Genomic DNA, 115,343 nt, shown 5'->3' with positions numbered 1-115,343 from the left:
TGACCGCGGCAGCGCACTACCGGGCAGCGTCGCGCGACGAGGTGGGCGGCGACTTCTACGACTTGTTTCCGTTGTCCGACGACTGTTGGGGGTTCTTTCTCGGCGACGTCTGTGGCAAGGGTGCAGCGGCGGCCGCTGTGACGTCGCTGACGCGGTACACCCTGCGTGCGGCGGCGGTGTACGACGAGAACCCTGTTGCGGTGCTACAGAATCTGGATTCTGTTCTACGACAAGAGTTCCGGGATGCCAACGCGCAGTTCTGCACCGCGGTCTTCGGCATTCTGAGCCGGACGGACACAGGATTCGAGGTTTCGATGGCCAGTGGCGGGCACCCCCCACCGCTGGTCCTTCGGGCCGACGGCACCGCCCACTACGTGCCGATGACGGGCGGCCAGCTCATCGGAATTCTTCGGCACGCTCGCTTCGTTCCGGCGACTGTCACGCTCGAAGCAGGGGACACCCTGATGCTCTACAGCGACGGACTCACCGAAGCACGAGTCGGCCGGGGCCGATACGACGACGACGGTGCTCTCCTGGAATTCGCGACGGCACACGCTCCGGCGACTCCGGCAGCCATCGTCGACGATCTGCGGTTGCTGCTGCGCAGTTTCGGCGACGGTCTGGCCGACGACGCCGCCGTGATGGCACTCGGTGTATCCCCGGCCCCCGACTCAGCCGAGAGCAGCGAGGGCTGACGGCAGGTCGGCGTGCAGTGTGAATTCCTGATCCAAGCCCATCAGCTTGATCGGCCGGCTGGTGGTCGGCCCGTCGGCCACGACCGAGAACGACAGGGACTCGCCGTACTCCTGTTGCGTCGTCGCGAGAACTGTCATGGCCGCCGAGGCCAGAAACGACACTCCGCTCAGATCGACGATCAGTGCAGCCGGGCCGGTCGCGGTCTGTGCGGCAATGGCCTCGGACAGTGCCGGGGCAGTCGTGACGTCGAGCTCGCCGGCTACCGAGATGACGGCCGCGCGCCCGTCGTTGGAGGACTGGATCGAGAATCCTGCGGCGTTCGTGTCGACTGGCATCTGTACTCCTGAATCGTTACCCGCCGCGCTCGTCGACGGGGGATGCGGACCATTCAATCAGGCGGTGTCAGCGGAGCGTGACCTGAGTTCCTCGAAGCGCAGGCGCGCCCACCGTCGTGGTCCAGGAGGGGACGGCCTCCGGTGCGATTCCGGTGGCACCGCCGTAGATGACGGCCAGGGTCTGCTGCTCGGTGACCGAGCCCGCATACGAGGCGGGTACGGAGGAGAGCTGTGGAGCCGAGAGCACCGGGATGTTCTGCTCGCCCGGGTTTCTGGTGGGTACCTGGTACGAGCCGTCGTTGGGCGAGCCGCCCGGGTACTGAGGGAAGTACTCGCCCGCATTGCGGTCGAGGGGGGTGTAGCAGCTCGGTCCGCGGGTCTGCTCGAACAGCCGTGGCTCGTCCTGGTTCGGCAGGTACCGACCCTTGGGGTTGACGAACGGCATCGAGACGTTGATGCCCGGATACTCGTCGCCGACGCCGGTGACGATCCTGCCGCGACGTGCCCCTTCGGCGAACTGTGCGACCGTGCAGCCCAGGGCGGGCGAGAACTCGGCCAGCACTTCGAGAGCCTCGCGTGAATTCGCGGCGAGACCGATCAGCTGCGTCGAGTTCGCCTCGAGAAAGCCGGCCGTCGTGTTCGAGGCGGACGTCACCGACGTGTACAGCGTCGCGAGTGCGGATTGCTTCTCGACGACGGTGTTGCCGGTCGTCCGCAGATTGTCGAGGGCGCTGATCAGCTCGGGAGCTGCGTCGGCGTAGGTCTCGGAGAAGTCGGCCAATCCGCGTAGGTCCTGCTGGATTGCGGGGAGTTCGGTGTTCAGTCCGGAGAAGATGTTCTCCAGTCGATCGATCGTCGAGCCCAGCTGTTCCCCGCGCCCGCTCAACCCCTGTGCCAGCGCGCCGAGGGTGTTCGAGAGATCCTGCGGCGGCACGGCTTGGAGCAGCGGCAGTAGGCCGTCGAGCACTTGCCCTACCTCGATGGCATTTCCGCTGCGATCCTGCTTGAGCACGGTGCCCTCGGTGATGGGCGAACCGGGCTTGCCGTCCGGCAGGATCAGCGCGACGTACCGCTCGCCGAACAGTGTTTTGGGCAGCAGGCGGGCCGTGACGTTCGAGGGAATCATCGGAGCCTTGTCCGGTTCGATCGCAAGTTCCGAGGTGACGACGCCGTCGGTGGTCGTGGCGGATCGGACCTCGCCGACGATCATGCCGCGCACCTTGACGTCGGCATTGCGGGGCAGCGCGTTGCCGACGCTGTCGGTCTCGAGGGAGACGGTCACGACGTCGACGAACGTCTTGTTGTACGAGGTGACACTCCACCCGACGAACACGACGATGAGCACGACGAGGGCGATTCCGAGGAGACGGTTCTGCACCGGCGAAGGGGCGCCGGTCATGCGACGGTCTGTGCGACAACAGCAGTCATGACGCGAACCTTAGTGCTACATCGAGTCACACTTACTCCCCCGACGCCCCTTCTGAGATGCACCTATCAGTGCCCGGTTGATGCGATACAGATCACACGGAGTCTGCGCGTCAGTCCGCGATCAGGTGCGTCGACGAGAACCAGCCGTCTCCGCCGCGTTCGCGCTGACGACCGATGACGTATCGGCCGGGTGCAATTCCGGTGGCTCCGTGTTCGGGGTGAATGAGGTAGGCGGTCTCCGAGTTGCTCAGGATGCCCAGAGCGAGGCGTCGAACGTCGTGCACCGGACTCGACCAGGTGCACCCGCTGCCGTCGGCGACGAGGCTGTGCGGATTGCCGCCTGCCGCACTGCGGAGTAGTTCGATCCCGGACAACGGCACGGTCTCGTGTCGGGTCCGTTCGGTGGTGACGACGATGCCGTCGAGTACGGCGAGCGGGACGACGATCAGATCTCCCTGGGCCTGCGACCCGTTGACGACGGGCACCGATATCTCCTTGTCGAGGTAGTCGAAGACATCCAGACCGGTGCGGTCGGTGAGAGTGGACAGCGTGATGTTCGAGTTCATGGGGTCACCTGTGGTTGGTCGTTGGGGTGGGTAGTTGTGGGGTGGGTATCGATGGAGGTCGTGGGGAGTCACGTACGGCGGAGGAGCCGGGCATAGTCGGCTCCGGCCAGACCGTAGGTCCAGCCTGCCGCGTCGACGGCGGAGGTGAAGGCAGCGGGGACCCGCAGCCCGTAGCGGCGCCGTCGACCGTCGCGTTCACGAGAACCATTGACGGCGAGCAGAATTCGTCCCCCGTCCTGCCAGCCCTCCGGTGCTGCGTACAGCTCCAGGGTGCAGCCCGGGTTCCCCGGATCCTGGCCGGTGTCGACAAGACGTAGGCCTGCCTGCTCCAGATAGGTGTCCCAGCCGATTCGTTCGATGGCGCTTCGTCGGACTTCGACGTTGCGTTCGACGGTGATGCGGTCGACCGTCGGGTCGCGGATGACCCAGCTCGGAACGACGGTGCCGTTCAGTACGTGGACCGCGCTGCCGTCGGCGAACTCCACGGCCGGCCCGTCTGAATTATGCAGTCGCACTTCACCGTGCGGCGAATCGGGCAACGGTTCGACGTGTACGGCGGTGGGCCGATCGGCCATCACTGCGATGTTCTCGAACGCCCACCACCACCCCGTCGACTCGATGAGGGCGGTTTGGACGTCGAGTAGTTCGACGTCCTCGAAAGAGAAGCGTGCGAGGCCGTGGCGACGGAAAGCGTCGTAGTAGGCGACGCGATGGGCTTCTTGTTGGCCGTACCAGGTGATGGAGCCGAACGGGCGGGGAGTGGTCGTGCGGATGGCAGTGGCAATTCCGTCGAACAGGCTGGTGTGCAACGACGTACGGACTGTCCGGTCGATGATGGGATCCGGGCTGATCCCGGCGAGGGCCGCCTCGATCGGGGTACCGCGGGCGATGACGCCGCGGACTCGAAAGTCGTTGCTGCCGTTGATTGTGCTCCAACGGTGTTCCCGCGGCCATTCGATGTGGCGGCGCTCGATGATGTGGTCCATGCGGCGCCGGGAGTCGGACAACATGGTCGCGATCTCGGCGTCCACCTCGGTACCGGCGGTGGATGTCGACGGTGTTCTCGCCAAGTGTCTGCCGGCGATGAAGGTCGCTGCAGCCTGTGGTGACGTTACCCAATGGAACTCGGGTTCATCGAACCCGGCTGATCGATACAGTTGTGCCACAGCATGTTCCGCGACAGATCTGTCGGCTGGGCCGGCTTTCAGTCCGTAATCGAGCCACCGGTCCCGTTGTGCACAGACCGCGCGAATGTCTTCGGCGTAGGAATCGGGATCTTCGGAGAATGTGCCTCGACGGGGGAATGTCGACGGCATCGGCACGGCGCTCACTTCGGTGAGGCGGTGTCCGCCTTTCCTGTTGTCATGAATCAAGAGTGACACGAGATTCGGTCGAGCGCAAGGGTTGCCCACGTGCGCGGAAGTTCGTAGCAGGGGTCGAGTTTCCACTCACATGGGTCAGCGCGAGCGCAACACCAATTTCGCAGCGCTGATGTCGTCGATCACCAGATCGGTGATCAGACCACCGCGCAGGGCCGCGGTGAGGGCGTCGAGTTTGGATTCCCCGGCCACGATCGCAACCCGGCGTGGAACGGCTTTGAGTCGGTCGAGGCTGGGGCCGCTGGACCTGTCGTTCAGCGCGATGCGGTCGTAACTGCCGTCGGAGCGGAGGAACACGGTGGCGATGTCGCCGACCACGCCGTCCCGTCGGAGTTCGGCACCGTCCTCGGGTTCGAGGTAGCCGGCGCTGTACACGTGGCTCGGCACGGCTCCGCTCATGACGCCGATGCTGAACACGGCCAGGTTCATCCGATCCTGTAGCTCGAGTACTCGCTTGATGCTGCGTTCACGCCACAAGTGTCGGCGGGTCTCGGGGTAATCGAAGAATGCCGGGACCGGAAAACCCTGTGCCACAGCTCCGTACGCGTCAGCAAAGGTCTTGATGATGTCGGTTGCGTAGGAGACTCCGGTGGTGCGGGTGTTGGCCGCCCCGTTGAGCTGCACGACGGTCGAGTTGTGGGTTCTCTTGGGGGCCAGCTTGCGGCTGACGGCGCTGACGGTGGTTCCCCAGGCAACACCCATCACCATGTCGGACTCGAAGAACGACGTCAGCAGTCGGCCGGCGAAGGTGGCGACTCGATCGAGACGCTGTAGTTCGTCCACCGTCTCCGAGACGGGGACGACATGTGCACGGATGTCGTACAGGTCGGCGAATGCCTGCTCGATTCGAGGTGCCTGTCCGAGCGGTGTGGAGATCTTGATTTCCACCAATCCCGACGCCCGAGCAAAGGTGATCAGCCGCGAGACCGTCGAACGAGAGACTCCCAGCTCACGGCCGATTGCCGCCATCGTCATGTCCTGGAAGTAATAAAGCCGCGCGGCCTGGGTGGCGTGGCCGGTCCGCAGGTCGGATTCGGGAGTGATGTCGGATTCCGTCACCGGCACCAGTGTACGACCGAATTGCACGTATGTGCATCAGCTGTGCAACGCAGTGCAGGACGTCTACCGTGGCAAACAGCACGCAATGTGGCGTGCATCACCAACTTTGCGGAGGCTACACAATGGCTCGTAAGGAACCGGAATGGGGACTGCCGGCGCACATGGCTGCCGAGTTCGCCGGAACCATGATTCTCATTCTGTTCGGCGTCGGCGTCGTCGCGCAGGTCGTCTCGGGTGGTGAGTCCGGCAGTCTCGGCGGTCACGACTCGATCGCCTGGGCGTGGGGGCTGGGCGTGATGTTCGGTATCTATGTCGCGGGCCGTATCACCGGCGCGCACCTCAATCCCGCCGTGACCATCACGTTCGCACTCTTCCGCGGATTCAGCTGGAAGATGGTTGCGCCGTACATCCTGGCGCAGACCGCAGGCGCCTTCGTGGCCGCACTGCTGGTGCGCTGGAACTACAACGACATGATCAACGCGGTCGACCCCGGGCACACCACCGCAACTCAGACCATCTTCTCGACACTGCCCGGAAACGGGACATTGCCGGTGAGTGTGTCCTCGGCACTGATCGACCAGATCATCGGTACCGCAATTCTGCTGTTCCTCATCGTGGCCGTGACCGATTCGCTCGGCACCGCACCGATGGCCAACATGGCTCCGCTGATCGTGGGCCTCATCGTCGTCGCCATCGGATTCGCCTGGGCCACCAACGCCGGCTACGCGATCAACCCGGCTCGAGATTTCGGACCTCGCCTGGCGTCGTACATCACGGGCTACGGTGGAGCGTGGCGAGATCAATACGGTGGCCTGTACTTCTGGGTGCCGATCGTCGGACCTCTCGTAGGTGGACCGATAGGAGTGTTCCTGTACGACCTGTTGATCGGGAAGAACCTACGCAAACAAGAAGGTTCGACGCCCGAGCCGCCATCACGACTCCCAGCAGACACCCAGACCACAGGAGAGAAGCCATGACCGAGTTCGCAGGAAAGTACGTCGCCGCGATCGATCAGGGAACCACGTCCTCACGCTGCATGATCTTCGATCACGCGGGCACCGTCGTCGCCGTCGATCAGAAGGAACACCAGCAGATCTTCCCGCAGGCCGGTTGGGTCGAGCACGACGCATCGGAAATCTGGGACAACGTGCGCGCCGTGGCGGCCGGTGCCATGGCCGCAGCGGATCTGACGCGCGAGGACATCGCCGCAGTAGGTATCACCAACCAGCGTGAGACGGCGCTGGTGTGGGATCGCGAAACGGGCAAGCCGATCTACAACGCCATCGTCTGGCAGGACACCCGTACCGATCGCATCGCGACCGCTCTCGGCGGCGGCGATGCCAACAAGTACACCGCCAAGACCGGTCTGCCGTTGGCCACCTACTTCTCCGGCCCGAAGATCAAGTGGATTCTCGACAACGTCGACGGTGCACGGGCCAAAGCCGAAGCGGGAGAGCTGTGTTTCGGCAACATGGACACCTGGGTGCTGTGGAACATGACCGGCGGAACCGACGGCGGATTGCACTACACCGATCCGACCAACGCCTCGCGCACGTTGCTGATGGATCTCGACACCCTGCAGTGGGACGAGGGCATCTGCGCCGACATGGGCATTCCGATGTCGATGCTGCCCGAGATCAGGTCGAGTTCCGAGGTGTACGGCACCGGCCGTGAACGCGGACCGTTCCGCGGTGTGCCGATCTCCGGCATCCTGGGCGACCAGCAGGCTGCCACGTTCGGCCAGGCCTGCTTGTCTCCCGGTGAGGCCAAGAACACCTACGGCACAGGCAATTTCGTGCTGCTCAACACCGGCACCGAGAAGGTCATGAGCAAGAACGGCCTGCTCACCACCGTCTGCTACAAGATCGGCGACCAGCCGACGGTGTACGCGCTCGAAGGCTCGATCGCGGTGACGGGTTCGCTCGTGCAGTGGCTGCGGGACAACCTCGGCATGATCTCCTCGGCTGCGGACATCGAGACCGATGCGCGTTCGGTGGACGACAACGGCGGTGCGTACTTCGTGCCCGCGTTCTCGGGTCTGTTCGCTCCGCACTGGCGTGCCGATGCGCGTGGTGCCATCGTGGGATTGACGCGATTCGTCAACAAGGGCCACCTGGCCCGCGCCGTACTCGAAGCCACTGCGTACCAGACGCGTGAGGTCATCGAGGCCATGAACGCCGACTCCGGCGTCGACCTCGAGGTACTCAAGGTCGACGGCGGAATGGTCGTCAACGAACTGTTGATGCAGTTCCAGTCCGACATCCTGAACGTCGACGTGGTGCGGCCCGTCGTAGCCGAAACCACCGCTCTCGGAGCGGCATACGCGGCAGGCCTTGCCGTCGGGTACTGGGCGAGCGAGGACGACATTCGCCAGAACTGGGCCGAGGACAAGACATGGACACCGTCCATGGACGAAGACCAGCGGGCAAAGCTGTACGCCGGCTGGAAGAAGGCAGTGACACGTACTCTCGATTGGGTTGATGAAGAATGAGTTCCACCACAACGGCTTTGAGTCCAACCGCGCGCGCCGAGGCGATCGCGCGGATGGAAGCCGAAGAGCTGGACATCCTGGTGATCGGCGGCGGCGTCGTCGGCGCGGGAACGGCTCTCGACGCGGTGACGCGTGGTCTGAAGGTCGGACTGCTCGAAGCGCGCGACTATGCGGCCGGCACGTCCAGTCGCTCGAGCAAGCTGTTCCACGGCGGTCTGCGGTACCTCGAACAGTTCAACTTCTCGCTGGTGTTCGAGGCTCTCAAAGAGCGCTCGCTCGTGCTGAACACGTTGTGCCCGCACCTCGCTCGGCCGGTCCCGTTCATCTATCCGCTCGAAAAGGTGATCGACCGTCCGTACGTGGGGCTCGGCATCGGCGTGTACGACGTCATGGGTGCCGGACGCGGCGTACCGAGTCATCACAAGCATCTCGGTAAGAAGAAGACGCTCGAATCCTTCCCCTCCGGCAAGCGGTCGGCGATTCGCGGTGCGGTGAAGTTCTACGAGGGCCAGGTCGACGACGCTCGGCACACGATGATGATTGCGCGGACCGCAGCCGCCTATGGTGCGTTGTGCGCCAACAGCACTCGCGTCACGGGCTTCCTTCGCGAGGACGACAAGGTCGTCGGAGTCGTGGCGAGCGATCTGGAAACGGGTCGTTCGTTCGAGGTGCGTGCCAAGCAGGTCATCAACGCCGCGGGTGTCTGGACCGACGAGGTCCAGCAGATGGTCGGCGGGCGTGGGCAGTTCCAGGTTCGCGCATCCAAGGGCGTGCACCTGGTGGTGCCCCGCAACCGCATCAACAGCGCCACGGGCATCATCACGCGCACCGAGAAGAGCCTGCTCTTCGTCATCCCGTGGGGAAGCCATTGGATCATCGGCACCACCGATACCGACTGGAAACTCGATCTCGCTCACCCGGCCGCGAGCCAGAGCGACATCGACTACATCCTGGGGCACGTGAACAAGCTGCTGGCCGATCCACTGGACCGCGCCGACGTCGTCGGGGTCTACGCAGGTCTGCGGCCGTTGCTGTTCGGAGAATCCGACTCCACCAGCACGCTCTCCCGCGAGCATGCGGTGTCCAGCCCGGTGCGAGGACTGACCGTCATCGCCGGTGGCAAGTACACCACCTACCGCGTGATGGCCAAGGACGCAGTGGATGCCGCGGTGCACGGACTCGAACGCACAGTGCCCAAGTGTGTCACCGAGAACATCCCACTCGTCGGGGCCGACGGCTACCTCGGGGCGTACAACTCCCGCAATCTGACGGCCGAGCGCACCGGCATGCGGGTCTCACGCGTCGAGCATCTGTTGGGTCGGTACGGCACCCTGATGGGTGAGGTGCTGGATCTGATCGACGCCGATCCCGAACTCGGGAAGCCTCTCGACAGCGCACCGGAGTACCTCAAGGCAGAGGTCGTCTATGCCGCGAGTCACGAAGGCGCGCAGCATCTCGAGGACATCCTGACCCGGCGCACCCGCATCTCCATCGAGGTTCCCGATCGTGGTGAAGCAGCAGCCGAGGAAGTAGCTCGGCTGGTGGCTCCGATTCTCGGATGGGACGATCAGCACCGGACCGAAGAGATCGAGCACTACCGTCTTCGTGTTCTGGCGGAACGAGATTCACAGCAACAGCCCGATGACGAGACCGCCGACGCGGCCAGGCTCGGGGCACCGGACGTGCGCGCCGGGGTGAGCTGACCCCTCACAGCGTCTCGGTGAGGTAGCGCCGCAGGGTCGGGTTCGGTGGTTGTGTTTCCGATCCTGCGGCCGCGTTCCTCATCGGACTGCGTGACGAGTTGCGGCGGAACTCGTCTGTCTTCCTGAGCGCTACGAGCCGTTCACTTCGATGCTGGACGGTGGAGGGCATGCAGCTCACCCGTCGATCCCTCCTCAGATATGCCGCTCTCGGTGCCGCTGCCACGCCTGTGCTGGCGTGCAGCCCGGCGCTGGTTCGCGCCCGGCCGATGCTGACACACGGAGTCGCCAGCGGTGATGTGCGTGCCGACGGAGCGCTGGTGTGGGCACGTTCGGATACTCCGGCAACGATGATCGTCGACACGTCAGCGACGGACTCGTTCTCCTCGGTGACGACGATGCGCGGGCCACTGCTGACCCCGCAGTCCGACGGCACGGGTGTGCTGCGCCTGACCGGATTGCCTGCGGGACAGAAGGTTCACTATCGCGTCACGCTCGAGGGCGAGGACGGTGCGACGTCGGAACCCGTCACCGGTATGTTCTCCACAGCTCCTGACGGCCCATCCGACATCCGCCTGTTGTGGGGTGGCGACACCGCAGGCCAGGGCTACGGCATCAACCCCGACATCGGCGGTATGACCATCTTCTCGGCGATGGCCGACAGGCAGCCGGATCTGTTCTTGCACAGCGGCGATGTCATCTATGCGGACGGCCCGCTCGAGGAGCGCGTGACACTTCCCGACGGCCGCATCTGGCGAAACACCATGAGCGAGGCCAAGTCCAAGGTCGCCGAGACGCTCGACGAGTACCGCGGTCAATACGCCTACAACCTCACCGACGACAACTATCGCCGCTTCAATTCGTCTGTCGCCCAGATGGTCCAGTGGGACGATCACGAAACCGTCAACAACTGGTACCCCGGTGAGATCCTCGACCTCGAGCAATACACGGTGAAAGATGTGGACCTGCTCTCGCAGAGAGCGTTGCAGGCGTTTCACGAGTGGTTGCCCATCGCGCCCACAGAAGCCGTCGACGGCCGGGTGTACCGCAAGATCGCCTACGGGCCGCTGCTCGACGTCTTCGTCCTCGACATGCGCACGTACAAGGACGCGAACGGTGCGAACACCGCTGCGTCAGGGGAGATCCTCGGCTCGGCGCAGCGTCAGTGGTTGATCGACGAGCTGTCCCGCTCCACCGCGACGTGGAAGATCATCGCGAACGACCTGCCCCTCGGGCTCGTCGTGCCTGATGGGAAGCTCGCGCAGGAAGGCGTCGGCAACGGCGACCCCGGTGCGCCGCTGGGTCGTGAGACCGACATCGCGCAGGTGCTCACCGCGATCGACCGGAACGACGTCACCGGCACCGTCTGGCTCACCGCCGACGTGCATTACACAGCAGCGCATCACTATTCGCCGGAGCGCGCGGCCTACCAGGAATTCCGCGAGTTCTGGGAATTCGTCAGCGGGCCGCTCAATGCCGGCGCGTTCGGCCCCAACGACTTGGACGGCACCTTCGGCCCGGAGGCAGTGTTCGTGCACGCGCCACCGGAGCCGAACGCGTCGCCGCTCGACGCGTTTCAGCATTTCGGTGAGGTGCTCATCGACGGGGACTCGCGCGATCTGACGGTCAACCTGTGCAACGCGACCGGAGCCGTGCTGTTCACGAAGGTATTGCCCGCGGCCTGATCGCTCGGGTCGGTCGGTCACACAGGTTCGGTGAGATAGCGCCGCAGAGTCGGCCCCACCCACCGAACCAGCTGATCGTGGCTCATGTCGACCAGTGGTGGAATGTTCAGCACGTAGCGAGCGAAGACCAGACCGAGTATCTGAGATCCGACGAGCGCCGCGCGCTCGTCCTGCCGGTCCACCGCGATTGCGGCCAGAGCGGGCGCTACCTGCGTGGCGAACACCTGCTGCATCGTCGACGCTGCCGCCGCGTTCGTGGCCGCAGCGCGCATCAGGGCGAGGAAGGTTCCGTCGTCCTCCCAGACCTGGAAGAACCTGGGCATCAACACTTCTGCAATGTCGTCGGGCGTGATGCCGGTCAGGTCCGGAACGTCGAGCACGAACGTCGCGGCCTCGGCGAACAGTGTCTCCTTGGTTCGGAAGTATCGGACGACCATCGCCGCGTCGACGCCGGCGACGGCGGCTACCGATCGCATCGTCGTGCGGTCGTAGCCGTCGGCAGCGAACTGCGCGCGGGCCGCGTCGAGAATGCGGGTGCGCGTGGCGGATGCGGATCGGAGGGGTCGGTCGGCCATGCCCCTACCCTAAGTCAACAACCGTTGACCGCTGCGCTCGACGGGTCTATGGTCGGAAGTCAACAACTGTTGACCGCCCAATCGAGAGCCTCGGGAGCGCCATGAACCAGTCGGATGTCCTCGTCGTCGGAGCCGGGCCTGCCGGTTGCATGCTGGCCGGTGAACTGGCACGGGCCGGTCGGTCGGTGACGGTGCTGGAGAAGCATGCCGCGCTCTCGCCGTTGTCCCGAGCGTTCGGCGTGCACGCACGCACCCTCGAGGTCCTCGACAGCCGTGGGTTGGCGGATGCGGTGCTGGCGAGAGGAACTCGTGCCTCGGGCCTGAAGCTCTGGAACGGACTGGAGCTCGATCTCGGTGTGCTCCCGTCGTCGTTCCCCTTCCTCCTGGTCACACCTCAGAGTCACGTCGACGGTGTGCTCGAATCGTATGCACGTGATCACGGTGCCCGCATCCTGCGCGGGGTGACGGTGAGCGGCCTGGTGCAGGGCAGCGACGGTGTGACCGTGTTCGGCAGGGACGCCGACGGCCGCGAACAGCAGTGGACGGCCCGGTACGTGGTGGGTGCCGACGGAGTGCACAGCACCGTGCGCACCGCAATCGGTATGGACTTTCCCGGCAGGAAATTGCTTCGCTCCATCATGCTGGCGGACGTGCGGCTGATGGACCCGCCCAAAGGTCTGATCAATGTCGACGCAGGTAGGGATTGTTTTGCATTCGTGGCACCGTTCGGAGACGGGTGGTTCCGCGTCATAGCCTGGGATCGCACGGACGACGCCGCGGAAAGCGATCCGGTCGACGAATCGATGCTGCGCGGAGTCCTGCACCGTGCATTCGGCACCGACTACGGCTGGAGCGAGATTCGCTGGAGCTCGCGATTCTCCTGCGACGAACGGCAGGTGGCGCGATATCGAGAGGGGCGGGTTTTCCTGGTCGGCGATGCGGCGCATGTACATTCACCTGCCGGCGGGCAGGGAATGAACACCGGTATCCAGGACGCGATGAACCTCGGCTGGAAACTGGCGGCCGTTCTGAACGGTGCCGACGAGTCACTCCTCGACACCTACCACGACGAACGTCATCCGGTGGGGCGGATGGTCGTGCGCAGCAGCGGCGCGACAATCCGAATGTTGCTGCTGCGCTCGGCGATTGCGCGCACGGTCCGCAATACGATTTCGGCTCGAGCGCTTCGGCGACCACGGGCCGTCGGCAAAATTGCCGGCATGTTCTCCGGCATCGGGACTTCGTACGGTCACCGGCGCGGCGAGCACCCGTTGGTGGGCACCCGCGGCGTGCAGATTCCGCTGACCGAGGGCACGATCACCGGTGCGCTGCGCGACACCGAATTCCTGATGATCGGCGAGAGCCACTGCGCTCGAACGGACATCGTCCGCCGTGCCGACAGCGGCCCCGCCGTCCTCGTCCGGCCCGACGGATACATCGCGTGGGCCGGACACTCCGACTCGGAGGAATGGCTGCAGGTTCTCGAACGGTGGACCGATCAGCCCTGCAGCAACGTGAACGAATGCTCGCGAATCAGAATGGACGGTCCGCCCGCCTCGTACGCCTGATCCGGATCACTCGACGTCGACTGACTCCACGTGCCTTCCGGCAGAGTGAATTCGACCGTGGCAGGTGAGGCGTTGACCATCCAGGCGAATGCTGCGTCTCCCTCGCCTGCACGCATCAGAATCAGAATGCTGTGGGCGTTGCCGTCGGACCAATCCTCGTCGACCAGCTTCTGACCGTCGGCGCGGTAGAAGTCGACCGTATCGGGGCCTGCCCCGTCCTCTTCGGATTCGCTGTCGTGCCGGAACCAGGTAGGGCGCAAGGCCGGATGCTCGTCACGCAGCGAGATCAGGTGGGTGGTGAAGTCCACGAGATCCTGATCGACTGTGCTCCAGTCGAACCAGGAGACCTCGTTGTCCTGGCAATACGCGTTGTTGTTGCCGTTCTGCGTTCGGCCCAGTTCGTCGCCGCCGAGGATCATCGGGACGCCGGCCGAAAGGAGCAGTGTGGCAAGGTGATTACGCTGCTGGCGGGCGCGTAGTGCGTTGACGCCCTCGTCGTCGGTCGGGCCCTCGGCGCCACATCCCCACGAACGGTTGTCGGATTCGCCGTCCTGGCTGTCCTCGCCGTTCTCCTCGTTGTGCTTCTCGTCGTAGGAGTTGAGGTCGGCCAGGGTGAAGCCGTCGTGGGCGGTGATGAAGTTGACACTCGCCAACGTCGGGCGCCGGGTGCTCTCGTACACGTCGGGGCTGCCGGTGACACGTTGCGCCAGAGCGGGCAACGCGCCGTCCTCGCCGCGCCAGAAGTCACGAACGTCGTCGCGGAACTTTCCGTTCCACTCTGACCACCGGGCCGGGAACCCGCCCACCTGGTAGCCCTGGGTGTCCCAGGGCTCGGCGATGAGTTTGACGGGTGCGAGCGTCGGATCCTGGTGTACGAGATCGAGGAACGCGCTGTGTACGTCGAGGCCGGAGTCCTGACGGGTCAGGGTGCTCGCGAGATCGAAACGGAATCCGTCGACGTGCATCTCCGTGACCCAGTACCGCAGGGAGTCCATGATCAGGCCCAGCGCCGCGGGATGTCCGACGTTGAGGCTGTTGCCGGTGCCCGTGGTGTCGTAGTAGGCGCTGCGGTCGTCGTCGACGAGTCGGTAGTGCGAGCCGTTGTCGATTCCTTTGAGCGACAACGTCGGTCCCAGGTGGTTGCCCTCGGCTGTGTGGTTGTAGACGACGTCGAGGATGACCTCGATACCGGCCTCGTGCATCGCCTTGACCAAAGCCTTGAATTCGTCCACCTGGCCGCCGGTGTCGCCGGTGCTGGCGTACTCGTTGTGCGGGGCGAAGAAGCCGATGGAGTTGTAGCCCCAGTAGTTTCGGCGTCCCTCTTCGAGCAGATGCGAATCCTGGACGAACTGATGAATGGGCAACAGCTCCACTGCGGTGACCCCGATACGCTTCAGGTGCGCGATCGCGGCGGGGTGGGCCAGGCCTGCGTACGTTCCTCGAATGTCCTCGGGAACATCGGGATTGGTGGCAGTGAAGCCCTTCACGTGGACCTCGTAGACGACGGTGCTGTCCAGCGGAGTGTGCGGTGCCTCGTCGCCCGACCAATCGAAGTTCGATTGCACTGCAACGGAATACGGCATGTGCGGCGCAGAGTCCTCGTCGTTGCGGGTCTCCGGCTCTGCATGCAGATGCGAGAACACCGACTCGTTCCAGTCGACCTGGCCGGTGATGGCCGTGGCGTACGGGTCGAGCAGTAGCTTCGCCGGGTTGTGGCGCAGCCCCGAGGCGGGATCCCACGGGCCGTCGACGCGGAGACCGTAACGCGTTCCCGGCGTGACGTCGGGCACCAGATCGTGGAAGACGTGACCGGTGCGAAGCGTCAACGGCGTTGTACTGCGCTCTGTTCCGTCTTCGTTCATCACGACGACGGACACCGAGTCGGCTGTTTCGGAGTAGACGGCGAGGTTGGCACCGTCGTCGGACAGACGCGAGACGCCCAGGGGATACGGGAGACTGGATGAGGTGGGCATGAGCGGCCGATTACCCCCGGCGCAGGTGAGCGAAACGCTTGCCCACCTGGCGCTCGGATAGAATCGACGAGGAGATTGCGCCCGTCCTTGACCTACGGCCGCATGTGACTAAGGACGAGGCCATGAATCCCGCAGTACCCGATCCCGGTTCGGCTCGGCTCGACGAGCTGTTTCCCGGTGACAATGCCACCGAGGCTCGGTTTCGCGAGCTGGATTGGAGCTCTACGGAGCTGGGACCGGTGGAGCAATGGCCGTACGAACTGATCGCGGCCATCCGCACGGTCATGCCGTCGACCATCCCGATGTTGATCTGGTGGGGGCCGCACCTGGTGCAGATCTTCAACCACTCGTACACCGATTTTCTCGGTGACAAGTTTCCCGCCGCCGCAGCGCAGCCGGCCAGGGACTGCTGGGCAGAGATCTGGGACGAGATCGGCGCATTGGCTCATCAGGTCGTCGACGGCGGCACTGCGGTGCACGGTGCTCGCCAACGGTTCATGATGAATCGGTACGGGTTCCTCGAAGAGACGTACTGGACCTTCTCGTACAGTCCGATTCACGGTCCCGAGCGCGCGGTCCTCGGCGTGTTCGTCGCGACGTCGGAGGTCACCCAGCAGCTCCTCGGCGAACGCCGCATGCAGGCGTTGCTGAGCCTGGGCACGCTGACGGGCAACGACACCGACGGTGCCGTGGACATCTGCCGTGCGGCAGTGGGCGTGCTCGCGGCGGAAGCGTCGGAGTTTCCCCTCGTCGCCGGTTACCTCCGCGAAGATCTGAATGCGGACGGTCCGGTGGAGTGTGTCGTGACCGGCGGCGACGCCGGGTACGAGGCTGCGACGTGGGAGTGCGCCGACATCTCTCGAGTTGCCGACGGTGCGGTCGCCTGCGCTACCGTGCAGGTGGACGGCAACGTTCCGCAGGCCGTCGTCGTGCCGTTGACGATGGCCGGTCGGGTACAGCCGGTCGGGGCGTTGTTGATCGGGGTGAGCAGCCATCGGGTGATCGACGATGCCTTCACCTCGTTCTGCGTCGTCGTCGCCGAACGCCTGTCGACTGCACTGACGGCCTCGCACGCGTTCGAGATGGAGCGCAGCCGGGTGGCGGCCTTGGCCGACGCCGATGCTGCGAAGACTCGGCTGCTCGAGAACGTCGGGCACGAATTCCGCACCCCGCTGACGTTGCTGACCGGCCCGCTCGATTCGGTACGCGAGAACGCTGCTTCGGTGCTGGACGCGAACGACCGCGAATCACTCGACGTCGTTCATCGCGCGTCGATGCGGCTGCGCAGGTTGGTGGACGACCTGCTCGACATCGTCAATGCCGAGGCCGGCCGACTCGTCCCTCGACCCGAGCCGGTGAACCTCGGCTCGGTGACACGCGATTGCGCGACGATGTTCTCGGCCGTCGCGTCGGCGCAAGGGCTCGAGCTCGTCGTGGATGCGGCCGAGGACGTCGTGGTACTGACCGACGCCGAAATGTGGTCGAAGGTCGTGTTCAACCTCGTCGCCAACGCCGTCAAGTACACCCCGGCCGGACGGGTGTCGGTTCGTCTGGTCGCGGACGAGAACACCGTCCGGCTCGTGGTCGCAGATACCGGACTGGGAATTCCGGCCGAGGACCTGCCTCGAATCTTCGACCGGTTCCACCGCGTCGAACGAGAAGGCGCGCACAGCATCGAAGGGTCCGGAATCGGGCTTGCCCTGGTGACGGACCTGCTGACCGCCTTGAACGGACGCATCGACGTCGACAGCGACGCGGGCCGGGGAAGTACTTTCACCGTGCAGGTGCCGCGGTTGCCCGCAGAAGCTGCCGTTGTCGATCGACCCGGTGCTCCGGCCGATCCGATCTCGGCGATCTTCCCCTCGATCGAGCCCGTTCCCGAGACGACCGGTCGCGCAGACGTCCTGCTCGTCGAGGACAACGTCGACATGCGCAACTACCTCGCGCGCCTGCTGACCGACGAAGGGTGGTCCGTCTCGACAGCGGGGGACATCGAGACCGCTCTCGATCGTGCCCGGACGATGCTGCCGGGGCTGGTGCTCTCCGACGTCATGCTGCCGGGGCGCAGTGGTCTGGATCTGGTGGACGACATCCGCGGTGACGCCGAGCTGCAGCGAGTGCCGGTCATCTTGTTGACCGCTCGTGCGGGAACGGATTTTGTGCTCGACGGACTCGGGCGCGGTGCCGACGATTACATCGTCAAGCCGTTCCACGACCGCGAACTCGTCGCGCGCGTTCGCGTGCACCTCGAACTGTCACGGATGCGCGAGCAGCTGATCGCGGAGAGCGGCAATCAGGCCGCGACACTGCGTACGGCGCTCGAGACCCGCGGCACGATCGGACGAGCCGTCGGCATCCTCATGTCGGTGTACCGCATCGACGCCGACGCCGCGTTCACGCAATTGACCGAACTCTCACAGAACACCAACCGCAAGACGCGGGATCTGGCCGTCATGATCGCCGACGACTTCACCGCAGGTCTTGCCCGCGAGCACTGACCGGCCGGTCAGTGGTTGCGACGGTAGTTCTCGCGTTCGCGTTCGAGTTCCGCCGTCTTCTTCTCGCTCTTCAGGTCGGCGGGCAGTCCGTGAATCTCGAGACGACGGGCGCGGTTCTGGTCCATGTATGCGGCGGTGTAGAACAGTGCGAGCAGCAGGGCCAACAGGACCATCGAGGCACGTAACCAGATCGCGCCGGGAAAGAGCACGAAGAACCCGATGAAGATGGGCAGGAACGGGATCATCGACCGCAGGATGTGACGCGGTGTCGCGCCCGGGCCGACGAGGTCGCGTCGAACCCAATCCTGCATCGAGTCGGGGAGTTTGCGGCCCAGGACGGCATAGCCCAACCATTGGCCGACGTTCGGACGGGTGTGCTGGGGTCGTGCGCTCATGTCAGTGCTCCTGCTGCGATCGCCGCGTCGTTGACGCGAGTGAGGACGCGGCGCAACTGCTCCAGTTCGTCGAGTGACGCACCGAGTCTCGCCACGACCGCGGATGGAATCTTCTCGGCCTCGGAACGGAGGGCGGCTCCGGCGGGGGTGAGGGACACGAGCAGAATGCGCTCGTCTTCCGTGCTGCGTGTGCGGGTGAGCAGCCCCATCGATTCCAGACGCTTGAGCAGCGGGGACAGGGTGGGTGAGTCGAGTTGCAGCGCGGAGCCGATCGCTTTGACCGACATCGGCGACTCGCCCCACAGGGCCAGCATCACGAGATACTGCGGATGGGTCAGGCCCATCGGTTCGAGCAACGGCCGATACACCGACAGCACAGCACGGTTGGTGACGGCCAGGGCGAAGCAGACCTGGCGATCGAGCGCGAGTGGATCCTCGGTGGTGGTCACGGTGGCCAGAGTAGCAGAATTGATTAGTGCACGAATTGTTCGCGTACGACTCAAAGGACGAAGAAGGGCGGAGGTTCAGGTTCGCCACCTCTATCGGGTATCGAGTCTGCGGCAGTGGTGAAAGTTTGCCCACAACGTGTTACCGGGCGCGCAATTGTGCAATGCTGCACCTCGATTCACCCTTACCGTGATAATCCCGAGAGGATCGCCATGCGTCGCCGACGCATCTCCACCACTGTCTTCGTCGCAGCGTTGTCCCTGTCGATCGCCTCGGGAGGTATCGCATCCGCCGAGCCGGCTGCCCCCTCCGCCCGCATCGTCGACACCGTCCTGACATCCGACACGCTGCGCACGCTGAAGGTCGACTCACCCGCCATGGGAGCCGTCGTCGAAGTGCAGGTGCTCACACCCGCGGCGAAAAGCGGACCGCGTCCGACGCTGTACATGCTCAGCGGCATCGGCGAGGAGGATCCGCACAACAGCATGTGGTTGCGCAAGGGGCAGGCAGCGGAGTTCTTCGCCGACAAGAACGTCAACGTCGTCCTGCCGTTGGCCGGGCCAGGAAGCTTCTACACCGACTGGCAGCGCGACGACCCGAAACTCGGCCGGTATCAGTGGGAAGCGTTTCTCACCGAGGAACTACCTCCGCTGATCGACGCGGCCGTGGATGGCAACGGCCGCAACGCGATAGCGGGACTGTCGATGGGCGCACAATCGGCGATGATGCTGGCCGCACGTAACCCGGATGTGTACTCCGGCGTGGCGTCGTACAGCGGCTGCTTCGCGTCCGCCGAACCGTTGGGCCAGGCCAGTATTCGAGCCATCGTCGGAGCATTCGGCGGCAATGCCGACAACATGTGGGGCGGACCCTTCGATCCTGCGTGGGCCGAACATGATTCGGTGGCCAATGCCGAAAGTCTGCGCGGTACCGATGTCTACGTGTCGGTGGGAACCGGCGCTCCCGGACGTCACGAAAGCTTCGACACTGCAGCGGGATGGGACAGGGTGGTGGTCGGTGGCCTCATCGAGGTCGGGTCCAACTACTGCACACACCGACTCGCGGATCGGCTCGGCCAGTTGAACATTCCTGCAACGTTCGACTTCACCGAGACCGGAACGCACTCGTGGCCGTACTGGGTGGAGCAGCTACCGAAGAGTTGGCCGACCCTCGCCGGATCCCTCGGTATCTCGGGCTGACACTCGGTATCTCGGGCCGATTGCTCAGTGGGTCCATGGGCAGTCGAGAGGCTTCGTCAGGCCGAGGTGCTTCTCGACTCGCGCCACCGACTCGTCTCGGAGACGGCCGTAGATTCGGTACGGGTCGTGCAGGGTCCGTCCCAGAACGCTTTCCATCGCCTCCGCATCGAAGGCTGCCGCGGTGTTGTCGGAATTGCGGGTGCCGTCGGATTCGAGATTGGACCTGAAGATGCCCGCCGCCGACTTGGGCAGGAAGTCCTCGTACACGATCGGGTCGGCCGCGAGAACACCCGACCTGACCAGATCGACGAGGCCACCGTCCCGGTCTGCAGCGGACGGGTTGGTCCCAGTGACCCGAAAGGTGAAGTAGGCGAGGTCTTCTGCCATCCACTGTGTCTCGTCGTCCGGCACCAGCGACGACCACAGTGCGGACGCGTCCTCGGGTTCCTCGGTATCGAGTCGATCCAGATACTCGTCGTAGCGACGTCGTCCGAGTGCGGTAGCTGCCGCGCCCCTGGCTTCGACCTCGCCGAACCGCACCCGTAGATGGCCGGGTTCGACGTTGCCGTTCTCGTCGAGAAACATCCGCTGCTCGTCCAGCGCTCGGAACGACGTCTGGCGCAACAACAATCCAGGACCGGACGTACGAGGAGGCCCCTGGATGGTGTCGATCATCGCCACCCCGCGCTCTCCCATTCGGCGATGCAGAAGATCGATGTCCAGAACCCTCGGTGTCAGGTGGTTGATGTGGGTGGAGGAGACACCACCGATGTCGGCGGCCACCGCCGAGACTGCCTCGAGTTCGCGATACCACGCTCTGTCGACAGGGTCGGTCGACAACGCGAACGCCGCCGTCGCGAGGTCCAGAAAAGTAGCGGACTCCTCCGCTGCGAGGCCGTTGTCCCTCTCGCACGTGGCTGCCAGCTCGAGCAGTAGCGGAGGGAACAGTGTTCTGCGATCGAGGAATTCCGTCAGGCGACGGCCTAGATCCTGGTCGAAGAACCGTCGGTCCGACGCCACCAGCATCGAGGTGAAGATCCGGAACGGGTTGATCGCCAGCTCGGCCGGATCGATCGGCCGAAACGCAGTCGACACCACGGGAATCGAACTCGACGCAGTGTCACGCAGATCGTAGAAACCCACCGGGTACATGCCCATGGCACCGAATATCAGTGCTACCTGCGACATCTCACGTGCATTGCCGACACGAATCGCGCCGTGGCGCTCGGCGGTGACGCGATCGATGGAGCCGAAACGTTCGGCATCGGCACCGTTGGTTCGCATCGTCTCGGCATTGATCGACGCGGTGACGTCCAACAGCGTCGTGTACGCGGGAACTTCCCGCCCGTACAGAGCAGACAGACGAAGGGCGAACTGCGCTCGCAATTGCGTCGGTGTCGATTGCACGCCGTTCTCCTTGCCATTACATGCGATGGGTGTCGCGAAAGGTCTTCGGGGTAGAGCCGAAACGTGTACGGAATGCGCGGCTGAAGTGAGCGGGGTCGGTGAACCCCCACGATGCCGCGAGTGCACCGATGGTGGTGCGGGCATTCTGCGGCTCACACAGCGTCCGCTTGACGCCTTCCAGCCGTTGCATCCAGATCCATTCAGCGGCGGTACACGGCTCACCGGCGAACGCCCGATGAACCGTGCTCAAAGACAAGTGCAAGGAGGCGGCTACTTCCGTCACCGTCAGGTCCGGATCTCGCAATCGCGCCGTCATCGCACGCTTGATTTCTCCGAGCCGTTCGGACGCAGCGTAGGGGGCGGGCTTCTCGACCCCGGTGAGTCCGACCAGGCCTGCGACCAGGATGTACTCGACGCTCTGCGACACGGCCTCGGCCGACGCGGTACTCATGTCGGCGTCGTCCATGATCGAGGAGATCATGCTGACGAGCAGTTTCCCTGCTCCGTGTCGTCCCGACACCGCCCGTGCAGTCAATGAACCCGTATCCCGGACGAGCGTCCTCAGCGTGGCTCCGGGGAGCATCAGGACGTATTGGGCAAACGGGTCGTCGAAGCGGAGACTGTACGGCCGGGTGGTGTCGTAGAGCGCGAAGTCGCCCGGTTGCAGGACCGCAGTTCGGTCGTCCTGGACGACGAACCCGGTCCCCGACGTCTGGACACTGACCAGGAAGTAGTCGTCACTGGTTCGGGAGATACCTGCAGGCGTTCGCAGCACGCTCTGAGCTGTCGCAGACACTCGCGACAACCCGAGAGTCGCAAGTGCGGTGGACTCGATATGCCCGGTGATGGCCGACGCGTTCTCGGGAATCGTGCACTCGAGATCGACGTACGTCCGACTCACCGCAGCGGTCCAGAAATCGACGCTGTCGGCCAGGTCGACGGAGTCGGTGCGCAGCGGATCGGCCATGTCAGGTACCTCCCGTCTCCTCACAGAGTAGAACGCGCCGCAGCGGTACGCAGCAGACCCGTGCGGTCGTGGCAGCCGAAGTACTCGAAGTACTGCTCGTCCGCCGCTGCCACGGTGACCTCGTGATAGAGCCTCAGCGACGCCGCAGGCCCCATCGTCGACAGATACTTCAGCGCAGCACCGAAGATCGCCACGTGCGTCGGATGCGACTCGGCCCACGCTTCGAGGTCGCTCAGACTGCGCCACCAACTCATCCCGAACGATTTGTCGGTGTCGGTGTCGGTGCCGTCGTCGGTCACGACGGTCATGTACCGGTTGGCGAAGCAGCCGATGGCCAGTCCGTCGTCGCGAAGAAAGTCCATGCCGGCCCGCAACACCGGTTCGACGTCCCGCAGGTACATCTCTCGTTCGGACCCGGCCGTATCGGCCCAATCCTGCCCGGATCGGATGAGGCAGAGGTTCTCCTGCGGCACAACTGTGACTCTGTCGCCGTCGCGTACGACCTGAGGCTCCCCGCTGGGAGCAAGCGAGTCGCTCTGCGACAACGGGATTCGATCCCTGACCCCGCCCCAGTAGGCGTGCTCTTCGATGGTTCCACTGAGTGAATCCGTCAGAGTGGCAACACCTTCCATGCGGCCGGTGGAGGAGAAGAGCGTCTCGTAGCGGTCGACGGTCGGTCTGATGATCTCGACGAAGCGGCCTCTGACGCTCGTCCAATGCCGACCGACGGAGTCGAACCAGCGATCGAACACTTCGACGTCGTCCCAGTAGCCGATGAACACCGTCGTGTCGATGCCTTCCTCGTCGGTGTAGCGCGCCCGGTCCCTTCGGGAAGGACCCTCGTCACCCCACGGGGAGGCGTCGGGCAGGCCTTGTATTCCGAAGTAGCCCATCACTACTCGTTCGGTGGATACCGGAAAGCGCGCGACGTACGACGGGAAGGGCGGCTGGTAGCCCTCGGGTGTGCGACGCGGACACGACCGTGGAACGACGAGATGATTGGGGATCGCGGATTCGAGTTCAGACACGGGCTACGTCCTCGTCGCGAGCGAGCTGTTCGGTGATCTCGAGACGTACCTCGGCGGCGACGTCCTCGGTGAAGTCGTACCGCGCGTTCGCGACTGGCTGCGCACCCGACACGACGCGGTCGCCGGGAGTCTTGTCGAGCCACAGTCTCGTCACGTCCGGACGCGAATAGTGGCCGGCCGGGTCGGCGGCGGCCTTGGCGATCGAAATGAGGCTGGTGTCGATGTCGGCGTAGACGATGCCTTCGGCGTCGGGTGCGAGTGGCTCGTGCATCAGTTGGCCGTCGGGCGCGAAGATGCGGGCATGACCGCCGCCTGCGGTGAGCATCGCGCGCTTGGCGTCATCGGTGCACATGATGTCGATCATCTCGGGGGAGACGGTCGCGCAGGGGCTGATGACGAAGCAGCCGCCTTCGACGGCGTAGATCCGGCTGGCAGCGGTGTTGACCTCGGGCCCGAGGGCGTAGGCCGCGCCGGTGTAGAGCGAGAAGCTGGGCCAGGCGCCGATGTGAACCTGCTCGTTCTGGGCGTACATCGCGTACTTCGACAACGGTTGCAGGTGCTCCCAGCAGCACAGTGCGCCGACACGTCCGAGGTCGGTGTCGTATACCGACAGGTCGGAGCCGTCACCTTCGCCGTACACGGTGCGTTCGACGTGCGTCGGCTTGAGCTTGCGGCGCATCGCGACGGTCTTGCCTTCGGCGTCGATGATCCACTGGGCGATGTAGAGACTGGCCTTGTATCGCTCGCTCAGGCCCATCACGACCATGATGTGGTTGTCCTTGGCGGCCTGCGCAATTCGAGCTGCCTGGGGTGTTCCGTACTCCAGTGAGTTGTCGAAGTAGCGCTGCGTGAACTGAAATCCCCATGCCGGTGCGTCGAGCCAGATGTACCAGGGATAGCCGGGCAGGTAGGTCTCGGGAAACGCGATGAGCTCGGCTCCGGCGCGGGACGCGTCCTCGATCAGGCCGATGGCCTTGTCGATCGACGCGTCGAGATCGAGGAATGCCGGCGCGGCCTGGACTGCTGCGGCGCGAAACTGGTGGTGTGTCATTGCGGGCCTTTCGTGTGGGAGGGCACCAGTTTTGCCTGCTGAGAGGCCGATGGATGGCCTCGATGTGTCGGAATAATTGACTCTCCGTCGCACGCCCGGGCGGCGAAACACGGCGGTAACCGGGGCCCGGTGGGTCGACACATATTCGTCATCCCGGCCCGTTGGCTCGGGGCCGAGGACGGTGCGCATCTGCCGCACAATGTGTGCGCGATCACACAAGACCTGCTCGCCTGTCCGGGAGCAGTCTTGACCGGACACGCCACAGGTGCCGCGATCGGCACCCGAGAAGGAGCCAACAAACATGACTGCAGTACAGGAATCGGCCGCACCGTCGCTGCCGACCGGCACCGCCACAGAGCTCTACATCGCGGGGCAGTGGCACGGCGCATCCGACGGTGGCACCTTCACCGACATCAACCCCACGACGGAACAGCCCCTGGCCGAGGTTGCTGCGGCCACCGCGTCGGACGTCGATGCAGCGGTGCGCGCGGCCCGTGCCCAGCTCGGTGGTGAGTGGGGCGCGACTCCTGGAGCAGTCCGCGGGACGCTGCTCAACCGGATTGCCGATCTCATCGAGCGCGACGGCGACCTGCTCGCTCGACTCGAGGCCCTCGACGTCGGCAAGCCGGTGGGGCAACCGGCGATGCTCGACATTCCCAATGCTGCAGCCACTTTCCGGCACTTCGCCGGCTGGGCCGACAAGATCACCGGCAGCTCCATCCCCACTGCGGGATACTTCGGGCAGCCGACGCACTCGTACACCGTGCGTGAGCCGGTGGGCGTCATCGGCATGATCGTCCCCTGGAACACGCCATTGATGATCGCCGCGTGGAAGCTGGCGCCCGCACTGGCCGCCGGGAACACCGTGGTCGTCAAGCCGCCGGAGGATGCGCCACTGTCCATCCTGCATCTGGCTCGCCTGATCGACGAGGCAGGCGTACCTGCCGGTGTCGTCAATGTTGTTCCAGGACTGGGTGAAGTGACGGGCGACGCCTTGGTCGGTCACCCGGACGTCGACAAGATCAGCTTCACCGGAAGTCCTCGAGTCGGCAAGCTCATCGCCAAGAAGGCTGCCGATACCTTCAAGCGGACCACACTCGAGCTCGGCGGCAAGTCCCCTCAGATCATTCTCGAGGACGCGGATCTCGAAGCCGCGATCAACGGAACCGCGATGGGACTGTTCTTCAACCAGGGCCAGGTGTGTGCGGCCGGAACCCGAGTGCTGGTGCATCGCTCGCTGTACTCGCAGGTGGTGGACGGGTTGGCCGCGGCGGCCTCGGCGCAGGTGCTGGGCGATCCCTTCGATCCGTCGACGACGATGGGCGCACTGGTCAACGCGAAGCAGCGCGACAGCGTGCTGGGGTACATCCAGGCCGGACGCGACGGCGGAGCGCGAGTGGCGGCCGGCGGCGGACGTCCCGACAGTGCCGGCTATTTCGTCGAGCCGACGATCTTCGCCGACGCCGACAACGACATGAAGATCGCACAGGAGGAGATATTCGGACCCGTCGGCACGGTGATCCCTTTCGATACGGCCGACGAGGCGATCGCCATTGCCAACGACACGGTGTACGGGTTGGCCGCTTCGATCTGGACCCGCGACGTGTCGAGGGCACACACCCTGGCCGCGCAGGTTCGTTCCGGTGCCGTGTGGGTGAACGGTTGGGCAGCAATCGATCCCGCACTCCCGTGGGGCGGTATGAAATCCAGTGGCACGGGCCGTGAACTCGGTTGGGCGGGTATCGAGGCCAACACCGAGGAGAAAGTTGTCACGATAGTTCTGTAGAGCTGACGCAGGTGAGCGGGAGTGGAGCCTGCGGAACGACCCAGGTGAACGGAACTTCGACCCCTGCTACGAGGTTCCGCTCACGTGGGTAACGCGGTGTTTACCGCCGAGCGCGTGTTTCGTAACGAACGAGTCGCAAGATTTAGTTCAACGGACGTAGAACAACGTCCGAACGGATCGGAAGGCGATGATGACGATGCCCGAACCCTAGGTCCGAGCAGGGAGCCGCTACCGTAGGGCTGTGCCCAAGCTCGTGGATCACGACGAACGCCGCCGCGCGATCACCGCGGCAACCTGGCGTTTGATCGCTGCCAAGGGGATCGATGCCGCGAACATGCGGGACATCGCGACCGAGGCGGGATACACGAACGGTGCGCTGAGCCACTATTTCGCGGGCAAAGACGAAATTCTCCGAACCGCGTTCGAGCACGTCTTCGAGGCAACGAACCGCCGCATCGACGAAGCGCTAGGTGATGCAACGGGATTCGACGCCCTTCGCATCTTCTGTCGCGAAGTGATGCCGACGACCGAAGAGACTCTGCTCGAAGCGAGAATTGCCGTCTCGCTGTGGCAGCGAGCAATGTACGACGAGCACATGGACGACACCAACCATCGTTCCCTGGTGTCGTGGCGAACGCGGATGGCGGAGTTTCTCGAGCAGGCTCGCGCGGAAGGCGATGCAGGCGATTTCGATGTCGATCTGGCCGTCGAGATGTTGCTCAACATGATGATGGGCATGCAGATTCTCGGCGTGCTCACCCCCGATGACACCACTGCCGACCGGCAGTTCGAGATGCTCGACCGGTTCATAGCTCAGCTGTAGTCACCCTCTGTGCAGGCGACCCGTGTCCTCTCGCACGCTTTCGTTTTTCAACGTATGTAGAACCAAGACCTCGACCCGAGGAACACCCATGCCGACCCTCACGCCCCACGCAATCGACCATGCCTTGTCGTTGCCCACCGAAGACGAGATCTCACAGGTTCGAGACATCGTCGACGCCGCCGGATTTGTCTCTCCCGCAACCCGGTTCGTGTACGTCGGGTTGGACGAACCGGATAAGTCCGACCTGTACGGTGACGAACCGACCACCCGGCGCACCTTCCGGGTGCTGCTGCACGACATCTCGACGCCCGATGCCGTCGACCTGCTCGTCTCCCTCGACGAGCGTCAGGTGATCGGCTCCACCCGGCTCGACGCGATCCGCGACGGTCAGATGCCGGTGCTCGACGAAGAATTCGAACTCGTCGAGACGGTGCTGTCCACCGACCCCGACTGGCTCGCCGCGCTGGCCGCGCGTGGACTGGACGTCGTCGACGTTCGAGTGGCGCCCCTGTCGGCAGGTGTGTTCGACTATCCGGGCGAGCATGGCCGACGCATACTGCGCGGCTTGGCCTTTCGGCAGGACTACCCCGCCGACCACGCGTGGGCCCATCCCATCGACGGGTTGGTCGCGTTCGTGGACGTGATGAATCGGACGGTCGACAAGGTCGTCGATCTGGGCGTGGTTCCCATCCCGGAGGAGTCGGGAAACTTCGACGATCTGTCCGTCACCGGCCCGCTGCGCACCACGCAGAAGCCGATCGAGATCACTCAACCCGAGGGGCCGAGCTTCACGGTGCGCGGCAATCGCGTCGACTGGGAGAAATGGTCGTTTCGCGTAGGCTTCGATGTGCGCGAAGGTTTGGTGCTGCACCAGATCGGCTTCGAGGACGGAGGTGCCGTCCGGCCGATCGTTCACCGCGCGTCGATCGCGGAAATGGTTGTTCCCTACGGCGATCCGTCACCGGTACGGTCGTGGCAGAACTACTTCGACACCGGTGAATATCTCGTGGGACGGTTCGCGAACTCGCTGGAACTCGGCTGCGACTGCGTCGGAGACATCACGTACTTCGACGCCGTGATCGCCGATGAATTCGGCAACCCCAAAACATTGACCAACGCCGTATGCATGCACGAGGAAGACTTCGGGGTGCTGTGGAAGCACACCGATCTGTGGTCGGGCTCGCAGGAGACCCGCCGCCAGCGCCGACTCGTCATTTCCTTCTTCACCACCATCGGTAACTACGATTACGGATTCTTCTGGTACCTCTACCTCGACGGCACCATCGAATTCGAGGTCAAGGCAACAGGAATCGTCTTCACGTCAGGGCACCCGGGTGGTGACTACCCCTACGCGACGGAGATCGCCCCCGGGCTCGGAGCGCCGTGCCACCAGCACCTGTTCAGTGCCCGACTCGACATGATGGTCGACGGCATCGGCAACTCCGTCGAGGAGATCGAGACCCGCCGAGTGCCGATGGGCCCGGAGAACCTGCACGGCAATGCTTTTGCTCTGCACCACACCCCGCTCGCCACGGAATCCGAGGCGCAGCGAGTCGCCGACGGCACGATGGGCCGCGTCTGGCACGTCACCAACCCCACATCGCTGAGTCGGCTCGGGAAGCCCGTCGGATACACGTTGCACCCCGAGGGGCAGCCGCTGCTTCTCGCCGACGACAACTCGTCGATCGCCCGACGAGCCACATTCGCTACCAAGCATCTGTGGGTGACGCAGTTCGATCGCAAGGAGCGTTATGCTGCAGGTGATTTCGTGAACCAACACCACGGGGGAGCGGGGCTGCCGGCATTCGTCGCCTCGGACCGCAGCCTGGTCGACGAGGACATCGTGCTGTGGCACACCTTCGGGCTCACCCACTTCCCGCGGCCCGAGGACTGGCCGATCATGCCGGTGGACTACACCGGCTTCAAGCTCAAGCCCTCCGGATTCTTCGATCGCAACCCCACCCTCGACGTGCAGGGCACGACCTCTGCGCACTGCGCCACTTCGAATTGCGCGGGCGGTGAGCAGAATGTCTGAAAGCCAATCGCATTCGACGGCAGGCGCACTGCGCGGTTCCATCGGCGTCGTCGGGATCGTGTTCCTGGTCATCGCCGCTGCAGCGCCATTGACCGCTATCGGTGGGGCTCTGCCGGTCATGATCGCGACAGGTAACGGAGCGGGCGCTCCGCTCGCCTACATCGTCGCGGCCCTCGTCCTGCTGGTCTTCAGCGTCGGGTACGCGGCCATGAGCCGACACATGGTGGACACCGGCGCGTTCTATGCGTACGTGGAGAAAGGGCTCGGCAGAACCATGGGCCTCGGTGCCGCGGGTCTGGCACTGCTGACGTACACCGCCATTCAGGCGGGCATCTACGGCCTCGCCGCATCGACCGTCGACAGCCTGGTCGTGAAAAACGGCGGCCCCGATCTGCCGTGGTGGTTGTGGGCGCTCGGTCTCGTCGCGATCGTGGCGTTACTCGGTTACCGCAGCATCGATCTCGGGGCCAAGGTTCTCGGCGTGCTGCTGGTGCTCGAGATCGGCATCATCGTGGTCCTGTCGATCGCGGTGTTCGCCAAGGGTGGTGCTGCGGGCATCGACGTCGAATCGTTCACTCCCTCGGCCTTCTTCAGCGGATCACCGGGAATCGCCCTGATGTTCGCCATCGCGTCGTTCATCGGATTCGAGGCGACCGCCATCTACGGCGAGGAAGCGCGTAACCCGACACGGACCGTTCCGATCGCGACTTACGCCGCCGTCGTGACCATCGGACTGGTGTACGCGGTGTCGAGTTGGGCCGTCGTGCTCGCTTTCGGCAGAGCGTCCGTCGCGCAGGCCGCTGCCGACGACACGGCGGGGTTGACGTTCGCCGCTGCCGCCCAGTACCTGGGCCCGATGTCGGCGGACATCATGGAAATCATGTTGGTCACCAGTCTTTTCGCCGCCCTGCTGGCGTTCCACAACGCAATCGGACGGTACGTATTCGCGCTCGCCCGCAAGGGCGTCGCCCCGTCGATGTTGGCCCGCACCCATTCTCGGCATGGCTCCCCGCACATGGGATCACTGTTCCAGACCGTGTCGGCAACAGTGATTCTCGTGGTGTTCGCGGCAGCAGGCGCAGACCCGGTGCTGCAATTGTTCACCTGGATGTCCGGACTGGCCACAGTGAGCATCCTGGTTCTGATGATCCTGACGGGCGGCGCGATCATCGCGTTCTTCCGTCGATCGACCGTGGATACGCGTACCTGGCACACCGTCGTCGCCCCGGCGCTCGGAACCGTGGGGCTGATGGCAATCCTCGCGCTCGTGCTGGACAACTTCACGTTGCTCATCGGTGGTTCGGGAGTGCTCGCCGCGTTGCTGTTGATCGTCGTTGCGGTGTTCTTCGGCGGTGGGCTCCTGGTGGCTCGGCGGGGTGGATCTCGCAGTCGAGACCTCGAGCCGACGGCCTGACACCGATGGTCATGACGGTGCTGATGACGCTGGGTGCGGTGGGTGCGGCGCTTCCCCTGCTCGGGCGCCGCGACCACACGGGGCGGGTCCGGTGGGCCCACCTGTGTATGTGCACCGTCATGGCCGCGATGGTGGTGTTCGGCACGGACCCATCCGTGGCGCTGATATCGATCCTCGCTCTCGTTGCGGTTGCCGTACACGTCACCGCGGACCGTCCGAACAGAACACGGTCGGTCCCGTGCGCGGTGGACCTGACCTGCATGGCCGTGCTGCTGATGATGCTGCCGCCCATGCACTCTCACGCGGATCCGCAGGCATCGACACGGCACCGTCACGGCGTCGAGGCGGATCCGAGAATCATCGCAGCGTTGCTGCTGGTGGGGTGGATGGCCGTGACGATCCACCTGCTGCGCACGAACCCGCCCGGGCGACGAGTGACTGCAGGTTCGGCCCTGATGATCCTGGGAATGTCACCCATGGTCTTCTGACCGAGCCCGCTTCGATCGGTCGCTCCCGAAGGCTCCGCCCACGGTGCCGTCGGGCAACACCAACGCGCCGTTCGTCGGTCGGTAAGCGAGTTTCGGATTCGATCTCGGGAAAGTGACTCCGACGCGATAGTCGACCGTCTCAGATTACACCGAGTGCAACCGGAAAATAACACGAAACTTACGACCCCCGATGGCCGTGCTTAGTTGCCTTGATCGGAGCGAAAGGACGAGGTAATCAACATTGTTAGTGCACCAGCCATTGCGTAAACGATCAGCAGGAAGCAAGCAACAACGGCAAATGTATTAATCCAGGCCCATAAAGCAGCTCCCCATGGGCTCGCGACGCGAGACGAGCCAGCAAAATCCACCGTAACGACATTCATTTTGTCTCTTAGGCTGTTGAACAAGAAATTTGAGACCTGTAGAATTACAAGAAGACCGAAACCAAAAAAAGCTGCTATTGCCTGGCGGAATTGCTTGCGGCGTTTTTTTGGTTTGCCGAATTCGATCTTTGTGTCAATAAGAGGATTTTCGACTACTGATATATGTGGCGTCCCGTCGACTAATAGTCGAAGCCTGTGGATCTCGCCGACGGCAAGTTTCGACGGGCCCAAGACGACGTGGCTCGCCTCGGCGTCGAGTCGTAGCGGCATCACTGACTGCTCTTTTTCAATTACCGACCACTGTAAAAGAGCAACCGCTTTCGCCTCAACAGAAATTCGTAGGGGCTTATTTGCGTCAAAATCGTTGCTGGTTATGTCTTTATGGCCTGAATTCACGACTGCGAGCTCGACTATGTAGGGATCACGCACCCTGGTTTCATCGTAAGCGACAGTGAGTTGGCCGTGACCTCGCACCCCCGCGAGGATCATACTCCTCGTAGTGGACTCAATCTCGATCGACTTGCGGCGTTTGTTGTAGAAGAAGTAGTAGGCACCGGCAATAAGTGCCACAATACCGATAAACCATCCGACGCCGTACTTTAGTATCTCCATTTACCTCTCGCACTCGGCTAGATGATCCAAACTTGGATGGGAAACGGAACCGCCGACCGGTGCCCACCATTCTGGCAGAGTCTTACACAAATCGCGCCGATTTCCGAGTCGTTGACTATTCAGACGTTGCAGCCAATGGGAGGGCAGCCGTTCGCAGGGCAGGCGCTTCAGCGGTGACCGGCTCAAGCGGTTGGCTACCCTGCGTCCCAATTACAATTTTATAGAGGGAGGTTGCAGTTGCAAGTGCGTCGACAAGCAATGCGCCAGTGGCAATCGAGACGGTGGTTGGACCAAACGAATCGTGAAACCCGATAATCAGGCACGCAACGACCATGATGGATGGCAGTGTCACTGCGGCAACCCATCCGATCGCGCATCTAACTTTGAACCAGCTGGCGTCCTGGCGTTTACGCTGATCAAATGTTTCTCTTTCCTGCTGAAGTCTCTGCTGGCCTTGTGCCAGTGCAAGAGCATCGGGCGCAGTCATTTGTCACGAATTCTGACGAAATCAGCGGGAATTTTCGAGTTGCGACTGTTTTTTCTTATTAGATTGGATCTTAAAAACATCCAAAAACTCAATGTTATTAGTAGCATTAAGTTTGTGATGGAAATTGCGATTGTCGCGCCTCCGGGAGCGCTGCCGTAGACAAGCATAATTATGACAGCAATTGACGCGCCAATAGCAAGTGCAATCATGTATCCACTTGCAAAACGCGCCAGCGAAAAAATCGTCGACGACGCAGCAAAAGCAGCTTCCTGCTCACGAGCCGTTCGTTGAAGAATTTCAGTTTCTATTTTAGTTACTGCACGTCCCGCGTCGTATTTCGTGTTAGCTGGCTTACCGTGAAATACCTCGTCCACCAGCTTGTCGAGACCGGACGAATTCCAGACCTCATTCCGCAAATCCAAGTATTGATGACCGGTCAAAAGGGGAGGGACGGAATCGTGTGAGTTGCCGTCGATAAGCACCGGCAGGACCCTCTTGTGTAAACCACCGAGCGTGTTCGCGACGGCCATTGCAACCTCGGTTGACACCCACTGGCTAGCAGAGCTGGCAGGACTCATCAACACAAGGATCACGTCGGCCGCATCGATCCCGGTTCCGATCGCTGACGCGACCGACTCGCCATACGCAATCTTGCGGTCCGTCCACACTTCGATGCCCTTTGAACTGAGAGCGCTGGAAACAAGCTCGGCGACCGCCTGGTCTTCATGTGCATAGCTGAGAAATACTCTCGGTGGGTCGCCACCGTTCGACACCCCTGCGGGCGACATGAGCTCTGGATCCACGCATACTCCTCAGTCGGTTACTCTCCGATGATCGTAGCTGTGACCCAGCCCCCTGTCGTCTCGCGAATCTTCGCACCGCTGAGAGCCAGAGAACGTCGTCAGGGGCTACGTGAGGGGTCGTTCAAGACGACCGAGAACCACCCAGCCACGGGAATACCGAGTGCTTCCATGACCTCGACCATGTGTGCCCCTCGACCTGGCCGCGCCGGCATCGGGTAGCGACAGCTGTGTCGAAGCCAGCCAGCTCGACTCCCATCGTCCGTAGCCGGATATTGCGCTGCTCAGTGGTCTGACGCTCCCACCACTGGGAGAACAGTTCACCGGTCGACTGCCACGTGCAGCCAGCCGCATTCGTCTCGGCTTGCGACAGCTCCTCCTGACGGACAGCAAGCTCATCTATTCGCTGGTCCAGCTTCACCCTCTGCGTGGTGCCGGCCCTGAACGGTCCGGTACCGAGCTGCCCGACGAGACCGGTCAGGGTCGAATCCAGCTCGGCCAGCTCTTCGGAGCGTCCGACGCGTTCGCACCGTGGCGCAAGTCCGAGGTGGTTCCGGGGCCGAGTGCCCGCACACGCGACGACCTGCGGGCCTACGTCCGACAGACCGCGGGCACGTACCACCACCAGGTCGGCACCTGCAAGATGGGAGCCGAGTCGGACGTCGATGCCGTTGTCGGAGCAGATCTTCGGGTCCGCGGCGTCGAGGGGCTGCGAGTCGCGGACGCGTCGATCATGCCCGCGGTGCCGTCGGGCAACACCAACGCGCCGTCCATCATGGTCGGTGAGCGGGCCTCGGATCTGATCCTCGGAAGGTAGCTCGTAGTTGGGTGAGGGCGGTGTGCGCTCTCACCCGGCGCGATACTCCCGCGGCGACATGCCGTACGTCTCCTTGAACAGCTTCGAGAAATTCGAGGAATCGATCAAACCGTGACGCGCACAAATGGTTCCGATACTGTCCGCGGCGAAACGAGGGTCACGCAGATCGCGGTGGCACCGATCCAGTCGCCTGGATCTGATCCAGCCGGCTACCGTGCGACCGTCGGACTCGAAGAGCTTCTGCAAGTAACGCGTGGAAATATGCAGGCGCGCAGCAAGAGACGCCGTGGAGAGTGTGGGATCGGACAGATGCGATTCCACGAGACTCTTGGCCTCGATCAGGAGTGTGGATCCCGGCGCATCGTGGGGAGCCGCGTCGTCGAGAGCGGCGCAGAGCAGATCGAGGACGGCGTTCTCGAGCATCGGCGTCGTCGGCAGAGTTCCGTCGGCGGCGTTTCGGCGCAAATTGAACAGAAACGGCGAAACCAGCGCGCCCACACCGTGATCGCCCTCGATGCGCCGCGCCGCAACAGTCGTCAACTCACGGGAATCGATGCGCAGCGCATCGCGTGGAAACATCACCACGAACATCTCGAAGTCCCCGATGAAATGCAGATCGTACGGTGCGCTGGTGTCGTACACCGCGAAGTCACCCGGCTCCAGCACGGCCTCTCGGTCGTTCTGTACCAGCGTGCCGCGGCCGGTCAACTGCAGGCCGACCTTGATCAGCCCGGGATCGGCACGCTTGATGGTGGCGCGTGTGCGGCGGACATCCACCTCGCGCCCCGCGACCTCGCTCAATTGCAGCGAACCCAAAGTCGACGACACCAAGGTGCCCTGGAACGGAGACTGCCCGGTGGACACAGCGTCGAGCGGCACGAACGCCGTCGAGACGTTCTCGCGCCATTGCTCGAAATCCTGTGCCACCGGGCTCATGTCATACAGTCGGACGGTTGTCGATCAGACGGCGGGCTTTACCGATGGAACGCTCGAGGGCCGCGGGTGCGACGACATCGACCGCAACGCTCACGCCGATGCGATCCTTGACGAGCTTCTTCAGTGTCGCCGCTGCCGGTGCGTGCGAGTCGAGTGCGGCGTCGGGGCGGGCCTCGACGAGAACGGTCAACGAGTCCATGCGGCCTGCCCTCTCGAGCACGCACTGGAACTGCGGTGCCAGCACGGGCACGGTCAGGATCAGCTCTTCGATCTGCGTCGGGAAGAGGTTGACGCCGCGCAGAATGATCATGTCGTCGGTTCGGCCGGTGACCTTCTGCATCCGACGCATCGTGCGAGCCGTGCCTGGGAGCAGTCGCGTCAGATCGCGGGTGCGGTACCGGATGATCGGCATAGCTTCCTTGGACAAGGACGTGAACACCAATTCACCCTCCTCGCCGTCGGGCAGCACTTCGCCGGTCACCGGGTCGATGACCTCCGGGTAGAAATGATCCTCCCAGATGTGGAGTCCGTCCTTGGTTTCGACGCATTCCATCGCGACGCCCGGCCCCATCACCTCGGACAGGCCGTAGATGTCGACGGCATCCATGTCGAGGGTCTTCTCGATCTCCTTGCGCATCTCCTCGGTCCAGGGCTCCGCGCCGAAGACACCGGTCTTCAGCGAGGTCTTCGCTGGATCGATGCCCTTCTTGACCATCGCGTCGACGATCGTGAGCATGTACGACGGGGTGACCATGATGGCGTCGGGCTCGAAGTCCTCGATGAGCTGGATCTGACGATCGGTCATACCACCGGACATCGGAATGACGGTGCAGCCCAGTCGTTCTGCGCCGTAGTGCGCGCCGAGTCCGCCGGTGAAGAGACCGTAGCCGTAGGCCACGTGCACCTTGTCGGACGGCTTGACACCACCGGCCCGGAGGCTGCGCGCGATGAGGTCCGCCCAGTTGCTGATGTCGTTCGCGGTGTAGCCCACCACTGTCGGCCTACCCGTGGTGCCCGAGGACGCGTGGATGCGCGAGACCTTGTCCTGCGGCACCGCGAACATGCCGAACGGGTAGTTCTCCCGCAAATCCTTCTTGGCGGTGAACGGGAACTTCGCCAGATCCGACAGGTCTTTCAGATCGGTCGGGTGCACCCCGGCGGCGTCGAACGCCTTCGTGTAGTGCGGAACGTTGTCGTACGCATGCTGCAGCGACCACTGCAGGCGCTCCAACTGGAGAGTCGAGATGCGGTCGCGCGAGGCGAACTCGATATCGGGGGTATCGGTGGGGGCGGACAGCACACTGGTCATGATTGCTCTCTCGTGGTCTCAGGCGTCGAAGTCGACGGTCACGGTGTCGCTGACGGGGAAGGTCTGGCAGGTGAGCACGAAGCCGGCGTCGACCTCGTTGTCCTCGAGTGCGTAGTTGCGGCGCATGTCCACGTCGCCGACGGTCACCTTCGCGCGGCAGGTGCCGCACACGCCGCCCTTGCACGCGAAGGGGAGATCGGAGCGCAGCTGCTCGGCCGAATCGAGGATCGACTCATCCTGCGGAAGAGCACCTTTCACTTCGCGGCCGTCGAGGATGATCGTGACCTCGCTGCTGGGCCCGCTGATGCCGGGCTCGCGGTGCTGCTCCTGCGGCGGGGGCACGTCGTCGACGTAGAACAGCTCGGCGTGGATGCTGGTCTTCGCCACACCGAGGTCTCCCAGAACCTGTTGGGCATCGGTGACCATCCCGAACGGGCCACACAACCAGAAATGATCGATATCCGGTGTGGCGACGACGGTGTCGAGTATCTCGCGCAGTCGTTCGGCGTCGAGTCTTCCGCTGAACAGTTCGACCTCGCGCGGCTCCCTGGACAGGACGTGAATGACGTCGAACCGGCTACCGTACTGGTCCTTCAGGTCCGCGATCTCCTCGGCGAACATCACCGTTCGCGTCCGCCGATTACCGTACAGCAGAACCACTTCGGCGTCGGGGTTGGTCAGGACCGAGGCGGCGATCGACAGCATCGGGGTGATGCCCGAGCCTGCCGCGATGAGAACGTGCCTGCCGGCTACAGCCGGATCGGCGTGGAAATTGCCGGTCGGGCCCTGAACGTCGATACGGTCGCCGGCCTTGACCTCGTGGACGAGCCACGAGGAGAACAGGCCGTCGGAGACCTCACGGACGCCGACGCGGGGACGCGCGCCGGCCGGGGCACAGATCGAATACGAGCGACGGTGCTCGGTGCCGTCGACGGTCCGGCTGAGCATCAGCGACTGGCCCGGCTTGAAATCGAACTCCGCACGTAGCTCATCGGGCACGTCGAACGTGACGGCGACGGCGTCGTCGCAGAGCGATTCGACGTCGGCAACGGTCAGCGTGTGGAATGGCCTGTTGCGCAGGTTCTTCAGCTCCGGCTCAGCGGTGACAGTCATCAGATTTCCTTCACGTGGTCGAAGGGCTCGAGGCAGTCGTCGCACCGGTACTGGGCTTTGCACAGCGTTGCGCCGAATTCGGATGTGAGGCGGGTGTTCGCGGAACCGCACTGAGGGCAGTCGATTCGGCGCGGCTTCACGGTCAGGGTCAACGGAACCGGGCCGGATGTACGAGCAGGAGCCGGTCCCGGTGTGGAGTAACCGGTCTCGCGAAGTTTGCGCAGGCCCTCCTCGGAGATCCAGTCGGTGCTCCATGCCGGCGTCAGGCTGGTGACGATCTCGACATCCACGTAGCCGTGGTCCTGAAGCTTGTGAGCGATGTCGTCCCGCATCGTCGCCATGGCGGGGCACCCGGAGTACGTCGGAGTGATCGTGACGAGCACACTGCCGTTCTCGCGTACCTCGACGTCGCGCAGGACGCCGAGATCGTCGAGAGTGAGCAGCGGCATCTCGGGGTCCATGACGGTGGCTGCGATGTCGCGAGCCGAAAGTTCCATCGTTGTCACCAGACTCCCTCCGGATGGGCCCTCGCCACGACCTGCATCTCGGCGATCAGGGGTCCGAACGCCTCGGTGTGGATGCCGCGACGACCACCGCGGCCACCGATGGTGCCTACGGACTTGCCCTCGGGGGCGTCCAGCTCTGCGGCGTGAAGTACCTGCGCCAGAACGGAATCGAACTCCTCGCGCACGTCACGGGGGTCGACGGCGACACCGACCCCAGCCAGCGCGATTTCCTCGTCCGTGGGGTGAAACAGCTCGGAGACGTACGGCCAGATCCGCGTCACGGCGTCACGGACGCGTCGCTTCGATTTATCGGTTCCGCAGCCCAGAGTGACGACCCAGCGGGCCGCGTAATCACGGTGATAGGTCAGCTCTTTGACGCCCTTGTTCGCAACCGCGGCGAGAACGGGATCGCGGGAATCCTGCAGGCGAGTGAAGACGGCGAGCCGCCATGTCGAGAACACCAGTAGGCGAACCTGCGACTTCGCGAAGTCGCCGTTGTCGAGCTCGGTGAGTCGAACATTCCGGAAGTCGGCGTCGTCGCGGAAGAACGCCAGCGCATCCTCGGCCGGTGCGGGGGAGGTGTCCGAGATGAACGGCACCAACGTCGGATCGGCTTTTGCGGCGCGGGCCAGCAGTAGCCGGGCCTGGCCGAGGAGATCGAGGCCGACGTTGGCCAGTGCCACTTCTTCTTCGAGTTCCGGTGCGCGGGTGCTCCACTCGGCCAGGCGCTGCGAGCTGATCAGCGCATCATCACCGAGCATGAGGCAGTATGCGGCAAGAGCTTTCAGGTCGACGTCGTCGGGAACGGTGGTATCGACTCCGGCGAGCGGATCGTCGAAACTCGTCCCGAATGCCCACTGCCCGTGCGAGTCCTCGTCGACGAGGCCCTCGTAGGCGCTGTCGTGATCGGTCATGAGTGCTTGTCCTCTTGAAGTATGGGTCTCACATGTGGGGAACGTTGTCGGGGATCTCGTAGAACGTCGGGTGGCGGTACACCTTGTCGCCACTCGGCGCGAAGAACGGATCCTTCTCCGACGGCGACGATGCGACGATCGAGTTGGACGGAACCACCCAGATGCTGACGCCTTCGTTGCGTCGGGTGTAGACATCGCGAGCGTGACGCAGTGCCATGTGGTCGTCGGCGGCGTGGAGTGATCCGACGTGTACGTGGTTCAGGCCGCGCTTGCCGCGTAGGAACACCTCGTACAACGGCCAATCGGCTTTGACCGCTTCTCTTTTCGGCTCGACCGGAACACCCTCGGTAGGCACTGCTCCGTGGCCGCCCTCTGCGGTGAACTCGCTCATGATGCTGCGTTCCTTTCGGCGAATGCGGTCGCGGCCTCACGGACCCAGGCACCGCCGTCGTGAGCTGCCCGACGGTTCGCGATGCGCTCGACGTTGGAGGCTCCGTTGCCCTTGATCACCTGCATGAACTCGGACCAGTCGGGCTCACCGAAATCGTGCGACTTGCGCTCCTCGTTCCACTTCAGATCCGGGTCCGGGAACGTGACGCCCAGTGCCTTCGCCTGCGGGATGGACATGTCGACGAAGCGTTGGCGCAGTTCGTCGTTGGTGTGGCGCTTGATACCCCACTTCATGGACTGCTCGGTGTTGGGGGACTCGTCGTCCGGTGGGCCGAACATCATCAGTGCGGGCCACCACCAGCGGTTGACGGATTCCTGGACCATGGCGCGCTGTTCGTCGGTGCCGCGCATCATGGTGGCCAGCAGTTCGTAGCCCTGGCGCTGGTGGAAGGACTCTTCCTTGCAGACGCGGATCATCGCGCGCGCGTACGGCCCGAAGCTGCTGCGGCACAGGGGAACCTGATTGCAGATCGCTGCGCCGTCGACGAGCCAGCCGATGGTGCCCACGTCGGCGTACGTCAGGGTGGGGTAGTTGAAGATCGAGGAGTACTTCTGCTTGCCCTCGATGAGCTTGACCGTCAGGTCGGCGCGGTCCGCTCCGAGCGTTTCCGCGGCGGAGTAGAGGTAGAGACCGTGGCCGGCCTCGTCCTGCACCTTGGCCATCAGGATCGCCTTGCGGCGTAGCGACGGTGCGCGGGTGAGCCAGTTGCCCTCCGGCTGCATTCCGATGATCTCGGAGTGTGCGTGCTGGGCGATCTGGCGGATGAGCGACTTGCGGTAGCCGTCGGGCATCCAGTCACGAGGCTCGACGCGCTGCTCGTGGGCGATGGTCTCGTCGAAACCGTCCTGCAGCGTCTCGGTGGACAGGGTGTTTGACGTGGTCATAAGTCCTACTTTCATTACCGAATGATCGGTTGGTAACCAGTATGCCTCGAAGTGACCCCGGGCACAAGAGCGGCTTCGCCGCACGTGCGCGAAACTTCGTAGCAGGGGTCGAGTTTCCGCTCACATGCCGACGAAGGAGGCTTTCTTCTTCGCCAGGAAGGCATCGACGGCGGCCTTGTGGTCGGCGGTCTGTCCCAGAGCGGTCTGTGCCTGCGCCTCGCGGTCCAGGGCGTCGGATAGTCCGGATCGAGCGATCAGCGACTTGACCTGCTTGTAGGCCTGGGTCGGTCCGGCTGCGAGTGACGCGGCCAGCGTGCGTGCTGTCTCGAGAACATCCGCATCGTCGACGACGCGGTGGATCAAGCCCCAGTCGAGGGCCTGTGCGGCGGTGATCTTGTCGCCGAGCAGCATCAGACCCGCGGCACGGCTCGATCCGAGTGCCTCGACCAGCGAGTAACTCAGTCCCGAGTCGCTGGCCAGGGCGATGCCGGTGAACGCCGTCGCGAACGACGACTTGGTGCCGGCAACGCGGATATCTCCGGCGAGTGCGATCCCGAGACCTGCGCCGACGCATGCGCCGGGGATGGCGACGACGATCGGCACCTCGAGCGCCGCGAGCCCACGGATGACCGGGTTGTAGTGCTCACCGACGGTATCCATCGCCGTGGCCGGATCGGCCTCGAGCGCAGTGACGTGCTCGCCGAGATCCTGGCCGACGCAGAAGTTCTTGCCCTCGGCGGTGATGAGCACGGCTCGCACCTCTGGTGCAGCGGCGCTCTGGACCGCCTCCGCCAACGCGAGCTTCGTCGCGACGTCGAGGGCGTTGTGGGCTTCGGGGCGCGCGAGGGTGATGGTCGCCAAGCCGTCGGCGACGTCGAACCGTACCGTCATGCGTTCGTCCAATCGTGAAAGCCGCGACCGGACTTACGTCCGATGTCGCCGCGAGCAACCATGTCTCGCAACAACTGCGGGGGAGTGAACCTGTCGCCGAGGGTCGACGCCAGGTGTTCTGCGATCGCGAGCCGGACGTCCAACCCCACGAGGTCGGTCGAACGCAGCGGACCCATCGGGTGCTTGTACCCGAGTTCCATGGCGCGGTCGATCGATTCGGCGTCGGCGACGCCCTCCTCCAGCATCCGAATAGCTTCGAGCCCGAGGCAGACGCCGAGCCGTGACGTCGCAAAGCCGGGGGAGTCGTTGACGAGCACGTCGGTCTTGCCCAGGAGCGACACCCACTGCTGAACTCGCTGCACCACGTCGGCGGAGGTGGCCGGGGCACGCACGATCTCGACGAGAGTCGACGCCGGAACCGGGTTGAAGAAGTGCATCCCGATGAAGCGACTCGGATCACTGAGTGCTGCACCGAGTTCGGCGATGGAGATAGAGCTCGTGTTCGACGCGATGACCGTGTCGGGCCCGGCGATCTTGTCGACGAGAGCCAGTACCTCGACCTTGAGCGGCGGGATCTCGGGAACCGCTTCGACAACCAGGTCCAGGTCGGCCGGGAGATCCGCAGGCCCGGCGACGGTGGAGACCCGCGCGAGAATCGCAGCGGGATCCTCGCTGAGTTTGCCGCGCTCGTGCGCCCGGTCGAGTCCGGTCGAGACTCGGTCGAGGGCTGCTTGTTGGTCGGCTGCTTCGGCGATGACGACGGTGGAGCCGAGGGCTGCGAACACCTGCGCGATACCCGCGCCCATCCGGCCTCCGCCGACAACAGCCATTTTCACGGGAGCGGTCATTTTTTCTTCTCCAGAAATGCCGTCATTCGGCGTTGTTTGTCTTCGGTCTCGAACAGCACGGCCTGCGCGATGTCGTCGGCCCACGGGTGCGAACCGGGCGCATCGAGAATCTTCTTGGTCAGCTTCAGTGCCAGCGGTGCTTGCTTGGCAATGCGATCCGCGAGGGAATGCGCTGAGGCCAACGGCTCGTCGACGACGTCCAGCACCAGGCCGGAGCGGAGTGCCACCTCTGCGTCGAGCGTCCGGCCACCGAGGAGTACCTGCTTCGCGACGGACACTCCCACCAGCGTCGGTAACCGGTAGCTGGCCCCGGCGGCCGCCATGATGCCCAGGCCCGGTTCGGGATTACCGAACACGGCAGTCGACGACGCGATCCGTATGTCGCACGCGTAGGACAGCTCGGCTCCACCGCCGAGGGCGTAGCCGCGGACGGCAGCGATCGTCGGCAACGGGAGTTCGGCGATGCGGTCGAACAGGTTTCGGTTGATGCCGCGCAATGCGTCGTCGCGGGTGCGGGCCCGCAGCTGATTGATGTCGGCACCGCCGGCGAAGTGCTCGCCCGCTCCGGTCAGGATGACGATTCTCGGATCCTGTTCCACGAGCGCGCACACCTCATGCAGCTCGCCGATCATCTCGGAATCGATTGCGTTGCGCTGCTTCTCGCGATTCAGAGTGACGACAACGCGGTCCGTCAGCTCCTCCGCGACGAGCGTGTTCACGGTGCCTCGATCAACATCGACACGCCTTGCCCGACGCCGACGCAGAGCGTCGCGAGTCCGCGGGAGGCTTTCTCACGTTCCATGCGGCCCAACAGCGTCAACAGGATTCGCGCACCCGACGAGCCGAGGGGGTGGCCGAGTGCGATCGCCCCACCGTCGGCATTGACGATGTCTTCGTTCAGTTTCAACTGACGGATGACGCCGAGGGACTGTGCTGCGAAGGCCTCGTTGAGTTCGACGGCACCGAGGTCGTCGATCGACCATCCCGCGCGCGTGAGTGCCTTCTGCGTGGACGGGACCGGCCCGAGTCCCATGATGTGCGGTGCGATACCGGCACTCGCGCTGGTGACGATGCGTCCGCGAACCTCGAAGCCGTACTTGTTCACAGCCTCCTCTGATGCCACCACCAGCGCCGACGCGCCGTCTGTGAATGGCGACGAGGTGCCTGCGGTGACGATGCCGTCCTTGCGGAAGACGGTCTTCAGGGTGCCGAGCTTCTCCACAGTGGTTCCGCGTCGCGGCGTCTCGTCCTCGGTGACCTCGCCGTTCTTGGTCGTGACGGGCACGATCTCGTCGGCGAAGCGTCCGGCATCCTGGGCAGCGATGGCACGCTGCTGACTGCGGAAGGCGAAGGCGTCGGACTCTTCACGGGTGATGCCCTCGCTGAGCGCGACCTCCTCGGCGGTTTCGCCCATCGACAGGGTGATCTTGGGATCGGTCCCCGCGTCGTGGGAGGCGAAGGTCGGATTGGTGAAACGCCAGCCGAGGGAGGTATCGAAGATCTCTCCCGGTTTGGCCCATGCGGTTCCCGGCTTGGCCATGACCCAGGGCGCGCGTGTCATCGACTCGACGCCACCGGCGACGATGATGTCGGCCTCGCCGCTGCGAATGGTGCTTGCGGCGTTCGCCACTGCCGTCAGTCCGCTCGCGCACAGGCGATTGACGGTGTATCCCGGCACCGTGTGGGGGAGTCCTGCGAGCAGAACCGCCATTCTGGCCACATCGCGATTGTCCTCGCCGGCCTGGTTCGCGGCACCGAGAATGACCTCGTCGATTCGATCGACGGGCACACCCGCGCGGCGGACCGCCTCGGCGACGACCAGCCCGGCCAGATCGTCGGGACGCACTGAGGCCAGTGCTCCGCCGTAGCGTCCGTGCGGCGTGCGTGCTCCGGCCACGAGAAATACTTCGCCCACTTGGATCTCCTTCGTACGGTTGCGTCATTAATAACCGAACATTCGGTCGTTTGGCAAGGCTTGCTGCCCACGGTGCTGTGGAATCGGCCGACGGCTGGGAAGATGTGGCAATGACAACCGCACGCGCGCCGCGCAAGACCGGACAGCCAGGGCGGCCGGGATACGACCTGGACTCGCTCTTGGCTGTGGCGGTCAAGGTCTTCAACGACCGTGGGTACGACGGAACCAGCATGGAAGTTCTGGCGAAGCGGCTCGGCATCACCAAGTCCTCCATCTACCACCACGTGTCGGGCAAGTCCGAGTTGCTCGAACTCGCGCTGTCGCGGGCTCTCAATGCACTGTTCGCCGTCACGACCGAGGATCGGGCGACGACCGGGCGATACATCGACCGCCTCGAATACCTGGTGCGACGCAGTGTGGACATCCTGTGTGCGGAACTGCCCTACGTGACGCTGTTGCTGCGCGTGCGAGGCAACACCGACGTCGAGCGGCGCGCCCTCGCTCGTAGGCGTGAATTCGACTCGTTCGTCACCGGGCTCGTGGTGGCTGCCGCCGAGGAGGGTGACCTGCGTCCAGGGGTGGATCCGGCCCTGGCGTCCAAGCTCGTGTTCGGCACGGTCAACTCGCTCATCGAGTGGTACCGCCCGCGCACCGGCGGATCGGTCGAGGAATTGGCCGACGCCGTCGTGGCTCTGACCTTCGACGGCCTGCGCCGCACGTAGCAGGACGAGTCTTGACATCTCGGCGCTCGGCGGCGATGGTAATTACCGACCGAACGTACGGTGAGATGGAGGCGTTGTGAGCAGACTTCTGGAAAGCTATGCCCAGGGCACGTGGTATTCCGCGTCCGACGAGGGAACGCCGCTGCTGAGCGCCGTCGACGGCAGTGAGATCGCCCGGGTGTCGTCCAGTGGTCTCGACGTCGCGGGCATGGTGGACTACGCGCGCACCGTCGGCGGCCCGGCGCTTGCAGCCCTGACGTTCCACGAGCGCGCAGCCCTGCTCAAGCAATTGGGTCTGACGCTGATGGCCGGCAAGGAAGAGTTCTACCAACTCTCTCGGCACACCGGAGCCACCACCCGCGATTCCGGTGTCGACATCGACGGCGGATTCGGCACCGTGCTGAGCTACGCGAGCAAGGCCCGACGCGAACTCCCCAACGAGACGGTCTATCTCGACGGCGCGATCGAGCAGCTCGGTAAGAAGGGCACCTTCCTCGGTCAGCACATCTACACCTCGCGGCACGGCGTCGCCGTCCAGATCAACGCTTTCAACTTCCCCGTCTGGGGCTTCCTCGAGAAGCTGGCCCCCGCGTTCATCGCCGGCGTGCCGTCGATCGTCAAGCCCGCCAGCCAAACTGCGTACCTCACCGAGCTGGTGTTCCGACGGATCATCGAGTCGGGCCTGCTGCCCGAGGGTTCGGTGCAGCTGCTGTGTGGCAGCGCCCGCGGTGTGCTCGACCACCTCGGCGGCCAGGATTCGGTGGCCTTCACCGGGTCCGCCGATACCGCTGCGACCCTGCGGTCTCACCCGAACGTCGTCGGCGAGGGACTGCACTTCACGGCGGAGGCGGATTCTCTCAATGCGTCGATACTGGCATCCGATGTGGCACAGGGCGACCCAGAATTCGATCTCTTCGTCAAGGGCGTCTTCACCGAGATGACGTCGAAGGCCGGTCAGAAGTGCACGGCGATCCGCCGCGTGCTGGTGCCGCAAGCCTCGGTCGAGCCCGTCATCGAGGCGCTGAAGGCAAAGCTGGAGAAGGTCGTCGTCGGTGATCCGGCCGACGAGGGCGTCACCATGGGTGCACTCGCCAGCATCGATCAGCGGGACGAAGTCCTCAAATCGATTCGTGGACTGACCAAGTCCGCATCGGTGGTCTTCGGCGATCCCGACGCGGTGGATCAGCGAGCCGGCGCATTCATGGCACCGGTACTGCTGAAGGCCGGCGACAAGACCGCACCCGAACCGCACGAGATCGAGGCGTTCGGACCGGTATCGACCGTCATCGGCTACGACAGCACCGCAGACCTGCTCGACCTCGTCGCGCGCGGAAAGGGATCTCTGGTCGCATCTCTGGTGACCAAGGATTCTGCGATCGCGCGTGAGATCGTCCTAGGCAGTGCTCCGTACCACGGCCGCATCCTGGTGTTGAACTCCGAGGACGCGAAAGAATCGACCGGCCACGGGTCGCCCCTGCCGGTCTTGGTGCACGGCGGGCCGGGCCGCGCAGGCGGCGGTGAAGAACTCGGCGGTATCCGCGGCGTGCTGCACCACATGCAGCGCACGGCAATTCAGGGAACACCGGACGTCCTGACGGCGATCGGCAACAAATGGGTCGCCGGGGCGAAGCAGACGACCGGCGACGTTCACCCGTTCCGCAAGAACCTGGGCGAGCTGAAGCTGGGTGACATCATCATCGGTGGCCCACGACAGGTCACCCGCGCGGACATCGATCACTTCGCGGAATTCACCGGCGACACGTTCTACGCGCACACCGATCCCAAAGCGGCAGCGGCAAATCCGTTGTTCGGCGGCATCGTTGCGCATGGCTACTTGGTGGTCTCGCTGGCCGCAGGGCTGTTCGTCGACCCGGCTCCGGGCCCCGTCCTGGCGAACTTCGGCGTCGACAGCCTTCGATTCCTGACGCCCGTCAAGGCCGAGGATTCTTTGACGGTGACACTCACCGCCAAGCTCATCACTCCGCGTCAGAGTGCCGACTACGGCGAGGTGCGATGGGACGCAGTGGTTGTCAACCAGGACGGTGACCCCGTCGCGACGTACGACGTGCTGACTCTCGTCGCGAAGCCCGAGGCAGCGTCATGAGCATTCGAGTAGCCGTCTGTTACGGGATGCCCGAGGACCCGGTCGCATTCGATCGTCACTACGCGGAGGTGCACGTGCCTCTAGCGCGTGCTGTCCCCGGTCTGGTCGACTTCACCTGGGGCACGCTCGACTCACTCGACGATTCACCGCCGCCGTACTACGCGATCGCCAGCCTGTACTTCGCGGACGAGACATCGCTGAAGGCAGGATTGGCCTCGCCAGAGATGAAGGCCGCAGGCAAGGATCTGCGTAACTTCGCGACCGGGGGCGTCACGATGTTCACCCAGAACGAGCAGTCGGTGTTGCGGCCGTGACCGATTCGCCTATCGCCCGCGAGATGTTCGAGGTCGACGCCGCGTCGCGCAAGCTCGGTATCGAATTGATCGAGTTGTCACCCGGCCACGCGAGAATGTCGATGGTCGTGACCGAGGACATGGTCAACGGTTACGCCATCACGCACGGCGGATACGTCTTCCTGCTTGCGGATACGACGTTCGCGATGGCCTGCAACTCGCACGAGGACTCGGCCGTCGCGGCACGCTGCGACATCCGCTATCTCCGTCCGACGAAGGTCGGTGACGTGCTCGTCGCAGACGCCGTCGAGCGTGCGAGGTTCGGCCGGAACGGCCTCTACGACGTGTCGGTAACGTGTCGAGGCGAGCTGATCGCCGAATTCAGAGGTGACAGTCGCACCGTGGCCAGATAGCCGGATCGACTCGGAAGTACGGTGAGTCGATGACCACTGCCGATCTGTCCGCCTTGGCCGACGCCACGGCGGCTGCTGTGGGCGGTGCGGTATCGGTGATGGACCCGGCCGGCTACGTCGTGGCCTACTCGTCGCTGCCCGGGCAACCGATCGACGACGTGCGGCGCGACGGGATTCTCGGCAAGCAAGTTCCGGCCGAGTACATGGCGCACCACACCGACGTGGACTTCCGGCGCAGCTGTACGGTGCGGGTCGTCGCCGTAGCCGGGGTGCTGCCTCGCCTGGCCGTGCCGGTGGCCAGTGGCGGCGAATATCTCGGTTCGATCTGGTGCATCGTCCCCACCGTGGCAGTGTCGCCGCCCGAGCCGGCCGTGGTGTCGGCATTGCAGCGGGCAGCAGCGGAAGCAATACCGTTGCTGAGCCAGCGACCGCAGGCTGTGGGTGTCGAAAAGCCCAGGGCACGTGAACTACTGACCGATCCAGCTGCCGTCACACCCGCTGGGCAGCTGTACACGGTGCTGGCGACCCGGGTGCAGTCGGACCGGCCGGACACCGCCGCGTCGCGACTGCGGGGGATGCTCGAGCTGACCTTCGGGCAGCAGCTCGACTCGGGTGCTGTCGTGATCGACGGCGCTGCGTTCCTCGTGATGCGGTCCGAAATCCCCTTCAGTATTGATGAATTCGAGCACGTTCGACGCAGGGCCGTATCGGCTCTCGGTATTCCTGTGACGTTCGCGATCGGTGGACCGGACGAGCGACCGTCGACAGCTCGAATGCATGCGCAGTGGGCGCTCGACGCCTGCGAGGACGGTTCTCCGACCGTTCTTTTCGATGACGTCCGAGTCCAAGCCACGCTGCGTAGGGCAGGGGCAGCTCTGTCGGAGGTGTCGTTGGCGTTGCCTGCCGTCGATCGGATGCTCTCCTGCGATGCTTCAGAAGGTACCGAGTACGCCGCGACGGTGCTGGCGTTGTTGGCGCACGAGTCCAACGTTGCCGCCGCTGCGGCATCGTTGTACCTGCACCCCAACACCTTTCGCTATCGGCTCCGGCGTACCAAGGAGTTGTTCGGTCTCGATCTCGACGACGCGGACACCCGGTTGCTGGTGTGGATGTCGCTACGGCTCACGAACGGGCGGTGAGGACCTTTCCTGGATTGAGCAGATAGTGCGGGTCCAGCAATTCCTTGATGCCGCGCTGCAGTTCCGCTGCAACCGAATCGAGTTCGGTCTCGAGCAGATCGCGTTTGAGCAAGCCGACGCCGTGCTCCCCGGTAATGGTCCCGCCGAGCGAAAGTGCGAATGCCGCGATCTCGTCGAACGCGCTGTGCGCCTTGGCCAACGATGAGGGGTCGAGGGGGTCGACGATGACCGTCGGATGGATGTTGCCGTCCCCTGCGTGGCCGACGACTCCGATGACGATGCCCAGCCCGTCTGCCACCCGGCCCACCTCGTCGATCATCGTGGCGAGTTGCGAAATGGGAACGGACACATCGTCGACCAACGGCGAACCGAGACGCTCGAGTGCGGGGTACGCCAGTCGTCGGGCCTGCACGAGTTGTTCCGATTCGACCTCGTCCTCGGCGACGGCCACATCGATCGCACCGGATTCGGTACACAGTGCGGCGATGGCCTCGAGCTCCTGCACTGCACCGTCACCGATGTCGGATTGGGCGATCAGCACGGCCGCGGCGTCGGTGCCGAAGTCCATCCGTGCGTAGGCGTCGATAGCGGCGATGGTGGTGCGGTCCAACAACTCGAACAGGCTCGGGGTGATACCTGCCGCACGAATCCTCGACACTGCCTGTCCTGCAGCGACAGTGGAGGGGAAAGTCGCAGCCATCGTGAGTGGTACGGCGCTGGGGAAATCGAGGCCGACGGTGGCCTCGGTGATGATGCCGAGCGTGCCCTCGGAGCCAACGAACAAGTCCGCGAGAGACAGACCCGCCACACCTTTGACGGTGCGCCGACCGACGAACGTCGCGCGGCCGTCGGCGAGTACGACGCGCAACCCGCGAACGAACCGTGCTGTCACCCCGTACTTCACGCAGCACAGGCCGCCGGCGTTGGTGGCGATGTTGCCGCCAATCGTCGACGCCTCCCAGCTGGACGGGTCAGGGAGGTACGTCAGTCCCTGCTGTACGGCAGCATCTTTCAACTCTTTGTTGGTGACACCGGGTTGCACGACGGCGGTGCGATTGACGACGTCCAACTCGACGATCTTGTTCATGCGCCGGGTATTGAGGGCGATGGCTCCGACGCTGGCGTTCGCTGCTCCGGCCAGGCCGGTCAGTGCTCCCTGTGGCACAACAGGAATGCGGTGTGCCGACGCGATCTCCATGATGGCCTGCACGTCCGATTCCGTGGTCGGCAGTACCGCCACCAGTGGCAGGGCGGATTCGCACAGAGCTGCGGCGTCGTGCCGGTAACTGGCGAGAATGTCGGGGTCGGTCACCACCGCGTCGGCACCGAGGGCGCGCATCAGTTCGTCGATGACCGGCGAGGGGTGAACGAGGGTCGACGTAGGTGCGGCCATGAGTTCGAGTATGACCGGCGTCACTGTCGACGTCTGCGTCGTTTCGGACGAAGCGAGACGCCTCGATCGGTAGTTCCCGACGAAGTGCGTCGATCGCCTTGCTATGCATGCGACCACCTTGACAAACTACGGTGGCGCCGGTCACAGTGATTACCGACCGAATGGACGGTGAGTTTCGTCCGATTCCTCGGTTACCGAAATTCGCCGCTGTTCATCCCCACGTCACTCCGAATTGTCGCTCTCCTGTCCGAGCGTCGGAGCCCGAACGAAACGAGACAAGTCGATGTCAACACAGGTCGAGACGCCCACCGGGGTGTCGCGTGAGCATCGCCGCGCCGCCATGGCCAGCATGGTCGGAACCACCGTCGAGTGGTACGACTTCTTCATCTACGCGCAGGCCGCGTCGCTGATCTTCGCTCAGCTGTTCTTCGCGCCGATGGGCTCGTCCGGACAGCTGGTCGCCTACGTGACCATCGGTATCAGCTTCGTCTTCCGACCCCTCGGAGCCATCGTCGCCGGCTACTTCGGTGACAAGATCGGCCGCAAGAAGGTCCTCATCGCGACCCTCACCCTGATGGGTGCGGCCACCGTCGGAATGGGACTGCTGCCCACCTACGCGACCATCGGGATCTGGGCCCCGATCATCCTGGTCGTGTTGCGCATCCTGCAGGGATTCTCGACCGGCGGCGAGTGGGGCGGCGCAGCGCTGATGGCCGTCGAGCACGCACCCAAGGGCAAGCGTGGAATCTACGGCGCAGCAACCCAGATGGGTGTTCCTCTCGGCATGCTCATCGCGGTGGGAACGTTGGCACTGTGCACCGGTTTGCTCAGTGAGGAGCAGTTCGAGGCCTGGGGCTGGCGCATTCCGTTCCTCATCAGCTTCGTGTTGATCCTCGTCGGCTTCTACATCCGACGCCGTGTCGAGGAGACTCCGGTCTTCAAGGAGCTCGCAGAACGCAAGGAGCGCAACCACACTCCGGTTCGTGCACTGTGGCGCACCAACAAGAAGCAGGTCATGCTGGCCGCGCTGTCGTTCATCGGCACCAACGGCAACGGCTACATCATCGTGGGTGGATTCATCGTCGCGTACTCGACGAGGGAACACGGCCTCGCTCGCGTGGACGTCTTGGTGGCCAGTTTGTTCGCGGCCATCGTGTGGGGAATCTTCACCCTCCTCGGCGCGTATCTGTCCGATCGCTACGCCCGCACCACGATCATGAACCTCGGAAACGCGGCAATGGTGTTGTGCGCCATCCCGTTCTTCCTGCTCGTCGACACCGGTGAATTGCACTGGATCTACGTGGCCCTCGGGCTGTTCGCCGTCGGACTCGGGCTTTCGTACGGACCGCAGCCGGCGCTGTACGCCGAAATGTTCCCCGCAGCAGTCCGATTCAGTGGTGCATCCATCGGCTACGCCATCGGCACCGTGCTCGGTGGGGCCTTCGTTCCCACGATTTCCGAGGCATTGTTCAAGGGAACCGGCACCTCGATGTCCATCTCGATCTACCTGATGATCCTCGCGGCAATCTCGTTCATCGCGACCTCGCGCATCAAGAACCGTAGGGACGAGGATCTGAACGTCTGACGGCATCTGCTCGAAAGCCCCGAAATTATGGTGGTTTCGGGGCTTTCGTCATATGTATGCACGACCGACCGCGACGGGTTCGGTGTGTTGGACGACATCGATCACAGCATTGACGGTCCAAGGCCACATATTCCCCGACGAGGTCGTGGGCGAAATCAGTTGCGGCCGGTCTGGTTGAGGGCGTGTTCGGCGAACGCGGCAACAGAGGCTGTGCGGTCGTCGAGCCAGATCAACGATGATGTCACGGGCGGTGCGCCGCGCAGCGTGAGGTAGGTCAGAGCGGGGTGTCGGTAGAAGTCGGCCGTCGACGATGGCGTTAGGCCGAATACTCCGGATGTCGTGGCAATCGTGGTGACCCAGTCTTCGACGTCGGTCGTCGTTCTGTCACGGCGTCGGTTGCGGGAATGGCCCCACAGGTCATCCGGAGTGGTGCCGCTGTTGGTATTCACGACCAGCCCGTATTCAGCGAGATCGGTGAAGGCGATACCCGTCTCCGCGGCGAGCGGATCATCACTCGACACCGCGGCCACTCGGGGCTCCTCGTCGATGACAATGTGACGATAGCCGGGCTGAGCCGTCCATTCACGAATGAGTGCGAGGTCTGCCGCCGAGGTGCTCAACGCGGACAACGGCGAACCGAAACGTACCAATTCCACACTGTGGCTGCGCGATTTGCCGTTCCAAGTGCGCAGAATACGTTCGACCGCAGGCGTGAGGGCGGCCCACGAGTACGCGATCCGGAGGGTCGGCGACTGGAACGGGGTGCTCATTGCGCTGTCGAAGTCGGCGACGATCCGACGTGCGGTTGTCGTGAACTGTCGACCGGCGGCGGTCGGGGTAGCTCGTCTGCCCGCCCGGTCGAGCAGTTCGGTGCCGAGCTGCTGTTCCAGTTCGCTCATCGCGCGCGTCACCGACGGTTGAGTGACACGTAGTTTTTCGGCGGCGCGGCTCATGCTTCCCGCGTCGACGACTGCGAGCAGGATGCGCAACTGTCGAATCTCAACGGGCACCCCTCGACTATACGATCTGCGTATACCGCATGCGTAGAAGCCTGTTTCGCAAACTCACCGCAGAGTGCACGCTGAAGGACGAACCACTCGTTCTGTTGTTTTGTTTCTGGGGAGGCCGTAACGCATGCAGGTGCACTACGAGTACGACGTCCCGGCCGAACGCACCTACACATGGTTGTCGAAGATCTGCCGAGACTCCGGCGACGAGCTCCTCGCCGCCAAAGCTGACATGGTGGCCGGATACATGATCGACGCCCGCGCCTTGTCCGAACGGTTCTCCATCAACGACTGGGCTACGTCGGAACAGTGAGCACCAACACCGAGAAGCCGGCGGTCGCCGCCCGAGACTGCGGCACTCGGCACCGGGCAGCACCGGCAACGGTGATGCCGGTGCTGTTCGTGTTCGCATGGTCCTCGGGTGCCATAGCGACCCCGTTCGGGCTCGCCGAAGTCTCACCCCAAGCCTTCCTGGCAGTGCGGGCGACAGGATGCGCACTGATCGCCTGGACGATCTGGGGCGTCGTACGCGACGCACTCCCCACATCCAGGCGAGCCTGGGCACGCATGGCCGGCGTCGGCCTACTGATGCAGGTGGCCTATCAGGGTGCCTTCTTCATCGCGCTCGACCGCGGAATCAGCCCTGGACTTCTCGCACTGGTTGTCTCGGCCCAGCCACTGCTGACAGCAGCAGCCGTCGGCGCACGCAGTATTCGTACATGGGTGGCACTTGCCCTCGGCGTGGCAGGTGTCGCACTGGCCGTCGGTGCCGACCTGCATGCCGGGTTCAACACCGCCGGAGGCGTCATCGCAGCGGTAGGCGCACTCGCAGCGATCACTGCAGGAACCATGGCGCAGTCACGTAGCAGCTCCTCCGCGGGACTATGGGCTGCACTGGCCATTCAATCCACACTCAGCGCAATCGTTTTCGCCCTGCTGTTGTCAATTTTCGGAGTGGGCCATTGGGAGCCCGGTGCAGCCTTCGTCGGGTCGGCCGCCTGGATGATCGTCGTCGTCAGCATCGGTGCCACAGCACTGCTGTACCTCATGGTCCGGTCACGGAGCGAAATCGCGGTCACCAGCCTGTTCTTCACCGTTCCGGGCATCACAGCAATCTTCGACTACCTGATCAATGGAACCGCGCTGACTGAGCCCGCTCTCATCGGTTTCGCGCTGACAATCAGCGCCCTGGTGATCATTACCCGTGCACCTCAGCGGGGCACGTAGGCGGCGCACCACCCGAGCCTCGCCTCGGCCACTGCCGGTTCGACTCCGGCTGCCCCGACAAGCCGAAAGCACAGCTTGAACATCGTTCATCACTACGACGCCTTCGCCGAACAACCCGGTGAAGGGAACCCTGCTGCAATCGTCGAATATGGCCACCCTGTGTGCGGCGACGTCATCGTGATCAGCTGTGCGTGTGCAATGGCCTACCCGACAGCGCCATCATTGCCTCACCGAGTGCTTCGTTCTGCGTGGGGTGGGCGTGCACGAAGCTGCCGATCTCGGACGGCAATGCTTCCCATGCCACGGCGAGTTGTGCCTCGCCGATCAGCTCGCCCACGCGATCACCGACGAGGTGGACACCCACAACAGGGCCGTCCTCACGTGCGCGAATAACCTTGACTCCGCCCGCCGTGGCCAAGATGCGGCTCTTGCCGTTGCCGCCGAGGTCGTAGACCACAAAGGTCACCGAGCCGTACTTCTCCTCCGCGGCCTTCTCGGTGAGACCGACCGACGCCACCTCGGGATGTGAATAGGTCACGCGCGGAACGAGATCGCCGTCGATACGTGCCGGCGCGAGTCCGGCAATGTGCTCGGCAACGAACATGCCGTGCTGGAAACCGCGGTGAGCCAACTGATATCCCGCCACGATGTCGCCGACGGCGTAGACGCCGTCCGCGGTGGTCAGCAGATTGTCGTCGACAGTGACGAAGCCCCGTTCGGTGGCGATGCCCTGTTCGGCCAGGCCGAGGCCGTCGGTGCGAGGTCCGCGTCCGACGGAGACCAGCACGAGATCGGCGTCGAGGGTGTCCCCGGACGACAATGACACAGAGACTGCGTCGGCGGACTCGGTGACGGTCTCGACCTTGGTGCCGGTACGAATGTCGATGCCGCGTTTGCGCAATGCCTTGGTCAGCTGCTTCGAGGACCATTCGTCCTCACCGGGAGCGATGCGATCGAGGGCCTCGACGACGGTGACCTTGGCACCGAAAGAGGCCCAGATGCTGGCGAATTCGATGCCGATGACTCCGCCGCCCAGTACGACGACGGACTCCGGTACTCGGTCGAGCGCCAATGCGTCGTCGCTGGTGAGAACGCGAGGTCCAAGCTCGATGCCCGGAATGGTGCGCGAATACGACCCGGTCGCGAGCACCAGCGAGGCACCGGTGATGCGTCGACCGTTCACCTCGACGGTACGAGGACCGACCACCTGACCACGGCCCGACACGATCTCGATGCCCGGTCGCTTCAGCAAGCCCTGCAGTCCTGAGTACAGGCCGGCGACCACACTGCGCTGATAGTCCAGTGCCGCAGGCATGTCCACGCCCGTCAACGATGCGGTGACGCCGACATGCGCCGCACTGCGCACCGCGTCGGCCACCTCGGCGGTATGCAGCAGAGCCTTGGTGGGGATACATCCACGGTGCAGGCAAGTGCCGCCGAGCTTGTCCTCCTCGACCAATGCGACCGTCAGGCCGAGTTGCTCAGCGCGCAGGGCGCAGGAGTACCCACCGGATCCGCCACCGAGGATGAGAACGTCCACGTCGCTCATCGAACGGATCCCAATGCCACGACGGGGTTCTCGACGAAATCGGCCACGGTACGCAAGAAACCGCCGGCCACTCCGCCGTCGCACACGCGGTGATCGAACGCCAATGACAGCTGCGCAACCTTGCGGACGGCCAATTGGCCGTCGACCACCCACGGGCGGTCGATGATGCGTCCGATGCCCAGGATCGCGGCCTCGGGATGGTTGATGATCGCGGCCGATCCGTCGACCCCGAACACCCCGTAGTTGTTGAGTGTGAACGTTCCGCCGCTCAGGCGAGCTGCGGGGAGGGAACCGGTACGTGCCAGTTCGGTCAACTCGGCCAACCGCTCGGACAGTTCCTTCAGGTCGGCCTTGTCGGCCTGCGGCACAACAGGAACCATCAATCCGCGATCGGTCTGCGCGGCAATGCCGAGTCCGACGTTCTCGTAGCGCAGGATCTCGCCGGCTGCCGTATCGACCGTGCTGTTGAGCTCGGGGAACTTGGCCAGCGCGATCATCGTTAGCTTCGCCAGCACTGCTAGCAGCGTGACCTTGACTCCGTCGATGGAGGCATCGAGGTCGCGGCGGGCCTGCAGTAGAGCTGTCGCGTCGACGTCCACCCAGACGGTCGCCTCGGGGATCTCCGAGCGACTGCGAGAGAGCTTGTCTGCGATGGTCTTACGAATCCCGGTGATCGGGATTCGAGTGACGCCCTCCGACGAGGAAGCAACGGGCGAACCGGCCAAGGCTCGCTCGACGTCCGCGCGGGTGATCACGCCGTGGCCGCCGGCTGTCTCGATAGACGCCAGATCCAGCCCACCCTCCAGTGCCATACTCCGAACGATGGGGGAGAGCACCTTCGGTGCATGTGAGATGTGCTGCGCAGTGGTGCGGTTAAGTGCCTCAGGGGGCACTTTTTCACGCCACTGCGGCGGAGCCGCACTCCGTTTGCGACGACCGGTCGGGCCGTGTCCGGTTCCGTAGCCGATCAGCACATTGCCCGAACCGGCGCGTTCTTCTTCGCGGTAGCGCTCGTGGGCAGCAGGCGCATCGGCGACGGCACCGCCGGTGATGCTGATCAGTGGAGCGCCGACGGCGAGTGATGTCCCCTCGGCTGCATGCAGTTCGCCGACGACACCCTCGAACGGGCAGGGCACCTCGACGGAGGCTTTTGCTGTCTCTACTTCGACGACGACCTGATCGATGGTGACCGTATCGCCGGGCTTGACCTTCCACTCCACGATCTCGGCCTCGGTCAGTCCTTCACCGAGATCGGGGAGCAGGAATACCTGCATGCTCATACCGTGACCGCCTTGCTGAGGTCGGGAGCATCGTTCCACTGCAGTCGATCCATCGCATCGAGCACACGATCGGCGGACGGCAGGTGGAAGTGCTCGAGTTTCGGTGCCGGGTAGGGAATGTCGAGTCCGGTCACCCGTAGTACCGGAGCGTGCAGGTGATGGAAACAACGCTCGGAGACCCGCGAGGCGATCTCGGCGGCTACGCCTGAAAACCCCTGCGCTTCCTGAATCACGATGCAGCGTCCGGTCTTACGTACCGAGGCCGCGACCGTCTCGTCGTCGAACGGATTGAGCGAACGCAGATCGATCACCTCGACGCTCCGGCCGTCCTCGGCCGCGAATTCAGCGGCCTGCATGGCGACGGACACGGTGGGGCCGTAGGCGAGAAGCGTGACGTCGGTGCCGGCACGACGCACGACGGCGGTGCCGATCGGCTCGGTCTTGGCCAGCTCGATGTCGTCCTTGGAGAAGTACAGCCGCTTCGGTTCGAGGAAGATCACCGGATCGGGATCTGCGATGGCGTCACGCATCAGCGAATACGCGTCGGCGACGGTGGACGGGGAGACGACCTTCAGGCCCGGGGTATGGGCGTAGTAGGCCTCGGACGAGTCGCAGTGATGTTCGACGCCGCCGATACCTCCCGCGAACGGGATGCGGATGACCATCGGCGCGGTGAGCGATCCGCGAGTCCTGTTGCGCAGCTTGGCAACATGGGACACGATCTGCTCGAAAGCAGGGTAGGCAAAGGCGTCGAACTGCATCTCGACGACGGGCTTGTATCCCGACATCGCCATGCCGATCGCGAATCCCACGATGCCGGACTCTGCGAGCGGGGTGTCGAAGCAGCGATCGTCACCGAAGTCGCGGGTCAGCCCGTCGGTGACGCGAAAGACGCCGCCGAGCGTGCCGACATCCTCGCCGAAAACAACGACCTTGTCGTCCTCGGTCAGTGCGTCGCGCAGGGCGGCGTTGAGGGCTCCGGCCATGGTCATCGTGGTCATGACAGTTCTCCTGCTGCGATCTCGGCGGCGACCTGGTTTCGCTGTTCGATCAGGCCGGGGGTGGGGGAGGAGTAGACGAACCGGAACAGATCCTCGGGGTCGACGTCCTGCTCGACGTTCATGCCCGCGCGAAGTGCCGCGGCATCGGCGTCGGCCGATACCGTCATCTGTTCGCGCAGGTCGTCGGTGAGCAGACCCTGGGCTTCGAGGTAAGAATCGAGGCGCGAGAGCGGATCTCGGGCCAACCACCCTTCCACCTCGTCTGCCTTGCGGTAGCGCGTGGCGTCGTCGGCATTGGTGTGGGCGTCCATGCGGTAGGTGTGCGCTTCGACGACCACCGGTCCCTTGCCTGCTCGGACGTACTTCACGGCCTCGTCCATCACGGCCATCATCGCGATCGGGTCGTTGCCGTCGACCTGCTCGCTACCGATGCCGTAGCCGACACCCTTGTGCGACAACGACGGAGCTGCAGTCTGACGCGCGAGGGGAACGCTGATGGCGAATCCGTTGTTCTGCACCAGGAAGATCACCGGTGCGCGGAACACCGCGGCGAAGTTGAGGGCCTCGTGGAAGTCACCCTCACTGGTGGCGCCGTCACCGCAGAACGCGAGGGCGATGGTGTCTCGTCCCTGCTTGGCCTCGGCATATGCGAAACCGGTCGCGTGCAGCAATTGTGTTGCCAGAGGGGTGCATTGAGGAGCGACCTTGTAGGCGGTTGGGTCGTATCCGCAGTGCCAGTAGCCGGCGAGCATGCCGAGCAGCTCTACCTGGTCGACGCCTCGCGCCGCGAGAGCCATCGAGTCGCGGTACGTGGGGAACATCCAGTCCTGCTCACCCAGACACAAGGCCGCGGCGATCTGGCAGGCCTCCTGCCCGCGTGAGGAAGGGTATACCGCAAGCCGACCCTGTTTGGTCAATGCCGTTGCCTGCTGGTCGAATCGGCGGCCGTGCACCATCGAGCGGTACATCTCGAGCAGGCGCTCGTTCGACGGGTGTGCGTAGCGGGCGGCACTGTCCACGCCGGTCCCGTCGGGTGCGAGGTACTGCACGGGACGGTCGGCAGGCATGAACTGTTGGTAGGACTGTGCCGGAACCTTCTCGACGGTCGTCATGGGGCATTCTCCTGAGATCGGCTTGTACAGTGATTCTGTACTCGTTATGGCAAGTTGCGGGCCAACAGTGGTCAACGTTGGACAATCGCTTGATATCGGTCGAACATTCAGCAAAATCGTCTTTGTGCAGACGGAATCGAAAGGGTGTGAGTGGACGAATGGTGGAGGTACGCGGTGAGGTGGAGCTCGACGACGTCGATCGTCGGATTCTCCGGGAACTCAAGGTCGACGGTCGACTCTCGATGCGGGTGCTGGCGGACCGCGTGCACATTTCGCGCGCACATGCCTACAACCGTGTCGACCGGCTGAAGGAATCGGGAATCATCGAACGATTCACGGTGCAGGTGGATCACGCGGCGTCCGGGCTCGGTACGTCTGCGTTCATCGCACTGTCGATCCGCCAGGATTCCTGGCGCAACGTCGCCGAGGGCTTGCGCGCAATGGAATTCGTCGACCATTTCAGTTTGTTGGGCGGGGATTTCGATGTCTTGGTGCTCATCCGAACGCCGGACAACGAGAGCCTGCGGCGAGTGGTGCTCGAGGGCCTGCAATCGCTCGACGGCGTTCGCGCAACCCGCACGTGGTTGATCTTCGACGAGGACCGAGGCGGACTGGACGGGACGCCGACCCTCGCATGACCGTCCGTGCCAGATGGGGACCGATGGTCGATCGCCAGACTCCGAGATCGATTACTAGGCAGTCGCTGTCGTTGTCGAGGCCTCGCGGGCGCGCCGTCCAGCGAGAGTGCGGGCGGCCTCGTCCGGGGTGACGCCGTCGTTGTCGGAGATCTCGAAGACCTGATTCAGGGTGTCGCCTATGGCAACTGCTCGTTCGTGGACAACCGACTCGGACCAACCGAGAACCTCCCGGCCTACGAGGTGGATGGCACCGCCGGCGTTGGCCACGAAGTCGGGAGCGTACAGAATTCCGCGTGCGTGCAGGATGTCCGAGGCGGCCTCGTCGGCGATGACGTTGTTGGCGGCACCGGCTACTACGGAACAGTCGAGTGTTCGCGCCACCTCGGTGGTGATGACGCCGCCCATTGCGCAGGGTGCGAAGACATCACACGGGGTGGACAGAACGTCGTCGAGGGCAACCGCTGTGTGGCCCAACGCAACAGCGTGCGCTACTCGCTCGGCGTCGGTGTCGGCTACCAGAAGCTGCGCACCCGCTTCGGCGGCAAGAGAAGCCAGTGATCCTCCGACTGCGCCCAGGCCCTGGACCAGGACCGTCAAACCGTCGAGTGAGCCCAGCCCACGGTGGGCAACGGTCGCCTTCATCGCCTCGAACACACCAACGGCAGTGGTGAACGCGCTCGAACCCGCGCCGCCGCGTTCGAGTGACCGTCCGAACACGAACTCGGTGGTGTCGTTGAGAGTGTCCATGTCGGCCGAATTGGTGTTGACGTCCGGTCCGGTCCAGTAGTTGCCGGACAACTTGTCGATGTTCTCGGCGTGGATTCGGAGGATGCGTGCCCACGTGCTCGGATCGATCGAATGACGCGGCGCGGGAAGCGCAATCACGGATTTTCCCCCGCCCATAGGAAGGTTGCTCACTGCCATCTTCAACGTCATTGCCCCCGCCAATTTGCCGGCGTCGGTGAGGGCGTCCGCCAGCTGTGAGTACTGTGCGGCTCTGGTGCCTCCGGCCGCCGGTCCGAGTTGGGTCGAATCGAGTCGAATGACGAAATGGGCACCAGTCTCACGGTCGAATCGGGTGACCGTCATTTCCCCGTCCCAGTACAGTGCGCTGTCGATACTCATGATGTGCCCCTTGATGTTCGATGGATGCAGTGGACGCAGACAACTCCGAGCAGTCCCGGTTCGGGCCCGCGGGGACGGAGGGTGCGTCTGCATAGTGTGCCCAGGCTTTGGCGAAAGTGTCTCTGCAGTTTCATAATTGGAGACGAATGAAAGAAGACGGGGACCTCCGGCGGCTAATTGTCCAACGCGTCCATGTCGATCAGGTCGTGTCTTGGAAAAGTGGTTGCAGCGTCGGCTGCCACTCGACCGTCACCCGAGGGCGTCGACCGATCGTCGAGGGAGTGGCTGACCTCGGTCGGGGCGCGCCAGGCCGAGATGCGACCGCAAAGTAGTGCCGGAGTACTCGGTCCTGAAGTGGCCGGTGCGCTGCAGCTCAGGAACTACTGTCTCGGCAAAATCGTGAAGTCCGCTCGGCATGACCGGAGGGCAGATCATGAAGCCGTCGGTGGCGTTCTGCTCTCGCCACTGACGCATGTGGTCGGCGAGCATCTCAGGGGTGCCGATCACGGTGCTGTGTCCGTAGGAGGTGACGACCCGCTGGTAGAGCTCCCGCAATGACAGCTTTTCGCGGCGGGCCATCTCGACGATCAATCGCTGCCGGCTCTGGTAGGAGTTGGTTTCGGGAATGCGATCGGGAAGGCCGCCGTCGAGTGGCATCCCCGAGACGTCGAACCCCAGAAGCTGTGACAGTCGTGCGAGGCCGATTTCGGGCCGGATCAGTGCCTGCAGTTCACGGTAGTTCGCTTGCGCTTCGGCCTCGGTTCCGCCCAGGATCGGGCACAGCCCTGCAACGACTTTCAATGAATCTGCGGCGCGGCCGTTGAGAGCTGCCCGGCGTTTGATGTCACTGTAGAAATTCTGGGCCGATTCCAGATCCTGTTGCGCGGTGAACGTGACTTCGGCGAGTTTTGCGGCCAGCTCGAGACCTGGTTCGGACGCACCCGCCTGAACTGCGACAGGACGGCCCTGCGGTGTGCGCCTGATGTTGAGAGGGCCTGCGACACTGAAGTACTCGCCCTCATGATCGAGGGGATGCATCTTGGACGGGTCGAAATACGTGCCTGCCTCTTTGTCGAGCACGAATGCGTCATCGTCCCAGCTGTCCCACAGGCCGCTGGCCACCGAGAAGAACTCCTCGGCGCGAGCGTAGCGATCTTGGTAGCTGGCGTGCTTGCCACTTCCGAAGTTGCGAGCCTCGGCTTCTACATACGACGTGACCAAATTCCACCCCACTCGACCACCGCTCAAGTTGTCGATGGACGCCAGTTTGCGCGCCAGGTGGTAAGGCTCGTTGTATGTGGTGGTCTGGGTGACCACGATGCCTATCTGCTTGGTGACCACAGCGAGGGCGGACGCGAGCGTGAGAGGTTCGTACCGATAGATGACCGGGTCGAGAGACAGCATGTCCGCTGTTGCTGCCGGGGCGCAGAGCTCGTCGGCCAAGAAGACGAAATCTAACAGCGCCTTCTCTGCGGTATGTGCACTGTCGGCGAAGAAGTCGAATTCTGCGCCTGCATTGGACACTGCGTCGGGGTGCCGCCAGCCGGCGACATGGACACTGGTCGGTGACAGGACCGCGCCCAGAATCATAGTGCGGTCCTGTGAGTCACTGTTGGTCATCGTATTCTCCTGTCATCGGACTTCGGAATGTGGCATTTCTTCGTTAGGCGATTTCGACGTCATGTCGAGATATGCGAGTACTCCCCTTTGAAGAAGATCAGTGGTTTGTCGGCCGGACCGATATCGAATTCGAGAACTCGTGCCACTACGATCCAGTGATCACCCGCATCGTGGATGGCTCCGACTTCGCACTCGATCCATGCCAGTGCACCTCCCACCAGCGGTGCGTTGGAACGTTTACCGTCTCGAGGGGCTGCCTGCCGCAACTTGTCGGGCGATTTCGATGCTATCGCTGCGCACACTGCCTGCTGATCCTCGCTGAGGATGCTCACCGCGAAGTGCCTGGAGCAGTGGATCTTCGGCCACGATGTCGAGGTTTTGGATGGTGAGAACGCCACCAGTGGTGGGTCGATGGAGATGGAGGTGAAAGATCCGATCACCATGCCGACCGGTCCATCCGCGACGGTGTTGGCGGTGACTGCGACGACCCCCGTCGGAAATGTTCCCAGAACGCGCCGAAAGGTGCGGTTGTCGGTGGGGTCCAAGCGTGCGGTCGGAGTTGTCATGTGCGCCTTTCAAGCAATTGCATCGGTCGCCGGCTCGTGGTGCGTAGGCGCGAATTCCGGCCTTCGAAAGTCTGCGGATTGTCGGAAGAATGTGCGCTGCGAAAAATTCGACGGACTGGTACTGCCACTGCTCACAACAGAACGAGGTCGTGGGTGCGCGCAAAAGCCGAGAGAGACGAACCTCGCAAGGTTTCGCCGGAGTCCGCAACCAGATGGCAGGCCCCTGCCGCGAGACAGCGGCTGTCCGCGCGAGCCACCAAATCGAGTGCTTTGGCGAAGTCCGAGTCTTGGTCCGTGCCCTCGCATCGCACGGGCAGGACGTGTCCCGGGCGGGTGACGGAAGCCGGCGTCGATGTCGGATCCGCCAGGGTTCGAAGGGTGAGCGCCCGATCGTGAGCCGAGATTCCGGTCGTCACTCCGGTGGCCGCGTCGACGGCAACGGTGAACTTCAGCGTGCTCTGTTCCGAGGCGAAAACGGGTTGGTCCGGGATTCGCAAATTGTCGAGTCTGTTGTGGCGCAGCAGGGCGAGGATCAACCCGGTCGAATGACGGATCGCGAAGTGAAGCAACGAGATAGTCGAGCGGCTGCCGGCGAAGAAGAGGACTCCGTCTCCGTGCTGGTCGACGAAGATTGCGGGACGGCCCTCCGACAACGGACCGATCACGTCGGACGTCGTTGATCGGCAGTGCGTTTGTGCGGGTGATGTCATGGCTGCCCCTCGGGCTCGCATCGGTCGACCCCTGGTCGGGTGGAGGATCGGGTTTTTAATAACGCTTGTTACTAAAACTCGGTGCCGACAGCGTGACGTAATGCTCATCACTCTGTCAAGCAGCTGGGCGTACTGGCCGTGACGAGCCTGTGGCAGATTGGGACCGCACAGTTGTCGAGGGTCTGGAGCAAGCAATGGGTCGACCGCCGGATCCTGATCGCCGCCGAGTCGTACTCGATCGAGCTATGGCGTACCTGGCCGAACACGGTCTGGCGAACCTGACTCTGAGGCGTCTGGCGTCGGAGATGAACGTCAGCACCAATACCCTGTCTTACCAATTCGGATCGAAAGAAGCACTGGTCGCGGCCGCCCTCGATCGAGCAAGAGACGTGACGTTGACCTTTCTCGATTCGGCCCGTCACGCCGATCCAGACCTGAAACGATGCATGGGCAAGGTGTGGGCCTGGTGGTTGAGCGACCGCCGTCATCTGGTCTCCACACGACTGAACATGGAAGCGATGATGTCGGCGGAAACCGACGTCGAACCCGAACGCAGGCCGGACCTGCTCGGGTTCTGGATCGAATACTTCGCGGACTGGATTGCCGACGAAACCGGCATCGCTCGAATCGATGCCGTGTCCAAGTCGACTTTGCTGAATGCGGTCTTGAGCGGCGCCGTGGTCGATCTGCTGAGTACGGGCGACGAGGCTCGCATCGAACGGGCATTGAAAGACTTTTTGGACGGTTTTTACTAGGTCGGACCGTTCGTGTTTCTTGCACGTAACCGGAGCATCACCCCTGTGTGACTGTTGACACATTCCATCGCGAAGGTTAATCTCTGCTGAGTTCTTGTAACGGAAGATACGAAAACCTCGAACTCGTGCTTATCATCCAATTTCAGTTGTGTCAGTGCATCATTCACGACTGGATACCGGACTCGACGGCTCGAGGGCGACCTGTCGACGGGAGTTTTCGGCGTGCGGGTCGGTACGCCACCGGTGCGTCGAGAAGCACCGCTTCGTTCGGCATTTCGTGAGCTGCTCGCCCGCAGAAGTGCAGCAGTTGGACTGCTCGGCCCCAGCCGACGTTCTCCGATGACCTTTACATGCTCACCAGATGTGTGAAACCGATCCGACGGACCGGTGCCGATGTCGGCACTCGGAATCGTGGCATCGACGGCGTCGTTAGTAGGCCCAGAAAGGACAGCATGACCGCCCAGCCTCACATCACTGTCGAGGACTTGTGGATCGAACTTCCCACGGGGGCGCGGCTCGCAGCCCGCCGGTGGTACCGCCCGGATCTGACAGCACCGGCCCCGACGATCTTCGAGCACCTCCCCTATCGACTGACCGACCTCCGGGCGAACCGGGACAATTCTTGGTACCAGCCGCTCGCCGCCGCCGGCTATGTGGGACTTCGCGTCGACATCAGAGGCACCGGAAACTCGGAGGGTCTTTTCACCGACGAATACTCCGAGGAAGAACTCGATGACGCAGAGGCCCTCGTCGCGTGGATACGAAACCAGCCCTGGTCGGACGGGTCGGTAGGAATGATCGGCATCTCGTACAGCGGCTTCAATGCACTGCAACTCGGCACCAGAAACCCGCACGGACTCAAGGCGGTCATCTCGGCCGGGTTCGCCGACGACCGGTTCGAACAGGACGTCCACCGGATCGGCGGCGCAGTCCACGATCAAGGCCTCGCATGGGCTCAAATGTGCACGGGCGTCGTCACATTGCCACCCGACCCCCGATTCGTCGGCGAAGACGCATGGCTTCAGCGCTGGGAGCAGAGACTCGACGCCTTCGAGCCGCCAATCCTGAAGTGGCTCGGCCATCAGAGAAAAGACGAATACTGGACCCACGGATCGGCTCGCTACGGCTACGACAGCATGACCTGCGCGGTCTACGCGGTCAGCGGATGGAACGACCGCTACCGCGACGGTGTGCTGAGCCTGATGGAGCACTACGACGGTCCCAAGAAGGGTTTGATCGGCCCCTGGGAACATGCCTGGCCGCAGGAAGCCGGCATCGGACCGCGGTTGGAGTTCGTATCCGAGGCCATTCGGTGGTTCGACCACTGGCTTCGCGGCGACGACAACGGAATCATGGACGAGCCCTCCTTTCACGTCTGGGTGGAGGAGTCTGCGGCACCGTCGACGTCCTTCCGCCACCAGGACGGCAAATGGGTGGGGTTGAAGAGCTGGCCCGCTGATGCTGTTGGAGCACTGGATTTCTCGGGCTCGTCGACCGGATTGCACTCCGGCTCCGTCCTTCTGGATACTGATTGCGCAATCAGTAGTGACAGCCTCATCGGTCTGGATGGCGGCGTCTCGGCTCCGTTCAAGTCTGCAGCAACAGACCTTCCAAGGGATCAGCGTGCCGACGACGGACGATCTACCGCGTTCGACTCTCCTGTTCTGACGGAGGCCATCGACATCCTCGGCCAGATCACCGTCGGGCTGACCGTAGCGTCGAACACTTCGGTTGCGACACTGAGTGCTCGCCTGTGCGATGTCTTTCCAGACGGCACCTCGCGTCTGATCAGCGTCGGAATGCTCAATCTGACGATGCGAGACGGGCAGGAACAACCCACCCTACTGCCGCGTGACCGAGACATGAAGGTAGACATCGTCTTTCAAGGCATCGGATACACGGTGCCCGCCGGCCACCGACTGCGGCTGTCGCTGTCCGCAAATTACTGGCCGTGGATGTGGCCCTCTCCCGAGACGTCGCACTTGACGTTGGTGAAGGGAAGTCGTCTGTCGCTGTCGGTGCCTCGACTGCTCATTGGAAGCACCCCTCCGGTGTCGGATTTCTACACCTCGACCCCCGCCCACGAGACAGTCAGCGGAAGTTGGGCAGCAAATGCGGACCCCGACGAGAACTCGACGACAATTCTGCACGATCTCGGCTCCGGCCGGCTGGTGCGGCGAAGCACGTCCAAGATTGCGACGCAACCGTTCATGTCCGACGGTGCCGAACTGACGTTCAGAATGACACAGGAAGACCACATCACCGATGGCGATCCGCTGTCAGTCGCGTCGATCACGACGGTCGAGGAAACTCTGCAACGCCGACTCTGGTCGACGTCGGTCAGTACTCGAACTCAAATTGCCTGTGACAGTGAGAATTTCATCGTCGATATGACATTGATTGCGAAGCGCGATCAGACGGTAGTCCGCGACATGGCCTGGCACGAAGTCATACCGCGGGACCATGGCTGATGTGCAGCGCCCGCTTGAACGATCTTCTCGGTAGTACGCGCCGAAACGCGCGGTTGTGAACACCCACTGATCTTCACGGACTCTCGAATCCTCTAGGAGTTGCACGAAATGTCCATGCCGGCCACAGACCAACAGTCACCACGGCCCACCGGAAGGTGGAGTCAGCGTGCCTCGGTTCACCCACGAGCGCTGTACACAATCGGCGTCTTCGAGGTGTTGGAACGATTCTCGTATTTCGGGATGCTGACCATCTTGGTGTACTACATCTACTTCACTGCGGACAATGGCGGCCTGGGAATGCCGCAGAACGCCGCAACGGCAATTGTCGGCGGTTACGGCGGCATCATCTATCTCTCGACGATCGCAGGTGGCTGGATCGCCGACCGAGTCCTCGGAAACGAGAGAACTCTGGTGGTCGGCGCGATAGTCGTTCTGGCGGGCCACATCAGCCTGGCGTTGCTGCCGGGAATCGCAGGCCTTGTAGTGGGTCTGGCGTTCGTCGCGGTCGGCAGTGGTGCGATCAAGACGTCGACCGGCACCATCATCGGCACCCTCTACGAGGCCAAGGACCCACGCCGTGAAATCGGGTTCACCATCTACTACGTCAGCATCAGCCTCGGCTCGTTGTTCGGTGCCACCACCACGGCGTTCCTGCAAAAGAACTGGGGATTCCACGCCGGATTCGGAGCCGCCGCAGTGGGAATGGCCGTTGGACTCGGCATCTACCTGACCACACGACGGGCACAAACCCTCACCCCCGACGCAATTCTTGCCAGCAATCCGGCGTCGACAGGCACCATCGTGCGGGCTGTCCTCATCGTCACTGCCCTCGTAGCTGCGGCCGTTGCACTCATCGGATCAGGAGCGGTGGACGTCTCGCAATCAGCAGGCGTGGTAGCAGTGCTGGCATCGGCCGTCGGAGTCGGTTACCTGATCTCGATATTGAAGTCGAAGAAGGTGACCACAGCGGACAAGAAGCGGGTCATCGGATACCTTCCGATTTTCGGCGCGTCGACCCTGGTCGTCATGTTCTTTCTACAGCTTTACACCTCGATCTCCGTGCACGCCGACGTCCACACGAACCGTCAGGTCTTCGGGTGGGAGCTCCCGCCCTCGACGGCAATTGCGATCGGCCCCATCTTCACGCTGGCACTGTTCCCCGTGGTGTCATTACTGTGGAAACGGCTGGGATCTCGTCAGCCTTCGGTGGTCGGAAAGTATGCGATCGCGCTGCTCATCATGTGCGTCGGATACAGCTTGCTCGGTGCGTTCTCCATAAACCCGACAGACACCACACCGATACTTGTCGTCCTGGTCGTAGTGCTCTGCTTCTACGCCGCCGATCTTGTCGCGGCACCGTCAGGTGTCTCTACCGTGACTGCGCTCGCGCCGCCCGCCTACAAGTCACAACTGTTGTCCGTCCATTACCTCAGCTTCTCGATAGCAGCCGCCCTCTCCGGTGTTGTCGCGCAGTACTACCCGGCTGATACCGGAGATTCAGTGAGCGGTTTCTTCTGGGCGAACGCGGCCCTCGGACTGGGAGCAGCACTCCTGTTGGTCATTTTGCGACGTCCGATCTGCCGAGCGATGGCCTTGGAAAGCAAATAGACACTTCAGACCTGCGCGCAACGCGTCGAGGATTCAACTCGCGAGAAATTGCAACTCTTCCCATGTCACCACTTCAGAAATCTCGACAAGCTAAATAAGGAGCATCCTAATGACAACAATATTCAGAGCCGGGCACCTTGCCGACGTTCGCCACGGTGAGGTCTTGCCTGATCAAGCGATAGTCACCGAAGGGGACCGCATCATCGATGTGAAGCCATGGGACGAAGTCCAGACATCAAAAACCGATTTCGTCGATCTGAGCGAATATCTTGTCTGCCCGGGCTTGATCGATCTACACACCCATCTCATCGGCAGCCTCGACCATGGCAGCTACATGCCCTACTTGACGAAGTCCGCGGGATGGGCACTGTTCGAGGGGGTCCGCAATGCGAAAACAACACTCGAAGCCGGTTTCACGAGTGTGCGAGACATGGGCACTTTCCGTGCATTCCTTGATTGCGATCTGCGCGACGCAATCAACGGGGGAGTCGTACCCGGACCACGAATTCACGCAGCCGGAGGCTACGTCACGTCGTCTTCCGGCGGCGGAGAAATTACCGATCTTGCCCTCGACATTCCGCTGCCACGGGATTTCCGGATCGGAGTGGCAGACTCCGTCGACGAGGTCCGAAAAGCTGTCCGTACTTTGATCCACGGGGGAGCCGATTTCATCAAGGTCATTGCTACGGGGGCCGGTTTCGCCGCCGGTACCACACCTGGTGCCCCCGAATTCAGTGAGGCGGAGATTCATGCGGCAGTCGAAGAGGCGCGGCACTACGGTAAGTCTGTGGCGGCACACGCCCACGGTACAGAGGGAGCACTTCGTGCTGTGCGGGCCGGTGTGCGAACACTCGATCACGGATCTTACATATCGGGTAGCGAGATTTTCGATGCCATGAAACAAGCCGGCACGATCTATGTGCCCACCACGTACCTCATTCACTGGGTCGATGATCAAGGAGCCTCGTCCGGTTTCCCAGAGGAAGTACGGCGGAAGGTGCACGACGCAGTCGACCTCTCCATGGACGCTCTCCGTGAGGCCGTCGAACGAGGGCTGCCGATTGCGTACGGCACGGATGCCATAATTTTCCCCCATGGAGAAAACGCGGCACAAATGAAGGATTTCTCAGATGTAGGGATGACCGGAATGGAAATACTCCAGTCCGCTACCGTAAATGCTGCCGACGCGCTCGGATCCGGTGATGTCGGCATCGTCGAGCCCGGTCGATTTGCCGACATGGTCGCGATTCGGAATGTAGATACAGTGGACGATTTCCGCATTTTCAACAATGTCGATGTGGTCATCAAGGGTGGCGAAGTGGTCAGGTAGGAGCTGACCTTCGACGAGGACCGAGGCGGTCTGCGGCGTTCGACGCCGCCCACCGAACGCTGACAGTGGGCGGCGTCGAACAGATCACGAGTCAGAAGTTGCCGCGAGCGTCCTGCTCACGCTCGATGGCCTCGAACAGTGCCTTGAAGTTGCCGATGCCGAACCCGAGCGAGCCGTGGCGTTCGATCATCTCGAAGAACACCGTCGGGCGATCGACCAGCGGTTTGGTGAAGATCTGCAGGAGGTAGCCGTCCTCGTCTCGGTCGACGAGAATGCCGCGCTTCTGCAGCTCTTCGATCGGCACTCGGACGTTACCGATACGGGCTCGCAGGGCTGGATCCTCGTAGTACGAATCGGGAGTGGCGAGAAATTCGACGCCAGCGGCGCGGAGTGCGTCGACCGAGGACAGAATGTCGTTGGTGGCGAGCGCCAGATGCTGTGCGCCCGGTCCGCGGTAGAAATCGAGGTACTCGTCGATCTGTGAGCGCTTCTTGGCGATGGCCGGCTCGTTCAGCGGGAACTTCACCCGATGATTGCCGTTGGAGACGACCTTGCTCATCAAGGCCGAATAGTCGGTGGCGATATCGGCCCCGACGAATTCGGCCATGTTCGTGAAGCCCATGACGCGGTGATAGAAGTCGACCCACTCGTCCATCTTGCCCAGCTCTACATTGCCGACCACGTGATCGAGAGCCTGGAAGATGCGCTTGGGAGCGCCTTCCGGTCGCTGCAACGTGGACGTGCGCGGCACATAACCGGGCAGGTAGGCACCGGTATAGCGGGAGCGGTCGACCAAGGTGTGCCGGGTGTCGCCGTAGGTCGCGATGGTCGCAGTGCGCACCGTCCCGTGCTCGTCGGACATGTCGGTCGGCTCTTGCAGTACTCGCGCGCCCTGGGCTCGCGCATGTTCGATGCACCGGTCCACGTCCGGCACCGCGAGTGAGATGTCGACGACGCCGTCGCCGTGGCGCGTGTGGTGTGCCACCAGTTCGCTGTCGGGGTCGACGGCTCCCTTGATGACGAAACGCACTGCGCCGGACTTGAGCACGTAGGCGTGGTGGTCACGTTGGCCGCTGGTCGGGCCCGAGTACGCAACGAGCTCCATGCCGAACGCGGACTGGAAGAAATGCGCGGTCTGGGTCGCATTCCCGACCACCCATACGATCGCGTCCCAGCCACTGACCGGGAAGGGGTCGCGCTTGTCGTCGTACTCGACGAGTCCGACGAGCTGCCGGAGCTGATCGGCGTCGAGGTCGGCCAGTCTTTCGTCGTCGTTGAGAATGTTGTCGAGGCTCATGAAGTCTCCCGTTGGATACGCGTGGGGCGAACTGGTGCGCTCAGCCCAACAGTGCGGTGCGGGGGTGTCAATCGACCACTACTTGGCTAGCTTGGCTGTACAGATAAGACAGGAAATTGCTGGTATTGCTATACGATTCGTATAGAAAATAGGAGGCGCAGAGTGGAATCCAGCTTGGACGAATTGGACCGCGCAATGCTGGCGGCGCTGCACGACAATTCGAGGATCGGCGTGCTGGAGCTGTCGCGAACGCTCGGTGTGGCACGCGCGACGGTGTCGGCCCGGTTGCAGCGCCTCGAAGACATCGGAGTCATTACCGGCTATCAGCCTCGAATCGGTTTGGCTGCAGCAGGTTACGGTGTTCAAGCATTCGTCACGTTGGAAATTGCTCAAGGCGCTCTCGGCGATGTGGTCACGGTTCTGGAGCAGATACCCGGGGTGTTGGAGGCTTTCGCGACAACCGGAGCCGGAGATGTGCTGTGCCGGGTCGCCGCTGCCTCGCACGACGACCTGCAGCGAACTCTCATAGCGCTCAACCAGTCTCGGACCATCGCGCGGTCTACCAGTGTGGTCGTACTCTCGGAGTTGGTCGAGTTCAGAGCGATGCCGTTGCTGAACACCGCCGAGCCCGAGCGAGCGCCGAAGGCGCCTGCCTACCGGCGATCGCGCGACTGAACACGGCGGTAACGAAGGGGAAGGGCCCGACGACATGGTGTGCACGGGCAGCTTCGACAAGCCCCTACAGCTTGGAGGACTCAATGCTCCTACGTATCCGACGCTTGGCTCCGCTGTGCGGTGTAGTTGCCCTCACGGCTGCTGTGGCGGGCTGCTCCACGGACTCGCCCACAGCTGCCCCCGCGACCTCCACCAACACGGTCGCTGTCACCTCATCGGCTCCAGCCAGCGCATCGCCAGCCGAGCCCGGTACCGGTGCAGCCGACCCGACCGCGGATCAGCAGACGACGGAACCCGACGTCGGCACGTTGCCGATCTCCGCCTTCGGAGAGGAGGCGGGATACTCGTTCGGCACGCCGAGCGGTCAAATCCAATGTCGTGCAAGCAGCTCGACGCTGGCCTGCCAAACGCGTGGTCGCCCGCATACGGTGACCACCGATAGCCTGTGCAAGATTCTTCTCGGCCAAGAACAGGGCAGGGTGGATCTGTTCGGGTATCTGGAAGGCGGAACACTTCCCTGTGCGACCGTCTCGCAGGGGGAGGCTTACCAGTCGCCGCACACGCTGCAGTATGGGCAGCGGGTGATTTTCCAGCTTGACCAGGGCATTGCCGTTACCTGTGCATCGGCGATGGATGGGATTACCTGTACCGACACCGACCCCTCCAACGGCGCCGGGTTCTTTCTGTCAGTCGATTTGTTCACTCAACTGTGAGCTCGCCGGCCGGCGCGATGCGACCCCGGACTTCGCCGAAGCCGATACGACACCCGTTCGGCCCCGGGGCACTTGCGGCGATGACAACTTCGTCGCCGTCTTCGAGGAACGTTCTGGACTCCGAGCCGACGGTTACGGGTTCTGCTCCGCCCCACGTCAATTCGATGAAAGCACCGCGCTGATTCTTCTCGGGTCCCGAGATGGTGCCCGACGCGAACAGATCACCGGTTCGGCTTGTTGCACCATTGCTGGTCTCGTGAGCCAGCATCTGGGCTGGCGACCAGTACATCGCGCTGTAGGGCGGGCGGGAGACGATATGGCCGTTCCATGCGACGGTCAGGTCGACATCCAGAGCCCAGGAACGAGATTCACGGAGGTACGCGAGGGGTTCGGGGTTCTGAACCGGCGTCGATACTCTCGCGTGCTCGAGTGCGAGCAGGGTTACAACCCAGGGTGAGATGGATGTCGCGAAACTCTTGCCGAGGTTCGGTCCGAGTGGCACGTACTCCCAGGCCTGGATGTCGCGAGCCGACCAGTCGTTGACGATGACGGCACCGAACACATGCTCGGAGAACTGATCCGGCGAGATGGGGCCATCCGCCGGAACGCCGATGACGAATCCCATCTCGGCTTCGATGTCCAGTCGCCGAGACGGGCCGAAGGTGGGCGAGTGCTCGTCGGGTGCCTTACGTTGACCACGAGGCCGGGTGATGTCGGTGCCGGACACGACCACCGTTCCGGCCCGTCCGTGATACGCGACGGGCAGGTGCTTCCAATTCGGTAGTAGCGGTTCGGCATCGGGCCGGAAGAGTCGGCCGATATTGGACGCGTGATGCTCGGAGGCGTAGAAGTCGACGTAGTCGGCCACCTCGAACGGCAGATGCATCGTGACATCGGAAACGGGCATGATTGCTTCCGCGGGGGTCGTGCCACTGACGAGCATGTTTGTGACGGACGAGCGCACCTCTACCCACCGATTGCGTCCGCGGGCCATGAACGCATTGAGGCTCGGTAAGGAAAAGTCTGGATCGCCGAGAGCTACGGCTAGATCGATTACGTTGTCGCCATAGCGGACTCCGACACGAGCGTCCATACCCGGAGTGCTGAAGACGCCGTAGGGCAGGTTGTCGACTCCGAATTCCGAGTTGGCCGGAATGTCGATGTGCGTCATGAACGCCGCTCCTTCGTCACTGGGGCGGGACGAGGCCCAGGCCGACGAGATCGTCGAGGGGTTCGCGGATGCTGCACGTGCCGAACGAGGCGAAGACGCGTTGACCCTCGATCCCGGCGACGAGACCGGCGAGGACGTCGGCGTCCCGGATCGCCAGGATCTTCTGGAGCTCACCGACGCGAGCGCCGCTGTGCGCGGCCTGCGCGGCGAGGATCACGTTGAGGAAACCGTGGTGCTCGAAACCGGTGTGCGGATCGGTGTTACGGGCCGCCTGATGCGTGTCCGCGGTGGCCTTGAAATGGACCTCGCGCTGTGCCGCCTCGTAGATGGACGCGGCAAGCTCCCGCTCGTCCGGGTACTCGTCGGCCGTGACGCCGCCGGTCCTGAACTTGGCGCGATACCCGAACTCGTCGACTGCGTCGAAGATGTCGTCACGTCGGGAGTCTCGGGGAATTTCGACATAGATGTCGATGTCCTGAGTGATGTTGCGCAAGGCCTCGATGCTGTTGCCCTCGGGTACGGCCACTTCGACGGCAACGACCGTCACGCCGGCGGTACGGTCGGCCGCACGCAGGCCTGCCTCCACGCTGCCCGGGCCCGCAGGTGCAGTCAACGCCACCTCCATCCGTGCACCCAGGACGAGTTCGTGCACCCGATCCATCGGAACGACCAACGGGCCGACGAGGTCTGCGAAAGAACTCGCCCGGTACTCGAGATGTTGTGCTGCAGCAACATCGAGTGGTGTATTGCCGGGAGGGAAGGCAGCGGCGTCGTCGCACAAACGATGGAAGAACTTCGGGATCATCGGTTCGGCCCCCGGCCTGCCCACGTCCACGCATACCCGGCGTCCTCGCACGCGAGCGCTCCTTCGCCGAGTTCGAGCGGGCGGAAGGTATCGACCATGACGGCCAGTTCGTCGAAGAACTCGGCACCGATACTGCGTTCGTATGCACCGGGTTGCGGACCGTGAGCATGACCGCCCGGATGTACCGAGATCGATCCCTGGCCGATTCCGGAACCCTTGCGGGCCTCGTAGTCGCCGCCGACGTAGAACATGATCTCGTCCGAGTCGACGTTGGAGTGGTAGTACGGCACCGGAATTGCCAGCGGGTGGTAGTCGACCTTGCGCGGAACGAAATTACAGATCACGAAATTGGACCCTTCGAATGCCTGGTGTGCCGGCGGCGGTTGATGCACACGGCCGGTGATCGGTTCGTAGTCGGAGATGTTGAACGTGTACGGGTACAGGCAGCCATCCCACCCCACTACGTCGAACGGGTGTTGCGGGTAGACGTAGCGGGTTCCGACGATGCCCGTCGAACCACGGTGTTTGACAAGTACTTCGATGTCTTCGCCGTCGGCGACCAGAGGCTCGGCGGGGCCGTGCAGATCGCGTTCGCAGTAGGGAGCGTTCTCGAGCAACTGGCCGTACTTCGACAGGAACCGCTTCGGTGGCGCGATGTGGCTGTTGGCCTCGACGGCGTACCCGCGAAGTGGACCGTCGGGAATCCAACGGTGCGTCGTGGCGCGCGGAATGAGTACGTAGTCACCCTGCTGTGCCTGCAGTGCTCCGAACACCGTTTCGACGGTGGCAGAGCCGGATTCGACGTAGATCATCTCGTCGCCGATCGAATTGCGATACAGCGGTGAGGGTTTCGACGCGACGACGTAGGACAGTCTGACATCGGCGTTACCGAGGACGAGGCGTCGTCCGGTGACCACGTCGGTGTCGGCCACCACGGATTCCGGGAACAGCTCGTGCAATTTCAGATGTCGGGGCTTCAGCGGGTGATTGGGCGTCGTCGATTGATCGGGGAGGTCCCAGACCGTGGCATCGACGATGGCCGACGGTATGTGGCGGTGGTACAGCAGAGACGAGTCCGAGGAGAAGCCCTCTTCGCCCATCAGCTCCTCGTAGTAGAGGTTGCCGTCGGGAGTTCGGTGCTGGGTGTGCCGCTTCGGCGGAACCGATCCGAGCTGCCGGTAGTAAGCCACGCATCCTCCCGTTCAATGCTGTTCGACTCGTCGATGTACGGGCGAGCATCAGGGGCAACTCTAGTCGCGAGTGATCCGGTCGATACCTGGATCGAAGTCCACACCGCGCGGCTCGGCCCATCCGGGTGTGGGCCATGATGGACCCATGAGCTCGAAGAACCTGTTCGGTGGCCCTCGCACCCTGCTGATCGTGGCAGCAGTGGTCATCGTGATCGCACTCGTCGCTGCCGCCGCGACACTGATCGTGCGCGCCGTGCTCGGACCGCCCGAGGGCGAGAACAAGTTCGAGATCCAGGGCTACTCCGTCGTGCAGGTCGATCCGCAGGTCAGCGACCTCGCGCTCGCCACACGCTAGCCGACTCCGCGGCGACCCGAGGGTCGTGTGTCTGCTGAAAGTTTCGCCCTCCGCGGGCGAATGTGCGTAGCGTCGCGGCGGGTACCTCGAGTTCTGGAACGGGCTCGCCGATCCACGCGCAGTCCCGCACGAAGGTCATGTTCGACGCCACCGCGTCGGCGCTGTGATCTTCCCGCAGTGGGCCGGAGATTCGGCCGAGGAAATACTCGCCGTGCTCGGTTCGCGTCCAGACGAAAGATCCGTCCGCGACCTGCTCGAAACGCTCGACCCGTCGTAGCGAGCGTTCGTCGTTTGCCGACATTCCGCAGAGTCCGTAGGTGAGGGCACGCTCGACGCCGTTCGGCATCGGGGCGCGATAGACGGCGTCCGGCATACAGCCGAGAGTATCGATGCTGGCTGGAATGCTAAATGGGTGCTAAGTTGAAGATTCAACTTAGGTACGTCGAAGGACCAGCCATGACTTCTGTGATGAACCCGCCCGTCGCGGGTGCCGCATTCGATGCGTTTCTCGCCGACGCAGCACCCGCGAGCCGGTCGCAGCAGATGTGGACCCCACACGACGGGCCGATGCCCGCGCTGTACATCAGCCATGGCGCGCCCCCGGTCTTCGACGACGCACTCTGGATGGACCAGCTGTTCACCTGGTCGCAGTCGATGCCCAAGCCGAAGGCGATCCTCATCGTCAGCGCGCACTGGGAAGAGGCTCCGCTGAGCCTGTCTGCCTCGGCGGCCGCGACCCCGCTGGTCTATGACTTCGGTGGTTTCGCTCAGCGGTACTTTTCGATGGAATACCGCACACCCGACGCCGAGGTCTTGGCCGCTCGCGTTGCCGCGGCCATTCCGGCGTCGGAGAACCTGCATCGGCACACCGCGCGCGGACTCGATCACGGTGCCTGGGTGCCGCTGAAGGTCATGTATCCCTACGCCGATGTCCCGGTTCTGCAATTGAGCCTGCCGACGCACGCCCCCGATCGGCTGATGGCGATAGGCGCTGCGCTGAAGGAACTTCGGGCCGAAGGTGTGTTGGTCATCGGTTCCGGCTTCATGACCCACGGACTGCCGTTCCTGTCCCGGGAGAATTTCGCAACCAACACTGTGCCGACGTGGTCCGAGGACTTCGACCTCTGGGCGGCCGACGCGTTGGCGCGTGGTGACGTCGGGACTCTTGCGGACTTCCGTAGTGCCGCACCGGGAATGCCGTACGCGCACCCCACCGTCGAACATTTCACGCCGTTGTTCGTCACCCTCGGTGCCGCCGAGAACCCGGAAGCTCCGGTGACCACGGCCATCACCGGCTTCCAGTTCGGCTTGGCGAAGAGGTCTTTCGCGGTCGCGTGACGAACGGGAACTACCCCGTGCACTTGGGCTCGATTCAGTTCTGAATCTTTTTCGGTTCGGGGATTGTTATCCACGCCACTTCGCTCTACAGTTCTGAGCACCATCTCGGACATCGGTGTCCAAGATTGTCGGATGCGCTGTACGAAATGTCGCCGGGCGCGCCTCCTGTGGACCCCGTTGTCCGGCGCGAAGGAGTACAGCCGTGTCTTCTGCCCGATCTTGGACGCTGCGGGTAGCGATCGGTGTGGCGACCGTAGCCGCCGCCGTTGCCGCTTCGGTCAGCCCCGCTGCCGCTGCACCCGACCCCAGTGGTCCGGCCGGTGTGGAGGTTCAGCCGCCTCTGCCGCCGCTCACGTGGCCGAAGATTCCCGAGTTCGACACCGACTTCTACCTTCCTCCCGCCGACGTGGTGGCAGCGGCCGCGCCGGGCCAGATCATCGCCGCACGGCCCGTCGAGCTGGCTACTCTCAACGTCATTCCCACGCAGGTCGACGCGTGGCAGTTGTCGTTCCGGTCCAACAACGGGCGCGACGAGCCGATCGCCGCCGTGACCACGGTCATCAAGCCGCGGGGTGTGCCTGCGGCACCGCGTCCGTTGATCTCCATCCAGTTGGCCGAGGATTCTCTCGCGGCGTACTGCGCTCCGTCGTACGCGATGCGAGCGGGTGCCATCCCCTGGCCGGTGACCGGCGCGGTGACATCGGGCGCTCAATTCCTCGAAGTGCAGGCAGCGTTGGCGCAAGGATGGGCGGTGTCGGTACCCGATCATCAAGGCCCGAACAACTCGTTCGCAGCCGGGCCGGTAGCAGGCCGGATCACACTCGACGGCATCCGTGCTGCCGAGAACTTCGCACCGATGCAGTTGGCAGGGGCGGCCACCAAGGTGGGGATGAGCGGCTACTCCGGTGGCGCGATCGCCACCGGACACGCAGCAGAACTGGCCGGGAATTACGCCCCCGAGCTCGACATCGTCGGAGTCACCGAGGGCGGCACCCCGGCCGAGCTCGGGGCATTGGTCGACAACGCGAACAACACCCTGGGATCGGGCATCGTCGCCGCCGGCATCATCGGTGCCAGTCGCGAGGATCCCGAATTGGCGGCCTTCATCGACGAACACGTCGACCCGTTCGGTAGGGCGTTGTTCGCGGCCAAGGACAATCTCTGTGTCGGCTACTCGTCGGCGCTGCTGCCGTTCGTCAACCTCAAAGGCTTGCTGCACACCGATGGCGACCCGATCCAGCAACCGGTGGTGAAGAAAGCCCTGTCTGCGATGCAGCTCGGCCGCACCACTCCGAACATGCCGCTCTACGTCTACCATTCCAATCCGGACTGGCTGGTGCCGATCGGACCTGTCAACGCGATGGTCGAGTCGTACTGCAGTCGCCCGGGAGCCGACGTCACCTACACCCGCGATCATTTCAGTGAGCACATCAGCTTGGAACTGATCGCTTTTCCGAGTGCGGTGTTGTGGATGCGCGACCGATTTGCCGGTGTTCCGGTGGAACCGGGCTGCCGGACGAACGATGTCGGCTCGATGGTGCTCGACACACGTGCACACCCGACGTTCGTCGCGGCCGTCGGCGAGATAATCGCCGGATTGTTCGGGAAGCCGATCGGGTCGTGATGGAACCCATCAGCGGGGCTGCGAGCGGTGCGTCGCCTGTAGACTCCCTCGGTGACTGTCGCCGATGATCAGGGCCGCATCTACGCCGGACGATCCTCCGCTGTTCGGAGAGCCGATCGTCGAGCTCGGTTCTTGCACGCGGGTATCGAGGTCATCGGGGGACGCGGATACGCCGCCACCTCGGTGGCGGATATCTGCGCCGCGGCAGGCCTCGCGCGCAGTCAGTTCTACAGTGAGTTCGCCAACCGTGAGGCGCTGCTCGTGGACGTCTACGACCTGATCCAAGACGACGCGTTGGCCGCCGTCGTCGCCGCACTCGACGAGCAGGTCGACCGCGATCGCCGCTCTCTGGTCGTCGCAGCGATGACGGCCCTGGTCGGATCGATCGGAGGTGACCCACGCCGGGCGCGCATCTCCTATCTCGAGATGCTGGGTGTCAGCGATGACGTCGAACAGCATCGCACGCGCCGTCGTGCGCAGTGGGTGGAATTCTTCGAGAACACCCTGCGCTCGGAGGTCGGTTCCGATTTCGTTCCCCCGGGTGGATACCGCTTGGCCGCAACGGCATTCCTCGGTGCGCTCACCGAGATCGTCTCCGACTGGTCCCGCACTGCTCCGCCTCGCCCACCCATCGAGCAGATCGTGGACACGATGGTTGCCGTCCTGGCAGCGTTCGTTCCGGACCTGAACTGAACTGCAGCCGGCCGCGCAATACAGTGGACCGATGACACCTGCCACCGGTCCACTCGCAGGCCTCGTGGTCGCGGACTTCTCTCGCGTACTCGCCGGGCCGTACGCGACGATGATGCTCGGTGACATGGGCGCCGACGTGATCAAGATCGAGCGGCCCGGCAGCGGCGACGACACCCGATTTTGGGGTCCGCCGTACGATTCTGCCGGTACCGCAACATATTTCAACTCCGTCAATCGAAACAAGACGTCGCGGTGCATCGACCTGCAGTCCGAGAGCGGCGTGGCCGAGGCCCGTGAGATCGTCGCGGGCGCAGACATCGTGATCGAGAACTTCCGCGCCGGAACGATGGACCGGCTCGGTCTCGGCTACTCGGCTGTGGCGCAGGACAATCCCGGCCTGATCTACTGCTCGATCACCGGATTCGGAACCGGCGGCGGCGCTGCTCTCCCTGGATACGATCTGGTGGTTCAAGCCGTCGGCGGGCTGATGAGCGTCACCGGACCCGACGCCTCGACACCGACGAAGGTGGGTGTGGCGATGGTCGATATCGTCACCGGTCTGCATGCGCTGAGCGGAATCCTTGCCGCGCTGCATCATCGATCGAACACCGGTGAGGGGCAGCAGGTGCACACCTCGCTGATGGCGTCGGTACTGTCCGCGCTCAGCAATCAGTCGGCGGCATATCTCGGGGCGGGCACGGTGCCGGTTCCCATGGGCAACAAACATCCTTCGTTGGTGCCGTACGAGGTGTTCGAGACCGCCGACCGACCGCTCGCGCTGGCCGTGGGCAACGATCGGCAGTTCCAGGCGTTGGTCGACGTGCTGGGTACTCCGGATGTGGCTGCGGATCAACGCTTCTCGTCGAATTCTGCTCGCGTCGAACATCGAGATCAGCTGGTCGATATCCTGAATTCGGCGTTGCAGACGCGTACCGCGGACGAGTGGTATCGAGAGCTGATGGCGCGGCACGTTCCCGCCGGGCCGGTCAACTCGATCGAGGAGGCATTCGCGTTCGCGGAATCACTCGGGCTCGAACCACGCGTCGCGGTTCCCGGGGCAGCGGCCGAGGGCGTCCGCAATCCCCTGGATTTCTCGGCGACCCCGGTGAACTACCGGCTGCCGCCCCCGCCGCCGCCCGCGCTCGCGTAGTCGACCTGCAACTCGTGCTCCACTCCGGGGCCCGGATCGGGGAATCCCCGGTCTGCGACCCCGGAATGGAGCATCCGTTGCACTTCGCTCCGCTAGTTCAACGCCCACTTCACCGACACGGACACGCTGACGGTCTGCTGTCCCGGTTCGATGGGCACTGCCATGTCGAACGAAGGGGAGTCGCGAAAGCTCGTCGGCTGCTCCTGACCGGTGATCGACTCGGTGATCGACAGAACGTCACCGAGTTCACCGCCTGCGAGCGACGCGTACTGCTCGGCGCGATCGCGGGCGTCGGCGAATGCTCTGGACCGGGCATCGGTGATCAGTTCGGAATCGTCGTCGATCTTGAACGAGACCCCGGAGATTCGGGTCGCGTTGCCACCGGCGGAGGTGGCGTCGCCCAGGACTGCAGACGCCTTCGACAGGTCGCGCACCGTGACCTGCAAGGTGTTGGTGGCCTGGTATCCGGAGATGGCCGAGGTGCCGCCCGGCAGTGCGCCGGAGTACTGCGGATCGATCGACACCTGCTGGGTCTGAATGTCCTCGCGCGCGACGCCGGCGGCAATCACTGCGTCGGTCACCTCGGTTACCGCAGCGTTGGCCTGTTCGATGGCGGTGGTGACGTCCTCGGCGGTGGCCTGAACGCCGATCTGGGTCGTCAACGTGTCCGGTGCGCCCTGGACTTCGCCCACTCCGTTGACGTTCACTCCGGGAGGTCCGTCCGGGGACGTGCTCGCCGGACTGCTGCAGCCCGCGGTCAGGGCCACGGCCAACACCAGGGCCGATGCGCACGATCCGATCGTCCATCGATTTCGGTTCACCGCCGTAGTGTCCACCATTGCAGGTGAATTGGAAAGGCTCAGGGCTTGCGATACTCGGCGTCGAACGTCACGGTCACTTCGTCGGCCACCTTCATGGCTCCGAACATCTGCGAATACGGTGTGATCTTGTAATCCGTTTGACGCACAGTAGTTTCGGAACCGATCTGCCATCGGTCGCCGGAGTCGGTGACGTTCACGTCCACGATGATCTCCTTCGAGACACCGTGTATCTCGACTGTTCCGGCCAACCGAAATCCAGAGGCGACGGGAGTGATCTCCTCCGAACGGAAACGAATAGTCGGGTACCGTTCGGCGTCGAAGGTCTTGAGTGCGTTGGCCTTTGCCACGATCTTCTCCGGTCCGATCAGCGGTGTCAGCCCGCCCTCGCCGAGGGTCACCTCGAGTGAACCGACCTCGGCGATCAGCGACACCGCCGTGGGGGCGTCCCCGGACCACTCGACTGTCGCGGTCCAGGAGGTCACCGCAATCGTGAGTCGATGCCCCATCTTGGATGCCTTACCGGTGACATCCGTCCGAACAGCCAACTGCCCGCCGTTCGATGCGTCGAAAGCCCAGGTCTCGGTAGTCATCTTCGCGACTGTAGACGCGCGGCGGCACGGCAGCTCATCGAAGCCGACAATAGAGGCTTAGTGTGAAGGAATGTTCTCCAATTCTCCTCGAACATTCGTCGCCGATGCCCTTCGCGGCTTCGTGGCTGCCACCGACGACGTCACCTGGCACGCCGATCCCGGATTCCTCACCCGTCGTTATCGCATCTCCGACGGTCAAGTCGCGCTGCTGTCCGGTGGCGGATCGGGTCACGAGCCGATGCACGCCGGATTCATCGGTCGCGGCATGCTCACCGGCGCGTGCCCCGGCCTGGTGTTCACGTCACCGAACGCCCTCCAAGTACACGAGGCATCCAAGGCCGTGGACTCCGGCGGCGGAGTGGTGCACATCGTGAAGAACTACACCGGCGACGTGATGAACTTCAAGATCGCCCGAGAGTTGTTGCAGGAAGACGGTATTGCGGCCGATGTCGTTCTCGTCGACGACGATGTGGCCAGCGAGAGCGAGGACGGCCCGGGTCGTCGTGGCACGGCCGCGACCATAGTCGTCGAAAAGGTCTGCGGCGCAGCGGCAGAACGCGGTGACAGCCTGCAGGCAGTGGTCGCGCTGGGGCGTCGAACAGCGGAAAACGCACGCAGTATGGCGGTCGCATTGAACCCGCCGACGCTACCGGGTGCCGACGGCCCGTCGTTCGAATTGCCCAAGGAGGAAATCGAACTCGGCATCGGCATCCACGGCGAGCGCGGTACCGACCGGGTGCCCCGGCTGCCTGCTCAGGAGGTCGTCGAGAAGCTGACCGAGCCCATCGTGAGCTCGCTCGGATTGAACTCGGGCGAATCGGTGATCGCCATCGTCAACGGTCTCGGCGCAACGCACCCGCTCGAACTGCATCTGCTGTTCGGGGAACTCTCGGAGTACCTCGCGGGCAAGGGTATCGAGATAACCCGCTCACTCGTCGGAAGTTTTGTCACCGCGCTCAACATGGGCGGAGCGTCCATCACTCTGGTGCGCGCCGACGACGAGATGCTCGAACTCTGGGACGCCCCCACCGATGCGCCCGGTTGGCCCAACGCGCAGAGCCAGGGCGCGAAACCGGTGGCCGAGCGCGGCGCATTCGGGCCGACGTTCTCGCCATCAGACACCGGAGAGAAGTCGGCATTCGTCTCGGAGTGGATCGGGTCGTGGGCTCAGCGGGTACTCGACGAGGAGCCCGCTCTGACCGAGTTGGATCGCAAGGCGGGCGACGGCGACTTCGGTACCAACATGGTGGCCGCTCTGGAACAACTCGACCTCGACGCGATCAAGGAAAGCTACTCGGCAGCAACGGTATTCGAAGCCGTGAGCGAGGCCTATCTCGGCCACGCAGGCGGTACGTCCGGCGCACTGTTCGGCATCTGGTTCCGGCAGTTCTACCGAACGATGCTCGACACCGAGCCATCTGCGGCGGCTGTCGCAGAGGCCGCGCGTGCCGGACTGGACAGCATCACCGAACTCGGTGGCGCCCGCGTGGGCGACAAGACAATGATCGACGCCATTGCCCCGGCTGTCGACGCGCTCGAGCAAGACGGCGGCACCCTGCAGGATGCCGCCGACGCCGCGAAGACCGGAGCCGAATCGACCAAGGACATCACCGCCAACCGCGGCCGCGCCAGCTATGTCGGTGAGGCGGCGCGAGGCGTCGTCGACCCCGGTGCGTTGGTCATGGCCTGGTTCTTCGAGGCAGCGAGCTCCTCTAGCTGAGCGAGCTGAGGAACACCGCCGCGATCGCTTCGAGGCCGGCCTGATCGTCGGCGTCGAAGCGATCGGGTATCGGGCTGTCCAGATCGAACACACCGATCAGCGTCTCGCCCTGGTACAGCGGAACGACGACCTCGGAGCGAGTGTTCGCATCGCACGCGATGTGGCCGGGAAAGGCATGAACGTCGGCCACTCGCTGTGTCTCGCGGGTGGTGGCGGCTGCGCCGCAGACCCCTTTGCTCAGCGCGATGCGAACACAGGCAGGCTGCCCCTGGAACGGACCGACCACCAGTTCGGTGCCGTCGAACAGGTAGAAGCCGACCCAATTGACCTCGGGCAGAGCGTGATAGACCAGTGCAGAGAGATTGGCGGCGTTGGCGATGAGGTTCGATTCCTCGAACACCAGGCCGCGGGCCTGCTCGGTGAGCTGCTCGTACTGCTCTGCCTTGGAACCGTTCAGTTCGGTCGCGGTGAAAGACATGCGCCGAGTCTAAGCGCACACCCCAGCACCACCAGGTACGCCGACATCCCGCCGACCTGAACCCGCTGGGCGATGCCGAGACCGTGACCGCCGGGGAGGTTGTCGGCGATCATCAGCCACGCCGTGGCCAGGGCCGTGATGGCCAGCACCGCGACACCGAGCGTCCGAAGCAGGGGATAGGCCCGATAGCGGAATGCGGCGAGCGTGAACGCGATCATGACCGTGAAGATCGCGAATACCGCGATGGTGCTCGTCAGAGCATGAAGATGATGAAGCTGTGGGAACAATCCGCTGGGCTCGATCGGGCAGCTGGGATCGTCGGCGGCCACACACTCGAGGGGCAGTTTCGCGTCGGCGATGGTGGCGATACCGAAGATGCCCGACGCCACCCAGCCGGTGACGACGAGCCGTCGGCGAGGGCTGACGAGGAAACCGAGCACGGCGGCGAGGATCATCAGCGTACCCGTGACCACGTCTGCGGTGGAGAAGAATTCGCGGTACGGCTGATCGCGGGCATCGAGTTCGCTGAGGAAGGATCGGGCCGGGTCGAGCCCGGTATCGAGGAAGAATTCGGCCACCCACGCGGAGTACAGCAACCCGGCGAGGATCAGAAACACCACCGCGACTACTCGGCGGATATCCACACCTTCGGTTTTCGAGCGCACCGACCAAGGCTAACCAGTGAGCTCGTCGGCAGCTGCCACCGCCAGCGCGACGGCGGAGTCGCAGTCGTCCGCCATGACGGACAGCTCGGGAACCGTGCGGGCGTAATGCGCGGCCGAGTCGTCGTTACCGGGCAGGCCGAGAACGGGATTGCCCAACACGATGTCGGCCGAGCACACCGAATCCGAGTCGCGAGTCTCGACGGTGTAACCGCCCTGCCGGATCTTCTCGCGATCTGTCGAACGCAAGTCGCTGTCGTCGTAGGTGAGCGCGACGTCGAGCAGTACAAGGTTGTCCTCGAATGTCGCCGACGACGCCTCGAAGTGGCAGCCGTACGGATCCGCGGCAGGGTTCCACCGGTCGACCGTCCAGGTCTCGGGCAGATGCTCGAGAACGCTGCACGGATCCTTCGTGGCCAACGGCAGGTTGTACCTGGAATCGGCACGTAGTGGTGGATCGCTCACGAGGCCGAGTGCGGTTTCGGTGACGGATTTCGCTGCACTACAGGCGTCTCCGTTAGCGCGATAGACGTCGATCGTGGCGAAACTACGACCGGATTCGGTGAGGACATCGTCCATGGGCCCGGAGGTGGCACCGTCGAACTCGTCGCGAAGCGGGAAGCTGACGCGACACGTCCCTCGGGAGGCGTCGTCGAGGTACACCTGTTCGTCACCGATCGTGACTTGCTCGAAGTTCGGGTCGGCCGGCGTCGGCTGATATCCGTTCAACTTGATCGACACGGAGTCCGTGGCGTCCGATCGCCCAGGGTCGACTTCTGCCGAGCAGCTACTCAGTTCGCCGTCCGGTCGGAGCTGCACCACGGTGCCGAGGGCGGAGAGGTCGTCCTCGGTGAGGAAGCCGCAGGGATCCAGGCTGCGGACGAAGGCCGCCGAGTCGGCCAGATAGCGGTCTGCCTCCGACATCTCGAATCCGTACCGGTTCTGTCCCGCCGGCGACGCACTGCCGGCGGGGAACGCGCTGCCGAGCAACACCACCGCGCATCCACTGGTCGATACCGACATCGCCGCTGCCATCGCCGCAAGCACCCAACTTTTACGCACTGTCCTCATCCCCCGACTCGAATCGACCGATCATCAGGTTGGACGCGCGGGGAGTGCTGTGGGTTTCAGTTGGTCACTATCGGATCTGCAGCAAGATCGTCGACGACGCGTTGGGCGGCGACGACCGGGTCCTCGTGTTCCCAGATCCGCACGACGCGCCAGCCTTCCTCGATCAGGCGGGTGTCGGTGTCGCGATCGCGGGCCACGTTGGCAGCCAGCTTGTCGGCCCACCACTGGGCGTTGTTGCGGGGTTTCGTCGCGTGAATGGGGCAACTGTGCCAGAAGCAGCCGTCGACGTAGACCGCCACTTTGCGTCGGGGAAACACCAGATCTGCTCGACGCCGCATGCCCTTCAGCGGAGCGCGGTCGACGAAGTAGCGCAGTCCTCGTCGGTGCAACTCTCGACGCAGCGCCACTTCCGGCTTGGTGTCGCGGCGGCGTTGCTTGCTGAGCCGTGCACTGGTTTTTGCGTCGGTGACAGGGCGTTTCGCGCTCACACCGACACCCGTTCCGCGTACCCACCCATGCGCTCGAGGTGGGCGTCGAGGTCGTCGAGAAAGCCGTCGGCGAAGCGGAGGTTGCCGGCTCGCGCGCGCTTGAGGAACCCGGCCGTGGCTCGCGCCGACAGCAGGGCGGAGTCGTCCAGAAAGTCGATCAAGTCCTCGGGCGGTTCGTGCACCGGCATGGTCGAGACGGTCACCTTGAAGCTCGCGCGGTCTCGGCCCCACGCGGCCGTCGGCCAGGCCTGACCGGGCAGCAATGCGGTGTCGCCTGCGACGTCGTAAGGCTTCGGGTCGTCGAGTGCACCGGCCACCCACGACGCCATCCGCACACTGACGGCATTACCGACGAGCTTCCAGCGATGCCCGGTACGCACCCCGGCGCGCTCCACCGCGGGCAGCGTCCAGTCCGGATCGAACCCCTGCAGCCGCTCGGCCCCGATGATGCCGGGCGTGACGATCTCCCCGGACGGCAACCGCACGGCCGGCGGACTGGCGATGCCGAGGGACGAACCGCCCTTGAGGGTGGGGACGGCGTTGACGGCCCAGCCCAGTCCGCGGGTGCCCTCGGTCCAGTAGAAGCCGCAGGGCTGAGTACTCGGATCGCCGTCGGGCAACAGCCCGGCATCCTGCGAGAACAGCACCTCACGCGGATCGTCGGTGCGCGAGGCCAGCATCACCACGCGCTGTCGACGCTGCGGCAACCCGAACGCACGGGCGTCGACGACGCGGTAGGCCCACATGTAGCCGAGGTCCTCGAGCGCGTCGGTGATGTGTCGCATCGCTGCACCACGTCCGAGTTGCAACATGAACGGCACGTTCTCCATCAACAGCCACCGCGGGCCGCGGCGACGTGAGACCAGCCGGAACACCTCGTCGACCAGCCCCGAGCGAGCCCCGGTGATGCCTGCCGTCCGTCCGGCCTGGGAGAGGTCCTGGCAGGGGAAGCCGGCGGCCACGAGCTCGGTGCCGGTGGGCAGGCTGCGCAGAGTGGTGACGTCGGTGTGCAGTGGCACGTTCGGCATGCGCGCCGACAGCACCGCGCCGGCACCCGGATCGATCTCGCACAACAGCTGCGTCGTCCACCCTGCCTCGGCCAACCCCAGCTCGAGCCCGCCGATTCCGGCGAACAACCCGACCATCGACCGTGTGCTCACGTATGCCCTTCTCTCGCCCGACGGGTTCACGTTACTCGAGAGCCGGTGCGCTGAGCGTCCACAATTCGTCTTCGGAAGCGGGATGCCGTGCGACGACGCCGATTGTGGACGCTGAGGTCGGTCGAACTTGACCTCGACCGCGCTCGAGGTTTCACACTGGAATGCACGCCGCCGAAAATCGGTTGGAAACTGAGCCTGAGCAATGAAATCATTCGGGCACCGCAATAAGGAGAACAACACGTGTCCACGGGTGTGCTCGACCCCGAAGCCCCAACCGTCGTTGAGTCGAACCCGAATGCTGCGCGTACGCCGACGTCGCTGCAGCGTTTCGCGCCGTTCCTGGCCCCGTACAAGTGGTTCTACATCGGCTCCATCGTGGTCTCGCTCGTCGCGACCATGACCGGCCTGGTCATTCCGCTGGTGATGCAGCGCGTCATCGACGGGCCCATCGCCGACCGCAACTTTTCCGCGGTGTGGTGGCCCGCGGCGCTGATCCTGCTGCTCGGCACCATTGATGCCGCCGGCATCTGGGTGCGTCGATACCTGGTGTCCCGCCCGTCGAGCCAGTTCGAAATCAGTGCTCGGGCAACAGTATTCGACAAGCTACAACGGCTGTCGGTCGCGGCGCACGAGAGTTGGGAATCGGGTCAGCTGCTCTCCCGTGCCATCGCCGATCTCGGGTCGCTACGCCGGTTCATGGCGTTCATCGGCCCGTTCATCATCATCAACGCCGTCACGCTCGTCGTGGGTATCGGCGTATTGCTCGTTCAGGCATGGCAATTGGGTCTGATCATGCTGGTGACATCGGTTCCGTTGGTGATCGCCTGCACCAGGTTCGAGACGCTGTACCGCGTCGTCGCGCGTGACGCTCAGGACCAAGCGGGTGATGTGACGACGACGGTCGAGGAGTCCATCCAGGGCATCCGTGTTCTGAAGGCGTTCGGTCGAAGTGCGCACTTGGGCAAGCAGTTTCTGCGTCAGGCCTACACTCTTCGCGGCACCGAGCTGAAGAAGGTGCGCTATCTCGCGATCATCTGGGCGGTGATCGTTGGACTGCAGCCAGTCACCATCGGCGCGATTCTGGCCGTGGGAACCTACTCGATCGTGCAGGGCACGATGACGGTCGGCACGCTCGTCGCTGCCATCGCCATCGTCACGTTCCTGCTGTGGCCGATCGAATCCTTCGGTTACCTGCTGGCGGAGTTGAACAACGCGCGGACCGCGGCGGATCGGTACTGGGAGATCATCGACACCCCGGAAACCGTGACGGATCCGGACGACCCCGTCGAATTGCCCGATAAGGTCCGTGGCCGAGTGCAGTTCGACCGCGTCGGATTCACCTTTCCCGACGCGTCCTCGCCGCTGCTCACCGATGTCAGCTTCATCGTCGAGCCGGGGGAGACCGTCGCGCTCGTCGGCAACACCGGCAGCGGAAAGACGGCACTGACCAACCTCGTTCCTCGTTTGTTCGATGCCACCGAGGGCACCATTTCGATCGACGGTATCGATGTGGCGTCGATGCGCCTGGCCGATCTGCGCTCGATCGTGTCGGTGGCGTTCGAGGATCCGGTGCTGTTCTCGGCCAGTGCGCGGGAGAACATCGCGCTCGGCTCTCCTGGTGCGTCCGATGCCGAGATCACCGAGGCGCTGGAAATTGCCCACGCAACGGAATTCGTCGACCGGCTGCCGTGGGGCCTGGCCACGCGAATCGGTGAGCAGGGCATGAGCTTGTCCGGCGGGCAGCGGCAGCGACTCGCACTGGCCCGTGCAGTGCTGGGCAAGCCCCGGGTGCTGGTGCTCGACGACCCGCTCTCGGCACTCGACGTGGACACCGAAGCGAAGGTGCAGAAGGAATTACGGCGCGTGCTGGCGCATTCGACGACGTTGCTGGTGGCACACCGGCCGTCGACTGCAGCGTTGGCCGACCGGGTGCTGTATCTGGAGAACGGAAGAATTGTGGAGCAGGGAACGCACGAGGGACTGCTGGCGTCGTCGCCGCGGTACCGCGACGTGATGGGGTCGATCCATGGCTGAGCAGACCGCAACCGCAGATTGGCGGGGAGTGGGCGGCGAGGACTCGGAGGTCGACGCCACCGGAAACCTGGTGTTGGCCGGGCGTTCTCGGCGGTTGCTCGCCTCGCTGGTGCGCCCGTACAAGAAGCAGGCCCTGCTGTCTTTCGTCATCATCCTGATCGACAACATCACCTATGTGGCCGGCCCGCTGTTCGTCGCCTACGCCCTCGACAACGGCGTCGGTGCTGCCGGACAGGGTGATTGGGGTCCGCTGTTGTGGGCCGTGGGCGGATACACCGGCTTCGGCCTGCTCGGAATGTTCACCACCTACGCGTTTCTCACCGTTTCGGGCCGACTCAGTCAGAACATTCTCTACGACCTGCGTGGACGCGTGTTCGACCACGCTCAGAAACTCAGTCTGTCGTTCCACGAGAAATACACGTCGGGGCGATTGATCTCGCGGTTGACCAGTGACGTGGAGTCGTTGCAGACACTGCTCGAAAGTGCGCTCAACGATGCCTTGACGGCCATCCTGTCGATGGTCTCGATTGCCGTCATCCTCGTGTATCTCGATGTTCCGATGGCGATGATCGTGCTCGCCGGCTTCGTACCGCTGGTGCTCGTCACCCGGTGGTCACAGCGACGCCAACGCCAGGGATACCGTCGGACCCGGGTGGCGATCGCCCGCGTGGTGGTCCATTTCGTGGAGTCGATGGGCGGAATCCGTGCCGTACAGGTCTTTCGGCGTGAGGGTCGCAACGACGCGATCCTCGAGACCGAGGACTCGGAGTACCGAGACGCCACCACCGCGGCCCTGCGCGGCATGGCGAGCTACACCGGAATCGTTCGGTGGATCGGCAACGTCACTCTGGCGATCATCCTGGTATTCGGTAGCTGGCGAGTGATCAACGGCCACATGGACGTCGGCATGCTCGCCGCGTACGTGCTGTACCTTCGCCGGTTCTACGGCCCACTCGACGAGCTGGCGATGGTGTTCAATGCCTACCAGTCGGCCGCGGCTGCGCTGGAGAAGATCTCCGGCGTACTCGAGGAAGAGCCGTCGGTGGTTGCCCCGAAGAACCCGTTGTCGATCGGAACGGTGAAGGGAGACATCACGTTCGACGACGTGCACTTCTCCTACGGCACCGAGCGCGTCGTGCTGCCGGAGTTCTCGCTGCAGGTGCCGGCGGGACAGGTGGTTGCCATGGTTGGCGCGACCGGAGCCGGAAAGTCGACGCTTGCAAAGTTGTTGGCGCGCTTCTACGATCCGACCGCCGGGGCCGTGCGACTCGACGGCATCGACATGCGCGACATCTCCGACGAGGACCTGCGCCGCAACGTCGTCATGGTGACACAGGAATCGTTCCTGTTCTCCGGCTCGGTGGCCGACAACATCCGCCTCGGACGACCCGACGCGACGGACGCCGAGGTGCGTGCCGCCGCCGAGGCCGTAGGACTGACCGAGTTCATCGCGTCGCTCCCGGAAGGGATCGATACCGACGTGCGTAAGCGTGGAGGCCGATTGTCCTCGGGCCAAAGGCAATTGGTGGCCTTCGCGAGGGTGTTCCTCGCTGCGCCGTCGGTGATCGTGCTCGACGAGGCGACGTCGAGTCTCGACATCCCGAGCGAGCGGTTGGTGCAGCGGGCACTCGAAACGATCCTGCAGGGCCGGACGGCGTTGATCATCGCGCACCGCTTGTCGACCGTGGCCATCGCTGACCGCGTCCTCGTCATGGCGGACGGGAACATCGTCGAGGACGGAACCCCGGCGGATCTCATCGCGGGAGAGGGCCGCTTCGCGCACCTGCACGAGGCGTGGGAGGACTCGCTCGTCTAGGTCCAGGGAGTGATCGGCGGCTTGACCCACATGATCTTCTCGTCGGCATGCTGGGGCGTCGCCCCGTCGTGGCCCGGGTGTTCGGCCGCCCATGCGGATTTGCGGTCGAGCAACTCGGCCACGATGGTCCACGTCTCCATCGTGCTCGGTGGATGCAGGTCGGCTGCGCGGGCCAGTTTTCGACGGGTGGCATCGGTGAGATCGAGCAGTTCTGCGCCGCTGATGCCGCGCTCCCAGACGTAGCGCGCCAGAGCGGTGGCCTTGTCCTGTCGGCTCTTCGCGGCCTGCTCGGAATGCGCGAAATCGAACTGGCCGCCGCCTGGGTTCCCTGTCGTCACGGCCATCACCTTAGTAATCGTGAGCGAAATCGACAGGGCCCGGCCGCTGTAAGGCGTCGCACACGGTTGGAGTCCGGAAGCCGACGTCGGCGGGGGTCGGCCGAGGTCGAGCGCAGCAACGATGGCGGGGTCGGTGCAAAGAAAAGTTGCGTCCGCTTGTTCTACAGGGGGCCCTGTCGCATACCGTAGGACCCGTGATCACTCAAGCATCGGGTGCAGAGCACGTCTCCGTTCCCGCAACCGCCACCACCGACGCGAAATCCTGGCCCTCGATCCTGACGTGGCGAGCGCACGACGTTCCCCGCATGGAGTCCGTGCGGGTCCAGCTTTCCGGCAACCGCATCAAAGCTGCCGGACGCATCATCGGTGCCGCCTGCAGTGATCATCCCGCGTTCAGTGCGTCGTACGACCTGGTGACCGACGAATACGGCGTCACCAAGAGGCTCTCGGTGCGCACCTCGCTCGCGTCGGGTGACCGGCAGGCCTCGGTGAGCCGCGACGACGAGGGCTACTGGATGGTGGAGAACTCCGCCAATCACCAGCGCTCGACCTACAGCGGTGCCCTCGATGTCGACATGGTGCTCAGCCCGTTCTTCAACACCCTGCCGATCCGACGATTCGGTCTGCACACCCAGGTCCAGGACCTCGAGGTGCCGACGGTCTACGTCAATCTCCTCGATCTGAGCATCCAGGAAGCGACCCTGACCTACAGCAGCGGCGCGCACGGCATCCACGTCATCTCGCCGGTCTCGACATCGTCGGTGACGGTCGACGCCGACGGCTTCGTCGTCGACTACCCGGGACTCGCCGAACGGATCTGACGCACGACGCCGCCGCGTCGCCCCGCGTCCTGCAGTTTCTCTCGCCACCCCGGCTCACCCGGGGTGACGTCCGTGATGTCGAATCGCCGATGCTGCTCGTACTGCAGTCGCGCTGCGTGTCCGGCGTCGACCAGCGTTTCGGTCGAGTTCTCGTCCAACCTTTCGCGCGCTGTGCCGAGCGCCTGCAGCGCCTCGTCGAGCGCGGTTCGTAGCGCGGTCGCGTTGCCCTCGGTCATCGCACGGACGAGATTGGGGGCCGAGGACGCCACCCGGGTGCCGTCGCGAAACGACCCCGCGGCGAGCCCGAGCGCCAACGGCCCTCCCGCGGCCCCGACGATCGCCAACGCCTCGGCCAGCAGATGCGGTAGGTGCGAAATTCGGGCGACGGCACTGTCGTGCTCGACGCTTCCGGCCGGAACGACCACCGAACCGCAGTCCAGGGCCAGCTGGGCCACCCGCATCCACACGTGCGCGTCGACCCCGGGGTCCGTGGACACCACCCAGACCGCATCGGTGAACAGTGCCGGGTCCGTCGCCGACCAGCCCGAGTGGTTGGTACCCGCCATCGGATGGCCGCCGACATAGCGTGCCTGTAGTCCGCGAGCAGCGACGGCCGCGGCAACCTCGGCCTTGACGCTCACCACGTCGGTGATCGGGGCGGTGGGTGCGTGCTCGGCGATGGCCTGCAGAACGGAGTCGACGGCAGGCATCGGAACGGCGATGACGATCAGCGCATCCTCATCTGCAGCCCTGGTCAAAGCGGCTGTCAGATCGGTGGCGACGTCATAGCCATCGGCTACCGCCCCGGAGATCGCGTCGGCCGATCGATTCCAGCCCCACACCCGGCCACCGGCGTCGTGCGCCGCCCGCAGAATCGACCCACCGATCAGTCCCAGACCCAGAACGCACACCGAAGAAGAAGTCACCCGATCAGATTGGCACAGGTAGGTGACCTCCAGGGGAGGTGGACTTCGAATACCGGCACCTACCGGACTACCGTTGCGCACATGGCCGCACAGCGCGCGAACAACAACCGTGCCTCCGCATCGGAGTACGACGACCTCGAAGGATTCGGCGTTGCAGTTGTCCGAGAGGACGGCAAGTGGACCGTGACGCCACTGTCCGACGACGCACTGACCAGCCTGTCGGCAGCAGAAACCGAATTGCGTGAACTGCGCAGCTCGGGAGCGGTGTTCGGACTGCTCGACGTGGACGAGGAATTCTTCGTCATCCTGCGTCCCGCACCCAACGGCACCCGCCTGCTGCTGTCCGACGCGGTCGCCGCCGTCGACTACGAAATCGCCGCCGACGTCCTCGACGCACTCAACATCGAGATCCCCGACGTCGACCCCGACGAACTCGACGACATCGAACCCTACGAGGAAGGCGACCTCGCTCTCCTCGCCGACCTGGGCCTGCCCGAGGCCGTGCTGGGCATCATCGTCGCCGAGACCGACGACTACCCGGACGAACAACTGCAATCCATCGCCGAGCGCCTGGGCTTCGAGGACGAATTCGCCGCAGCGGTGAACAAGCTGCGGCGGTAACCGATGCCGCTGCCCGACGCGGACATGATCCGCGCAGCGCTGTCGGCCGCAGCCGAGGCATCGGACGCCGACGTCCCCGTCGGAGCCGTCGTATACGACGCCTCGGGACGTGAGATCGCGCGGGCCTGTAATGCGCGGGAGGCGTCGGGCGACCCCACTGCGCACGCGGAAGTTCTCGCATTACGTCGAGCAGCCGCCGTCCACGGAGACGGCTGGCGACTCGAAAACTGCACTTTGGCAGTCACTTTGGAACCCTGCACCATGTGCGCCGGGGCCCTGGTAGCGGCCCGCGTCGGAGCTGTCGTGTTCGGAGCCTGGGAACCGAAAACCGGGGCCGTCGGCTCACTGTGGGACGTCGTCCGAGACCGTCGACTCACCCACCGCCCACAGGTGCGCGGCGGAGTGTTGGAAGCCGAATGCGCCGAGGTGCTGACGGAGTTCTTCGCTCGCCAGAGATAACGATCTCGTCACTCACTGGCCCCGAAGTACTTTTGCGGGGACTGTGGAGGGCAGAGCGCAACGCTGCGCTCCGAACTTGCGAAGGAGACATTCATGGGACTCGACGACAAGATCTCGAACAAGACCGAAGACCTCGGCGGCAAGGCAAAAGAAGCCGCAGGTTCGGCAACCGGAAACAAAGACCTCGAAGCAGAGGGCAAGGGCGATCAGACCTCCGCCGCATTCAAAGACGGTGCCGAGAAGGTCAAGGACGCCGCCTCGAACATCAAGGACAAGCTCACCGGCAAGTAGGTTTTGTGCTCTGAGCAGGCGATTTAGCCTCAGGCGCTCATTCCGGTACAGTCTTCTGCGGTGGCGTGTCCGAGCGGCCTAAGGAGCACGCCTCGAAAGCGTGTGAGGGTTCACCCCCTCCGAGGGTTCAAATCCCTCCGCCACCGCCAAAGCTCCCCATCTGTTCACGCAGGTGGGGAGTTTTTTGTGCGCGGGGTCAGGTGGTGGGCTGGGTGTTGCGCGGCAAACGCGCGCGCATTCGTCAGATGCGTTCAGATTCGCCACCGATTCGGGGTCTATTTCGCGCGCACCTGGCAAACGCGCGCGCGTTTGCGGGATCACCAGGGCCCGGGCATCGAACCCCCAGGGCCCGGACGGGATCACCGGGCGGGTGTTACGCGGCAAACGCGCGCGCATTCGTCAGATGCGTTCAGATTCGCCACCGATTCGGGGTCTATTTCGCGCGCACCTAGCAAACGCGCGCGCGTTTGCGGCGGTAGAGGGGCGGCGACCACTCAGCGGCTCAGCATTGCCCCGCACCTGCGGCGTCGAGTCCCCGCAGAATTTCGCCCTGATCGGCCTCGGGCACCGTGGACCAACTCGGCGCGGTGGTCATTTCGCTGCGCAGTCCCTCGACAGATTTCGCGCGATCGGAGATTCCGGTTTGCTCCAGTGCATCGATGGACGGGAGGAATTGGGTGCAGGTCTGTCGGTAGAGATCGTCGCCGGTGACGCCTCCGGTTCCTCCGATCACGGCGGGGTCGGCCGGATCAGCGGCGGTCGGCGCGTCGGGTGCCGGGCTGTCAGCGGGTGCATCGGCCGTCGGCGTGGCAGCTGCAGTGGTCGTCGCCTGCGTCGTCGTAGCCGGAGCTGACGTGGCCTGAACAGACGTGGGCTGAACGGACGTGGTCGACGGGTTCTCGGTCGACGCGTCGTCGCCGCATCCGGCTACGGAGGTGGCCACGATCAGCCCGAGCAATCCGGTCACGATCTTTTGTTTCATCGCCACTGTGTACCACCTACGGCTCAGAGCAGAGTCTGCGCGCGCCCGGTGATGGTGCTCAGCGCGGTGGACCAGGCGATGTGCTTGGGGTCCAAAAACGCTCCGTGTCCGGCTCCGGGCAGCACGACCAGCTCGGGGTCCGTGCTACCTGCGCGGGTCGCGGCGTCGACGTAGACGCGGCTCTGGTTCACCGACACGGTCTGGTCCGCATCTCCGTGCAGCGCGGTCAACGGGACGTCGAGCGGGAGGTATTCGATGGGGGAGGCGATCTTGTACCGACCGGGAACGTCGTTGGGCATGCCGCCGAGGAATGCGGGCACAAATTTGTCGTTGCCGATGTTCGCCGCTCGTTTCATGTCGAACACCCCGGCCATGATGGTGGCACTGCGCGGCCGGATTCTCGGGTCCGCTCCTGGTGCGTCGATCGGCATCAGATGACGCGCTGCGACCCACGCGGCCAGCTGTCCGCCGGCGGAGTGCCCCGCGACGTGCACGCGATCGAGGTCGAGTCGACCGTCGGCGGCGTTCTGTACGACGGTTGCCAGTGCCTCGGTGGCGTCGTCGACGTCGGTCAGGGTGTTGGCCCAGTTGTTCGGACCGCGCCGGTACTCGACGTTCCACACGGCGATGCCCTGGTCTGCAATGGCCTTGGACATCTGCTGGAAGTACGACAGATCGAGGTTCTCCTGCCATCCGCCGCCGTGAATCATCACCACCACGGGCAATGACGTCGCAGTGTTGGCAGGCAGATAGAGGTCTCCGATGTTGTCGGGTTGGTACCCGTACTTCAGCCGGATCGGGTCTCCGGTCGGTCCCGAAACAGGTTGCAGCGCAGCTGAATACGTCTCTGCAGTACTCGGTGAGGATTCGGTGTCCGTGGAACTGCAGCCGACCAGCGTGACAGCGAGGAGGCCGGACAGGAAGTGGCGACGATTCACGTGCCCTGAGCCGTCCAATCGAGCAGCTCGGGCAGCGACCAGGTGTTGATGACGCGATCGGCAGGAACGCCTCGGGCTTCGGCGCGGACGCAGCCGTAGCCCTGCCAGTCGAGCTGGCCCGGTGCGTGCGCGTCGGTATCGATGGAGAAGAGGCAGTCGCGTTCGAGGGCGATGTCGATCAGGCGCTCGGGCGGGTCTTGGCGTTCGGGCCTGGCATTGATCTCCACCGCGGTGCCGAACTGTCGGCATCCCTCGAACACCACCGGTGCGTCGAACGTCGATTCGGGCCGCTTTCCTCTGCCGCCCTCGACCAGACGTCCGGTGCAGTGTCCGAGTACGTCGACGTGCGGATTCGCGATGGCGGTGACCATGCGTTTCGTCATTGCCACAGAATCGGCCCGCAGGTTCGAGTGCACGCTGGCCACCACCACGTCCAGCTCTGCGAGCAATCCCTCGTCTTGATCGAGTGAACCGTCGTCGAGGATGTCCACTTCGATTCCGGTGAGGATGCGGAACGGCGCGAGCTGCTCGTTGAGCTCGGCGATGATGTCGAGTTGGTTTCGCAGACGCTCCGCGCTGAGTCCGTTGGCGACCTTGAGTCGCGGTGAATGATCGGTCAGTGCGCAGTACTCGTGCCCGAGATTCTTGGCGGTGCGCATCATCTCCTCGATGGGGCTACCGCCGTCGGACCAATTGGAGTGAGTGTGCAGGTCGCCTTTGAGTGCGGCCCGTAATGCGTTGTTGCCGATGGGTTCTGCGGCATCGCGTTGTTCGGCCAGGTAGTCCGGAACATCCTGGGTCAGAGCTTGCCGGATGATCAGTGAGGTCTTGGCACCGATTCCGGCCAACGACGACCAGCTGTCCGCCTTTTCGTGCTCGGATCGTTGTGCAGGAGAAAGTGATTCGACGACGTCGGCGGCTCGGCGGTACGCCTTGACGCGATGGGTGTCCGAGCGCGAACGCTCGAGCCAGAAGCCGATCTCACGAAGTGCCTCCACCGGATCCATGCACTCCATTGTGCCTGGCGCTGCCGACACCTGCGCAGGGGGTAATCGGACAAAATTCACAGGGAGTTGCCAGGTTGCTGATACCCATGGGCTTGAAGCTGCAACTATCATCGTCGGTCATGACCAAGAAATGGTGGACAGTCGGCGTTGTCGTCGTAGTGCTCGTGGCACTCGGGCTGTATTTCGGCCCCAAGATCTACGCATCCTTTCAGGAGGATGCCGCTCCGGCGGCCACCGTCGACACCTCCGGTGCCCAGGCCGCCACCACCGACGATCTGAACGGGACCTGGACGGTGACGGCGGGCGATGCGTCGAACAAGACCGCGGCCGGCTACACCGTCGACGAGGTGCTCAACGGATCGGACGTGACCGTCGTCGGATCGACGCCCGAGGTCAGCGGCTCGGCGACCGTGGCGGACAATTCCTTGACCGCCGGTGAGGTTGTGGTGCAGACCAATTCGATCACCACCGATAGTGACCGTCGAGACAATCAGTTCCGCGGCAACATCTTCGACACCGCGACGTATCCGACGGCGACGTTCAAGATCGACCAGCCCGTCGACCTTTCCTCCTTGCCCAAGGATGGAACAACCCAAACCGTCACGGCGGAGGGCACATTGACGCTCAAGGATCAGACTCGTCCGGTGACGGTCGAGATGGAGGTGCTGCAGTCCGGTGACACGCTCATCGCATCGGGCGCAATTCCGACGACGTGGTCGGATTACGGCATCGAGCCGCCGTCGCTCGGATTCGTGACCGTCGAGGGTTCGGGAACGGTCGACTTCCTGATCAATCTGAGTCGGCAGTAGTCCGTTCTCGAGGGGCCGCCGGTGACCATCCCGGCGGTCCGACGACGTATCCGATGCGTTCCTTCCATGACCTCGATGCCGCAACATCCCGTGCGATGTTGCGGTATTCGTGTGTTTGGAGCGTCCAGATGTTGAACGTGTCGACGGGCTTGGTCAGTCCGTAGTTCGGTCGCTGCACCTCGTCGGCGTAGCTGCCGAACAGCCGGTCCCAGACGATGAGAATGCCGCCGTAGTTCTTGTCGAGATACTGCGGATCGCGACCGTGATGGACGCGGTGGTGCGAGGGCGTGTTGAAGACGAACTCGAACGGCCGCGGCAATCTGTCGATCCGCTCGGTGTGTACCCAGAACTGGTAGACGAGGTTGATCGAGAAGCCCACGAAGACCATCCACGGTGGCATCCCCAGCAGCGGCAGAGGAAGCCACATGATGATCTCGCCGCTGTTGTTCCACTTCTGCCGCAGCGCCGCGGCGAAGTTGAAGTACTCGCTGGAGTGGTGAGCCTGATGGGTCGCCCAGATCAGTCGGGTTCGGTGGGCGATGCGGTGGTAGCCGTAGAACAGCAGATCGACGCCCAGGATCAGGATCACCCACGTGTACCAGGCGTCGGCTGGTAGATGCCACGGCGCGATGTAGACGTAGACGGCGGTGTAGCCGATCAGGGCCAGCGCTTTCCATGCCGTCGTGGTTGCGATCGATACCAACCCCATGGTCAGGCTCGATCGTGCGTCCCGGGCCGAATACGCGCCGGGGGTTCCGTCTTCGAGTTTCTTCGCCGCGATCCACTCGATCGCCAGCAGTAGAGCGAACGCGGGGACGGCCAAGGCGACCGGATCCCGCAGCGGTTCGGGTAACGAGTTCCACGCCGATGCGAGTTGATCCCTCATGCGAACGCCCTTCATGCGTGACACTGCTGGTCGAAGTGTAACGCCAGTAGGTTGATCGTAGTCTCGAGTCGTGAAAATTCGTAGCCGCCGTTCGGGGGACATGGAATCCTGCGTGACCGCACTGGCGACGGTGCACGAGGTCGACGGGCGCAGAGCCGTCGAGCGCAGGTACGTACCGGCACCTGGTCGCTAATTTCCTATCGAAATGATAGGAATTGAATCGTGCACATCACGGCGAAAGCGGACTACGCGGTGCGGACTCTCGTCGAGCTCGCCGCGGCCGGCGGTCGAGCGCCCGCCAAGGCCGAGGCGCTGGCCGCCGCCCAAGGCATACCGCACAAGTTTCTCGAGTCGGTGCTCTCCGATCTGCGCCGTGCTGAGCTGGTGCGTAGTAGAAGGGGACCCGACGGCGGATACTGGCTCGCGCGGGAGGCGTCGAACATTTCCGTTGCGGACGTGATGCGGGCCGTCGAGGGGCCGCTCGCGTCGGTGCGCGGGCAACGGCCCGAGGATGCGCAGTACGCCGGCCCCGCCGAGCCGTTGACGCGGGTGTGGCTGGCCGTTCGGGTCAATCTGCGTGCAGTTCTCGAATCGGTATCGCTGGCCGACATCGTCGACGACGACCTCCCGGATTTCGTCGGAGAGCTGATCAGTGAGCCGACCGCATGGTCCCGTCGATGACCTGAGTCACAGTCGGCCACCGATGTGGCGCGGTCGTCAATTTTGCACAGCTCTGCAAACTTGCCGAGCTGTGCAACTTCCGTATGTTGGACAGGGTGACCACCCCGACCGGCCTTCGCGATCAGAAGAAGGCAGCCACCCGCGACGCCCTCGGCATTGCCGCAGTGCGTCTGGGTAAAGAACACGGACTCGATGCCGTGACGGCCGACGCCATCGCACACGAAGCCGGAGTATCGACCCGAACGTTCCACAACTACTTCTCCAACAAGGAAGAAGCGGTACTCCACAACATCGAGGCCTCGGCTCTGGAATGGTTCGAGCTGCTGCGCGCCAGGCCCGAGGCCGAACCCATCTGGGATTCGTTGCAGCACATCGCCGTCAACCTCGTCGCCGACCCCGGCCGCGACCTCGACGACACGTTCGCCGCAGCACGACTCATCGAGGCCAACCCGGCTCTGATGGCTCGCAAGCTCGAAATGCACCACTCCCTCACCCGCAAACTCGGTGAGGCGATCGCAGAGCGCACCGGAACCGATATCGATACCGATCTCTATCCCAACCTGCTGCAAATGGCAGTCGGCGGTGCCGTGACCGCCGCGCTGACCCTGTGGATCAACGACCCCGGCGGAGAGAACACGCCGAAAGCGCTCGTGGAGAACGCATTCCACCAACTCCGCGCCGGAATTCCCGAACCTACGGGTCATTCCGCAGGCTCCACTCGCGAACCGAAATCCCGCCAGCACGTATCCGATAACAACCGAGGAGCCTGACAGTGGCCACCTATCTGTACCGAATCGGCAGATTCGCCTACCGCCGCAAGGGGGTCGTCCTCGGCCTCTGGCTCGTCATTCTGATCCTGGCCGGGGTGGGCGCAGCCACGCTGTCCGCGCCGACGGCCAACTCGTTCAGCATCCCCGGAACACCTGCTCAGGCTGCATTGGACCTACAGAAGGAACGATTCGGCGGTGCCGAGGATCCTCTACAGGCCGTCAGCGCCGAGTACGTCTTCCAAGCACCCGACGGTCAGTCGCTCGACACCCCGCAGTACACCTCGGCCATCGACGCCACGATCGCCGAGATCGAGAAGGTCGATGCGGCCAAGCCGGCGGAAGGTGCTCCGCCGCTTGCCGATCCGGTCGAGGCCAACAAGGCCATCGTGCAGCAGTACACCGATGCAGCCGCGAAGGCAGGCACGCCGGCCGACAAGGTGGCAGCCGACGCGGCAGCCACGTCGCCGTTGAGCCCCGACGGAAACGTCGGCACCGTCACGGTTCCGATCAACGTCGAGCTGGCCGACGTCACCGACGCGATTCGCAGCGATCTCGATGCCGCAGCGCAGCCCGCTCGTGACGCGGGACTGACCGTCATCCTCGGCGGCTCCGTCGCCCAGGAGAACCCGTCGCCCGGCGGAAGTTCGGAGATCGTCGGCCTGGCCGTCGCCGCCATCGTGCTTCTCATCATGTTCGGCTCGGCCGCCGCGGCCAGCCTGCCGCTGATCACCGCGATCGTCGGTATCGGTATCTCGAGCCTGGCCATCACCACGGCCTCAGGGTTCGCGAGCCTGTCCTCGTTCACGCCGATTCTCGCGATCATGATCGGTCTTGCCGTCGCGATCGACTACTCACTGTTCATTCTCGCGCGCTACCGGCACGAGCTCACGCTCACCGACAATCGCGAAGAGGCAGTCGGGCGGGCGGTCGGTACCGCCGGATCGGCCGTCGTATTCGCCGGCGCGACCGTGCTCATCGCTCTCGTCGCCCTGCGTGTCGTCGGCATCCCGTTCTTGTCGCAAATGGGTCTGGCGGCAGGTTTCGCGGTGTTCGTCGCGGTGCTCATCGCCCTGACGTTCCTGCCTGCCATGCTCGGCGTCTACAAGGGCAAGGCATTCGCAGGCAAGCTCAAGTTCGTCAACACGACCGACCCGGAAGACCCGAACGCAACCCCCACCAACGGTCTTCGGTGGGCACGATTCCTGGTCAAGAAGCCGGTCCTCGGCCTCGTCGGCGGCATCGTGCTCCTCGGCGTCATCGCGGGCCCGACCACCGGGCTGTCTCTGGCGCTCCCGTCGATCGCCACCTCGGACCCGTCCACCCCTGCCCGTCAGGCATACGACGTCACCGAGAAGGCATTCGGGCCGGGACGTAACGGGCCGCTGCTCGTCATCGCCGACGCGTCCGACGTCGCCGAGGCCGACCGTACCGCGTCCTTCGGCAAGGTCATCGAGACGATCACCGCGCAATCCGACGTCACGAATGCGCAGATCGTCGCCGTCAACCCGGCAGGTGACACCGCGCAGATACTCGTCACCCCGTCGAGCACTCCCAACAGCGACCAGACCAAGGCGCTCGTGACCAACCTGCGCGATGCCGAGAGCGGGTTGCAGGAAAGCTCGGGCGTGTCCTACGGAGTGACGGGCGAGACCGCGATCGGGATCGACATCTCGGAGCGGCTGCAGAGCGCGCTGATTCCGTACCTGGCCGTGGTCGTCGGACTGGCGTTCGTGTTGCTGATGCTGGTGTTCCGCTCGATTCTGGTGCCGCTGACGGCAACGGTCGGGTTCCTTCTCAGCGTGCTGGCCACCTTCGGTGCGACGGTGTTCATCTTCCAAGAGGGCGGGCTCGGCATCATTTCCAACCCGCAGCCGATCGTCAGCTTCATGCCGATCTTCCTCATCGGTGTGGTGTTCGGCCTCGCGATGGACTACCAGGTGTTCCTCGTCTCGCGCATGCGTGAGGAGTTCGTGCACGGCGCGGCCGCCAAGGACGCCGTCGTCAACGGCTTCAAGTACGGCGCACGCGTGGTCACCTCGGCAGCCGTCATCATGATCTCGGTGTTCGCCGCGTTCATGGCCGAGCCGGACTCCTTCATCAAGTCCATCGGATTCGCACTGGCCGCCGCTGTCTTCTTCGACGCGTTCGTCGTCCGGATGGTGCTCATTCCGTCGGTGATGGCTCTACTGGGCGACAAGGCCTGGTGGTTGCCGAAGTGGCTGGACAAGATCCTGCCCAACGTCGACATCGAAGGGGCCAAGCTGAAGACGGCCCCGGAGAAGCGCGCGTAGTACTCGCGTCGCAGCTGAGAGGCCGAAGATTGCTCGTAATACTCGAAACGGAGAGACTGTTATCCATGTGTACGAGTAATCTTCGGTCATCATGCTGATCCCCCTTCTGCGTAGGTTTCTCGCCCCGTACAAGTTGCCGATTTTCTGCTTGGTGCTGCTGCAGCTGGTCGCCACCCTCGCCGCGTTGTTCCTCCCGAGCCTCAACGCGGACATCATCGACAACGGTGTGACCGTCGGCGACACCGGCTACATCCTGTCGGCCGGCGGCGTCATGCTGTTGGTCTCGGCAGTGCAGATCATCAGCTCTGCGGCAGCGGTGTTCCTCGGTGCACGCACGGCCATGAGTGTCGGACGCGACCTTCGCGGAGCAATCCTCGAACGCGTCGGCACGTTCTCCGCCCGCGAGGTCGGAAAATTCGGTGCCCCGTCACTGATCACCCGCAACACCAACGACGTGCAGCAGGTGCAGTTGGTGATCATCATGGGCTTCACGATCCTGGTGATGGCCCCGATCATGTGCATCGGCGGCATCGTGATGTCGCTGCGCGAGGACCTCGGCCTGTCGTGGATTCTGCTGATCGCCGTGCCCGGCCTCGCCCTCGCGATGGGCCTGATCATCGTCCGAATGGTGCCGGCCTTCCGCTCCATGCAGAAGCGCATCGACGCGGTCAACCGCGTACTACGCGAACAGATCACCGGAATTCGCGTCGTACGGGCCTTCGTTCGTGAACAGTTCGAGGTCGACCGTTTCGGTGCCGCGAACACCTCGTTGACCGAGACGGCGCTCAAGGTCGGCCGGTTGATGGCACTGATGTTCCCGACCGTCATGCTCATCAGCAACGTCACCAGCGTCGCCGTCATCTGGTTCGGCGGCCATGCGATCGACAACGGCACGATGCAGATCGGTTCGCTCACTGCGCTTCTGAGCTACATCATGCTCATCCTGATGTCGGTGATGATGGCGTCGTTCATCGCGATGATGGTCCCGCGCGCATCGGTGTGCGCCGATCGCATCAGCGAGGTTCTGGCCACCGAATCCTCGGTGGTGCTGCCCGAGAATCCCCGGACGTTCGTGTCCTCACCGGGCACGGTCGAGCTCGTCGGGGCCGAATTCTCCTATCCCGGAGCCGAGTTCCCGGTGCTGTGCGGGGTGAATCTGACTGCCGAGGCAGGCAAGGTCACCGCCATCATCGGCGGTACCGGATCGGGTAAGTCGACGCTCGTCAATCTGATTCCACGGCTGATGGACGTCACCGGCGGTCAGGTGCGCGTCGGCGGTGTCGACATTCGCGAACTCGATCTCGACCTGCTGAGATCGGAGATCGGATTCGTGCCGCAGAAGCCGTACCTGTTCTCCGGCACCATCGCCAGCAATCTGCGGTACGGCAAGGCCGACGCCACCGACGCGGAACTGTGGGAAGCGCTCGAGATCGCCCAGGGAGCCGACTTCGTGCGCGCGATGCCCGACGGCCTGGAAACCGCCGTCGCGCAGGGCGGCACCACGGTGTCGGGAGGTCAGCGTCAACGACTGGCCATTGCCCGGGCTCTGGTACGCAAGCCCAAGATCTACCTGTTCGACGACTCGTTCTCCGCTCTCGACCTCACCACCGACGCGAAACTGCGTGCGGCGCTGCGGCCGGTGACACGGGATGCATGCATGATCGTTGTGGCTCAACGGGTGTCGACCATCGTCGACGCCGACCAGATACTCGTGCTCGACGACGGAAAGCCGGTGGGCGTGGGTAACCACGAGCAACTGATGGCCACCTGCCCCACCTATGCCGAGATCGTCGACTCGCAGCGGCAAGTTGCAGGTGCACTGTGACCGACACCGACACCGACACCACCAAGGATTCCGCGGCCAAGCCCTCTTTGGAGAAGAAGAAGGGCAGTCGCGTCGCGAAGGCACTGCCGGCCACGAAAGCCAAGAACTTCAAGGGCTCGTTCAAACGCGTCATCGGTTTGCTCGCTCCGGAACGATTCCTGCTCAGCCTCATGCTCGTGCTGGGAATCGTCAGCGTCGTCCTCAGCGTCGCTGCGCCGACCGTCCTCGGGCATGCCACCAACCTCATCTTCAACGGAGTCGTCGGCGGAGATCTGGAACCGGGGCAGACGAAAGAGCAAGCGGTCGAAGGCCTTCGGGCCGCCGGTAACGACACCGTCGCCGACCTCGTCTCGGGCATGGACGTGACGCCCGGTGCGGGAATCGATTTCGATGCGGTGGGAACAGTCCTGCTGTGGGTGCTGGTTCTGTATCTGGTGTCTGCAGTGCTGGCATGGGCGCAGGGCTACATCCTCAACATCGCGCTGCAGCGTCGAATCCTGTTGCTGCGCGGTAGCGTCGAGGCCAAAGTGCATCGCCTGCCGCTGCAGTATTTCGACAACAATGCCCGAGGCGAGACGCTCAGCCGCGTCACCAACGACATCGACAACGTCTCGACCAGCCTGCAGCAGACACTGAGCCAGCTGATCACCGGCATCCTGACCGTACTCGGCATCCTCGGCGTGATGATCTGGATCTCGCCGCTGCTCGCACTGGTTGCGCTACTGACGATTCCGGCCTCGTTCCTGGTGACCGCACTGATCGCCAAGAGATCGCAGCCGCACTTCGTGGCGCAGTGGCAGCACACCGGCAAGCTCAACGCCCAGATCGAGGAAACCTACACCGGCCACGAGATCGTCAAGGCGTTCGGTCGCCAGGCGGAGGTGGAACGCGAGTTCGGTGACCGCAACGAGAAGCTCTTCCAAGCAGGCTTCAGGGCGCAGTTCATCTCCGGTCTGATCATGCCGATCATCATGTTCCTCGGAAACATCAACTACGTCGTCGTCGCCGTCGTGGGCGGCCTTCGTGTGGCGTCGGGAACACTGAGCCTGGGCGAAGTGCAGGCGTTCATCCAGTATTCGCGGCAGTTCACTCAGCCGCTGTCGCAGGTCGGCGCGATGATCAACCTGATTCAGTCCGGAGTCGCGTCCGCCGAACGCATCTTCGAGGTGCTCGACGCCGAAGAGGAAGACCCCGACGTCGTGCCTGCGTCCAGCCCCACGGAGCGCCGCGGACGCGTCGTGTTCGACGACGTCTCGTTCAGCTACTCGCCGGAGCAGCCGCTCATCCAGAACCTCTCGCTCACCGCCGATCCGGGACATCTGGTGGCGATCGTCGGACCCACCGGTGCCGGCAAGACCACACTGGTCAACCTGATCATGCGGTTCTACGAGATCGATTCCGGCCGAATCACACTCGATGGCGTCGACACCCGCAAGATGACGCGCGACGAGCTGCGTTCACGAACCGGCATGGTGTTGCAGGACACCTGGTTGTTCGGCGGCACCATCCGCGACAACATCGCCTACGGTGACCCGACCGCCAGCGAGGAAGAGATCCTCGAGGCTGCTCGGGTGAGCTACGTCGACAAGTTCGTGCATTCGCTGCCCGACGGATACGACACGATCATCGACGAGGAGGGCAACAACGTCAGCGCCGGTGAGAAGCAGCTCATCACCATCGCCCGTGCCTTCCTGGCCAAGCCGCTGATCCTGATCCTCGACGAGGCCACCAGCTCGGTAGACACTCGCACCGAGCTGCTGGTGCAGAAGGCGACGGCCGCGCTGCGTAACGACCGCACCAGTTTTGTTATCGCGCATCGTCTCTCGACCATCCGTGACGCCGACACCATCGTCGTGATGGAAAACGGCAGCATCGTCGAGCAGGGCAATCACGAGGAATTGCTCGAGGCCAAGGGTGCGTATTACCGGCTCTACAGCAGTTAGGCGGCTGGCGCCGCACGTGAGTGGAAAATCGTAGTGGGCTACGAATTTCCACTCACAAGCGGCGAAGCCGCATACTGACGCGGTGAGTTCTTCCAATTTCGGCTTCGATATCGGCACCCGGCTCGACGGTGAGCTCGGGCGCACCGGCACCATCCACACCCCGCACGGCGATATCGCCACCCCCGCGTTCATTGCGGTGGGGACGAAGGCGACCGTCAAAGCGGTGCTGCCGGAGGCGATGAAGGAACTCGGCGCACAGGCGGTACTCGCCAACGCGTATCACCTGTACCTGCAGCCGGGCTCGGACATCGTCGACGAGGCAGGCGGCCTGGGCAAATTCATGAACTGGGACGGGCCGACGTTCACCGACAGCGGCGGCTTCCAGGTGATGTCCCTCGGTGTCGGGTTCAAGAAGGTCATCTCGATGGACGCCTCCCGGGTGGAGTCCGACGACGTCATCGCCGAGGGCAAGGAACGATTGGCTCACGTCGACGACGACGGAGTCACGTTCAAGTCCCATCTCGACGGCTCGAAGCATCGATTCACTCCCGAGGTGTCGATGCAGATTCAGCATCGGCTCGGCGCCGACATCATGTTCGCGTTCGACGAGCTGACCACCTTGATGAATACCCGCGGCTATCAGGAGAAGTCGGTCGACCGCACCCAGGCATGGGCGAAGCGATGCGTCCTCGAGCACGAACGCCTCACCGTCGAGCGTGCCGACAAGCCTTACCAGGCGCTGTTCGGAGTGGTGCAGGGAGCGCAATACGAGGACCTGCGACGCAAGGCCGCGCACGACCTGGAGACCATCACCGGAGAGACGGGCCATGGGTTCGACGGCTACGGAATCGGCGGCGCACTCGAGAAGCAGAACCTCGGCACCATCACTCGGTGGGTGAACGAGGAACTGCCCGAACACAAGCCGCGGCACATGCTCGGCATCAGCGAGCCCGACGATTTCTTCGTCGCGATCGAGAACGGTGCCGACACCTTCGACTGCGTCAATCCCTCACGGGTGGCGCGCAATGCAGCGATCTACGTGCCGACTGGCCGCTTCAACATCAATACCGCGAAGCATCGACGCGATTTCACCCCGATCGACGAGAACTGCGACTGCTACACCTGCGCGCACTACACCAAGGCGTACATCCATCACCTGTTCAAGGCGAAGGAGATGCTGGCCTCGACGCTGTGCACGATTCACAACGAGCGTTTCACGGTCAAGCTGGTCGACGACATCCGTGCTTCGATCGAGCAGCAGCGATTCACCGAGTTCAAGACGGAGTATCTGGGCCGGTTCTATGCGTCGAAGACTGCCTGAGCTGATCCTCCAGCTCCGAAATGCGCTGCAGTAGTTCGGTTTCCCGCTCGGCAGCTTTGCGTTGGTACACCTCGGACAGGTCTGCGAGGTACGCCGCGTCGTAGCGGGGGATGATGCTGCGGGTGCAGTTCCAGTCGAATGCCTCGACGTCGATGACGACGCTGCGTTCGCAGGTGGCGGCAACTGTCAGGTCACCGATCTTTTGGAGTCGCCCCAATAGTTCGGGATCGTCCGCGGCCTCGATCGTGCGCGCCCGTCCGTAGAGCTTGAGTCGTTGGCGCAGAGGGTAATCGACCAAGAAGATCGCGACGCGGTCGTCGTGATCGAGATTGGCCGCCGTCACGTACTGATGGTTGCCGGCGAAATCGGCGAAACCCAGAGTGTGATCGTCGAGAATCTGGAGAAATCCTTTCGGCCCACTGCGGTACTGAATGTAGGGCCACCCGGACTCGGAGACGGTGGCGATCTGGAACTGATCCAGGGCTCGGATCATCGCCTTCTCGCGATCGTCGAGTGGCATCGGGCCGTCATCGGGTCGCTCGGTCTGTGAGCCGTAGGCGGTGTAACTGCCGTCGACCTGCTGCCGCGCAATCGCGGCAGGGCCGAACATCAGGTGGTGATAGTGGTTGTTCGGCGGCACGCACCGACCATACGACACCCAGGCCCGTACGGCTGTGGAGATCTCGCCAGCGTCCGACCCTGACAGCGGCGTACATTGTTACTACAGATCATGTAGTAGCTGGAACCGCCGTGGGGGGACCACAATGTTCGACGCCTTGCCTCTGACTTCGGCGCAGGCCGATATCTGGATGGCTCAGCAATTCATGCCGGACGCGCCCTTCGCCATCGCTTACTACGTCGATCTGGTCGGTGCAGTGGACCTGGATGCCCTGGTCGACTGCGGTAGCACGGCGCATCGCGAGTTCTCGTCGTCGACGATGCGCATCGTCGAGGTCGACGGCATCACGATGCAGCGGTTCGAGGCGGCGGAGACCGACGCAGTGCAGACCCTCGACTTCCGTGAGCACGACTCTCCGGCAGACGCGGCCCGACAGTGGATGAACGACGATTGTCGAACACCTCTGTCGACGGACGGTCAACTCGTACGGTTGCGTGTCCTCCGCGTCGGGGACGACCGCGTGTTCTGGTACACCAGAGCCCACCACATCGCGCTCGACGGCTATGCGTCGATGAAGGTGCTCGAGCGGGCGGCGGCTCTGTATGCCGCAGTGCAGGACGGCGTGGAGCCGCCGAGGGTCGAGCCGACGACTCCCGCGGCACTTCTCGCCGAGGACGAGCGCTATCACGCATCCACTCGCGCACGGCGGGATCGGGAGTACTGGGAATCCGCTGATCCGGGCTATGCCGCATCTTGGGGTCGGAGTGCTCAGCCTGAGTCGGTGCCGATCGTCGTCGGGGAGGACCGGTCGATTTCTCCGACCGTCCGAGGTCATGCCACGTCGACCGTGGTGATCGCGGCATTCGCTGCCTTCCTCTCGCGCATGAACGATGTAGACGACGTCGATCTGTCCTTGCCCGTGTCTGCACGGCCGACAGCACTGCTGCGCCGAGCCGGCTCGTCGTTGTCGCATGTGGTGCCGTTGCGGCTGCCGGGCGTCGGATCGGCGACAGTGAGCAGCGTGGTGAAATCGGCCGAGGTCGGACTCGCAGCCGTACTACGGTACCAACGCAGCAGGCCCCCGGCGTCGGAGAGCGGACGTGCCCTGCGCGCAGGCCGTTTCGGGCCGACGATCAACGTGATGATGTTCGCGAACACGGTGTCCGTGGGCGACTTCGACGGCGAGATCAACATTCTGGCCACGGGTCCGGTGTCGGACCTTGCCGTCAACATCTATCCCGGTCGAGGCGGAGCTCGTCCGCGCATCGACTTCGAGGCCAACCCTTCCGCGTACACCCCGAGAGACCTCGCTCGCCACCACGAACGGTTCCTGCACTTCCTCGACCGTTTTGCCGAATCCGGCTACGGGGACACGGCGGTGGCTGACCTCGACCTGTTCCTCCCCGACGAGCGAGATGCGACGCCCGCTTCGGCCGGCGCGGCCGTCACCGAGCACGGTTCTCTCGACGAGACGTTTACCGCGGCAATGACTAAGTACAGCAACCGAATTGCGATTCAGGATGCGCATGTGTCGGTCACCTACGCGGAGTTGGCCGCGAGAGTTGCTGCACTCGCATCTGCTCTGACTGCCAGAGGAATCGGCACCGAGGACCGGGTCGCTGTGCGCATCGGCCGATCCGTCGAGGGGGTCGTCGCGTTCTGGGCCATCGCACGAGTGGGTGCGGTGTACGTTCCGGTCGACCCGAATCACCCCCGCGAGCGGGCGCAGTTCGTGGTGCACGACAGCGAGGCAGTGTTGGGCCTATGCATAGGCGGCAGCGAATTGGGCGAGGTCGAGTGGCTGGACCTCGAGAACGTTGTCGCGGAGGGAGGCTCGACCGATCGTTCCGCGTCGACCGCACCACACCGGGCGGCCTACGTCATCTACACCTCCGGATCCACCGGCACGCCCAAGGGTGTCGTCGTCACCCACGATGGAATTCCCGCTCTGGTGCAACAGATCCGACGCAGCTACGACCTCGACGCCAGGTCTCGGGTGTGTCATCTCGCCTCACCCGGATTTGACACCGCCATAGTCGAAATGCTGGCGGCAGCAACAGCAGGCGCGGCAGTGGTGATCGCACCGACAAGTAGTTACGGTGGCGCAGAACTGTCCGATGTGACTGCCCAAAAGGCAATTACACACCTATTCATCACGCCTTCGGCGCTGGCGACGATGGAGCCCGCAGCGCTGGTGGGTGTCGGGACGATCATCATCGGCGGTGAAGCAGCCCCGCAGGATACGGTCGACACTTGGTCGACGGGTCGACGACTGCTCAATGCCTACGGTCCCACGGAGACGACCTGCAGTGTCACGATGACCGAGCCGCTGAACCCGGGCAGCGCGGACGGAATCGGTCGAGCCATGGTGGGTGCGGTGATTCACCTTCTCGATCGCACTCTGCGGCCTGTTCCGTCGGGCGCAGTCGGCGAGATCTACATCGAGACTCCAGGCGTCGCACGCGGATATCTCGGCCGGACCGCGGACACCGCGGCGTGTTTCGTCGCGAATCCGTTCGGCAGCAACGGGAGTCGGATGTTCCGCAGTGGAGATCGGGCGCGTCTGCGCGGAGACGGCACGTTGGAGTTCCTCGGCCGCACCGACGATCAGATCAAGATTCGGGGAAATCGCGTCGAACTGGGTGAGGTCGACGCTGCGCTACGGGCGCATCCGGACGTCGCATCGGCATCGTCTGCGTTGCGTCGCAGCCACACTGGGGATCTGCGTATCGACGGCTATGTCGTGGCCGCGAGCAGCGAACACGCGCTCGACGCCGAGGCCATTCGTCGGGATCTCGCGCAGAGACTGCCTACCCACATGGTGCCGTCGACCCTGTCGATTCTCGACGAGATTCCGTTGACCATCAACCGGAAGGTCGACCGCGGCGCACTCCCTCTCCCGAGCCCGGCCGCGTCGACGTCCGGCGGTCGAACCGAGCCGTCCGGTGCCACCGAGGAGGTGGTGTCGGCCGCGTTCGCGCGCGTGCTCGGCAGGGACGGTGTCGATTGCACCGCGTCGTTCTTCGACCTCGGAGGCGACTCGCTGGCGGCGACCAGAGTCGTCGCGTCGGTGCGGGCCGAGGTCTCGGTGGACATCGGCGTGCAAGACCTCGCCGATGCCCCGTCCGTCGAGGCTCTGGCAGGACGGATCGACGAACGTCGACGTGTCGGTCAGCAGCAGTCGCGGCCCGAACACTGTATGTCGGAAAGGGTTTCGGCAATTCCGCTCGCGCCGCAGCAACGTCACATCGATCGAGGCGCGCAACTACCGCTGTACAACCTGCCGTTCACGGTCACGATTTCCGGGGAGTTCCACGCAGCGGCAGCCGCGCAGGCTTTGACCGACCTGATCGATCGACACAGCACGCTACGTACGCGCTACCCGGATGTCGACGGGGTCCCGGTGCAAGTGGTCGAGCCAGACTCTGCCGGCGTCGCACCGAATCTCGATGTCCACCACTTCGCGGATACCGTGATGACGCAGATCCTCGAGCAACCCTTCGACGTGCGCACCGAGTTTCCGATCCGAGCGCGCCTGTTCGCAGTAGCGCCCGATCGTCACGTGCTTGCGTGCGCCATTCACCACATCGCCGCGGACGGGTGGTCACTGGGGCTGTTGGCGTCGGATTTCGTCGTCGCGTATCACGCCAGGATGACCGGCGCCACGCCGTCATGGCCCGAATTGCCCTTGTACTACGCCGATTACAGTGTCTGGGCCGTCGAAGGCGACGTATCGGCCGATCTGGACTTCTGGCGCGCAGAGCTGGCGGACGTTCCCAGGTCGAGGGACTTGCCACTGGACCGCCCGCGAGCACAGGACTGGGACTTCTCCGGCGCACGCACGTCGCTTCGCTTCGATGCACACGCCACGGAGAGGATGACCGATCTTGCGCAGCGTTGCGGGACAGGACGATTCACGGTGCTGCGCGCAGCGCTGTTGATTCTGCTCGCCGAGACGACCGCGTCCACCGATCTCGTCATCGGAACCCCGGTTGCCGGTCGCGACGACCCGAACCTCGAGCAGGTCGTCGGAACCTTCACCACCACCGTCGCCATCCGGACCGAGATCGCTGCGGCGACAACCGTCGGGGACGTTGTGAAGGCGGCCCGGGCCAGTGAACTGCGGGCTTTCGACCATGCGACGGTGCCGTTCGGAGATGTCGTGACTGCTGTGACTGCGGAGTCGTCGGAGGCGCGGCATCCCATCTTTCAGGTCGCGCTGTCGCTGGATGTCTTTGCGACCCAGACGCTCACCATGGGGGACGTCCGCTTCGAGATCACGCCGCGGCCGATCGACATCGCCAAGTGCGATCTCCACTTTCACGTCACCGAACGGCGGGACGATGAAGGGAAGGCTATCGAGACTACGGTCGATATCGTCTATCCCACAGCATTGTTCGACGAGAACACCGTCACGGAGTTCGGGCGTCGATTCGAGCAGATCCTGACGGCAGGTGTCGCAGAACCGGACTCGGCGTGGCGCAATCCGACCACCTATGTACTACATGATGTGTAGTATCAGCGGTGCGTGAGGTGCACGCGACTTCGAAGCCAGCGGGAGAACGCATGTCCACCTTCAACGGCCTTCCGGCCCATATTCTGCTCGTTCACTTCATCGTGGTGCTGGCACCGTTGACCGCGCTGCTCGCCATCGCGGCCAGTATCTGGACCGGTGTGCGCAGCAGGCTGGTGTGGCTCATCGCAGCCCTGGCGGTGTTCACGTTGGTGCTGACGCCGCTGACCACCGAGGCGGGCGAGTGGCTCGAGAAGCGCGTACCCAAGACCGAGGCGGTCGAACAGCACACCGAGATCGGTGACTGGATGATCTACTTCTCCGTCGGTCTGGTTGTCGTCGCGGCGGCACTGGTGTTCCTGCATCTGCGTGAGCGTCGCGGCAACGCACCGGTTCGGTGGCAGTCGATTGCGGTGGTGGTCTTGGCAGTGGTGATCGGAGCGACCACAATCGTCCAGGTGTACAGAATCGGCGAGTCCGGCGCGCGCGCTGCCTGGGACGACGTATCGGCGACGGCGGACAATGGCTGAGCCCGAGCCGAGCCTGCACGAGCACGAACCGCACGGAGATCTGTCCGGTCGTCTGAACTGGCTGCGGGCCGGGGTGTTGGGTGCGAACGACGGCATCGTCTCCACCGCGGGTCTGGTCGTCGGTGTCGCGGCCGCCACCACAGACCGAGGCTCGCTGCTGACTGCCGGTCTCGCGGGTCTCGTTGCGGGGGCCGTATCCATGGCACTCGGTGAGTACGTCTCGGTGAGCACGCAGCGTGACGCCGAGCGTTCGTTGCTGATCAAAGAGCGCCGGGAGTTGGAAGAGCAACCCGAGCAGGAACTGGCCGAGCTCGCGGCACTGTACGAGGCAAAGGGGCTCTCGGCCGACACCGCGCAGACCGTCGCGCGCGAACTCACCGAGCACGATCCGTTTGCCGCACACGTGGACGTCGAATTGGGAATCGACCCCGATGCGCTGACCAATCCGTGGCAGGCGGCCGGCTCGTCTGCGGTGTCGTTCGTCAGTGGTGCCCTGCTGCCGTTGCTGTCCATTCTGTTGCTGCCGGCGTCGCTGCGTATTCCGGTGACGTTCGTCGTGGTGCTGCTCGCTCTGGCCTTGACCGGCAGCATCAGCGCGCGTCTCGGCGGTGCGCCGGGTCGGCCGGCGATGATACGAATCGTGATCGGTGGTGCGATCGCGATGGCCGTGACCTATGCGATCGGCCAACTCGCGGGCGTCGCGGGTATTTGAGATCAGCGGAAGATCGAGGTGGCTGCTTCTCCGGTTTCGGGTGCCACCACATCTTGTGCGACGTCGAACAGCGCCACCGAGATGACGGTGAAGGCGAGGACGAGGACCAGGCCGGCCGCAAGGATTCCGCGATCGTGACGGTGCCGTGGTGGTTCGCTGAGGGCCTTGACCCGCCGCACGACGTCGCCGCCGGTACTGGCGAGAGTGCGAGTTCCACGGTCGAAATGATTCCGGAGCAGAGAGGTCCTGGCGATGGCAGACAACGTCTCTCGCCGTCCCAGCTTTGCCGCACTCTCGTCTGCCTGACGCTCCGCCGCGTGCCGTACCTTCGCGGTCAACGGTTCGAGAATCGGATCGACGCGGGCCGCGATTTCGCACATCTGGATCCACACGCTGTGACGGTGCCTCAGATGGGCGCGCTCGTGCTCGATCACTGCTCGTAATTCGTTGTCCGACAACGCTTCCGCGAGTCCGGTGGTGATCACGACCGCACCTCCGCCGGAGGGGACGGCAAAAGCGTCGGGAACGTCGGACTCGACGACGACGATGCCGCCCGTCGTTCGCGCCTCGCCGCCGAATTCGGATGCGATGGACGTACTGGCGACGACGCGTCGAACATGGCGGGCCAACTCGACCGACCGCCAGATTACCCACGCGCAGATCACGATTCCGAGTGTCACCCACACGGCCTTACTCGTCGTC

General features: G+C 63.9%; 109 protein-coding genes and 1 tRNA gene (2 of these 110 running past the window's edge). 53 read left to right on the top strand and 57 right to left on the bottom strand.

Features of this window, described 5'->3' with window-relative positions:
- A protein-coding gene (locus E4P29_RS11385; protein WP_245154268.1) for a SpoIIE family protein phosphatase crosses the window boundary here: on the top strand, positions 1–695 show its 3' portion. 466 nt of this gene lie to the left of the window's left edge; 695 of the gene's 1,161 nt are visible here — the last part of the coding sequence; its start codon lies off the left edge, out of view; the stop codon is at positions 693–695.
- On the opposite strand, the gene E4P29_RS11380 is transcribed toward E4P29_RS11385, so the two are convergent.
- The 5 genes from E4P29_RS11380 to E4P29_RS11360 all read right to left on the bottom strand — a co-directional run bounded on the left by E4P29_RS11380 (position 672) and on the right by E4P29_RS11360 (position 5,463).
- A complete protein-coding gene (locus E4P29_RS11380; protein ID WP_135044683.1) occupies positions 672–1,031 on the bottom strand; it encodes an STAS domain-containing protein in 360 nt (119 codons plus the stop codon). The genes E4P29_RS11385 and E4P29_RS11380 overlap by 24 nt on opposite strands.
- Positions 1,032–1,098: 67 nt before the next feature.
- Positions 1,099–2,430 (bottom strand): MCE family protein, encoded by a 1,332-nt coding sequence (locus tag E4P29_RS11375; protein WP_135044681.1) that lies wholly within the window; start codon positions 2,428–2,430, stop codon positions 1,099–1,101.
- Between the two features lie 139 nt (positions 2,431–2,569).
- Positions 2,570–3,025, bottom strand: a complete 456-nt coding sequence (locus E4P29_RS11370) for a hypothetical protein (protein WP_135044678.1) — start codon at positions 3,023–3,025, stop codon at positions 2,570–2,572.
- Positions 3,026–3,093: 68 nt separating this feature from the next.
- Entirely contained in the window at positions 3,094–4,341 is a 1,248-nt protein-coding gene (locus E4P29_RS11365) for a DUF6745 domain-containing protein (protein WP_135044677.1), read from the bottom strand.
- A 141-nt stretch (positions 4,342–4,482) separates the two neighbouring features.
- Positions 4,483–5,463, bottom strand: coding sequence for a sugar-binding domain-containing protein (locus tag E4P29_RS11360; RefSeq protein ID WP_135044675.1), 981 nt, complete (start codon positions 5,461–5,463; stop codon positions 4,483–4,485).
- 122 nt (positions 5,464–5,585) lie between these two features.
- Here E4P29_RS11360 and E4P29_RS11355 point away from each other — a divergent pair, with 122 nt between their 5' ends.
- The 4 genes from E4P29_RS11355 to E4P29_RS11340 all read left to right on the top strand — a co-directional run bounded on the left by E4P29_RS11355 (position 5,586) and on the right by E4P29_RS11340 (position 11,339).
- Positions 5,586–6,440: an MIP/aquaporin family protein gene (locus E4P29_RS11355; protein WP_027494674.1), complete on the top strand. Its 855-nt coding sequence runs from the start codon at positions 5,586–5,588 to the stop codon at positions 6,438–6,440.
- Positions 6,437–7,954 (top strand): glycerol kinase GlpK, encoded by a 1,518-nt coding sequence (gene glpK, locus E4P29_RS11350; RefSeq protein ID WP_032367858.1) that lies wholly within the window; start codon positions 6,437–6,439, stop codon positions 7,952–7,954. Before E4P29_RS11355 ends, glpK begins: the two co-directional genes overlap by 4 nt.
- Positions 7,951–9,657, top strand: coding sequence for a glycerol-3-phosphate dehydrogenase/oxidase (locus tag E4P29_RS11345; protein ID WP_027494672.1), 1,707 nt, complete (start codon positions 7,951–7,953; stop codon positions 9,655–9,657). The genes glpK and E4P29_RS11345 overlap by 4 nt, the downstream gene beginning before the upstream one ends.
- Positions 9,658–9,824: 167 nt before the next feature.
- Positions 9,825–11,339 (top strand): alkaline phosphatase D family protein, encoded by a 1,515-nt coding sequence (locus tag E4P29_RS11340; RefSeq protein WP_135044673.1) that lies wholly within the window; start codon positions 9,825–9,827, stop codon positions 11,337–11,339.
- 17 nt (positions 11,340–11,356) lie between these two features.
- On the opposite strand, the gene E4P29_RS11335 is transcribed toward E4P29_RS11340, so the two are convergent.
- Entirely contained in the window at positions 11,357–11,914 is a 558-nt protein-coding gene (locus E4P29_RS11335; protein WP_135044671.1) for a TetR family transcriptional regulator, read from the bottom strand.
- A 101-nt stretch (positions 11,915–12,015) separates the two neighbouring features.
- On the opposite strand from E4P29_RS11335, the gene E4P29_RS11330 reads away from it, so the two are divergent.
- Positions 12,016–13,482, top strand: coding sequence for an FAD-dependent oxidoreductase (locus tag E4P29_RS11330; RefSeq protein WP_135044669.1), 1,467 nt, complete (start codon positions 12,016–12,018; stop codon positions 13,480–13,482).
- On the opposite strand, the gene glgX is transcribed toward E4P29_RS11330, so the two are convergent.
- Positions 13,413–15,455 (bottom strand): glycogen debranching protein GlgX, encoded by a 2,043-nt coding sequence (glgX, locus tag E4P29_RS11325; RefSeq protein WP_135044667.1) that lies wholly within the window; start codon positions 15,453–15,455, stop codon positions 13,413–13,415. The genes E4P29_RS11330 and glgX overlap by 70 nt on opposite strands.
- Positions 15,456–15,577: 122 nt before the next feature.
- Here glgX and E4P29_RS11320 point away from each other — a divergent pair, with 122 nt between their 5' ends.
- Entirely contained in the window at positions 15,578–17,953 is a 2,376-nt protein-coding gene (locus E4P29_RS11320) for an ATP-binding protein (protein WP_135044665.1), read from the top strand.
- 8 nt (positions 17,954–17,961) lie between these two features.
- Here the strand turns inward: E4P29_RS11320 and E4P29_RS11315 are convergent, their stop codons facing one another.
- Complete coding sequence (locus tag E4P29_RS11315; protein ID WP_135044663.1) at positions 17,962–18,348, bottom strand: DUF5313 family protein; 387 nt, start codon at positions 18,346–18,348, stop codon at positions 17,962–17,964.
- Positions 18,345–18,797, bottom strand: coding sequence for a MarR family transcriptional regulator (locus tag E4P29_RS11310; protein WP_209205373.1), 453 nt, complete (start codon positions 18,795–18,797; stop codon positions 18,345–18,347). Before E4P29_RS11310 ends, E4P29_RS11315 begins: the two co-directional genes overlap by 4 nt.
- 210 nt (positions 18,798–19,007) lie before the next feature.
- Here E4P29_RS11310 and E4P29_RS11305 point away from each other — a divergent pair, with 210 nt between their 5' ends.
- Positions 19,008–19,994, top strand: a complete 987-nt coding sequence (locus E4P29_RS11305; RefSeq protein WP_135044662.1) for an alpha/beta hydrolase family protein — start codon at positions 19,008–19,010, stop codon at positions 19,992–19,994.
- A 24-nt stretch (positions 19,995–20,018) separates the two neighbouring features.
- Here E4P29_RS11305 and E4P29_RS11300 read toward each other — a convergent pair whose 3' ends face one another.
- Genes E4P29_RS11300 through E4P29_RS11285 form a run of 4 tightly spaced genes read right to left on the bottom strand, consistent with a single transcriptional unit; the run spans position 20,019 to position 24,447 of the window.
- Positions 20,019–21,401 (bottom strand): VOC family protein, encoded by a 1,383-nt coding sequence (locus tag E4P29_RS11300; RefSeq protein WP_167735437.1) that lies wholly within the window; start codon positions 21,399–21,401, stop codon positions 20,019–20,021.
- A 16-nt stretch (positions 21,402–21,417) separates the two neighbouring features.
- Positions 21,418–22,368 carry a helix-turn-helix domain-containing protein gene (locus E4P29_RS11295; RefSeq protein WP_135044658.1) on the bottom strand — a complete coding sequence of 317 codons (951 nt, stop codon included), beginning with the start codon at positions 22,366–22,368 and terminating at the stop codon, positions 21,418–21,420.
- Between the two features lie 20 nt (positions 22,369–22,388).
- Complete coding sequence (locus E4P29_RS11290) at positions 22,389–23,396, bottom strand: phenylacetaldoxime dehydratase family protein (protein ID WP_135044656.1); 1,008 nt, start codon at positions 23,394–23,396, stop codon at positions 22,389–22,391.
- The gene (locus tag E4P29_RS11285) at positions 23,389–24,447 is read right to left on the bottom strand and encodes a carbon-nitrogen hydrolase family protein (protein ID WP_135044654.1); all 1,059 of its coding nucleotides are present in this window, start codon (positions 24,445–24,447) and stop codon (positions 23,389–23,391) included. The genes E4P29_RS11290 and E4P29_RS11285 overlap by 8 nt, the downstream gene beginning before the upstream one ends.
- 301 nt (positions 24,448–24,748) lie before the next feature.
- Between E4P29_RS11285 and styD the strand changes: the two genes are divergently transcribed.
- The 5 genes from styD to E4P29_RS11260 all read left to right on the top strand — a co-directional run bounded on the left by styD (position 24,749) and on the right by E4P29_RS11260 (position 30,993).
- Positions 24,749–26,233, top strand: coding sequence for a phenylacetaldehyde dehydrogenase StyD (gene styD / locus E4P29_RS11280; RefSeq protein ID WP_135044652.1), 1,485 nt, complete (start codon positions 24,749–24,751; stop codon positions 26,231–26,233).
- A gap of 253 nt (positions 26,234–26,486) precedes the next feature.
- Positions 26,487–27,056, top strand: a complete 570-nt coding sequence (locus tag E4P29_RS11275; protein WP_094678756.1) for a TetR/AcrR family transcriptional regulator — start codon at positions 26,487–26,489, stop codon at positions 27,054–27,056.
- 88 nt (positions 27,057–27,144) lie between these two features.
- Positions 27,145–29,091: a primary-amine oxidase gene (locus E4P29_RS11270; RefSeq protein WP_135044650.1), complete on the top strand. Its 1,947-nt coding sequence runs from the start codon at positions 27,145–27,147 to the stop codon at positions 29,089–29,091.
- Positions 29,084–30,505 (top strand): APC family permease, encoded by a 1,422-nt coding sequence (locus tag E4P29_RS11265; protein WP_135044648.1) that lies wholly within the window; start codon positions 29,084–29,086, stop codon positions 30,503–30,505. Before E4P29_RS11270 ends, E4P29_RS11265 begins: the two co-directional genes overlap by 8 nt.
- Positions 30,506–30,516: 11 nt before the next feature.
- Entirely contained in the window at positions 30,517–30,993 is a 477-nt protein-coding gene (locus E4P29_RS11260; protein WP_167735446.1) for a DUF5134 domain-containing protein, read from the top strand.
- 200 nt (positions 30,994–31,193) lie between these two features.
- On the opposite strand, the gene E4P29_RS11255 is transcribed toward E4P29_RS11260, so the two are convergent.
- The 3 genes from E4P29_RS11255 to E4P29_RS11245 all read right to left on the bottom strand — a co-directional run bounded on the left by E4P29_RS11255 (position 31,194) and on the right by E4P29_RS11245 (position 33,278).
- Complete coding sequence (locus E4P29_RS11255) at positions 31,194–31,988, bottom strand: hypothetical protein (RefSeq protein WP_135044644.1); 795 nt, start codon at positions 31,986–31,988, stop codon at positions 31,194–31,196.
- A gap of 115 nt (positions 31,989–32,103) precedes the next feature.
- Positions 32,104–32,475, bottom strand: coding sequence for a hypothetical protein (locus E4P29_RS11250; protein ID WP_135044642.1), 372 nt, complete (start codon positions 32,473–32,475; stop codon positions 32,104–32,106).
- Complete coding sequence (locus tag E4P29_RS11245; RefSeq protein WP_135044640.1) at positions 32,472–33,278, bottom strand: toll/interleukin-1 receptor domain-containing protein; 807 nt, start codon at positions 33,276–33,278, stop codon at positions 32,472–32,474. Before E4P29_RS11245 ends, E4P29_RS11250 begins: the two co-directional genes overlap by 4 nt.
- Positions 33,279–33,639: 361 nt before the next feature.
- Here E4P29_RS11245 and E4P29_RS26535 point away from each other — a divergent pair, with 361 nt between their 5' ends.
- Positions 33,640–34,092, top strand: a complete 453-nt coding sequence (locus tag E4P29_RS26535) for a GMC oxidoreductase (protein ID WP_280634540.1) — start codon at positions 33,640–33,642, stop codon at positions 34,090–34,092.
- A gap of 30 nt (positions 34,093–34,122) precedes the next feature.
- On the opposite strand, the gene E4P29_RS11235 is transcribed toward E4P29_RS26535, so the two are convergent.
- From E4P29_RS11235 to E4P29_RS11185, 11 genes are all read right to left on the bottom strand, one after another.
- Positions 34,123–35,028 (bottom strand): helix-turn-helix domain-containing protein, encoded by a 906-nt coding sequence (locus tag E4P29_RS11235; RefSeq protein WP_135044638.1) that lies wholly within the window; start codon positions 35,026–35,028, stop codon positions 34,123–34,125.
- 1 nt (position 35,029) lies between these two features.
- Positions 35,030–36,337, bottom strand: coding sequence for a phenylacetate--CoA ligase PaaK (paaK, locus tag E4P29_RS11230; protein WP_135044636.1), 1,308 nt, complete (start codon positions 36,335–36,337; stop codon positions 35,030–35,032).
- A gap of 18 nt (positions 36,338–36,355) precedes the next feature.
- Positions 36,356–37,450, bottom strand: coding sequence for a 1,2-phenylacetyl-CoA epoxidase subunit PaaE (paaE, locus tag E4P29_RS11225; protein ID WP_135044634.1), 1,095 nt, complete (start codon positions 37,448–37,450; stop codon positions 36,356–36,358).
- Positions 37,450–37,947, bottom strand: a complete 498-nt coding sequence (gene paaD, locus E4P29_RS11220; protein ID WP_135044946.1) for a 1,2-phenylacetyl-CoA epoxidase subunit PaaD — start codon at positions 37,945–37,947, stop codon at positions 37,450–37,452. The genes paaE and paaD overlap by 1 nt, the downstream gene beginning before the upstream one ends.
- A gap of 5 nt (positions 37,948–37,952) precedes the next feature.
- Positions 37,953–38,870: a 1,2-phenylacetyl-CoA epoxidase subunit PaaC gene (paaC, locus tag E4P29_RS11215; protein ID WP_135044632.1), complete on the bottom strand. Its 918-nt coding sequence runs from the start codon at positions 38,868–38,870 to the stop codon at positions 37,953–37,955.
- 28 nt (positions 38,871–38,898) lie between these two features.
- Complete coding sequence (paaB, locus tag E4P29_RS11210; RefSeq protein WP_032379886.1) at positions 38,899–39,261, bottom strand: 1,2-phenylacetyl-CoA epoxidase subunit PaaB; 363 nt, start codon at positions 39,259–39,261, stop codon at positions 38,899–38,901.
- Positions 39,258–40,205, bottom strand: a complete 948-nt coding sequence (gene paaA / locus E4P29_RS11205; protein WP_027494656.1) for a 1,2-phenylacetyl-CoA epoxidase subunit PaaA — start codon at positions 40,203–40,205, stop codon at positions 39,258–39,260. The genes paaB and paaA overlap by 4 nt, the downstream gene beginning before the upstream one ends.
- 120 nt (positions 40,206–40,325) lie before the next feature.
- Entirely contained in the window at positions 40,326–41,096 is a 771-nt protein-coding gene (locus E4P29_RS11200; protein ID WP_135044630.1) for an enoyl-CoA hydratase-related protein, read from the bottom strand.
- Positions 41,093–41,944: a 3-hydroxyacyl-CoA dehydrogenase family protein gene (locus tag E4P29_RS11195; protein ID WP_135044627.1), complete on the bottom strand. Its 852-nt coding sequence runs from the start codon at positions 41,942–41,944 to the stop codon at positions 41,093–41,095. The genes E4P29_RS11200 and E4P29_RS11195 overlap by 4 nt, the downstream gene beginning before the upstream one ends.
- The gene (locus tag E4P29_RS11190; RefSeq protein WP_135044625.1) at positions 41,941–42,663 is read right to left on the bottom strand and encodes an enoyl-CoA hydratase/isomerase family protein; all 723 of its coding nucleotides are present in this window, start codon (positions 42,661–42,663) and stop codon (positions 41,941–41,943) included. The genes E4P29_RS11195 and E4P29_RS11190 overlap by 4 nt, the downstream gene beginning before the upstream one ends.
- Entirely contained in the window at positions 42,660–43,859 is a 1,200-nt protein-coding gene (locus E4P29_RS11185) for a thiolase family protein (RefSeq protein WP_135044623.1), read from the bottom strand. Before E4P29_RS11185 ends, E4P29_RS11190 begins: the two co-directional genes overlap by 4 nt.
- A 110-nt stretch (positions 43,860–43,969) precedes the next feature.
- Between E4P29_RS11185 and E4P29_RS11180 the strand changes: the two genes are divergently transcribed.
- The 5 genes from E4P29_RS11180 to E4P29_RS11160 all read left to right on the top strand — a co-directional run bounded on the left by E4P29_RS11180 (position 43,970) and on the right by E4P29_RS11160 (position 48,530).
- Complete coding sequence (locus E4P29_RS11180) at positions 43,970–44,581, top strand: TetR/AcrR family transcriptional regulator (protein WP_032380646.1); 612 nt, start codon at positions 43,970–43,972, stop codon at positions 44,579–44,581.
- 76 nt (positions 44,582–44,657) lie between these two features.
- Positions 44,658–46,685: a phenylacetic acid degradation bifunctional protein PaaZ gene (gene paaZ, locus E4P29_RS11175; RefSeq protein ID WP_135044621.1), complete on the top strand. Its 2,028-nt coding sequence runs from the start codon at positions 44,658–44,660 to the stop codon at positions 46,683–46,685.
- Entirely contained in the window at positions 46,682–46,999 is a 318-nt protein-coding gene (locus tag E4P29_RS11170; protein ID WP_135044619.1) for an EthD family reductase, read from the top strand. The genes paaZ and E4P29_RS11170 overlap by 4 nt, the downstream gene beginning before the upstream one ends.
- A 23-nt stretch (positions 47,000–47,022) precedes the next feature.
- The gene (gene paaI / locus E4P29_RS11165; protein WP_135044944.1) at positions 47,023–47,391 is read left to right on the top strand and encodes a hydroxyphenylacetyl-CoA thioesterase PaaI; all 369 of its coding nucleotides are present in this window, start codon (positions 47,023–47,025) and stop codon (positions 47,389–47,391) included.
- 29 nt (positions 47,392–47,420) lie between these two features.
- Positions 47,421–48,530, top strand: coding sequence for a helix-turn-helix domain-containing protein (locus tag E4P29_RS11160; RefSeq protein WP_135044617.1), 1,110 nt, complete (start codon positions 47,421–47,423; stop codon positions 48,528–48,530).
- Here E4P29_RS11160 and E4P29_RS11155 read toward each other — a convergent pair.
- Positions 48,514–49,923: an FAD-linked oxidase C-terminal domain-containing protein gene (locus E4P29_RS11155; protein ID WP_135044615.1), complete on the bottom strand. Its 1,410-nt coding sequence runs from the start codon at positions 49,921–49,923 to the stop codon at positions 48,514–48,516. The two genes, E4P29_RS11160 and E4P29_RS11155, sit on opposite strands and share 17 nt — an antisense overlap.
- 283 nt (positions 49,924–50,206) lie before the next feature.
- On the opposite strand from E4P29_RS11155, the gene E4P29_RS11150 reads away from it, so the two are divergent.
- Positions 50,207–51,508 (top strand): MFS transporter, encoded by a 1,302-nt coding sequence (locus E4P29_RS11150; protein ID WP_135044613.1) that lies wholly within the window; start codon positions 50,207–50,209, stop codon positions 51,506–51,508.
- Positions 51,509–51,663: 155 nt separating this feature from the next.
- Here E4P29_RS11150 and E4P29_RS11145 read toward each other — a convergent pair whose 3' ends face one another.
- Complete coding sequence (locus E4P29_RS11145) at positions 51,664–52,518, bottom strand: LysR family transcriptional regulator (protein WP_135044611.1); 855 nt, start codon at positions 52,516–52,518, stop codon at positions 51,664–51,666.
- 124 nt (positions 52,519–52,642) lie between these two features.
- On the opposite strand from E4P29_RS11145, the gene E4P29_RS11140 reads away from it, so the two are divergent.
- Together E4P29_RS11140 and E4P29_RS11135 are read left to right on the top strand one after the other, a co-directional pair.
- A complete protein-coding gene (locus E4P29_RS11140) occupies positions 52,643–52,828 on the top strand; it encodes a hypothetical protein (RefSeq protein WP_135044609.1) in 186 nt (61 codons plus the stop codon).
- Entirely contained in the window at positions 52,825–53,742 is a 918-nt protein-coding gene (locus E4P29_RS11135; protein WP_245154267.1) for a DMT family transporter, read from the top strand. The genes E4P29_RS11140 and E4P29_RS11135 overlap by 4 nt, the downstream gene beginning before the upstream one ends.
- Positions 53,743–53,923: 181 nt before the next feature.
- On the opposite strand, the gene lpdA is transcribed toward E4P29_RS11135, so the two are convergent.
- Genes lpdA through pdhA form a run of 4 tightly spaced genes read right to left on the bottom strand, consistent with a single transcriptional unit; the run spans position 53,924 to position 58,684 of the window.
- Entirely contained in the window at positions 53,924–55,291 is a 1,368-nt protein-coding gene (lpdA, locus tag E4P29_RS11130) for a dihydrolipoyl dehydrogenase (RefSeq protein WP_135044607.1), read from the bottom strand.
- Positions 55,288–56,571 (bottom strand): dihydrolipoamide acetyltransferase family protein, encoded by a 1,284-nt coding sequence (locus E4P29_RS11125; protein WP_135044605.1) that lies wholly within the window; start codon positions 56,569–56,571, stop codon positions 55,288–55,290. Before E4P29_RS11125 ends, lpdA begins: the two co-directional genes overlap by 4 nt.
- Positions 56,568–57,572, bottom strand: a complete 1,005-nt coding sequence (locus E4P29_RS11120; RefSeq protein ID WP_135044603.1) for an alpha-ketoacid dehydrogenase subunit beta — start codon at positions 57,570–57,572, stop codon at positions 56,568–56,570. Before E4P29_RS11120 ends, E4P29_RS11125 begins: the two co-directional genes overlap by 4 nt.
- Positions 57,569–58,684 (bottom strand): pyruvate dehydrogenase (acetyl-transferring) E1 component subunit alpha, encoded by a 1,116-nt coding sequence (gene pdhA, locus E4P29_RS11115; protein WP_135044601.1) that lies wholly within the window; start codon positions 58,682–58,684, stop codon positions 57,569–57,571. The genes E4P29_RS11120 and pdhA overlap by 4 nt, the downstream gene beginning before the upstream one ends.
- 158 nt (positions 58,685–58,842) lie before the next feature.
- Between pdhA and E4P29_RS11110 the strand changes: the two genes are divergently transcribed.
- Positions 58,843–59,322 carry an Lrp/AsnC family transcriptional regulator gene (locus E4P29_RS11110; protein ID WP_135044941.1) on the top strand — a complete coding sequence of 160 codons (480 nt, stop codon included), beginning with the start codon at positions 58,843–58,845 and terminating at the stop codon, positions 59,320–59,322.
- 54 nt (positions 59,323–59,376) lie between these two features.
- Here E4P29_RS11110 and E4P29_RS11105 read toward each other — a convergent pair whose 3' ends face one another.
- From E4P29_RS11105 to E4P29_RS11090, 4 genes are all read right to left on the bottom strand, one after another.
- Positions 59,377–60,447 (bottom strand): Glu/Leu/Phe/Val dehydrogenase family protein, encoded by a 1,071-nt coding sequence (locus E4P29_RS11105; RefSeq protein WP_135044599.1) that lies wholly within the window; start codon positions 60,445–60,447, stop codon positions 59,377–59,379.
- 249 nt (positions 60,448–60,696) lie between these two features.
- The gene (locus E4P29_RS11100) at positions 60,697–62,067 is read right to left on the bottom strand and encodes an LLM class flavin-dependent oxidoreductase (protein WP_135044597.1); all 1,371 of its coding nucleotides are present in this window, start codon (positions 62,065–62,067) and stop codon (positions 60,697–60,699) included.
- A gap of 59 nt (positions 62,068–62,126) precedes the next feature.
- Positions 62,127–62,633, bottom strand: coding sequence for a flavin reductase family protein (locus E4P29_RS11095; protein WP_135044596.1), 507 nt, complete (start codon positions 62,631–62,633; stop codon positions 62,127–62,129).
- Between the two features lie 131 nt (positions 62,634–62,764).
- Positions 62,765–63,343 (bottom strand): 3,4-dihydroxy-2-butanone-4-phosphate synthase, encoded by a 579-nt coding sequence (locus tag E4P29_RS11090; RefSeq protein ID WP_167735445.1) that lies wholly within the window; start codon positions 63,341–63,343, stop codon positions 62,765–62,767.
- A gap of 194 nt (positions 63,344–63,537) precedes the next feature.
- Between E4P29_RS11090 and E4P29_RS11085 the strand changes: the two genes are divergently transcribed.
- The 4 genes from E4P29_RS11085 (at position 63,538) to E4P29_RS11070 (ending at position 69,507) form a co-directional block, all read left to right on the top strand.
- Complete coding sequence (locus E4P29_RS11085; RefSeq protein ID WP_135044592.1) at positions 63,538–64,098, top strand: TetR/AcrR family transcriptional regulator; 561 nt, start codon at positions 63,538–63,540, stop codon at positions 64,096–64,098.
- A 452-nt stretch (positions 64,099–64,550) separates the two neighbouring features.
- Complete coding sequence (locus E4P29_RS11080) at positions 64,551–66,569, top strand: CocE/NonD family hydrolase (RefSeq protein ID WP_167735444.1); 2,019 nt, start codon at positions 64,551–64,553, stop codon at positions 66,567–66,569.
- A gap of 108 nt (positions 66,570–66,677) precedes the next feature.
- Positions 66,678–68,177, top strand: coding sequence for an oligopeptide:H+ symporter (locus E4P29_RS11075; protein WP_135044588.1), 1,500 nt, complete (start codon positions 66,678–66,680; stop codon positions 68,175–68,177).
- Between the two features lie 109 nt (positions 68,178–68,286).
- Positions 68,287–69,507, top strand: a complete 1,221-nt coding sequence (locus E4P29_RS11070; RefSeq protein ID WP_135044586.1) for an amidohydrolase family protein — start codon at positions 68,287–68,289, stop codon at positions 69,505–69,507.
- Positions 69,508–69,598: 91 nt separating this feature from the next.
- Here the strand turns inward: E4P29_RS11070 and hppD are convergent, their stop codons facing one another.
- Positions 69,599–70,804, bottom strand: coding sequence for a 4-hydroxyphenylpyruvate dioxygenase (gene hppD / locus E4P29_RS11065; protein WP_135044584.1), 1,206 nt, complete (start codon positions 70,802–70,804; stop codon positions 69,599–69,601).
- Positions 70,805–70,966: 162 nt separating this feature from the next.
- Here hppD and E4P29_RS11060 point away from each other — a divergent pair, with 162 nt between their 5' ends.
- Entirely contained in the window at positions 70,967–71,479 is a 513-nt protein-coding gene (locus E4P29_RS11060) for an Lrp/AsnC family transcriptional regulator (RefSeq protein WP_280634539.1), read from the top strand.
- 83 nt (positions 71,480–71,562) lie between these two features.
- Positions 71,563–72,192 (top strand): hypothetical protein, encoded by a 630-nt coding sequence (locus tag E4P29_RS11055; protein WP_135044583.1) that lies wholly within the window; start codon positions 71,563–71,565, stop codon positions 72,190–72,192.
- On the opposite strand, the gene fahA is transcribed toward E4P29_RS11055, so the two are convergent.
- The 3 genes from fahA to E4P29_RS11040 are packed head-to-tail and all read right to left on the bottom strand — an operon-like array spanning position 72,179 to position 75,358.
- Positions 72,179–73,363 (bottom strand): fumarylacetoacetase, encoded by a 1,185-nt coding sequence (fahA, locus tag E4P29_RS11050; protein ID WP_135044582.1) that lies wholly within the window; start codon positions 73,361–73,363, stop codon positions 72,179–72,181. The two genes, E4P29_RS11055 and fahA, sit on opposite strands and share 14 nt — an antisense overlap.
- Before the next feature lie 16 nt (positions 73,364–73,379).
- Positions 73,380–74,219 carry a hypothetical protein gene (locus E4P29_RS11045; protein ID WP_245154266.1) on the bottom strand — a complete coding sequence of 280 codons (840 nt, stop codon included), beginning with the start codon at positions 74,217–74,219 and terminating at the stop codon, positions 73,380–73,382.
- A complete protein-coding gene (locus E4P29_RS11040; RefSeq protein WP_135044580.1) occupies positions 74,165–75,358 on the bottom strand; it encodes a homogentisate 1,2-dioxygenase in 1,194 nt (397 codons plus the stop codon). The genes E4P29_RS11045 and E4P29_RS11040 overlap by 55 nt, the downstream gene beginning before the upstream one ends.
- 145 nt (positions 75,359–75,503) lie before the next feature.
- Between E4P29_RS11040 and E4P29_RS11035 the strand changes: the two genes are divergently transcribed.
- Positions 75,504–75,713 (top strand): hypothetical protein, encoded by a 210-nt coding sequence (locus E4P29_RS11035; RefSeq protein ID WP_032368666.1) that lies wholly within the window; start codon positions 75,504–75,506, stop codon positions 75,711–75,713.
- On the opposite strand, the gene E4P29_RS11030 is transcribed toward E4P29_RS11035, so the two are convergent.
- Complete coding sequence (locus E4P29_RS11030; protein ID WP_135044578.1) at positions 75,685–76,086, bottom strand: GAF domain-containing protein; 402 nt, start codon at positions 76,084–76,086, stop codon at positions 75,685–75,687. The two genes, E4P29_RS11035 and E4P29_RS11030, sit on opposite strands and share 29 nt — an antisense overlap.
- Positions 76,087–76,169: 83 nt before the next feature.
- Here E4P29_RS11030 and E4P29_RS11025 point away from each other — a divergent pair, with 83 nt between their 5' ends.
- From E4P29_RS11025 to E4P29_RS11010, 4 genes are all read left to right on the top strand, one after another.
- Positions 76,170–77,051 carry a class III extradiol ring-cleavage dioxygenase gene (locus tag E4P29_RS11025; protein WP_135044576.1) on the top strand — a complete coding sequence of 294 codons (882 nt, stop codon included), beginning with the start codon at positions 76,170–76,172 and terminating at the stop codon, positions 77,049–77,051.
- A 202-nt stretch (positions 77,052–77,253) separates the two neighbouring features.
- Positions 77,254–78,675, top strand: coding sequence for a lipase family protein (locus tag E4P29_RS11020; protein WP_245154265.1), 1,422 nt, complete (start codon positions 77,254–77,256; stop codon positions 78,673–78,675).
- A 51-nt stretch (positions 78,676–78,726) separates the two neighbouring features.
- A complete protein-coding gene (locus E4P29_RS11015; protein ID WP_135044574.1) occupies positions 78,727–79,368 on the top strand; it encodes a TetR/AcrR family transcriptional regulator in 642 nt (213 codons plus the stop codon).
- Positions 79,369–79,399: 31 nt separating this feature from the next.
- On the top strand, positions 79,400–80,518 hold the full coding sequence (locus E4P29_RS11010) for a CoA transferase (RefSeq protein WP_135044572.1): 1,119 nt from the start codon (positions 79,400–79,402) through the stop codon (positions 80,516–80,518).
- Positions 80,519–80,610: 92 nt separating this feature from the next.
- On the opposite strand, the gene E4P29_RS11005 is transcribed toward E4P29_RS11010, so the two are convergent.
- Both E4P29_RS11005 and E4P29_RS11000 read right to left on the bottom strand, forming a co-directional pair.
- Positions 80,611–81,339, bottom strand: coding sequence for an SIMPL domain-containing protein (locus tag E4P29_RS11005; RefSeq protein WP_245154264.1), 729 nt, complete (start codon positions 81,337–81,339; stop codon positions 80,611–80,613).
- A 38-nt stretch (positions 81,340–81,377) separates the two neighbouring features.
- A complete protein-coding gene (locus tag E4P29_RS11000) occupies positions 81,378–81,929 on the bottom strand; it encodes a YceI family protein (protein ID WP_135044570.1) in 552 nt (183 codons plus the stop codon).
- Positions 81,930–81,999: 70 nt separating this feature from the next.
- Here E4P29_RS11000 and dhaL point away from each other — a divergent pair, with 70 nt between their 5' ends.
- Positions 82,000–83,649, top strand: a complete 1,650-nt coding sequence (dhaL, locus tag E4P29_RS10995; protein ID WP_135044568.1) for a dihydroxyacetone kinase subunit DhaL — start codon at positions 82,000–82,002, stop codon at positions 83,647–83,649.
- Here dhaL and E4P29_RS10990 read toward each other — a convergent pair.
- From E4P29_RS10990 to dcm, 5 genes are read right to left on the bottom strand one after another with little or no spacing between them, the layout of a single operon-like run.
- Positions 83,642–84,127 carry a GAF domain-containing protein gene (locus tag E4P29_RS10990; protein ID WP_135044566.1) on the bottom strand — a complete coding sequence of 162 codons (486 nt, stop codon included), beginning with the start codon at positions 84,125–84,127 and terminating at the stop codon, positions 83,642–83,644. The genes dhaL and E4P29_RS10990 overlap by 8 nt on opposite strands.
- Positions 84,103–84,792, bottom strand: coding sequence for a DUF998 domain-containing protein (locus E4P29_RS10985; RefSeq protein ID WP_245154263.1), 690 nt, complete (start codon positions 84,790–84,792; stop codon positions 84,103–84,105). Before E4P29_RS10985 ends, E4P29_RS10990 begins: the two co-directional genes overlap by 25 nt.
- 9 nt (positions 84,793–84,801) lie before the next feature.
- Positions 84,802–85,860, bottom strand: coding sequence for a hypothetical protein (locus E4P29_RS10980; RefSeq protein WP_135044564.1), 1,059 nt, complete (start codon positions 85,858–85,860; stop codon positions 84,802–84,804).
- A gap of 56 nt (positions 85,861–85,916) precedes the next feature.
- Positions 85,917–86,348 carry a very short patch repair endonuclease gene (locus tag E4P29_RS10975; protein ID WP_135044562.1) on the bottom strand — a complete coding sequence of 144 codons (432 nt, stop codon included), beginning with the start codon at positions 86,346–86,348 and terminating at the stop codon, positions 85,917–85,919.
- The gene (gene dcm / locus E4P29_RS10970; protein ID WP_209205383.1) at positions 86,345–87,493 is read right to left on the bottom strand and encodes a DNA (cytosine-5-)-methyltransferase; all 1,149 of its coding nucleotides are present in this window, start codon (positions 87,491–87,493) and stop codon (positions 86,345–86,347) included. Before dcm ends, E4P29_RS10975 begins: the two co-directional genes overlap by 4 nt.
- Before the next feature lie 255 nt (positions 87,494–87,748).
- Here dcm and E4P29_RS10965 point away from each other — a divergent pair, with 255 nt between their 5' ends.
- The gene (locus E4P29_RS10965; RefSeq protein ID WP_135044558.1) at positions 87,749–89,542 is read left to right on the top strand and encodes an ABC transporter ATP-binding protein; all 1,794 of its coding nucleotides are present in this window, start codon (positions 87,749–87,751) and stop codon (positions 89,540–89,542) included.
- Positions 89,535–91,358, top strand: a complete 1,824-nt coding sequence (locus tag E4P29_RS10960) for an ABC transporter ATP-binding protein (RefSeq protein WP_135044556.1) — start codon at positions 89,535–89,537, stop codon at positions 91,356–91,358. The genes E4P29_RS10965 and E4P29_RS10960 overlap by 8 nt, the downstream gene beginning before the upstream one ends.
- On the opposite strand, the gene E4P29_RS10955 is transcribed toward E4P29_RS10960, so the two are convergent.
- Positions 91,355–91,702 carry a hypothetical protein gene (locus tag E4P29_RS10955; RefSeq protein ID WP_032368652.1) on the bottom strand — a complete coding sequence of 116 codons (348 nt, stop codon included), beginning with the start codon at positions 91,700–91,702 and terminating at the stop codon, positions 91,355–91,357. The two genes, E4P29_RS10960 and E4P29_RS10955, sit on opposite strands and share 4 nt — an antisense overlap.
- Before the next feature lie 299 nt (positions 91,703–92,001).
- Between E4P29_RS10955 and E4P29_RS10950 the strand changes: the two genes are divergently transcribed.
- Positions 92,002–92,517 (top strand): putative glycolipid-binding domain-containing protein, encoded by a 516-nt coding sequence (locus E4P29_RS10950; protein ID WP_027494613.1) that lies wholly within the window; start codon positions 92,002–92,004, stop codon positions 92,515–92,517.
- On the opposite strand, the gene E4P29_RS10945 is transcribed toward E4P29_RS10950, so the two are convergent.
- Complete coding sequence (locus tag E4P29_RS10945) at positions 92,490–93,443, bottom strand: prephenate dehydrogenase (protein ID WP_209205372.1); 954 nt, start codon at positions 93,441–93,443, stop codon at positions 92,490–92,492. The two genes, E4P29_RS10950 and E4P29_RS10945, sit on opposite strands and share 28 nt — an antisense overlap.
- A gap of 81 nt (positions 93,444–93,524) precedes the next feature.
- Between E4P29_RS10945 and E4P29_RS10940 the strand changes: the two genes are divergently transcribed.
- The 4 genes from E4P29_RS10940 (at position 93,525) to E4P29_RS10925 (ending at position 94,963) form a co-directional block, all read left to right on the top strand.
- Positions 93,525–94,064: a tRNA adenosine deaminase-associated protein gene (locus tag E4P29_RS10940; protein WP_027494611.1), complete on the top strand. Its 540-nt coding sequence runs from the start codon at positions 93,525–93,527 to the stop codon at positions 94,062–94,064.
- Positions 94,065–94,067: 3 nt separating this feature from the next.
- Positions 94,068–94,523 carry a nucleoside deaminase gene (locus tag E4P29_RS10935; protein WP_135044554.1) on the top strand — a complete coding sequence of 152 codons (456 nt, stop codon included), beginning with the start codon at positions 94,068–94,070 and terminating at the stop codon, positions 94,521–94,523.
- A gap of 93 nt (positions 94,524–94,616) precedes the next feature.
- Complete coding sequence (locus E4P29_RS10930; protein ID WP_135044552.1) at positions 94,617–94,814, top strand: CsbD family protein; 198 nt, start codon at positions 94,617–94,619, stop codon at positions 94,812–94,814.
- Between the two features lie 59 nt (positions 94,815–94,873).
- Positions 94,874–94,963 (top strand) — tRNA-Ser (locus E4P29_RS10925).
- A gap of 353 nt (positions 94,964–95,316) precedes the next feature.
- Here the strand turns inward: E4P29_RS10925 and E4P29_RS10920 are convergent.
- From E4P29_RS10920 to E4P29_RS10910, 3 genes are read right to left on the bottom strand one after another with little or no spacing between them, the layout of a single operon-like run.
- Entirely contained in the window at positions 95,317–95,796 is a 480-nt protein-coding gene (locus E4P29_RS10920) for a hypothetical protein (RefSeq protein ID WP_135044550.1), read from the bottom strand.
- Positions 95,797–95,819: 23 nt separating this feature from the next.
- The gene (locus E4P29_RS10915) at positions 95,820–96,734 is read right to left on the bottom strand and encodes an alpha/beta hydrolase (RefSeq protein WP_032392844.1); all 915 of its coding nucleotides are present in this window, start codon (positions 96,732–96,734) and stop codon (positions 95,820–95,822) included.
- Entirely contained in the window at positions 96,731–97,741 is a 1,011-nt protein-coding gene (locus E4P29_RS10910; RefSeq protein ID WP_135044548.1) for a PHP domain-containing protein, read from the bottom strand. Before E4P29_RS10910 ends, E4P29_RS10915 begins: the two co-directional genes overlap by 4 nt.
- 119 nt (positions 97,742–97,860) lie before the next feature.
- Between E4P29_RS10910 and E4P29_RS10905 the strand changes: the two genes are divergently transcribed.
- Entirely contained in the window at positions 97,861–98,550 is a 690-nt protein-coding gene (locus E4P29_RS10905) for a YceI family protein (protein ID WP_135044546.1), read from the top strand.
- On the opposite strand, the gene E4P29_RS10900 is transcribed toward E4P29_RS10905, so the two are convergent.
- Complete coding sequence (locus E4P29_RS10900) at positions 98,531–99,436, bottom strand: sterol desaturase family protein (protein ID WP_135044544.1); 906 nt, start codon at positions 99,434–99,436, stop codon at positions 98,531–98,533. The two genes, E4P29_RS10905 and E4P29_RS10900, sit on opposite strands and share 20 nt — an antisense overlap.
- 70 nt (positions 99,437–99,506) lie before the next feature.
- On the opposite strand from E4P29_RS10900, the gene E4P29_RS26530 reads away from it, so the two are divergent.
- The 7 genes from E4P29_RS26530 (at position 99,507) to tgt (ending at position 108,267) form a co-directional block, all read left to right on the top strand.
- Complete coding sequence (locus E4P29_RS26530) at positions 99,507–99,629, top strand: hypothetical protein (protein ID WP_280634538.1); 123 nt, start codon at positions 99,507–99,509, stop codon at positions 99,627–99,629.
- 29 nt (positions 99,630–99,658) lie between these two features.
- A complete protein-coding gene (locus E4P29_RS10895; protein WP_135044542.1) occupies positions 99,659–100,117 on the top strand; it encodes an Rrf2 family transcriptional regulator in 459 nt (152 codons plus the stop codon).
- Positions 100,118–100,203: 86 nt separating this feature from the next.
- A complete protein-coding gene (locus E4P29_RS10890) occupies positions 100,204–100,887 on the top strand; it encodes a TetR/AcrR family transcriptional regulator (RefSeq protein WP_135044928.1) in 684 nt (227 codons plus the stop codon).
- A 2-nt stretch (positions 100,888–100,889) separates the two neighbouring features.
- A complete protein-coding gene (locus E4P29_RS10885; RefSeq protein ID WP_135044540.1) occupies positions 100,890–103,178 on the top strand; it encodes an MMPL family transporter in 2,289 nt (762 codons plus the stop codon).
- Positions 103,179–103,269: 91 nt separating this feature from the next.
- Positions 103,270–105,003 carry an ABC transporter ATP-binding protein gene (locus E4P29_RS10880; protein ID WP_135044538.1) on the top strand — a complete coding sequence of 578 codons (1,734 nt, stop codon included), beginning with the start codon at positions 103,270–103,272 and terminating at the stop codon, positions 105,001–105,003.
- Positions 105,004–105,086: 83 nt separating this feature from the next.
- Positions 105,087–106,946 carry an ABC transporter ATP-binding protein gene (locus tag E4P29_RS10875; protein WP_245154280.1) on the top strand — a complete coding sequence of 620 codons (1,860 nt, stop codon included), beginning with the start codon at positions 105,087–105,089 and terminating at the stop codon, positions 106,944–106,946.
- Between the two features lie 82 nt (positions 106,947–107,028).
- On the top strand, positions 107,029–108,267 hold the full coding sequence (tgt, locus tag E4P29_RS10870) for a tRNA guanosine(34) transglycosylase Tgt (protein ID WP_135044534.1): 1,239 nt from the start codon (positions 107,029–107,031) through the stop codon (positions 108,265–108,267).
- Here tgt and E4P29_RS10865 read toward each other — a convergent pair.
- The gene (locus tag E4P29_RS10865; RefSeq protein ID WP_245154262.1) at positions 108,221–108,907 is read right to left on the bottom strand and encodes a pyridoxamine 5'-phosphate oxidase family protein; all 687 of its coding nucleotides are present in this window, start codon (positions 108,905–108,907) and stop codon (positions 108,221–108,223) included. The two genes, tgt and E4P29_RS10865, sit on opposite strands and share 47 nt — an antisense overlap.
- A gap of 124 nt (positions 108,908–109,031) precedes the next feature.
- On the opposite strand from E4P29_RS10865, the gene E4P29_RS10860 reads away from it, so the two are divergent.
- The 3 genes from E4P29_RS10860 to E4P29_RS10850 are packed head-to-tail and all read left to right on the top strand — an operon-like array spanning position 109,032 to position 114,641.
- A complete protein-coding gene (locus E4P29_RS10860) occupies positions 109,032–113,402 on the top strand; it encodes a non-ribosomal peptide synthetase (RefSeq protein WP_135044532.1) in 4,371 nt (1,456 codons plus the stop codon).
- A 50-nt stretch (positions 113,403–113,452) separates the two neighbouring features.
- Positions 113,453–113,929 carry a DUF2231 domain-containing protein gene (locus tag E4P29_RS10855; protein WP_135044530.1) on the top strand — a complete coding sequence of 159 codons (477 nt, stop codon included), beginning with the start codon at positions 113,453–113,455 and terminating at the stop codon, positions 113,927–113,929.
- Positions 113,922–114,641, top strand: coding sequence for a VIT family protein (locus tag E4P29_RS10850; RefSeq protein ID WP_135044528.1), 720 nt, complete (start codon positions 113,922–113,924; stop codon positions 114,639–114,641). The genes E4P29_RS10855 and E4P29_RS10850 overlap by 8 nt, the downstream gene beginning before the upstream one ends.
- 2 nt (positions 114,642–114,643) lie before the next feature.
- On the opposite strand, the gene E4P29_RS10845 is transcribed toward E4P29_RS10850, so the two are convergent.
- Positions 114,644–115,343, bottom strand: partial view of a M56 family metallopeptidase gene (locus E4P29_RS10845; protein WP_135044526.1) — the 3' portion only. Its footprint extends 182 nt past the window's final position; the window shows 700 of its 882 coding nt (coding positions 183–882); its start codon lies off the right edge, out of view; it ends in the stop codon at positions 114,644–114,646.

This window comes from Rhodococcus sp. 1R11, assembly GCF_004563845.1.
Classification (GTDB): Bacteria; Actinomycetota; Actinomycetes; order Mycobacteriales; family Mycobacteriaceae; genus Rhodococcoides.
This window is presented reverse-complemented; position numbering and strand designations above follow the sequence as displayed.

Coding starts and splice junctions, on each gene's coding strand:
- E4P29_RS11380 (WP_135044683.1), bottom strand. CDS start 1,031: ATGCCAGTCGACACGAACGCCGCAGGATTCTCGATCCAGTCCTCCAAC.
- E4P29_RS11375 (WP_135044681.1), bottom strand. CDS start 2,430: ATGACCGGCGCCCCTTCGCCGGTGCAGAACCGTCTCCTCGGAATCGCC.
- E4P29_RS11370 (WP_135044678.1), bottom strand. CDS start 3,025: ATGAACTCGAACATCACGCTGTCCACTCTCACCGACCGCACCGGTCTG.
- E4P29_RS11365 (WP_135044677.1), bottom strand. CDS start 4,341: ATGCCGTCGACATTCCCCCGTCGAGGCACATTCTCCGAAGATCCCGAT.
- E4P29_RS11355 (WP_027494674.1), top strand. CDS start 5,586: ATGGCTCGTAAGGAACCGGAATGGGGACTGCCGGCGCACATGGCTGCC.
- glpK (WP_032367858.1), top strand. CDS start 6,437: ATGACCGAGTTCGCAGGAAAGTACGTCGCCGCGATCGATCAGGGAACC.
- E4P29_RS11345 (WP_027494672.1), top strand. CDS start 7,951: ATGAGTTCCACCACAACGGCTTTGAGTCCAACCGCGCGCGCCGAGGCG.
- E4P29_RS11340 (WP_135044673.1), top strand. CDS start 9,825: ATGCAGCTCACCCGTCGATCCCTCCTCAGATATGCCGCTCTCGGTGCC.
- E4P29_RS11335 (WP_135044671.1), bottom strand. CDS start 11,914: ATGGCCGACCGACCCCTCCGATCCGCATCCGCCACGCGCACCCGCATT.
- E4P29_RS11330 (WP_135044669.1), top strand. CDS start 12,016: ATGAACCAGTCGGATGTCCTCGTCGTCGGAGCCGGGCCTGCCGGTTGC.
- glgX (WP_135044667.1), bottom strand. CDS start 15,455: ATGCCCACCTCATCCAGTCTCCCGTATCCCCTGGGCGTCTCGCGTCTG.
- E4P29_RS11320 (WP_135044665.1), top strand. CDS start 15,578: ATGAATCCCGCAGTACCCGATCCCGGTTCGGCTCGGCTCGACGAGCTG.
- E4P29_RS11315 (WP_135044663.1), bottom strand. CDS start 18,348: ATGAGCGCACGACCCCAGCACACCCGTCCGAACGTCGGCCAATGGTTG.
- E4P29_RS11305 (WP_135044662.1), top strand. CDS start 19,008: ATGCGTCGCCGACGCATCTCCACCACTGTCTTCGTCGCAGCGTTGTCC.
- E4P29_RS11295 (WP_135044658.1), bottom strand. CDS start 22,368: ATGGCCGATCCGCTGCGCACCGACTCCGTCGACCTGGCCGACAGCGTC.
- E4P29_RS11285 (WP_135044654.1), bottom strand. CDS start 24,447: ATGACACACCACCAGTTTCGCGCCGCAGCAGTCCAGGCCGCGCCGGCA.
- styD (WP_135044652.1), top strand. CDS start 24,749: ATGACTGCAGTACAGGAATCGGCCGCACCGTCGCTGCCGACCGGCACC.
- E4P29_RS11270 (WP_135044650.1), top strand. CDS start 27,145: ATGCCGACCCTCACGCCCCACGCAATCGACCATGCCTTGTCGTTGCCC.
- E4P29_RS11265 (WP_135044648.1), top strand. CDS start 29,084: ATGTCTGAAAGCCAATCGCATTCGACGGCAGGCGCACTGCGCGGTTCC.
- E4P29_RS11260 (WP_167735446.1), top strand. CDS start 30,517: ATGACGGTGCTGATGACGCTGGGTGCGGTGGGTGCGGCGCTTCCCCTG.
- E4P29_RS11255 (WP_135044644.1), bottom strand. CDS start 31,988: ATGGAGATACTAAAGTACGGCGTCGGATGGTTTATCGGTATTGTGGCA.
- E4P29_RS11250 (WP_135044642.1), bottom strand. CDS start 32,475: ATGACTGCGCCCGATGCTCTTGCACTGGCACAAGGCCAGCAGAGACTT.
- E4P29_RS11235 (WP_135044638.1), bottom strand. CDS start 35,028: ATGAGCCCGGTGGCACAGGATTTCGAGCAATGGCGCGAGAACGTCTCG.
- paaK (WP_135044636.1), bottom strand. CDS start 36,337: ATGACCAGTGTGCTGTCCGCCCCCACCGATACCCCCGATATCGAGTTC.
- paaE (WP_135044634.1), bottom strand. CDS start 37,450: ATGACTGTCACCGCTGAGCCGGAGCTGAAGAACCTGCGCAACAGGCCA.
- paaD (WP_135044946.1), bottom strand. CDS start 37,947: ATGGAACTTTCGGCTCGCGACATCGCAGCCACCGTCATGGACCCCGAG.
- paaC (WP_135044632.1), bottom strand. CDS start 38,870: ATGACCGATCACGACAGCGCCTACGAGGGCCTCGTCGACGAGGACTCG.
- paaB (WP_032379886.1), bottom strand. CDS start 39,261: ATGAGCGAGTTCACCGCAGAGGGCGGCCACGGAGCAGTGCCTACCGAG.
- paaA (WP_027494656.1), bottom strand. CDS start 40,205: ATGACCACGTCAAACACCCTGTCCACCGAGACGCTGCAGGACGGTTTC.
- E4P29_RS11200 (WP_135044630.1), bottom strand. CDS start 41,096: ATGACGGTACGGTTCGACGTCGCCGACGGCTTGGCGACCATCACCCTC.
- E4P29_RS11195 (WP_135044627.1), bottom strand. CDS start 41,944: ATGACCGCTCCCGTGAAAATGGCTGTTGTCGGCGGAGGCCGGATGGGC.
- E4P29_RS11180 (WP_032380646.1), top strand. CDS start 43,970: ATGACAACCGCACGCGCGCCGCGCAAGACCGGACAGCCAGGGCGGCCG.
- E4P29_RS11170 (WP_135044619.1), top strand. CDS start 46,682: ATGAGCATTCGAGTAGCCGTCTGTTACGGGATGCCCGAGGACCCGGTC.
- paaI (WP_135044944.1), top strand. CDS start 47,023: ATGTTCGAGGTCGACGCCGCGTCGCGCAAGCTCGGTATCGAATTGATC.
- E4P29_RS11160 (WP_135044617.1), top strand. CDS start 47,421: ATGACCACTGCCGATCTGTCCGCCTTGGCCGACGCCACGGCGGCTGCT.
- E4P29_RS11155 (WP_135044615.1), bottom strand. CDS start 49,923: ATGGCCGCACCTACGTCGACCCTCGTTCACCCCTCGCCGGTCATCGAC.
- E4P29_RS11150 (WP_135044613.1), top strand. CDS start 50,207: ATGTCAACACAGGTCGAGACGCCCACCGGGGTGTCGCGTGAGCATCGC.
- E4P29_RS11140 (WP_135044609.1), top strand. CDS start 52,643: ATGCAGGTGCACTACGAGTACGACGTCCCGGCCGAACGCACCTACACA.
- lpdA (WP_135044607.1), bottom strand. CDS start 55,291: ATGAGCGACGTGGACGTTCTCATCCTCGGTGGCGGATCCGGTGGGTAC.
- E4P29_RS11125 (WP_135044605.1), bottom strand. CDS start 56,571: ATGAGCATGCAGGTATTCCTGCTCCCCGATCTCGGTGAAGGACTGACC.
- E4P29_RS11120 (WP_135044603.1), bottom strand. CDS start 57,572: ATGACCACGATGACCATGGCCGGAGCCCTCAACGCCGCCCTGCGCGAC.
- pdhA (WP_135044601.1), bottom strand. CDS start 58,684: ATGACGACCGTCGAGAAGGTTCCGGCACAGTCCTACCAACAGTTCATG.
- E4P29_RS11110 (WP_135044941.1), top strand. CDS start 58,843: ATGGTGGAGGTACGCGGTGAGGTGGAGCTCGACGACGTCGATCGTCGG.
- E4P29_RS11105 (WP_135044599.1), bottom strand. CDS start 60,447: ATGAGTATCGACAGCGCACTGTACTGGGACGGGGAAATGACGGTCACC.
- E4P29_RS11100 (WP_135044597.1), bottom strand. CDS start 62,067: ATGACCAACAGTGACTCACAGGACCGCACTATGATTCTGGGCGCGGTC.
- E4P29_RS11095 (WP_135044596.1), bottom strand. CDS start 62,633: ATGACAACTCCGACCGCACGCTTGGACCCCACCGACAACCGCACCTTT.
- E4P29_RS11090 (WP_167735445.1), bottom strand. CDS start 63,343: ATGACATCACCCGCACAAACGCACTGCCGATCAACGACGTCCGACGTG.
- E4P29_RS11085 (WP_135044592.1), top strand. CDS start 63,538: ATGGGTCGACCGCCGGATCCTGATCGCCGCCGAGTCGTACTCGATCGA.
- E4P29_RS11080 (WP_167735444.1), top strand. CDS start 64,551: ATGACCGCCCAGCCTCACATCACTGTCGAGGACTTGTGGATCGAACTT.
- E4P29_RS11075 (WP_135044588.1), top strand. CDS start 66,678: ATGTCCATGCCGGCCACAGACCAACAGTCACCACGGCCCACCGGAAGG.
- E4P29_RS11070 (WP_135044586.1), top strand. CDS start 68,287: ATGACAACAATATTCAGAGCCGGGCACCTTGCCGACGTTCGCCACGGT.
- hppD (WP_135044584.1), bottom strand. CDS start 70,804: ATGAGCCTCGACAACATTCTCAACGACGACGAAAGACTGGCCGACCTC.
- E4P29_RS11055 (WP_135044583.1), top strand. CDS start 71,563: ATGCTCCTACGTATCCGACGCTTGGCTCCGCTGTGCGGTGTAGTTGCC.
- fahA (WP_135044582.1), bottom strand. CDS start 73,363: ATGACGCACATCGACATTCCGGCCAACTCGGAATTCGGAGTCGACAAC.
- E4P29_RS11035 (WP_032368666.1), top strand. CDS start 75,504: ATGAGCTCGAAGAACCTGTTCGGTGGCCCTCGCACCCTGCTGATCGTG.
- E4P29_RS11030 (WP_135044578.1), bottom strand. CDS start 76,086: ATGCCGGACGCCGTCTATCGCGCCCCGATGCCGAACGGCGTCGAGCGT.
- E4P29_RS11025 (WP_135044576.1), top strand. CDS start 76,170: ATGACTTCTGTGATGAACCCGCCCGTCGCGGGTGCCGCATTCGATGCG.
- E4P29_RS11010 (WP_135044572.1), top strand. CDS start 79,400: ATGACACCTGCCACCGGTCCACTCGCAGGCCTCGTGGTCGCGGACTTC.
- E4P29_RS11000 (WP_135044570.1), bottom strand. CDS start 81,929: ATGACTACCGAGACCTGGGCTTTCGACGCATCGAACGGCGGGCAGTTG.
- dhaL (WP_135044568.1), top strand. CDS start 82,000: ATGTTCTCCAATTCTCCTCGAACATTCGTCGCCGATGCCCTTCGCGGC.
- E4P29_RS10990 (WP_135044566.1), bottom strand. CDS start 84,127: ATGTCTTTCACCGCGACCGAACTGAACGGTTCCAAGGCAGAGCAGTAC.
- E4P29_RS10980 (WP_135044564.1), bottom strand. CDS start 85,860: ATGAGGACAGTGCGTAAAAGTTGGGTGCTTGCGGCGATGGCAGCGGCG.
- dcm (WP_209205383.1), bottom strand. CDS start 87,493: ATGGTCGGGTTGTTCGCCGGAATCGGCGGGCTCGAGCTGGGGTTGGCC.
- E4P29_RS10960 (WP_135044556.1), top strand. CDS start 89,535: ATGGCTGAGCAGACCGCAACCGCAGATTGGCGGGGAGTGGGCGGCGAG.
- E4P29_RS10955 (WP_032368652.1), bottom strand. CDS start 91,702: ATGGCCGTGACGACAGGGAACCCAGGCGGCGGCCAGTTCGATTTCGCG.
- E4P29_RS10950 (WP_027494613.1), top strand. CDS start 92,002: ATGGAGTCCGTGCGGGTCCAGCTTTCCGGCAACCGCATCAAAGCTGCC.
- E4P29_RS10940 (WP_027494611.1), top strand. CDS start 93,525: ATGGCCGCACAGCGCGCGAACAACAACCGTGCCTCCGCATCGGAGTAC.
- E4P29_RS10935 (WP_135044554.1), top strand. CDS start 94,068: ATGCCGCTGCCCGACGCGGACATGATCCGCGCAGCGCTGTCGGCCGCA.
- E4P29_RS10930 (WP_135044552.1), top strand. CDS start 94,617: ATGGGACTCGACGACAAGATCTCGAACAAGACCGAAGACCTCGGCGGC.
- E4P29_RS10920 (WP_135044550.1), bottom strand. CDS start 95,796: ATGAAACAAAAGATCGTGACCGGATTGCTCGGGCTGATCGTGGCCACC.
- E4P29_RS10910 (WP_135044548.1), bottom strand. CDS start 97,741: ATGGATCCGGTGGAGGCACTTCGTGAGATCGGCTTCTGGCTCGAGCGT.
- E4P29_RS10905 (WP_135044546.1), top strand. CDS start 97,861: ATGACCAAGAAATGGTGGACAGTCGGCGTTGTCGTCGTAGTGCTCGTG.
- E4P29_RS10900 (WP_135044544.1), bottom strand. CDS start 99,436: ATGAGGGATCAACTCGCATCGGCGTGGAACTCGTTACCCGAACCGCTG.
- E4P29_RS10880 (WP_135044538.1), top strand. CDS start 103,270: ATGCTGATCCCCCTTCTGCGTAGGTTTCTCGCCCCGTACAAGTTGCCG.
- E4P29_RS10860 (WP_135044532.1), top strand. CDS start 109,032: ATGTTCGACGCCTTGCCTCTGACTTCGGCGCAGGCCGATATCTGGATG.
- E4P29_RS10855 (WP_135044530.1), top strand. CDS start 113,453: ATGTCCACCTTCAACGGCCTTCCGGCCCATATTCTGCTCGTTCACTTC.
- E4P29_RS10850 (WP_135044528.1), top strand. CDS start 113,922: ATGGCTGAGCCCGAGCCGAGCCTGCACGAGCACGAACCGCACGGAGAT.